This window comes from Caballeronia sp. LP006 (assembly GCF_031450995.1).
Lineage (GTDB): Bacteria > Pseudomonadota > Gammaproteobacteria > Burkholderiales > Burkholderiaceae > Caballeronia.
The window spans coordinates 692058-806819 of sequence record NZ_JARTVW010000003.1 but is presented as its reverse complement, the minus strand read 5'-3'; the positions used below and the strand labels follow the sequence as shown (position 1 = coordinate 806819).

At 62.0% G+C, this 114762-nt stretch carries 104 protein-coding genes and 2 pseudogenes (2 of these 106 running past the window's edge); 57 read left to right on the top strand and 49 right to left on the bottom strand.

The window, feature by feature from the left end; translation table 11 throughout:
- The 3 genes from P9250_RS08285 to P9250_RS08275 all read right to left on the bottom strand — a co-directional run.
- Positions 1-392, bottom strand: the start of a protein-coding gene (locus P9250_RS08285; RefSeq protein WP_310392316.1) for an SDR family oxidoreductase. 406 nt of this gene lie to the left of the window's left edge; 392 of the gene's 798 nt are visible here — the first part of the coding sequence; its start codon is at positions 390-392; the stop codon falls past the left edge of the window.
- Between the two features lie 47 nt (positions 393-439).
- Positions 440-1486, bottom strand: coding sequence for an alpha/beta hydrolase (locus P9250_RS08280; protein ID WP_310392314.1), 1047 nt, complete (start codon positions 1484-1486; stop codon positions 440-442).
- A 398-nt stretch (positions 1487-1884) separates the two neighbouring features.
- Positions 1885-3843, bottom strand: a complete 1959-nt coding sequence (locus P9250_RS08275) for an alkaline phosphatase PhoX (RefSeq protein ID WP_310392312.1) — start codon at positions 3841-3843, stop codon at positions 1885-1887.
- Positions 3844-4465: 622 nt separating this feature from the next.
- Here P9250_RS08275 and P9250_RS08270 point away from each other — a divergent pair.
- The 5 genes from P9250_RS08270 (at position 4466) to P9250_RS08250 (ending at position 9483) form a co-directional block, all read left to right on the top strand.
- A complete protein-coding gene (locus P9250_RS08270; protein ID WP_244830457.1) occupies positions 4466-5194 on the top strand; it encodes a Crp/Fnr family transcriptional regulator in 729 nt (242 codons plus the stop codon).
- Between the two features lie 276 nt (positions 5195-5470).
- Positions 5471-6232: a 3-oxoacyl-ACP reductase gene (locus tag P9250_RS08265; protein WP_250511214.1), complete on the top strand. Its 762-nt coding sequence runs from the start codon at positions 5471-5473 to the stop codon at positions 6230-6232.
- Positions 6233-6299: 67 nt separating this feature from the next.
- The gene (locus tag P9250_RS08260; RefSeq protein ID WP_250511215.1) at positions 6300-7046 is read left to right on the top strand and encodes a dienelactone hydrolase family protein; all 747 of its coding nucleotides are present in this window, start codon (positions 6300-6302) and stop codon (positions 7044-7046) included.
- Positions 7047-7322: 276 nt separating this feature from the next.
- Positions 7323-8969, top strand: a complete 1647-nt coding sequence (locus P9250_RS08255; protein ID WP_310392308.1) for a PHB depolymerase family esterase — start codon at positions 7323-7325, stop codon at positions 8967-8969.
- Between the two features lie 121 nt (positions 8970-9090).
- Positions 9091-9483: an EAL domain-containing protein gene (locus P9250_RS08250; RefSeq protein WP_310392305.1), complete on the top strand. Its 393-nt coding sequence runs from the start codon at positions 9091-9093 to the stop codon at positions 9481-9483.
- 168 nt (positions 9484-9651) lie between these two features.
- On the opposite strand, the gene P9250_RS08245 is transcribed toward P9250_RS08250, so the two are convergent.
- The 3 genes from P9250_RS08245 to P9250_RS08235 form a co-directional block, all read right to left on the bottom strand.
- Positions 9652-10482 carry a MetQ/NlpA family ABC transporter substrate-binding protein gene (locus P9250_RS08245; protein ID WP_250494731.1) on the bottom strand — a complete coding sequence of 277 codons (831 nt, stop codon included), beginning with the start codon at positions 10480-10482 and terminating at the stop codon, positions 9652-9654.
- A 110-nt stretch (positions 10483-10592) separates the two neighbouring features.
- Positions 10593-12320 carry a glycerol-3-phosphate dehydrogenase/oxidase gene (locus P9250_RS08240; RefSeq protein WP_250511218.1) on the bottom strand — a complete coding sequence of 576 codons (1728 nt, stop codon included), beginning with the start codon at positions 12318-12320 and terminating at the stop codon, positions 10593-10595.
- Between the two features lie 15 nt (positions 12321-12335).
- Complete coding sequence (locus tag P9250_RS08235; RefSeq protein ID WP_310392302.1) at positions 12336-13853, bottom strand: FGGY-family carbohydrate kinase; 1518 nt, start codon at positions 13851-13853, stop codon at positions 12336-12338.
- Positions 13854-14031: 178 nt separating this feature from the next.
- On the opposite strand from P9250_RS08235, the gene P9250_RS08230 reads away from it, so the two are divergent.
- The 12 genes from P9250_RS08230 (at position 14032) to P9250_RS08175 (ending at position 26512) form a co-directional block, all read left to right on the top strand.
- Positions 14032-15009 carry a sugar-binding transcriptional regulator gene (locus P9250_RS08230; RefSeq protein ID WP_310392300.1) on the top strand — a complete coding sequence of 326 codons (978 nt, stop codon included), beginning with the start codon at positions 14032-14034 and terminating at the stop codon, positions 15007-15009.
- Positions 15009-16613: an FGGY-family carbohydrate kinase gene (locus tag P9250_RS08225; protein ID WP_310392298.1), complete on the top strand. Its 1605-nt coding sequence runs from the start codon at positions 15009-15011 to the stop codon at positions 16611-16613. Before P9250_RS08230 ends, P9250_RS08225 begins: the two co-directional genes overlap by 1 nt.
- 21 nt (positions 16614-16634) lie before the next feature.
- Positions 16635-18143 (top strand): glycerol-3-phosphate dehydrogenase, encoded by a 1509-nt coding sequence (locus P9250_RS08220; RefSeq protein ID WP_310392295.1) that lies wholly within the window; start codon positions 16635-16637, stop codon positions 18141-18143.
- 15 nt (positions 18144-18158) lie between these two features.
- Positions 18159-19091, top strand: a complete 933-nt coding sequence (locus P9250_RS08215; protein ID WP_310392294.1) for a TIM barrel protein — start codon at positions 18159-18161, stop codon at positions 19089-19091.
- 10 nt (positions 19092-19101) lie between these two features.
- On the top strand, positions 19102-20124 hold the full coding sequence (locus P9250_RS08210; RefSeq protein WP_310392292.1) for a dihydroxyacetone kinase subunit DhaK: 1023 nt from the start codon (positions 19102-19104) through the stop codon (positions 20122-20124).
- Positions 20121-20774 (top strand): dihydroxyacetone kinase subunit DhaL, encoded by a 654-nt coding sequence (dhaL, locus tag P9250_RS08205; protein ID WP_310392290.1) that lies wholly within the window; start codon positions 20121-20123, stop codon positions 20772-20774. The genes P9250_RS08210 and dhaL overlap by 4 nt, the downstream gene beginning before the upstream one ends.
- Before the next feature lie 27 nt (positions 20775-20801).
- A complete protein-coding gene (locus tag P9250_RS08200; RefSeq protein ID WP_250468268.1) occupies positions 20802-21458 on the top strand; it encodes a DUF2291 family protein in 657 nt (218 codons plus the stop codon).
- On the top strand, positions 21455-23011 hold the full coding sequence (locus P9250_RS08195) for a sugar ABC transporter ATP-binding protein (RefSeq protein ID WP_250468269.1): 1557 nt from the start codon (positions 21455-21457) through the stop codon (positions 23009-23011). The genes P9250_RS08200 and P9250_RS08195 overlap by 4 nt, the downstream gene beginning before the upstream one ends.
- A gap of 27 nt (positions 23012-23038) precedes the next feature.
- Positions 23039-24133 (top strand): ABC transporter permease, encoded by a 1095-nt coding sequence (locus tag P9250_RS08190; protein WP_244830432.1) that lies wholly within the window; start codon positions 23039-23041, stop codon positions 24131-24133.
- A gap of 69 nt (positions 24134-24202) precedes the next feature.
- Positions 24203-25156: a D-ribose ABC transporter substrate-binding protein gene (locus P9250_RS08185; protein WP_310392287.1), complete on the top strand. Its 954-nt coding sequence runs from the start codon at positions 24203-24205 to the stop codon at positions 25154-25156.
- Between the two features lie 98 nt (positions 25157-25254).
- The gene (locus P9250_RS08180) at positions 25255-26016 is read left to right on the top strand and encodes a triose-phosphate isomerase (protein ID WP_310392284.1); all 762 of its coding nucleotides are present in this window, start codon (positions 25255-25257) and stop codon (positions 26014-26016) included.
- Between the two features lie 43 nt (positions 26017-26059).
- On the top strand, positions 26060-26512 hold the full coding sequence (locus tag P9250_RS08175) for an RpiB/LacA/LacB family sugar-phosphate isomerase (RefSeq protein WP_244830427.1): 453 nt from the start codon (positions 26060-26062) through the stop codon (positions 26510-26512).
- A gap of 11 nt (positions 26513-26523) precedes the next feature.
- Here the strand turns inward: P9250_RS08175 and P9250_RS08170 are convergent, their stop codons facing one another.
- Positions 26524-27477, bottom strand: a complete 954-nt coding sequence (locus tag P9250_RS08170) for a LysR family transcriptional regulator (protein ID WP_250468271.1) — start codon at positions 27475-27477, stop codon at positions 26524-26526.
- Positions 27478-27580: 103 nt separating this feature from the next.
- On the opposite strand from P9250_RS08170, the gene P9250_RS08165 reads away from it, so the two are divergent.
- The 3 genes from P9250_RS08165 to P9250_RS08155 are packed head-to-tail and all read left to right on the top strand — an operon-like array spanning position 27581 to position 31221.
- Positions 27581-28696 (top strand): aryl-sulfate sulfotransferase, encoded by a 1116-nt coding sequence (locus tag P9250_RS08165; protein ID WP_310392282.1) that lies wholly within the window; start codon positions 27581-27583, stop codon positions 28694-28696.
- 38 nt (positions 28697-28734) lie between these two features.
- Positions 28735-30063: a uracil-xanthine permease family protein gene (locus P9250_RS08160; protein ID WP_309958507.1), complete on the top strand. Its 1329-nt coding sequence runs from the start codon at positions 28735-28737 to the stop codon at positions 30061-30063.
- A gap of 54 nt (positions 30064-30117) precedes the next feature.
- The gene (locus tag P9250_RS08155; protein ID WP_310392279.1) at positions 30118-31221 is read left to right on the top strand and encodes a porin; all 1104 of its coding nucleotides are present in this window, start codon (positions 30118-30120) and stop codon (positions 31219-31221) included.
- Between the two features lie 65 nt (positions 31222-31286).
- Here the strand turns inward: P9250_RS08155 and dacB are convergent, their stop codons facing one another.
- The gene (gene dacB, locus P9250_RS08150; RefSeq protein ID WP_310392277.1) at positions 31287-32954 is read right to left on the bottom strand and encodes a D-alanyl-D-alanine carboxypeptidase/D-alanyl-D-alanine-endopeptidase; all 1668 of its coding nucleotides are present in this window, start codon (positions 32952-32954) and stop codon (positions 31287-31289) included.
- A 434-nt stretch (positions 32955-33388) separates the two neighbouring features.
- Here dacB and P9250_RS08145 point away from each other — a divergent pair, with 434 nt between their 5' ends.
- Entirely contained in the window at positions 33389-33652 is a 264-nt protein-coding gene (locus tag P9250_RS08145; protein WP_284503499.1) for an NAD-binding protein, read from the top strand.
- Positions 33653-33815: 163 nt separating this feature from the next.
- Positions 33816-35225 carry a DEAD/DEAH box helicase gene (locus tag P9250_RS08140; protein ID WP_310392275.1) on the top strand — a complete coding sequence of 470 codons (1410 nt, stop codon included), beginning with the start codon at positions 33816-33818 and terminating at the stop codon, positions 35223-35225.
- 73 nt (positions 35226-35298) lie between these two features.
- Here the strand turns inward: P9250_RS08140 and P9250_RS08135 are convergent, their stop codons facing one another.
- Genes P9250_RS08135 through P9250_RS08115 form a run of 5 tightly spaced genes read right to left on the bottom strand, consistent with a single transcriptional unit; the run spans position 35299 to position 40510 of the window.
- Complete coding sequence (locus P9250_RS08135) at positions 35299-36579, bottom strand: MFS transporter (protein ID WP_310392274.1); 1281 nt, start codon at positions 36577-36579, stop codon at positions 35299-35301.
- A gap of 22 nt (positions 36580-36601) precedes the next feature.
- Entirely contained in the window at positions 36602-37558 is a 957-nt protein-coding gene (locus P9250_RS08130; protein WP_310392273.1) for an N-carbamoyl-D-amino-acid hydrolase, read from the bottom strand.
- Positions 37555-39081 carry a dihydropyrimidinase gene (gene hydA / locus P9250_RS08125; RefSeq protein WP_310392272.1) on the bottom strand — a complete coding sequence of 509 codons (1527 nt, stop codon included), beginning with the start codon at positions 39079-39081 and terminating at the stop codon, positions 37555-37557. Before hydA ends, P9250_RS08130 begins: the two co-directional genes overlap by 4 nt.
- Complete coding sequence (locus tag P9250_RS08120) at positions 39063-39836, bottom strand: amino acid racemase (protein ID WP_310392271.1); 774 nt, start codon at positions 39834-39836, stop codon at positions 39063-39065. Before P9250_RS08120 ends, hydA begins: the two co-directional genes overlap by 19 nt.
- Positions 39833-40510 (bottom strand): aspartate/glutamate racemase family protein, encoded by a 678-nt coding sequence (locus P9250_RS08115; RefSeq protein WP_250511230.1) that lies wholly within the window; start codon positions 40508-40510, stop codon positions 39833-39835. The genes P9250_RS08120 and P9250_RS08115 overlap by 4 nt, the downstream gene beginning before the upstream one ends.
- 209 nt (positions 40511-40719) lie before the next feature.
- On the opposite strand from P9250_RS08115, the gene P9250_RS08110 reads away from it, so the two are divergent.
- From P9250_RS08110 to P9250_RS08065, 10 genes are all read left to right on the top strand, one after another.
- Positions 40720-41658 (top strand): LysR substrate-binding domain-containing protein, encoded by a 939-nt coding sequence (locus P9250_RS08110; protein WP_250468279.1) that lies wholly within the window; start codon positions 40720-40722, stop codon positions 41656-41658.
- Positions 41659-41805: 147 nt separating this feature from the next.
- Positions 41806-43236 carry a 3-isopropylmalate dehydratase large subunit gene (leuC, locus tag P9250_RS08105; RefSeq protein ID WP_310392270.1) on the top strand — a complete coding sequence of 477 codons (1431 nt, stop codon included), beginning with the start codon at positions 41806-41808 and terminating at the stop codon, positions 43234-43236.
- A gap of 2 nt (positions 43237-43238) precedes the next feature.
- Entirely contained in the window at positions 43239-43835 is a 597-nt protein-coding gene (gene leuD / locus P9250_RS08100) for a 3-isopropylmalate dehydratase small subunit (RefSeq protein ID WP_244830405.1), read from the top strand.
- 49 nt (positions 43836-43884) lie between these two features.
- The gene (leuB, locus tag P9250_RS08095) at positions 43885-44955 is read left to right on the top strand and encodes a 3-isopropylmalate dehydrogenase (RefSeq protein WP_250468281.1); all 1071 of its coding nucleotides are present in this window, start codon (positions 43885-43887) and stop codon (positions 44953-44955) included.
- Positions 44956-45098: 143 nt separating this feature from the next.
- The gene (locus tag P9250_RS08090) at positions 45099-46124 is read left to right on the top strand and encodes an ABC transporter substrate-binding protein (RefSeq protein WP_310392269.1); all 1026 of its coding nucleotides are present in this window, start codon (positions 45099-45101) and stop codon (positions 46122-46124) included.
- Entirely contained in the window at positions 46121-46993 is an 873-nt protein-coding gene (locus P9250_RS08085) for an ABC transporter ATP-binding protein (RefSeq protein WP_250468283.1), read from the top strand. Before P9250_RS08090 ends, P9250_RS08085 begins: the two co-directional genes overlap by 4 nt.
- Positions 46974-47780, top strand: coding sequence for an ABC transporter permease (locus tag P9250_RS08080; RefSeq protein ID WP_244830399.1), 807 nt, complete (start codon positions 46974-46976; stop codon positions 47778-47780). Before P9250_RS08085 ends, P9250_RS08080 begins: the two co-directional genes overlap by 20 nt.
- A 38-nt stretch (positions 47781-47818) precedes the next feature.
- The gene (locus P9250_RS08075; RefSeq protein WP_310392266.1) at positions 47819-48574 is read left to right on the top strand and encodes an SDR family NAD(P)-dependent oxidoreductase; all 756 of its coding nucleotides are present in this window, start codon (positions 47819-47821) and stop codon (positions 48572-48574) included.
- 32 nt (positions 48575-48606) lie between these two features.
- Positions 48607-49632, top strand: a complete 1026-nt coding sequence (locus P9250_RS08070) for an ABC transporter substrate-binding protein (protein WP_250468285.1) — start codon at positions 48607-48609, stop codon at positions 49630-49632.
- A gap of 16 nt (positions 49633-49648) precedes the next feature.
- Entirely contained in the window at positions 49649-50572 is a 924-nt protein-coding gene (locus P9250_RS08065; protein ID WP_310392263.1) for an SMP-30/gluconolactonase/LRE family protein, read from the top strand.
- Positions 50573-50590: 18 nt separating this feature from the next.
- Here the strand turns inward: P9250_RS08065 and P9250_RS08060 are convergent, their stop codons facing one another.
- Positions 50591-51493: a LysR substrate-binding domain-containing protein gene (locus tag P9250_RS08060; RefSeq protein WP_310392261.1), complete on the bottom strand. Its 903-nt coding sequence runs from the start codon at positions 51491-51493 to the stop codon at positions 50591-50593.
- Between the two features lie 90 nt (positions 51494-51583).
- Positions 51584-52657, bottom strand: coding sequence for an Ldh family oxidoreductase (locus tag P9250_RS08055; protein WP_310392259.1), 1074 nt, complete (start codon positions 52655-52657; stop codon positions 51584-51586).
- A 157-nt stretch (positions 52658-52814) separates the two neighbouring features.
- On the opposite strand from P9250_RS08055, the gene P9250_RS08050 reads away from it, so the two are divergent.
- The 9 genes from P9250_RS08050 (at position 52815) to P9250_RS08010 (ending at position 62802) form a co-directional block, all read left to right on the top strand.
- Positions 52815-53339, top strand: a complete 525-nt coding sequence (locus tag P9250_RS08050) for a MaoC family dehydratase N-terminal domain-containing protein (protein ID WP_250468288.1) — start codon at positions 52815-52817, stop codon at positions 53337-53339.
- Between the two features lie 12 nt (positions 53340-53351).
- Complete coding sequence (locus tag P9250_RS08045; protein WP_310392257.1) at positions 53352-53837, top strand: acyl dehydratase; 486 nt, start codon at positions 53352-53354, stop codon at positions 53835-53837.
- On the top strand, positions 53834-55117 hold the full coding sequence (locus tag P9250_RS08040; RefSeq protein ID WP_310392254.1) for a CaiB/BaiF CoA-transferase family protein: 1284 nt from the start codon (positions 53834-53836) through the stop codon (positions 55115-55117). Before P9250_RS08045 ends, P9250_RS08040 begins: the two co-directional genes overlap by 4 nt.
- A complete protein-coding gene (locus P9250_RS08035) occupies positions 55117-56286 on the top strand; it encodes a CoA transferase (protein WP_310392252.1) in 1170 nt (389 codons plus the stop codon). The genes P9250_RS08040 and P9250_RS08035 overlap by 1 nt, the downstream gene beginning before the upstream one ends.
- A gap of 47 nt (positions 56287-56333) precedes the next feature.
- Positions 56334-57266, top strand: coding sequence for a hydroxymethylglutaryl-CoA lyase (locus tag P9250_RS08030; protein ID WP_250494760.1), 933 nt, complete (start codon positions 56334-56336; stop codon positions 57264-57266).
- A 165-nt stretch (positions 57267-57431) separates the two neighbouring features.
- Positions 57432-58775 (top strand): citrate synthase, encoded by a 1344-nt coding sequence (locus P9250_RS08025; protein WP_250468293.1) that lies wholly within the window; start codon positions 57432-57434, stop codon positions 58773-58775.
- 282 nt (positions 58776-59057) lie between these two features.
- A complete protein-coding gene (locus P9250_RS08020; protein ID WP_310392250.1) occupies positions 59058-60506 on the top strand; it encodes an MFS transporter in 1449 nt (482 codons plus the stop codon).
- 32 nt (positions 60507-60538) lie between these two features.
- Positions 60539-61933 (top strand): MFS transporter, encoded by a 1395-nt coding sequence (locus P9250_RS08015; RefSeq protein WP_310392248.1) that lies wholly within the window; start codon positions 60539-60541, stop codon positions 61931-61933.
- A complete protein-coding gene (locus tag P9250_RS08010) occupies positions 61930-62802 on the top strand; it encodes an SMP-30/gluconolactonase/LRE family protein (protein WP_310392246.1) in 873 nt (290 codons plus the stop codon). The genes P9250_RS08015 and P9250_RS08010 overlap by 4 nt, the downstream gene beginning before the upstream one ends.
- 40 nt (positions 62803-62842) lie before the next feature.
- On the opposite strand, the gene P9250_RS08005 is transcribed toward P9250_RS08010, so the two are convergent.
- The 8 genes from P9250_RS08005 to P9250_RS07970 form a co-directional block, all read right to left on the bottom strand.
- A complete protein-coding gene (locus tag P9250_RS08005; RefSeq protein ID WP_244830393.1) occupies positions 62843-63667 on the bottom strand; it encodes a TauD/TfdA family dioxygenase in 825 nt (274 codons plus the stop codon).
- 26 nt (positions 63668-63693) lie between these two features.
- Entirely contained in the window at positions 63694-65010 is a 1317-nt protein-coding gene (locus P9250_RS08000) for a TRAP transporter large permease (protein WP_244830392.1), read from the bottom strand.
- Positions 65007-65555 carry a TRAP transporter small permease gene (locus tag P9250_RS07995; protein WP_244830391.1) on the bottom strand — a complete coding sequence of 183 codons (549 nt, stop codon included), beginning with the start codon at positions 65553-65555 and terminating at the stop codon, positions 65007-65009. The genes P9250_RS08000 and P9250_RS07995 overlap by 4 nt, the downstream gene beginning before the upstream one ends.
- A gap of 9 nt (positions 65556-65564) precedes the next feature.
- Positions 65565-66578: a TRAP transporter substrate-binding protein DctP gene (gene dctP / locus P9250_RS07990; RefSeq protein WP_309845572.1), complete on the bottom strand. Its 1014-nt coding sequence runs from the start codon at positions 66576-66578 to the stop codon at positions 65565-65567.
- Between the two features lie 38 nt (positions 66579-66616).
- Positions 66617-67351 carry an IclR family transcriptional regulator gene (locus tag P9250_RS07985; protein ID WP_250468298.1) on the bottom strand — a complete coding sequence of 245 codons (735 nt, stop codon included), beginning with the start codon at positions 67349-67351 and terminating at the stop codon, positions 66617-66619.
- A 173-nt stretch (positions 67352-67524) separates the two neighbouring features.
- Positions 67525-68691: a glycosyltransferase family 9 protein gene (locus P9250_RS07980; RefSeq protein WP_310392240.1), complete on the bottom strand. Its 1167-nt coding sequence runs from the start codon at positions 68689-68691 to the stop codon at positions 67525-67527.
- A 138-nt stretch (positions 68692-68829) separates the two neighbouring features.
- Entirely contained in the window at positions 68830-69792 is a 963-nt protein-coding gene (locus tag P9250_RS07975) for a helix-turn-helix domain-containing protein (protein WP_310392238.1), read from the bottom strand.
- A complete protein-coding gene (locus tag P9250_RS07970; protein ID WP_310392236.1) occupies positions 69789-70364 on the bottom strand; it encodes an isochorismatase family protein in 576 nt (191 codons plus the stop codon). Before P9250_RS07970 ends, P9250_RS07975 begins: the two co-directional genes overlap by 4 nt.
- A 374-nt stretch (positions 70365-70738) precedes the next feature.
- On the opposite strand from P9250_RS07970, the gene P9250_RS07965 reads away from it, so the two are divergent.
- From P9250_RS07965 to P9250_RS07955, 3 genes are read left to right on the top strand one after another with little or no spacing between them, the layout of a single operon-like run.
- On the top strand, positions 70739-71278 hold the full coding sequence (locus P9250_RS07965; RefSeq protein WP_250468302.1) for a 2Fe-2S iron-sulfur cluster-binding protein: 540 nt from the start codon (positions 70739-70741) through the stop codon (positions 71276-71278).
- Positions 71275-72261 carry a xanthine dehydrogenase family protein subunit M gene (locus P9250_RS07960; RefSeq protein ID WP_310392234.1) on the top strand — a complete coding sequence of 329 codons (987 nt, stop codon included), beginning with the start codon at positions 71275-71277 and terminating at the stop codon, positions 72259-72261. The genes P9250_RS07965 and P9250_RS07960 overlap by 4 nt, the downstream gene beginning before the upstream one ends.
- Entirely contained in the window at positions 72261-74573 is a 2313-nt protein-coding gene (locus P9250_RS07955; protein ID WP_310392231.1) for a xanthine dehydrogenase family protein molybdopterin-binding subunit, read from the top strand. The genes P9250_RS07960 and P9250_RS07955 overlap by 1 nt, the downstream gene beginning before the upstream one ends.
- Before the next feature lie 187 nt (positions 74574-74760).
- On the opposite strand, the gene P9250_RS07950 is transcribed toward P9250_RS07955, so the two are convergent.
- Positions 74761-75846, bottom strand: a complete 1086-nt coding sequence (locus P9250_RS07950) for a mandelate racemase/muconate lactonizing enzyme family protein (protein ID WP_310392229.1) — start codon at positions 75844-75846, stop codon at positions 74761-74763.
- Between the two features lie 508 nt (positions 75847-76354).
- On the opposite strand from P9250_RS07950, the gene P9250_RS07945 reads away from it, so the two are divergent.
- Positions 76355-77125, top strand: a complete 771-nt coding sequence (locus tag P9250_RS07945; protein ID WP_310392227.1) for a pyrroline-5-carboxylate reductase — start codon at positions 76355-76357, stop codon at positions 77123-77125.
- A 164-nt stretch (positions 77126-77289) separates the two neighbouring features.
- Here P9250_RS07945 and P9250_RS07940 read toward each other — a convergent pair.
- Positions 77290-78008 (bottom strand): annotated as a pseudogene (locus P9250_RS07940) (ISNCY family transposase); the annotation flags it as partial.
- Positions 78009-78012: 4 nt separating this feature from the next.
- Complete coding sequence (locus P9250_RS07935; RefSeq protein ID WP_409014865.1) at positions 78013-79440, bottom strand: ISNCY family transposase; 1428 nt, start codon at positions 79438-79440, stop codon at positions 78013-78015.
- Positions 79441-79626: 186 nt separating this feature from the next.
- Here P9250_RS07935 and P9250_RS07930 point away from each other — a divergent pair, with 186 nt between their 5' ends.
- Positions 79627-80658: an IS110 family transposase gene (locus tag P9250_RS07930; protein ID WP_250470253.1), complete on the top strand. Its 1032-nt coding sequence runs from the start codon at positions 79627-79629 to the stop codon at positions 80656-80658.
- 894 nt (positions 80659-81552) lie between these two features.
- Here the strand turns inward: P9250_RS07930 and P9250_RS07920 are convergent.
- A complete protein-coding gene (locus P9250_RS07920; RefSeq protein ID WP_310392222.1) occupies positions 81553-82359 on the bottom strand; it encodes a phytanoyl-CoA dioxygenase family protein in 807 nt (268 codons plus the stop codon).
- A gap of 104 nt (positions 82360-82463) precedes the next feature.
- Here P9250_RS07920 and P9250_RS07915 point away from each other — a divergent pair, with 104 nt between their 5' ends.
- Positions 82464-83372, top strand: a complete 909-nt coding sequence (locus P9250_RS07915; protein ID WP_250511672.1) for a LysR family transcriptional regulator — start codon at positions 82464-82466, stop codon at positions 83370-83372.
- A gap of 491 nt (positions 83373-83863) precedes the next feature.
- Positions 83864-84661: a PhzF family phenazine biosynthesis protein gene (locus P9250_RS07910; protein ID WP_250468309.1), complete on the top strand. Its 798-nt coding sequence runs from the start codon at positions 83864-83866 to the stop codon at positions 84659-84661.
- Positions 84662-85000: 339 nt separating this feature from the next.
- Here the strand turns inward: P9250_RS07910 and P9250_RS07905 are convergent, their stop codons facing one another.
- A complete protein-coding gene (locus P9250_RS07905; protein WP_250468310.1) occupies positions 85001-86074 on the bottom strand; it encodes a GlxA family transcriptional regulator in 1074 nt (357 codons plus the stop codon).
- Between the two features lie 200 nt (positions 86075-86274).
- On the opposite strand from P9250_RS07905, the gene P9250_RS07900 reads away from it, so the two are divergent.
- The 3 genes from P9250_RS07900 to P9250_RS07890 are packed head-to-tail and all read left to right on the top strand — an operon-like array spanning position 86275 to position 89694.
- Positions 86275-87420: a branched-chain amino acid ABC transporter substrate-binding protein gene (locus P9250_RS07900; RefSeq protein WP_310392219.1), complete on the top strand. Its 1146-nt coding sequence runs from the start codon at positions 86275-86277 to the stop codon at positions 87418-87420.
- 31 nt (positions 87421-87451) lie between these two features.
- Positions 87452-88708: a D-amino acid dehydrogenase gene (locus P9250_RS07895; protein WP_310392217.1), complete on the top strand. Its 1257-nt coding sequence runs from the start codon at positions 87452-87454 to the stop codon at positions 88706-88708.
- Positions 88705-89694, top strand: a complete 990-nt coding sequence (locus tag P9250_RS07890; RefSeq protein WP_244832424.1) for an asparaginase — start codon at positions 88705-88707, stop codon at positions 89692-89694. The genes P9250_RS07895 and P9250_RS07890 overlap by 4 nt, the downstream gene beginning before the upstream one ends.
- Positions 89695-89734: 40 nt before the next feature.
- Here the strand turns inward: P9250_RS07890 and P9250_RS07885 are convergent, their stop codons facing one another.
- A complete protein-coding gene (locus P9250_RS07885; RefSeq protein WP_250468313.1) occupies positions 89735-91306 on the bottom strand; it encodes a DHA2 family efflux MFS transporter permease subunit in 1572 nt (523 codons plus the stop codon).
- A 424-nt stretch (positions 91307-91730) separates the two neighbouring features.
- On the opposite strand from P9250_RS07885, the gene P9250_RS07880 reads away from it, so the two are divergent.
- The 3 genes from P9250_RS07880 (at position 91731) to P9250_RS07870 (ending at position 95015) form a co-directional block, all read left to right on the top strand.
- Positions 91731-92531 (top strand): SDR family oxidoreductase, encoded by an 801-nt coding sequence (locus tag P9250_RS07880; protein WP_310392213.1) that lies wholly within the window; start codon positions 91731-91733, stop codon positions 92529-92531.
- A gap of 38 nt (positions 92532-92569) precedes the next feature.
- Positions 92570-93502 carry a 3-keto-5-aminohexanoate cleavage protein gene (locus P9250_RS07875; RefSeq protein ID WP_244832421.1) on the top strand — a complete coding sequence of 311 codons (933 nt, stop codon included), beginning with the start codon at positions 92570-92572 and terminating at the stop codon, positions 93500-93502.
- 166 nt (positions 93503-93668) lie between these two features.
- A complete protein-coding gene (locus P9250_RS07870) occupies positions 93669-95015 on the top strand; it encodes an MFS transporter (protein WP_310392211.1) in 1347 nt (448 codons plus the stop codon).
- Between the two features lie 225 nt (positions 95016-95240).
- Here the strand turns inward: P9250_RS07870 and P9250_RS07865 are convergent, their stop codons facing one another.
- From P9250_RS07865 to P9250_RS07805, 13 genes are all read right to left on the bottom strand, one after another.
- Positions 95241-95855 (bottom strand): HD domain-containing protein, encoded by a 615-nt coding sequence (locus P9250_RS07865; RefSeq protein WP_310392209.1) that lies wholly within the window; start codon positions 95853-95855, stop codon positions 95241-95243.
- Between the two features lie 49 nt (positions 95856-95904).
- A complete protein-coding gene (locus tag P9250_RS07860; protein WP_250468316.1) occupies positions 95905-96750 on the bottom strand; it encodes a BtpA/SgcQ family protein in 846 nt (281 codons plus the stop codon).
- A gap of 22 nt (positions 96751-96772) precedes the next feature.
- On the bottom strand, positions 96773-97678 hold the full coding sequence (locus P9250_RS07855) for a ribokinase (protein ID WP_310392207.1): 906 nt from the start codon (positions 97676-97678) through the stop codon (positions 96773-96775).
- A complete protein-coding gene (locus tag P9250_RS07850) occupies positions 97675-97809 on the bottom strand; it encodes a hypothetical protein (RefSeq protein WP_310392206.1) in 135 nt (44 codons plus the stop codon). Before P9250_RS07850 ends, P9250_RS07855 begins: the two co-directional genes overlap by 4 nt.
- Complete coding sequence (locus P9250_RS07845; RefSeq protein ID WP_250511665.1) at positions 97806-98570, bottom strand: glutamine amidotransferase; 765 nt, start codon at positions 98568-98570, stop codon at positions 97806-97808. The genes P9250_RS07850 and P9250_RS07845 overlap by 4 nt, the downstream gene beginning before the upstream one ends.
- A 2-nt stretch (positions 98571-98572) precedes the next feature.
- Positions 98573-99697 carry a phosphotriesterase-related protein gene (locus P9250_RS07840; protein ID WP_310392202.1) on the bottom strand — a complete coding sequence of 375 codons (1125 nt, stop codon included), beginning with the start codon at positions 99695-99697 and terminating at the stop codon, positions 98573-98575.
- Positions 99698-99699: 2 nt separating this feature from the next.
- Positions 99700-100704 (bottom strand): ABC transporter permease, encoded by a 1005-nt coding sequence (locus tag P9250_RS07835; protein ID WP_310392200.1) that lies wholly within the window; start codon positions 100702-100704, stop codon positions 99700-99702.
- Positions 100705-100706: 2 nt separating this feature from the next.
- Positions 100707-101501, bottom strand: a complete 795-nt coding sequence (locus tag P9250_RS07830) for an ATP-binding cassette domain-containing protein (protein ID WP_250527839.1) — start codon at positions 101499-101501, stop codon at positions 100707-100709.
- Between the two features lie 25 nt (positions 101502-101526).
- A complete protein-coding gene (locus P9250_RS07825; RefSeq protein WP_310392196.1) occupies positions 101527-102480 on the bottom strand; it encodes a substrate-binding domain-containing protein in 954 nt (317 codons plus the stop codon).
- Between the two features lie 188 nt (positions 102481-102668).
- Complete coding sequence (locus P9250_RS07820) at positions 102669-103682, bottom strand: LacI family DNA-binding transcriptional regulator (protein WP_310392192.1); 1014 nt, start codon at positions 103680-103682, stop codon at positions 102669-102671.
- Between the two features lie 87 nt (positions 103683-103769).
- Entirely contained in the window at positions 103770-105308 is a 1539-nt protein-coding gene (locus P9250_RS07815) for an efflux transporter outer membrane subunit (protein WP_310392190.1), read from the bottom strand.
- Complete coding sequence (locus P9250_RS07810) at positions 105298-106827, bottom strand: DHA2 family efflux MFS transporter permease subunit (protein WP_310392187.1); 1530 nt, start codon at positions 106825-106827, stop codon at positions 105298-105300. Before P9250_RS07810 ends, P9250_RS07815 begins: the two co-directional genes overlap by 11 nt.
- Before the next feature lies 1 nt (position 106828).
- Positions 106829-107953: an HlyD family secretion protein gene (locus P9250_RS07805; protein WP_310392185.1), complete on the bottom strand. Its 1125-nt coding sequence runs from the start codon at positions 107951-107953 to the stop codon at positions 106829-106831.
- Between the two features lie 103 nt (positions 107954-108056).
- Here P9250_RS07805 and P9250_RS32595 point away from each other — a divergent pair.
- Positions 108057-108317: pseudogene (locus P9250_RS32595) on the top strand (TetR/AcrR family transcriptional regulator); the annotation flags it as partial.
- Positions 108318-108362: 45 nt separating this feature from the next.
- Positions 108363-108785: a TetR/AcrR family transcriptional regulator C-terminal domain-containing protein gene (locus P9250_RS07800; RefSeq protein ID WP_310392761.1), complete on the top strand. Its 423-nt coding sequence runs from the start codon at positions 108363-108365 to the stop codon at positions 108783-108785.
- 149 nt (positions 108786-108934) lie between these two features.
- Here P9250_RS07800 and P9250_RS07795 read toward each other — a convergent pair whose 3' ends face one another.
- Positions 108935-109537, bottom strand: coding sequence for an NADPH-dependent F420 reductase (locus P9250_RS07795; RefSeq protein WP_310392183.1), 603 nt, complete (start codon positions 109535-109537; stop codon positions 108935-108937).
- A gap of 125 nt (positions 109538-109662) precedes the next feature.
- Between P9250_RS07795 and P9250_RS07790 the strand changes: the two genes are divergently transcribed.
- Positions 109663-110562, top strand: coding sequence for a LysR family transcriptional regulator (locus P9250_RS07790; protein WP_310392181.1), 900 nt, complete (start codon positions 109663-109665; stop codon positions 110560-110562).
- Between the two features lie 24 nt (positions 110563-110586).
- Here P9250_RS07790 and csgH read toward each other — a convergent pair whose 3' ends face one another.
- The 6 genes from csgH to P9250_RS07760 form a co-directional block, all read right to left on the bottom strand.
- The gene (gene csgH / locus P9250_RS07785) at positions 110587-110919 is read right to left on the bottom strand and encodes a curli-like amyloid fiber formation chaperone CsgH (RefSeq protein ID WP_310392180.1); all 333 of its coding nucleotides are present in this window, start codon (positions 110917-110919) and stop codon (positions 110587-110589) included.
- A 161-nt stretch (positions 110920-111080) separates the two neighbouring features.
- Positions 111081-112415 carry a hypothetical protein gene (locus tag P9250_RS07780; protein WP_310392178.1) on the bottom strand — a complete coding sequence of 445 codons (1335 nt, stop codon included), beginning with the start codon at positions 112413-112415 and terminating at the stop codon, positions 111081-111083.
- Positions 112416-112605: 190 nt separating this feature from the next.
- On the bottom strand, positions 112606-113079 hold the full coding sequence (locus P9250_RS07775; RefSeq protein WP_310392176.1) for a hypothetical protein: 474 nt from the start codon (positions 113077-113079) through the stop codon (positions 112606-112608).
- 95 nt (positions 113080-113174) lie between these two features.
- Complete coding sequence (locus P9250_RS07770; RefSeq protein WP_310392174.1) at positions 113175-114095, bottom strand: CsgG/HfaB family protein; 921 nt, start codon at positions 114093-114095, stop codon at positions 113175-113177.
- 90 nt (positions 114096-114185) lie between these two features.
- Positions 114186-114626 carry a curli assembly protein CsgF gene (locus P9250_RS07765; protein ID WP_310392172.1) on the bottom strand — a complete coding sequence of 147 codons (441 nt, stop codon included), beginning with the start codon at positions 114624-114626 and terminating at the stop codon, positions 114186-114188.
- A gap of 70 nt (positions 114627-114696) precedes the next feature.
- Positions 114697-114762 carry the 3' portion of a CsgE family curli-type amyloid fiber assembly protein gene (locus tag P9250_RS07760; RefSeq protein WP_310392170.1) on the bottom strand. 627 nt of this gene lie beyond the right edge of the window, so only the last 66 of its 693 coding nucleotides appear in the window; its start codon lies off the right edge, out of view; its stop codon occupies positions 114697-114699.

Genomic DNA, 114762 nt, shown 5'->3' with positions numbered 1-114762 from the left:
TTCGCACGCATGGGCGGAGTGGCCGCACGAGCCACACGTACAGCCGAAAAAAAGTCGGTCGCCCAAGCTTCCTCGTAGTCTGCATCCGCCAGTTCGAGCGGATCGCCTTTTGCGCCGGTAACGCCAGCCGTATGAACCACGATATCGATCTGCCCGAACCGTTCCGTGCCTCGCTTGACGAGATCGTCTACCTCTTGTTGCCTGGTCATATCGGCCGCAATCAACAAGCTGGATTGCGCGAGCGCGCCGCTTTCCTTTTCGAGCTTTTGTTGATCCACGTCCGACAGCACCAGATGCACGCCTTCCTCACTCAATTGTTTTGCAACCGCGAGACCAATGCCGCCGCTCGCGCCGGTGATGAGCGCCACGCGCCCCCTGATTCCCAAGTCCATGGATTCCCCTTAGTTGATTGATTCCGCAACCACGCAAGTCGTCGTGGCTAAAGCGCCTTTGCGAATTTCAGCATCTCCTGTGCCAAGATCCGCGGCGTCTGCAAGGGCATGAGGTGGCCTGCGCCATCGATCACGCTCACGTTGCCATTCGGAAAATGCTTCAATGTTGTCATGCGTTGCTCGTCCGGACCGGGCACTTGCTTATCGTCCGCGCCGCAAACGAGCAACGCCGGATAATCGAGCGTACCGATGCGATCGCTCCAATCCTCCTTGCTGCCGCCATCCACCCATGCGCGCCAGGCAACGAGATCGACGCGTTGGGCATCGTGGATTGCGACTTCGCGAACATCATCCGGCAAGCGGTGTGCGCTCGATTCATCCACGAACGCTTCCGCTTCCGGCCGAGTCTTGCCATACGCTCGTTGCTGTTCCCGGTCCTGCTCGCTCATGGGTTGCGGTCCGGGAGGCGAGGGCGCGACGAGGATCAAGCCTGCCAAATAGTCCGGCTTGCGGGCCGCGAGCACAACCGCGATTTTGCCCGTCATCGAATGACCGACGAGCACGCAACGTTCGAGTTGCAATGCACGGATGGTAGCGTCGATGTGATCGGCCATCTCGCTCACGCTGTAGCCTTCGATATGCGCGGCATCGCCGAAGCCGGGGGTATCGAGCGCGACGCAAAGGTGTTCATGGTCGAGAAAAGGCAAGGTAGGAAACCAAGTACGGTGTGAGCCGCCTAAAAAATGCATGAGCACGAAGGTGACGTCGCCTTGGCCCTGTCTGCTGTAAGGGAGCATGAGTTTCTCTGGATGGTCGGGACCGAGCGCTGAATTCGTTCCTCGATCAGCGCTCCAAGTGAGCGCTTTAGCCAGATTTGTACCCGTGGATCGTCTTTGTTCGTTGGCGGAAAAGCAACTGCATACTCTGACGAATAAAAGAAATGCTGCATCCAACACCCAGGCTTCTACGTATTTGATTTTGCAGCGGCATGTTTGACCCGTCGCGGCTCTATCAAAATCAGACCGACGAATTGAACACGGGTGTCGAGGCTTGTGGTCCTTAAGGAGTTTGAAATGGCAAAGACTGCGTCGCATGTCCAGGTTTCGTGCGTGTTGGCTTCACTCGTTTCCGCGCTGGTGTCCATGCCCGCGCTGGCGGGCGGAAACGGTAACGGCGGGAGCGGCAGCGGTGGTGCTCATGGCGCGGCTACGTCCGAAAGGACCTACCACAGCGAACCAGTGTCGAGTCCGTGGAACAGAGATCCGGGAGATGTGAACCGAACCTATGAGCCGGGCAACAAAGCTTCGTCGCAAGCCATGCCGCAGAGTTCGGACATGTCGTCGGGTGCCGTCAAGTAGTTTGCTTGAGGCGAACGCGTCGTAGCGGTTTTTATCGTCAGGCCCGACGGTCGTGAGCGACACTGCGGGCCTGGCTGCAGATTCAAGTTCGATTCATCTATCGCAGATGCGGCGAAGTGCCGGCATGCCGCTTCTCAAGCTTTCGCCAGCCTGATGCTGCTCGCGTCGCCAGTGAGATAACCGACAGTCGCGCCGAATCGATCTTTATAATTCGCGCGCAGTAAAGGATCGACGGTCGCCTTGACCTTGTCATGCAGCGGACTCTCCCAGTCGCCCGCATGCTGGAAGTTGCTCATGATGTAGGTCCAGCCGTTGATCTCGTCGACCGCGTGTAATCCGGTGGATTCCGCCGCCGACGGGCACGAAAGCACGCGTGCAAGCGTTTGGGTATCGACGTTATAGGCCCAAAGGAAGTTGTTCACGTGTGTGCTGGAATCTTCGCCGATGAACAACGTGCGCAGCTTCTCCGAGAACTTCAGGTTGTCCGGATTTGCGATCTTGTCGGGGTTCGCGAGGTTGCCGAGCGCGTCGGGCGCAGCCAGGTCCTCGCCGACGAGCGCGGCGGGCGCGGCCATGTCGACCGGCACCCATTCGCTGTCTATCGCCGCGCCCGTCACGTCTTTCTGACCGGCCTTGAGATTGAGCGCGTACACGGCGCCTGCGACGATGGTCTTGTCGACCGCGACATCGCGCGAGGCCGCGTTGCCCTTGACCATCGATTTCTCGACTCGGGACATCGCCGTGTACACGATCTTGTCCTTCGCGTTGACCGTCGTGCCTTCGAGCTTCGTGAATCCCATGCTGCCGCCGATGAGCGCCGCATAGCGGTGCGTTTCCAGATACGCCGCCGCTTTGTCCATGCCCGGCTTGACGCGGACCCAGTTGAACGTGCCGTTGAAATTGATCTTCGTGTAGCTGGCGTCCGCCGGGTCCGCGGTGGCGATGTCCATGATGTCGGCTGCCTTGAGTGATCCGGCGAGTGCTTCGATTTCAGCGCTCGTGGCATTGCCGATGCGAATCCACGAGAGGTTCGCCGATCCCGCGCCCGCCGACGAGGTCTGCGTCCACTTGGCGACGTACAGCGTGCCTGACGAGAGGTCCGCCGCTTTGTCCGCGATGAACATGAACAAGCCGCCGTTGGTCGCGTCGTCGCCCATCATGACGGTGCGTTGGTCCGGCATCACCTGGATCAATTCGTGTGAGATGCGTCCGAGGCAGTAATGCTTTTTGATCGATGCCGTCCCGTCCGGATTCACCGTGACTTCCGGCAAGTGCCCGTAGTGGTAGGGATTGGCGCGCGTCGCGTCGCCATATAGCGCTAGGCTGAAGGCCTTGAACTGCGCGTTTTTCGCGATGCTCGACGCGTCCGGCTCGTACTCCTCGCTCGACAAGTGCGTATTCCAGGGCGAAAGGCTCGCGCCGCACGTGATCCACAGACCGTTTGCTTTCGAGGTGTCTACGTTGTGATATTTCATCAGCGTGAGGTGGCCCGTCGTCGGGTTCTGATCGAGCGTCAATACCGCGATAGGCGAGGGTAACTGGCCGTACTGCGACGCGAGGCTCTGATCCCGCGTGGTGTATTCGAACTGCACCACGGCAAATACGGTTTTGCCCTTGATGCCCGGCACCGTTGCATTGGCAAGCGTGAGCAACGAACTGCCGTCGGGGCAGTCGGAATAGAACTGACGCTCCTTGCCCGGCACCGAGGTATCGATGATCGGCTGGCCGTTGATATCGTAATAACCGCCTGCAAGGATGTTGCCGCCACTGCCGTTCGGCACCATGTCGCCGGTGACGAAGAACGGTTGATAGGCGAGCTTGTACGCTTGCGTGGTGCCGTCCGCGAACGTGACGTTGAGTGACGATTTCACCGTGGTCGTCGCCATCGACGCGGGATCGTTGAGCGTGGGTGCGGCCATCGACGTGAATGCCGCGCTTGCGAACGCCGCGGTGGCAGCCGGGGCCGCATTGGAATCACTGCCGCCGCAGCCGGCGAGCGTCGTGGCGGCGGCGAATCCGCCGAGCGGTAACATCGGCGCCCCCGCAAGAAGTTTAAGCGTGCGGCGGCGGGAAAGATTCGTCCGGTCGGACATGGGAAGTTCCTGTTTTTATCGATGATCGGGGGATCAGGCTGCATAGGTACTCGGCCCGCGTGCAGCGTCGAAAGAGGAATGTAAGGCAGGATGATGAAATGTATATGACAGGAAAATAGAATTATTTAGAAAGCATTGGGTTGTGTTCATGGACGTGTTCGCGAGCATTTTTTGAAAGTGCAGGAGCCACTATCGACAGCAAGATGGCAAGCATGCAGTCGGCGCGCGGCGGAGGTCGGGTGGCTGACTTTGCCTAAAACAACAGATAGTCGTGCCCGGATTTTTGACTCACGACGATGGCTGGCAACAGAGCGATTCGTTCGATTCTAAGAAGAAGAATCAGCGGTGGCGATCTTCAAAGACGCTTGAGCCAAATTCAGCTATTAATGCCTTAGCGTCTGAAGAAGCATTTTCTTAGCTGCTTGTCACCACTTCGACAAAAGCCGTTCAAGGCTTAAGATCAGACCTTGATGGCGCCTTAACAAAACGACCGCTAAGACGCTAAGCGCTTATAGCTTTCGCTTGACAGGATAGCTGCCGGACCAACAACCGCTTAAGGCTAAAAGCAACCTGCAAACGAAAAAATGCTAAGGTTATGCAATAGCTTAAACGAGCGAAGAGCATGCTGAATTTGACATCGGATCTGCATGGTAATGCCTTGCTATGTTCGCTTCCCGCGCCGGAGTGGAAAGAGATCGCACGCCATCTGGAGTTGATCGAACTGCGTAGCGAACAACGCCTGTATGATCCCGGCCAACAAATGCAGTATGTCTATTTTCCGACTACGTCGATCATCTCGCTTCTTCACATGGTGGAGGACGGTGCATCGACCGAGATTGCCGCCGTCGGGCGCGAGGGCATGACAGGTTTGCCGGTGCTAACGGGCGGCAAGTTCATGCCAACGCGTGTTCAGGTCCAGTTTCCCGGATCTGCGTACCGCATCAAGGCTCATGCGTTGCGTGAACTCATTGGCCGTTCGGCGTTCTTGCGCCGTTTAATGCTTCTATACACGCAGGCGTTGCTGACCCAGGTTGCACAGACAGCCGCATGCAACCGACATCATTCGCTGCGCCAGCAATTGTGCCGATGGTTATTGACGCAAGCGGACCGGGCGCCGTCAATGGTTTTGCGCGTCACTCAACAAGGCGTCGCGGACAGCCTTGGCGTGCGAAGAGAAGGCGTCACAGAGGCGACGGGCAAACTTCACGATGCAGGCTTGATTCGGCACGGCCGAGGCAGCATTGAAATTCTCGATCGCGTTGGTCTGGAGAAGCAGGCGTGCGCTTGCTATTGCATTTTAAGAAAAGAATTCGAAAAGATTCTGCGACCGCGACAAGTCGATCTCGCCTGAGCGAATTGGGTTTAGTGGCTGCATTGACGGTTGCTGGCAAGAAGCGCGTGGCTTGCAATTTTTTCGAGCGCTCTGGCGAAGGCTGATAGCCGCGCAGGCGCTGTCCGAAGCCACGCTATGGTCTAGCTAAATTAGACGCAAAGATTGCTCGTGACGCAACTGCGTACGCCTTAAACGAAGGCTGCGGCGCGCCTGAAGCGCGTGTGTACTTACGCGCCGCTTAACCCCATGCTGCATAATGCATCGGCTATTCCAGAACAAACCTTGGAGATGTCGATGCTGCTGTCTGAACAAAACGTACTCGTCACCGGCGGCGCGCGCGGACTGGGCGCGGCGATCACTGAAGCCCTCGCGCGTGAAGGCGCCAGTGTCGTCATCAACTATCGTCGTAGCGAAGCGCAAGCGAACGTGCTGGTCGAGCGGCTTGGACCGCGCGTCGTGGCGGTTCAGGCCGACATCACGGATCAGGCATCCGTCGCGCGTCTCTTCGACGAAGCGCTCGCTAAAAGCGGCCGGCCGATACATGCCGTCGTGAACAACGCGCTTGCCGAATTCAGCTTCGATGGCGACGCGCGACCGAAGATCGGCGATATCGAATGGACGCGCTTTCAGCAGCAGATCGAAGGCGCCCTCAAGGGCGCGCTCAATACGATTCAAGCCGCGTTGCCCGCAATGCGTGCCGCTGGCTTTGGCCGTATCGTGAATGTCGGCACCAACCTATTTCAGAACCCCGTCGTGCCGTATCACGACTACACGGCGGCCAAAGCGGCATTGCTCGCGTTGACGAGAACTGCATCGAACGATCTCGGACCGGACGGCATCACGGTGAACATGGTGTCCGGCGGACTCTTGCGCACCACCGACGCCAGCAGCGCGACGCCCGAAGCCGTGTTCGATATGGTCGCCGGATTCACGCCGTTGCGCCGTGTCACGACGCCGGAAGAATTCGCCGACGCAGTGCTGTTCTTTCTCTCACCGTGGGCGCGAGCGGTGACGGGACAGAACCTCGTCGTCGATGGCGGTTTGGTCAAGGATTGAAGCGTCTTGCTCACACATGATCTCTCGACAATTCCCAAGCACGGCTCTCGACTCAAGGCACGACATCATGGCTTATGAAAAGGTGAGCGTTTCCACTCGCGACGGTATGTGTCCCGTTCACGTTTTCACCGCCGATACGGCAACGCCTTCGCCAGCCATCGTCTTCTACATGGATGCGGGCGGCATACGTCCAGCTGTATCGGATATGGCGCAACGGCTGGCGAACGCGGGCTATGTCGTCCTGCTGCCAGACCTTTTCTATCGCTACGGTTCGTATGGGCCTTTCGATCCCGTGGAAGTATTCAAGGGCGATGTGCGAGCGATCCTCGGGCCACTGATGGTCACCACGGGTAACGCGAAGGCGGCCGAAGATACAGAAGCATTGCTTGCCTACATAGACACGCGCACGGACGTTGAACCCGAACGTATCGGCGCGGTCGGTTTTTGCATGGGCGGCGGCATGGCTATCACCGCCGCTGGCCAATATCCCGATCGCTTCGCGGCGGTGGCAAGCTTTCACGGCGGCAATCTCGCAACCGATGCCCCTGACAGCCCGCATCTCTCAGCGCCACGACTAAAGGCCGAACTCTATATCGCAGCGGCCGACGCCGATGGAAGTTACCCGTCATCCATGGCGCAGCGCTTCGAAGACGCATTGAAGCAGGCCGGCGTTCGGTATGTCGCTGAGACCTATACCGGCGCCGCGCACGGCTGGATGAAGCCGGATTTTCCGGTCTACGACCAAGAGGCCGCCGAGCGCGGATGGTCCACGATGATCGAATTCTTCGATCGGACGCTCAAAGGTCCGGTCTGAAATCTTCGCGCGATGATCATGTCGTCGCGCGATCGTCGCGAAGCTCCGCTTACGAAGTCCCTATCCGCCGTTACGTTGGTGCGGCGCGTCACAGCACTAATTACCTTCGTCGCATCCCACTAGACCATAAAGAGAAAAAACGATCGTAAGGTGTTCTCCTACTGATCCGCATGCGAACTAGTCAGTACATTTACAAAAACAAAACGGCTGACGCGATCGACCGAAGGCACGTTAGCTCATGCGTTCGATCCATGCATTCAAACGAGGAGAGAGACGATGTTCAGGAAACCGGACGATGACGCGAGCCAGAAGCACGGCGTAAAAGCGAGCGATGCGCGTCGCGAAGGCATGAGTCGGCGAGACTTTGCCAGATTACTCGGCGCCGCGCCGCTCGCGTTGCTCGTCGGGTGCGGCGGGGGCGGAGACGATTCATCCAATTCTTCAGGGACGTTGGCGCTCGATCCAACGGCCAAAGCCGCGAATCCAGACACTTACACCGACTTCGAATGGTACAAGTGGACGTTTCCCATCGACAAAACGCTGGATGCAGTCGGGACAGCAAACGACGGCGTCGGCCAGATGTACGTGCGGCTTTACACGCCAAAAACGGTGGCATCGACGACATATCCGCTGGTGGCTGTGCTGGGCGGGTTGGGCAACGACGCCAACATGACGGCCAACTTTTATGCCTCCAACGGCGCGGCGGATTTCGCAAACGCGGCCTTGCAGGCGAAGTATCCGTCATACATCGTGACGGTGACCGTGCCTTGGGAAGCATGCGTCAACTACGACGCCGAGATGGTCTATATGAACGCCATCGGCGAGTTGATGAAGGCCATCTCGACGCGCGTAGGCAATGTCGACTCGACGCGCATATACGCAACAGGCATCTCGCAGGGCGCGGGTTGGTCCTACGAAGCGGCATCGTTGCAACCCGATCTGTTCGCGGCACTCTTCATCAATTCAGGAACGGTCGTCCATACGACCTGGGGCAACGAAGCAGACCTGACCAAGTTAAAGGACGTCAACCTCTATATCGCGCACGGGGCGCAGGATCAGTACATTCCAGTGAACGAAGCGTACCGGGTGTACAACGACTTGTCCGCTCTCGGCAAACGCAACATCAAGCTGGACGTGGTGACGGGAACGCACGCGCTGTCGGGCACGCAGTATTTCCCGGCCACGCCCGTTACGAGTGTTTATCCGTGGCAGGACTGGCTCCTCACGCAGAAGAAGGGTGTGGGCTTCGATGGCCCCGTGCTTACCGAGGTCAGCCCCTTCTCCGCGTATCAGTGGGCGGGCCGCTCGGTATTACCGGATGTGCCAACTTGGGCTACCGACGTACCGTACGCAACGTGGACCGAGCCACAGGACAATCCGACCTGGGACACCATCAAGACCCGGCTTGCTGTTCCCACGGTGAACGGAACGAGCAGCGGCGGCTATGTGATCGGACGCTTTCGTATCGGCGACGAAACGCAGACCACCTATGACAGCGCGACGACGGCAACCGCGGGTCTCAAGTCCGGCCAATTGCTATGCATGACCATTCAGGGCTACACCGGTGCGTACGGGGACGACTTCGCCTCCTTCAACGCGAACTGGACCGTGGAATGGGCCGTGATGGCGGGGCAGGTTACGAGCATCGTCTTGACGAATCAGGCGAGCCCGGCGCCCATTGCCCGACCGAGCACGGTGAACTTGACGAACGGCGGCGGCCCGAACGTCAATAACTCGCTTGCGACGCCGAATGTTCTCGATGGCAAGCAGGTCTACCTGAGGATCGCTCTCGCGGACACTTACACGGGCACTGCGCTCAAGGTTTATGTGCGCTTCACCAAAAAGTTATCGAGTGCGCCGCGAGGGCCGGAATATGCGTCGTACTGGCATGTCGTGGACTTGCCCGTGAATCTGACTGCCTGATTTATCGATGTGGGAAAACGGCGCTTCATACTCATGCGCCGTTATTCCGCAATCGCGTCGGTGCCCGCTCGCTGGCTGCTGCTCGGTGCGCGGCATCGATCACCGGATCGAAGTCCAACGCATGGACGACCCGAACCATGCTATCGAAACCCTTGACCGTCTGCATGCGCTCGGCATTCGCCTGTCTGTCGACGACTTCGGCACGGGATACTCTTCTTTGTCGTACCCGAAGCGCATGCCCGTGCACGAGATCAAGATCGATCGATCCTTCGTCATGGGCATCACGGATCATAAAGACGACGAGACCATCGTGCGCTCGACCATCGATCTCGGGCACAACATGGGACTGAAGGTCGTGGCCGAAGATGTCGAGAGCGAACAAATGATGACGCGCCCGCGGGAGTTGCAATGCGATCTTGCGCAGGGATTTCATTTGAGCCGCCCGCTGCCGCCGGCCAAGCTCGAACTCTGGCTCGCGGGTTGGGTCGAGGAGAACAATCTGCGTTTCGCGTGAACTCATCCGCAGGTCACGTTCATCCGTTTTTCTCGTTCGACGACATTTCCGATGCAAGCCGATGCATGGACATCCATGCCGCCAGCGCACGAACGTGGGCTTGCTTCGATCAAACGATTGCTCGCTTCGAGCAGTCGCGCACAGCAGTGAAGGGGGCGCCGCTCGAAGTCATCGAGAAAAATAGTCGGGCAGCCGAAAGCCGTCATACGCGTGATTGCCGACGATGGCTTGCCTGAACGCATCCGAACGATACGCTTCGACGATATCGTCGGTGGTCTGCGAATGCTGGTTCGCGGCTTTCACCACGACCTGATTCACGTAGGGCGAAGTCATCTCCTCGAGCGCCAGCGCCGTGGTCAGGGCGTGTCCGCTCGATACCGCGAAGTTGCCCTGAATCGCCGCAAAATCCACGTCTTCCAGCGCGCGCGGCGCCTGTGCCGATTCGAGCAGCACGAGCTTGATGCCGGCAGGATTATCGGTCACGTCGCGCTCGGTTACATCGACAGGATTCGGATTCGGACGGATGCGAATCCAGCCGATACGCTGAAGGATCTTGAGCGCGCGTTCCAGATTGACGGGATCGTTGGGCACGGCAACCGTAGCGCCTTTCCGGACCTCGGCAAGCGCATGGTGCTTCGTGGAGAAAAGGCCCATCGGTGGCGTGGGCACTTGCACCACGCCGACGAGATCGGTGCCGTTGCGGTCGTTATAGGACTTCAGATACACGCTGTGCTGCATCACGTCGGCCGCTATCTCGCCGCGATACACCGCCTGGTTCGCTTCCAGGCCGGTGCTGAACTCGACGTAGCGCACGGTGTAGCCCTTCTTCGAGAGTTGCGGTTCGACGCCCTGACGAAACTCGTCCGCGTAAGGGCCGGGCACGAAGCCCACTCGCAGTGTGTGCGCGGCATTGTCCGCGGCGAAGCCGGGCGAGATGAAGACAGCTTGGCTCAACGTCAGCGCGAGCAGGAACGTCCTGAGTTTTACCGGTGCAATCATAGGAATGAGTGGGCTGAACGAAAGCAGAAATCGTATCAACGCAACCCATGCGGGCGGAACAGATTGATCGAGCTAACCTTAGTCCGCAATGCGATAACCGAGGCTTCGCATCAATCGATAGTCTGTCGCGCGAGTTCGACTCTGGGCAGCGCAATGCCATGCCGCTCGCGAGCCGCTTGACGCGTCGCATCGATTTCCTTTTGCTTGCGAAGTTCGTCCCAACCCAGCACCTGTGCCGCGATCTCCGCGCCTTCGAGCAACAGCGCGTTCGTCAGATGTCCGGAGATCGCGATCGTCGTGCGACGGAAGAATAGGTCCGCAAGACGCGTGACCATGTCATGCGCGCACAGGTACTCGATCTCGCGCACCGTGAAGTCCGATGCGCTGCCAAAGGGCCGATCCGGTGCGCCCGCGCAAAACGCCGCGACTGCCGAAGCAGTCGTGCCATAGCGCGTGAGCAAGCCGTCGGCACGCTCGGCCGACACCCCATACTGTCGAACGACATCGCCGATCCATTCGGCCCGTGCATGCGCATCGCGCGGAAAATCGCGGCCTCCGCCGATCGCCGTGTGACGCGTGCGGACGGCGCGTGAGCGTCCGAGGCGTACGAGCGTGTCGTCGGTGACCGTTTCGGCGAATCCGCGAAACGTCGTCCACTTGCCGCCGACGAGCGATAAAACCGGGACTTGCGTGCCGGCAAGACGATCCACATGCATCGCGTGATCGCGGCTTACATCGCCGGGATCGGCGGCATTGGAATAGGGCAGCGGGCGCACGCCGCTGTATCGGAACGCAATGTTCGATTCGTTCAACACCACGCGTGGAAAAACTTCCCGCAGCGCGCCGAGCATGTAGGCGACTTCATCGTCCTCGCAGCGCACGGCGTCGGGCTCGCTTGTGCGGATATCGGTCGAGCCGATCAGCAACTTGTCCATGAAGGGATAGATGAGCGAGATGCGCCCGTCCTTCGAGCCGTAGTACACCATGCGGCCGCGCAGTTGCGCATGGAGCTCGGGGTGATCGACGATCAGATGCGAACCCTTCGTCCCGCCGATGTACTTGCTTTTTATGCCGAGCGAAGCATTCACGCTGTCGATCCACGCACCGCCCGCGTTGACGACGACCTCGGGCCGCACCGCGACGAGCTCGTCCGTTACGAGGTCGCGCAACCACACGACGCCGCCCTCGACGCGCTCCACGCTCGTGTAATTGGCCGCCGCCGATTGCTTGCACGCGGCAAGCCCGTCCGCGACGAGTTCGAAATTCAGGCGTTCGGCTTGCGTCACCTTGGCGTCGTAATACGTGGCGGTCGCCTTGATTGCCGGATCGAGCAGCGGCAGGTCTTTAAGCGACTGCGCTCGCGTCGCGAGATGATGACGCGGCATCGTGCGGTCGTGCCGTCCCAAGAAGTCGTACATGGCAAGGCCGATCTTCGAGATGATCGCGCCGCGATCCGCAAGCTTGGCCTTCATGCCGAAGAAGCGTCGAGCGGACGCCACCATGCCGCCGAAGTACGAGTGAATCGGCAGCACGGTTTCGAGCGGCAGCACGTAATGCGGCGCGTTCTTCAGCAACAGGTTGCGCTCCAACGTCGACTCGGCGACGAGGCGAAACTCGCCCGTCTCCAGATACTTCACGCCGCCGTGTATGAGCCGCGATGGCGCGCTACTCGCACCGGCGGCAAAGTCGGTCTTGTCGATCAACAGGCAGTCGACGCCTTGCAGCGATAAATCGCGAAACACACCCGCGCCGTTGATGCCGCCGCCCACGATCAACACGCCGATCTTCGGGCTCTGCTTCAACCGGTCGAGAAAGAAATTGCGGTTTCGTTCTGTCATCGAAATTCTCCGGCTTCAATGCGAGGTGGCCGCGCGGTCGAGCGCGGGCCACAAGGGCTGAACTGCGGCGATGAGTTGCGACCAGAGCGCGTACGCGTCGTCGAGCTTCGCGTGGCGTTGCGGGTCCGGCGCATGCGTGCGCGCAACGCGGCAGGCGCGCGCCACGGCATCGGCAAGCGAATCGAAAACGCCCACGCTGACGCCTGCGCAAAGCGCCGCGCCGAGCGCGCTCGCCTCCTGACTTTCGGGTATGTCGATAGCGATGCCAAGCACATCCGCGAACGACTGCGCAAGCAACGGACTCGACGATCCACCGCCCGTCAACCCCGCACGATGCGCCGGAAAAGCGCTCGTCAACGCTTCGATGTGCCAGCGGTGATTGAACACCATGCCTTCGAGCACCGCACGCGCCAGATGCGCGCGCCGGTGCCACGAGCGCAAGCCGAAGAACGACGCGCTCGCCGGCTGCTCGAACGGAGAACCGAACAGGAAGGGATGAAACATGACCGAACTCGGTTCGGCCGACACCGCCTGCACTTCGTCGCCGATGAGATCGAACAGCGAGCATCCGCGCCGTGCCGCTTCCTGCGTTTCGTGCTGAAAGAGTTCGCGCAAAGCCCAATCGACATTGCTCGACGAAGCGGGCGAAATCGACATGTTCATCCACTGGCCGGGCCGTGTGCCGTTACGGCACGACCAGCGCGGATCGAGTTGCGGCCGATCCGACAGTATTTCGTTGATGCTGAACGTTCCCGCCGTCACCGACAACACGCCCGGTTGGGCGTTGCCCATGCCGAGCGCGCTCGACGTGACGTCGTGCAGCCCGGTTGCGACGGGCGTGCCTTCCTTCAAGCCGGTTTGCGATGCGGCAAGCGCCGTCACGCGGCCGGCCTGCGCCGTGGACGCGACGATGGGTGCGAGCGCCTGGCCGATAGTCCCCAGGCCGTAGAGCGCCATGACCTCGGCGCTGTACTGCTGCGTGTTGACATCGGTGAAGGACGAACTGGCTTCGGTTGGATCGGTGGCGGGGACGCCCGTGAGACAGAGCCGCAGCCAGTCCTTGCAAAACAGGACATGGCCGATCCGCGCGAAGCGCGCTGGCTCGTTGAGCTGAATCCATTTCAGCAGGCTGACGGCGGCGTACGGATAAGGCTGCTGTCCGGTCAATGACAGCGCCCGTTCCAGCACGCCTTCCTCGCGCCAGCGTTCCCGGACGTCGAAGGCGCGGCTGTCGAGCGAGAGAATGCCGGCGCCGAGCGGCGCGCCCGCGCGATCCACGAGATAGAGCCCATCGCCGTGTCCGGTCACGCCGACGGCCGCAATGGAACCAGGCGCGATCTCGCTCAACGCATCGCGAATGGCGCCACAGGCCGCATCCCAGGTTTCTCGCATGTCCCGTTCGACATGGCGCGCACGCGGCTGCCGCTGTTCGACGCGCCGGCTGCCCACCGCGACGGTGCGCCCGGCCGTGTCGAAAACAACCGCTTTCGTGGCTGTCGAACCGCTGTCGACGCCGAGCAGATACGTCTCCATCGTGTCTCCGAATTTTTTGTTGCATCGCGTCAAGCCGACATTTCGCCTTCGGATTGCGCGATGCTTATCTAGGGTTATAGCGGATGGTAATCGAGGATCGGGTTGCCTATTGTGCTTACAGTGAAAAAAATTTCAGCACGTAGAAAAAATATCACTTCAACGTGCGCACGGAGACGACATGACGAAATCCGCCGACAGGCGTGACGCCGAGGACAGTCTTGCGATTCGCGCGGCGTGGCTGCACTACGCCGCCGGTCAGACGCAGGCCGACGTCGCGGCTCGTCTCGGCGTGAGCGGTGTCAAGGCGCATCGGCTGATCATGCGAGCGAATCAGAGCGGCGCGGTCAAGTTCACCATCGACGGCGATGTCGCCGAATGCGTCGTGCTCGAAGCGGAGCTTGCGCAGCGCTTCGGTCTTAGCTATTGCGAAGTGGTCCCCGATCTGAACGAAGGCGATCTGCCGCTGCGCGCCCTTGGCGTCGCTGGCGCGCACTTCATGCAGCGCGAGATCGCGACGCGGCAAGGCGGCGTGATCGGTATAGGACACGGGCGAACGCTCGCGGCCGTCGTGGAGAACATTCCGCGCCTGGACGCGGGCACGGTGCGCTTCGTGTCCTTGCTTGGCGGCGTCACGCGCAAATACACGGCAAATCCGTATGACGTGATTCACCGGCTCGCCGAGCAAACGGGCGCGGTGTCGTATGTGCTGCCGCTGCCGTTTTTCGCCAACAAGGCCGAGGATCGCGAAGTGTTGCTGGCGCAGCGTGGCGTGCGCGAAGTGTTCGACATGGCGGCGCATGCGGATCTGATGGTCGTCGGTATCGGATCGGTGAATGCGGACGCGCAACTCGTCGCATCGCAAATGATCGAGCCCGACGAAATTCAGGAGGTGCGCGACAAGGGCGGTCAAGGCGAATTGCTCGGACATTTTTTCAGCGATACCGGCCAATCCGTCGAAACATCGCTGGCGGCGCGCACGGTCGCGCCCGAACTCGACGACCTCAAGGGCCGGCGCATCATCGCGATTGCGGGCGGCGCGTCGAAGATCGCGGCGATTCGCGCGGTGCTCAATAGCGGCCTTCTGAGCGGATTGATCACCGACGAAGCCTCGGCGCTGGCGCTGAAGATGGAACCTGTCGCGACGGAGGCGGCGTGATGAGCGAGAACGCACGCGACCTTCTCATCGGCATCGACGCGGGGACCTCGGTCATCAAGGCCGTGGCCTTCGACCTGACGGGACGGCAGATTGCCGTCGCCTCGGTGCCGAACCGCTACACCACGAGCCCCGATGGCGCGGCGACTCAATCGCTCGATCAAACTTGGGGCGACTGCGCGAAGACCTTGCGGGATCTGGGCGCGAAGATCGAAGGTCTCGCGCAACGCACGCGCGCGCTGGCGGTGACGGGTCAAGGCGACGGCACATGGCTCGTCGGCGCAGGCAACAAGCCGGCGAGCGACGCATGGCTATGGCTCGACGCGCGCGCCGCGAACACGGTGCGGCTGTTGCAGGAAGGACCGGCGAGCCGCGCGCGGTTCCAGGCGACCGGCACGGGACTCGCCGCGTGCAGTCAGGGCGCGCAGATCGCGCACATGGCCGCGACGACGCCCGAAGTGCTCGAACGCACCGAAGTGGCACTGCATTGCAAGGACTGGCTGTATCTCAACCTCACCGGTGTGCGCGCCACCGATCCGTCCGAGGCGAGCTTCACTTACGGCAACTTTCGCACGCGCCAATACGACGACACGGTGATCGAAGCGCTCGGCCTCACCGCGTGGCGCGACCTGTTGCCGGAAATCATCGACGGCACGGAGATCATGCATCCGCTGACGTCAGACGCCGCCGCCGCGACCGGCCTGCTCGAAGGCACGCCCGTGTGTCTGGGCTTCGTCGATATCGTGCTGACGGCGCTCGGCGCGGGCATTCACACGGAAGGCGCGACGGGCGCGAGTTGCTCGATCGTCGGCTCCACGGGCATGCACATGCGCGCGATGCACAACGCCGACATCCATCTGAACGCGGAAGGCACGGGGTACGTGATCGCGTTGCCGGTGCCGGGCATGTCGGCGCAAGTGCAGTCCAACATGGCGGCGACGCTGAACGTGGACTGGGTGTTGAATCTCGCGTGCGATCTGCTCGCGCAGTTCGGCACGAGCCTTTCGCACGGCGACCGGATGAAGTGTATCGACGGATGGCTGCAGTCGGGACGTCCCGGTGCGCTTCTGTATCACCCCTATATCTCCGATGCCGGCGAGCGCGGTCCTTTCGTGGACCCGAACGCGCGCGCGGATTTCATCGGACTCACGAGCGAGAGCCGCTACCCGGATCTGTTTCGCGCGGTGGTCGAAGGGCTCGGCATGGCCGCGCGCGATTGCTATACGTCGATGGGCATTCCAATGCCGGATGAACTGCGTCTCACCGGCGGCGCGACGCGTTCGCGCGCGTTGCGCGGCGTGCTCGGCGCGGTGGTCGGCGCGCCGGTGCGTATCTCGCTGCGCGAGGAAGCGGGCGCGGCGGGCGCGGCGATGATGGCGGCGGTCGCGCTCGGCGTGTATCCCGACATGAACACGTGCATCGCGCAATGGGTGACGCCGCTGCTCGGACAAGTGGAAGCGCCCGATGCGGAACTGACGCAGTTGTATGCGCAGCTTTTTCCCGCGTATCGGAAGGCGCGCGAGGCGCTCGTACCGACCTGGGATGAAACGGCGCGGTTGCTGAAATCGCGGCATCGGCCGAACGCGCTAGCCGCGGGCCTCAACTAACGTCGAACATGGAACGCTGAGATGAGCGAGAAGGATAGGGTGGACCTGTGTGTCATCGGCGGCGGCATCAACGGCGCGGGTATTGCGCGCGATGCGGCGGGCCGCGGACTGTCGGTGATTCTGTGCGAAAAGGACGATCTCGCACAGGGCACGTCGTCGCGTTCCGGCAAGCTCGTGCATGGCGGGCTGCGTTACCTCGAATACTACGAATTCCGGCTCGTGCGCGAGGCGCTGATCGAGCGCGAAGTGCTGCTCAATGCCGCGCCGCATATCATCTGGCCGCTGCGCTTCGTGCTGCCGCATAGTCCGGGTGATCGTCCCGCATGGCTCGTGCGCACGGGCCTCTTCATGTACGACCATCTGGGCGGCCGCAAGAAGCTGCCGGGCACGCGTTCGCTCGACTTGTGGCGCAATCCGGAAGGCGCGCCGATCAAGGACGAGTACCGGCGTGGCTTCGAGTATTCCGATTGCTGGGTCGACGACGCGCGTCTCGTCGTGCTGAGTGCTGTCGATGCCGCCAAGCGCGGCGCCGAAGTGCTCACGCGCACCGCATGCATCGGCGCGCGGCGCGAGGGCAATGCGTGGCGCGTCGAACTGCGCGACACGCGCACGGGATCGACGCGCGTCGTGAACGCACGCGCGCTCGTCAATGCGGCGGGACCGTGGGTATCGGATGTCATCGGGCGCGCGGGCGCGAAGTCGACGCGCAAGGTGCGGCTCGTGAAGGGCAGTCATATCGTTACGCCGAAGTTCTGGGACGGTCCGCACTCGTATCTCGTGCAGAACCACGACAAGCGCGTGATCTTCATCAACGCCTATGAGGGCGACAAGGCGCTCATCGGCACGACCGATGTGCCGTGGGACGGCGCGCCGGAAACCGTGCAGATATCGAACGAGGAAATCGACTATCTGCTGACGGCGGTGAACCGCTACTTCAAGCATCCGTTACGCAAGCAAGACATCGTGCAGACGTTCTCGGGCGTGCGTCCTCTCTACGACGACGGCAAGGGCAATCCGTCGGCGGTCACGCGCGACTACGTGTTCGATCTCGACGCCAGCGGCGGCGCGCCCTTGCTGAATGTCTTCGGCGGCAAGATCACGACGTTTCGCAAGCTCGCCGAACATGCGCTGCAAAAGCTGCAGCCGACCTTCCCGAAGATGGGCCCCGACTGGACTTCATCGGCGACGCTGCCGGGCGGCGACATGGAAGGCGCCGACGTGCCGCGCTTCATGGCGAGTCTGCAAAGCCGCTACGAGTGGCTGCCGCGCAATCTGCTGCGCTATTACACGCAAACCTACGGCACGCTGACCTCGCAGGTGATCGACGGCGCGGCCTCGCTCGCCGGTCTCGGCCAGCAGTTCGGACCGAACTTCCACGAAGCGGAAGCGCGCTACCTGATGTCGCACGAATGGGCCGAGTCGGCGGACGACATGCTCACGCGGCGCACCAAGCACGGCTTGCACATGAGCGCCGCGCAGAAGTCCGCGTTCGAAGCCTGGCTCGACGGCCTCGTGCGTAAATCCGCTTAAAGACACGAGACGAACATGGCATTCACGCTTGCACTGAACACGAATCCGCTGGTGAACCGCTTCGCCGAACCGGGCGACCTGGTCGACACCATCGCGCACGACATGAAAATCCGCGACGTGCAGTTGACGCACGAGTTCATCAATCCGTCGTGGCCGGCGGCAACCACGCGGCGGCTCACGCGCGAGATGCGCGCGGCGATGACGCGCACCGGCGTGCGGATTACCTCGGGCATGACCGGGCCGTATGGCCGTCTGAATCACTTCGGTCACCCGGATGCAGACGTGCGCCGCTACTACATCGACTGGTTCAAGTCCTTTGCGGATATCACCGCCGATCTGGGCGGCGACTCCATCGGCACGCAGTTCGCGATCTTCACTTACAGGGATTTCGACGATCCGCAACGGCGTGACGCGCTGCTGCAAACCGCGATCGATTGCTGGGCCGAAGTCGCCGAGCATGCCAAAGCGGCCGGCTTGAAATACGTGTTCTGGGAACCGATGTCCATTGGCCGCGAATTCGGCGAGACCATCGCCGCGTGCATGGCGCTGCAAGACCGCCTGAGCGCCGCGAACATGGCCATTCCCATGTGGATGATGGCCGACATCGACCACGGCGACGTCACCAGTTCCAACCCCGACGACTTCGATCCCTATGCGTGGGCGCGCGCCGTGCCGCGCGTGTCGCCGATCATCCATATCAAGCAGTCGTTGATGGACAAGGGCGGACATCGCCCGTTCACCGCGGAGTACAACGCGCGCGGCCGCATTCAGCCGGAACCGCTCATCGAGGCGCTGGACGCGGGCGGCGGGCGCGACAACGAAATTTGCCTGGAACTCTCGTTCAAGGAACGCGAGCCGACGGATCGGCAGGTCGTCGCGCAGATCGCCGAATCGGTGGCGTTCTGGGCGCCGCATTTCGACACCGGCATCGCCGATCTCAACATCTGAGGAGTCAGACATGCCAGGCACGATGACACAAAAGCTGATCAACGATGGCGATGCCGCCGTCGACGAGATGCTCGAGGGCGTCATGGCCGCGCACGGCGATCTGCTGACGCGCAGCGACAGCGCGCCCCGGGCGATCATCGCGCGCAACGGGCCGCGTGAGGGCAAGGTGGCGTTGATCATCGGCGGAGGATCGGGACACGAGCCGACGTTTTTGGGCTTCGTCGGCCGCGGTCTAGCCGATGCCGCCGTGATCGGCAACGTCTTCGCTTCGCCGCCGCCGCAACCGGCCGTCGATGCCGCGCTCGCCGCGCATGGCAACGCGGGCGTGCTGTTCATGTACGGCAATTACGCGGGCGATGTCATGAACTTCGACATGGCGACCGAACTGCTCGAACTCGACGGCGTCGAGGCGCGCACCGTGCTGACCACCGACGACATCGCCTCCGCGCCGCGCGACAAGCGCGAGACGCGGCGCGGCGTGGCGGGCAACGTGTTCATATTCAAGGCAGCGGGCGCCGCGGCGGACCTGATGATGCCGCTCGGCGAAGTGGAGCGCGTCGCGCGCCATGCCAATGCGCGCACGTACACGCTCGGCGTGGCGCTCGCGCCTTGCTCGCTGCCGCAGACGCGTCAACCGAATTTCGAGATTGCCGCCGGCGACATGGAAATCGGCATGGGCATTCATGGCGAACCGGGCATGCGCCGGGAAGCCTTGCGCACGGCCGACGACATCACCGACGAAATCATGGATGCGATCCTCGCCGAGATGGGCGCGGCCAGGGGCGACCGCGTGGCGGTACTCGTGAATTCGCTCGGCTCGACGCCGCTCATGGAGCTTTACATTCTCAACCGGCGCGTTTCGCAGCGCTTGCAGGAGGCGGGACTCGTCGTGCATCGCACGCTCGTGGGGCCGCTGTGCACATCGCTGGAAATGGCGGGCGCGTCGATCACCGTCATGCATCTCGACGATGAATTGCAGCGCCTCATCGATCATCCGTGCGAGTGCGCGATGTTTCAGCAGAGGGCTGCATGATGTCCGCGCTTTCTGCCGCCGACAACGCGCAACTGTTCCGCGAACTCGCGAGCACCATTGCGGCGGCGCGCGACGAACTGTGCCGGCTCGACGGCGTGATTGGCGACGCGGACCACGGCATCGCGATGGAGCAGGGCTTTTCTGCCGCGTCGAGGGCCATCGACGCGTTGCCGTCCGACTGCACGTTCGCGGATCAGTGGAACGCCGCGGCCAAGGGTTTTCTCAACGCGGTCGGCGCATCGTCGGGGCCGCTTTACGCAACGGCGTTCATGCGCGCGGCGAAGGCGGCGGGTGCGCGTCAGGCATTGCCGCTGAACGAAGCGCCGGGGTTGATCGTCGCGATGGCCGAAGGCATCCGGTCGCGCGGCAAGGCGGAAGTCGGCGAAAAAACCATGGTCGATGCGTGGGCGCCTGCCGCCTCGGCAGCCGAAGAAGGCATGGCGGACGGCTTGTCCGTGAGCGAGATCCTGACGCGCGTTCGCGAAGCGGCGAACGCGGGCGCGGAATCCACGAAGGCGATGGTGGCGACCAAGGGAAGATCGGCGCGCCTCGGTGAACGCAGCATCGGTCACATCGATCCGGGCGCGGCCTCCGCCGCGATGGTCATCAACGTGATTGCAGAAAGCTGGGGAAGACATGACACGCACTGAACGAATGGACAGCCGCGAGGTGAGCCAATGAGCGCAATGACTCCGTCGATCAAGCATCAGGGCAAGCGCGGCATGCGCGTTGTGATCGGCATCGTGTTGCTGGCCATTTTGCTGATCGCGATGGCCATGAGTACCAAAATCGTGAAGATCGGTTCCGGCGCCGATACGCAGACCAAGGAATTCGAGCCGGAAGCCTACGGCAAGAAGCAGTTTCCGAAGACGCAGGCCGCGATAGAAAAGCGCGCCGTCGATGCGGCGACGCTGGCCGCCGCCATTGCCAAGGATCAGGACGCGGCGGGCAAGCAATACGGCATCGCGGGCGGCGGCATCGGTCCTGAGATGTCGGTGAAGTTCTCGGGTGTCGCGGGCAAGGAAGACTCCGGCGTGTACGAAGTCAAGGTGCCGGGCCTGCCCGATTCGCTCGTCATACGCGTGCAGACGGGACCGGCGATCAACGGCACCGACTTGCGCGATGCCACGGGCGACATCAGCTTCGGCCAGTTCACGAATCAGATCGACTACCAGAACGCCGGTTACGCCATCAACACGGAGATGAAGAAACAGGTTCTGTCGAAGGTCGATACCGCCAAGTTGACGGGCAAGACAGTCGATGTCGTCGGCGTGTTCCAGCTGATCAATCCGAACGGCTGGCTCGTCACTCCTGTGAAGCTGGACGCGAAATGAGCACCATCGATCCAACCAACGAACAGGGCGCGGCGAAGGATGGCGTGCTGCTGTCCGCGCGCGATGTCGTCAAGTCGTATGGCGGCGTGCATGCGCTCAAGGGCGTGAACTTCGAGATTCATCGCGGCAAGGTCACGACGCTCTTCGGCGAAAACGGCGCGGGCAAGTCGACGCTCATGAAAATCCTCTCGGGCGTGGAAAAACCGACCTCCGGAGAAATCGAGCTGGATGGCGAACGCGTGGCGTTCACGTCATCGACGGATGCGCGCAATCACGGCATCTCCATCATTCATCAGGAACTGAGTCTCGCGCCGAACCTGAGCGTGCGCGACAACGTCTTCATGGGCCGCGAGCTGCGCACGCCGACCGGCGTCAACTTCGCCGAAGAAGCGCGGCAGACGCGCGCGCTGATGGAGGAACTCGAAGAAGACGTCGACCCCATGACGCTGGTGCGCGATCTGCGCCTCGGTCAGCAGCAGGTCGTCGAGATCGCGCGGGCGTTGTCGGTCGATTCGCGCATCCTGATCATGGACGAACCGACTTCGGCGCTGAGCGCATCCGAAGTGGAGGTGCTGTTCAAGGTGATTCGCGACTTGACGAGCCGGGGCGTATCGATCGTCTACATCTCGCATCATCTGGAAGAAGCATTGCAGGTCACGGACTATGCCGTGGTGCTGCGCGATGGCCGCATCACCGCGACGGCGGAGCGCAAGGACATCGACCTCGGATGGATCGTGCGCAACATGGTGGGCGAGAACTTCGACCTCGGCTCGCCGCCGACCGGCTACGAGTTCGGCGAAGTCGCGCTCGATATCGACGATGTCAGCATCGCCGATGAATCCGGCTCGGGCGTGTCCGTGGTCGATCGTCTGTCGCTCAAGGTGCGCGCGGGAGAGATCGTCTGCATCTACGGATTGATGGGCGCGGGCCGCACGGAACTGCTCGAAGCGGTCGCGGGACGCACGCGGCTGCCGGTGACGGGCGGAACCATTCGGCTCGAAGGCGAGAGCATGGCGGGGCTGAGTATCGCGCAGCGCATTGGCCGTGGGCTCGTGCTGGTGCCGGAAGATCGTCAGCGCGACGGCCTCGTGCCGACGATGAGCGTCGGCTCGAACTTGTCGCTCGCGAGCATCCGCTCTTTCGTGAAGGGCATCTTGATGTCGCCGCCGGTCGAGCGTGAACTCGTCGGCCAGTCGATCCGCAACGTGCACGTGAAGACCTCGGGCCCGGGCGCTTCGATCCGTTCGCTGTCGGGCGGAAATCAGCAGAAGGTGGTGATCGGCAAGATGCTGGCAACCGGACCGCGCGTCATTCTGCTCGACGAACCCAGTCGCGGCATCGACATCGGTGCGAAGTCGGAAGTCTTTCGTCTGCTCGCCGAGAACGCGAAGAAGGGTTTGGCCGTCGTGTATTCGACGTCGGAAGTGGGCGAATGCCTGAGCGTTGCGCATCGCATCATCGTCATGCGGCGCGGAAAGATTTCCGCGGAATTCGGCCCCGACGCCAACAAGGACGACATCATGGCCGCCTCCGGCGAAGCCGTGGTCGCCTGAATCAGAACATGCCTGGAGACATTGAACATGAACGACGCCGCCAAAACATCGACTCGCTCCGGATCGTCCGGCGAAGGGTTCGACCTCGGCAAAGTGCTGCTCGAAGGACGCGCGTTCTTCGCGCTGATCGCCATCATCATCATCTTTTCGTTTCTCTCGCCGAATTATTTCGCAGTAGAAAACTTCCTTACGATGGCCTCACACGTGGCTATCTACGGGATTCTCGCGATCGGCATGCTGCTCGTGATCATCAACGGCGGCATTGATTTGTCGGTGGGTTCGACGCTCGGGCTGTCGGGCGTCGTCGCGGGATTTTTCATGCAAGGCGTGACGCTCAACATGTTCGGGGTCGTCATGTACCCGTCGGTCTGGGTCGTGGTGGTGCTGTGCTGCGCGCTCGGCGCGTTCATCGGGCTCGTGAACGGCATTCTCATTGCGCGCTTCAAGGTGCCGGCTTTCGTCGCCACGCTCGGCGTGATGTACGTGGTGCGCGGTTTCGCCCTCCTCATGACCAATGGCCTCACGTACAACAACCTGGGCGGTCAGGCGGACCTGGGCAATACCGGTTTCGACTACCTGGGCTTCGACCGCTTGTTCAACGTGCCGGTGGGCGTGCTGATTCTCGCGATCATCGCGATTCTCGGCAGTATCGCGCTCAATCGCTCGGCCTTCGGGCGCTGGCTCTATGCGTCCGGCGGCAACGACCGCGCGGCGGAATTGTCGGGCGTGCCCGTGAAGCGCGTGCTGATCAGCGTGTACATGCTGTCGGGAATGTGCGCGGCTATCGCGGGACTGATTCTTTCATCGCAGCTCACGTCCGCCGGGCCGACCGCTGGCACGACCTACGAACTGACGGCCATCGCGGCGGTCGTGATTGGCGGGGCATCGCTGATGGGCGGCACCGGCAACATTCGCGGCACGTTGCTCGGCGCGTTCGTGATCGGCTTCCTGTCCGACGGGCTCGTGATTATCGGCATCTCGTCTTACTGGCAAACGGTATTCACCGGCGCGGTCATCGTGCTCGCGGTGTTGCTCAATGCCATTCAATATCGCCGCAAGGTCAAGCGTCCGACGCCGACCGGCGGCCCACTGGCTTCTCCGCAAGGCGGCGGCAAGGCATAGCCCGACCTCCGGCACGCGAGAAGAATATCGAAGTCCTGCGCCAACACCAACCCAAGAAAGAGACACGCCATGACTATGAAGAGAAAGACCTTGATCCTTGCGGCCCTCGCCGTGGCTGCGCCCTTGTTTGCGAGCCAGGCTCAGGCGGCGGGCGGGCTGATCAGCATTATCGTCAACGATCCCGCCAATCCTTACTGGCTCGCCGAAGGCAACATCGCGGCGGCGGAAGCCAAGAAGCTAGGCTATAGCGCGAACGTGTCGGCATCGAAAGGCGACACGAACACCGAAAGCCAGCAGATCGACACGGCCATCACCAACAAGTCGGTTGCGATCATTCTGGATCCGGCCAATGCGAGCGGCTCCGTCGGCGCCGTGAAGAAGGCGATTGCCGCGAACATTCCGGTGTTCCTCGTCAACGCGGAAATCAACCAGCCGGGGCTCGCGAAGGCGCAGCTCGTGTCGAACAACGCGCAAGGCGCGGCGCTCGGTGCTCAGCAATGGACGAAGGATGTCGGGCCGAAGGGCAACTATGTCGAATTGCTCGGCTCGCCTTCGGACAACAACGCCGCGACGCGTTCCAACGGCTACAAGTCGGTGCTCTCGCAGTATCCGGATCTCAAGATGGTCGGCTCGCAAGTGGCCAACTGGGATCGTACGCAAGGCTTCAATGCGACGCAGAGCCTGCTGCAGGCGCACCCGGATGTGATCGGCGTGATCAGCGGCAACGATGAAATGGCGCTCGGCGCGATTGCGGCGCTCAAGCAATCGGGCAAGCTGAAGAACGTGAAAGTCGGTGGTTTCGATGGCTCGCCGGCCGCGGTCGAGGCAGTGAAAGCGGGCGAGTTGCAGTACACCGTGCTGCAACCGGTCGCGGAGTTTTCCGCCAAGGCCGTGCAGGAAGCCGATCAGTTCCTGAAGACCGGCAAGACGGGCGCCGCCAGCGAAAAGCAGTTGTTCGACTGCGTGCTGATCACGAAGGCGAACGTGTCGAAATACACCGCGCCGTTCGTGCTTTCGAAGTGACCTAGCAGGCGTTTTCCTCCGCGCGCCGGGCGGGCATGAGGCACGTCCGGCGCATGACGCGGCCTCATTTGCAAGACACACTGTCCGACAACCTAACCATGTCTGATACCCCGTTCTGGGTCGGCACGAGCTGGAAGATGAACAAGACCCTGGCGCAAGCGATCGCTTTCGCCGAGGGTTTGCTCGCGAGCCCTGACGACCCGCGAATCCAGTGCTTCGTGATTCCGCCGTTCACCGCGATTCGCGAAGTGAAGTCGATTCTCGCCGAGACCAATGTCAAGGTCGGCGCGCAAAACATGCATTGGGCCGAAGAGGGCGCGTGGACCGGCGAAATTTCCCCGCCGATGCTGGTCGATTGCGGCATGGATCTCGTCGAACTCGGCCATTCCGAACGGCGCGAGCACTTCGGTGAAACCGACGACACCGTCGGACGCAAGGTCGAGGCCGCCGTGCGTCACGGATTGACGCCGCTGATCTGCATTGGCGAAACGCTCGCCGACAAAGAGAGCGGGCGCGCTGCGGACGTGTTGGCCACCGAGGTGCGCGGCGCGTTGGCGCGTCTTTCTCCTGAACAACGAACGGCGCCGATTCTGCTCGCGTACGAGCCGGTATGGGCTATCGGCGAGAGCGGCATTCCGGCTAGTCCCGAATATGCGGATGCGCGTCAAGCCGAGATCAGCAAAGTGGCGGAGGAAACGCTCGGGCGAAGCATTCCCTGTTTGTACGGCGGCTCCGTCAATCCGGGCAACTGCGCGGAACTGGCCGCGTGCCCGCACATCGATGGACTTTTCATCGGCCGCTCGGCGTGGAGCGTGGGCGGCTATCTGGATATTTTGAAACGCGTCGGCGCGGTGCTTTGACTTGGCATGCTCGACTTGCATCGAACAATCGACGGAGATACTCATGAAGCTAGCAATTGGTGGAGACAGCGCCGGAGTGGGACTTGCACGCGTGCTGGCGGATTATTTGAAGGACCGCTTCGAGGTATTCGAGGTGTCGCACAATGAGGCGAGCCCGAACGAGTTTTACGCCAATCTCTCGGACCGCGTGGCCTCTGGTGTGATGAGCGGCGAATACGATCGCGCGATTCTCGTGTGCGGGACGGGCATTGGTGTAAGCATCTCGGCGAACAAGGTGCCGGGCATTCGCGCCGCGCTGTGTCACGATACTTATTCGGCGGAACGCGCGGCGCTTTCCAACAACGCGCAGATCATCACGATGGGCTCGCGCGTGATCGGACCTGAAGTCGCGAAGACCATCGCCGATTCGTTTCTCGCCAATACCTTCGACGAGAATGGACGCAGCGCGGGCAATGTGAACGCGATCAACGAGCTCGACGACAAGTATCATCGCTAGGATAGTGCTCGCTAGACCCGTGCGCCGCGCTTGCGCACGGGGCGCGTCGACGTGTGAAAGCGGTCCTCGGTTTGCTCGATAGCCTGTCCGAGAAATTGCAGGAACATGCCCATCGCGACCGTGGTCGTCAGATCGGAGCGTTGATACAGGCAACTGGACGATTGCGCGCCCGCATCGGCGAGCGGCGTCCATGCGAGCTTGCCCCCGGCGACGTCTTCCGCGACATTCTCCGCAATCAGAAAGCCGATGCCGATGCCATCCGCCACCAGCCGGCGCACCATGGCGACCGAACTGGTTTCGACGAGCGGTCGCGCATTGCGCCGGTCGCGGTGATCGATTTGATCGACCATCGCGCGCAATTCGGTATCCGGCGACATCAGGATGAGCGGATAGCCAAGGCAGTCGCGTAGTCGCGGACGTCGCTGGAGTTTCATGAGCGGATGTCCCGGTGGCGTGACCACGCCGAGGTGCTGCACGTATGCGCGCACTTCCACGACGCCGGGCGGCGGCTTGCGACGCAGGCCGTAGCCAATGTCGGCCTCACCGGTCTCCACCCACTTCAAGATGTTTTCGCCGTTACCCGAACGCACGCTGTAGGTGACGCCCGGATAGCGCGTCATCGCGGCCTGAATCGCGCCGGGCACCAGATACTCCGCCGACGAAGGCGACACGGCCAGATTGACGTGTCCGCGCCGCAGCGAGCGCAAGTCCTCGACCTGAGTCATCGCGTTGTCGAAATCGCGCTGACCGCGCCGCACGGCCGCGATGATGATCTCGCCCGCCGTGGTGAGCTGCATGCCGCGCGGCAAGCGGTCGAAGAGCGGCGAGCCGACCTGTTCTTCCAGATTGAGGATCTGCTGATGCACCGCAGCCGCGGTCAGATGCAGCGATTCGGCCGCCTTGCGGATGGAACCGCGCCTGACGACTTCGTCGAAGCAACGGAAGGTCTGTGATATTGGACGCATGGCTTACCGTATGGATTTTTCTGACGACCCGTTTAAAACAATCAGGTTTTACTGACGCGTGGAATAGCCTAAATTTTGCTCCATCATCTTAACGGAGCAAACCGTGACTACCACCGTCGATCAAATCACCCAGCGTCGCCGTGGCGTCGGGCTCATAGCGCACGACCCGAACCTGTCCGCTGGCGGCTATACGCTGATCGCGCCGCAAACGGCAGGCGGGCGCGTGTTTCTCGTCGATATGCGCGGCGAAGTCGTGCATGAATGGCAGATGCCGGTGCGCCCCGGCCGTCATGCGGTGATTCTCCCGAACGGCAATCTCGGTTACAACGGCAATCATGTGGATTCGGAAGATCGATATGCGCCTTGGTCGATGTGGCACGGCGGCGATTTTTACGAAGTCACGCCGGAGGGCGAGGTAGTGTGGCGGTACCAGGACCCGGCGCATCATCACGACGCGCAGTGGCTGCCGAACGGAAACCTGCTGTACGCCGCGTGCGCGCCGGTGCCCGCGGGTTTCGCCGATCGCGTGCCGGGCGGCACGGCGCATGGTCCGGACGAGCCCATGTTCGCGGACGTGATCCGCGAAGTGAATCGCGCGGGCGAACTCGTGTGGGAATGGAAAGCCTGGGAGCATCTCGATCCGAAAGACTTTCCTATCGCGCCGGGCTTCGGCCGTTATCACTGGCCGCTCGTGAACGGGCTCGGTGTGAATGCGCAAGGCGAGGTGCTGATGAGCTTACGCACCACGTCGGGCATTATCGCGGTCGACCGTCGAACGGGCCACGTGACCATGCATATCCCACCGGACGTGGTTTCGCATCAGCATGCGCCGGTCGCGCTCGCCAACGGCAACATCCTCACGTTCGACAACGGCAACTTTCGCGCGGGCGCGCACGTGGCATTCTCGCGTGTGTTGGAGATCGATCCGTCGACGCACGAAATCGTATGGTCTTACGCCGACGACATGGTCAACATGTTCTACAGCGCGTTCATGGGCAACGCGCAGCGGCTCGCGAACGGCAACACGCATATCACCGAATCGGCGACGGGGCGTCTTTTCGAAGTCACGCCCGCAGGCGAAGTGGTATGGGAATACGTGATTCCGTGGTTCGCCGAATACCCGGACGAAGCGGCCCGCAAGACAGGTCCGGGGCAATTGAACAGCGTCTTTCAAACCTTCCGCTACCGCCGCGAGCAATTGCCGTGGTTGCCTGCTTGAGCGCCGTGCGCCACGCGCTTCGAAACCATGGGGGTCTCGTGAAAGCTGAATCCGCCACGCATGATGTCGACGCGCGTTTGCCCGCATGGCAACTCGCGCTGTTCGGTCTGCAACATGTGCTGTCCATGGCCGCATCGCCCGTTACGGCGGTCTTTCTGATGTCGCGCATGTTGTCGCTGCCAGCCGAGATGACCGTGCATCTGATCGGCGCGACGTTCTTCGTGTGCGGCGCCGGCACGATCTTACAGTCGCTCGGCGCGGGGCCGGTGGGCGCGCGGCTGCCATTCGTGATGGTGCCGGGCGGCGCGCCCGCGATGCTCTTCGCCGTCATCGCGATGCAAACGGATCTGCGTACCGCGGCGGGCGCGGCGATCCTCACCAGTCTCTTCTACTGGATCGTGCTGCCGGTATTCGCGCGCTGTCTGCGCTTCTTTCCGCGCGTGGTCGTGGGCGCCATGCTGCTGCTCGTCTCGGTCAGTCTCACCCGGATTTACGCCGGAATCGTCGTCGGGCAGCCGGGGACGCCGGGCTTTGCGCGGCCCGAGGCGCTCGGACTTGCGCTGCTGACCATCGTGGCCACGCTCGCGGTCGCGCGTCTCTTCAAGGGCACGCTGGGCAGGCTCGCGGTGCTGCTGGGTCTTGTCATCGGCACGTTCGCCGCCTGGGCAATGGGTTCGATGTCCCTAAGCGGCCTCTGGAGCGGCCCACTCTTCACGTGGCCGATGCTATTGCCCTTCGGCATGCCGCGCTTCGACGTGCTGGCCGCGCTTCCCATGCTGATCTTCAGTGTCATTTCGATGGCCGAAGCCACTGGACAGACGGTTGCCGTCGGCGAGATCACGGGCAGGAAGATCGACGTTCGCCGCGACGTACCGCGCACGATTCGCGGCGATGCGCTGGCGTCGCTGATCGGCTCGTTGCTCGGCACGTCGCTCATCATCACGAGCGCGGAGAATATCGGCGTCGTGCAGACCACGCGTGTGCGGTCTCGCTACGTCACCGCGACGGCGGGCGTGATGCTGATGCTCATCGCGCTGTTCGTGCCGCTCGGACGCCTTGCCTACGCGATTCCGGCGCCCGTGGTCGGCGGCACCGCGCTGATCGTCTTCGCGATGATCGGCGTGATGGGGATCAACCTGCTCGGCAAGGTCGATCTGCACGCGCGCGGCAATCAGTACACGCTGGCTGCGGCGCTCGTGATGGGTCTGTTACCGATACTCGTGCCCAACGTCTATGCAGCGCTTCCCGGCTCGCTGCAGATCGTGATGGGTAACGGCATGGCGGCGGGCACGCTGACGGCGATCATCGTCAATCTCATATTCGGCGCGTGGCGTCTCGCGCCGGTGGAGAAGGTTCAGTCAACCTGATTTCCGGACTTTCGAGCTCAGGCAGTTCTCCTTCTAACGCTCCTCCCAGACAGCATGACAACAAAAATTCATCGCGCGACACTCGTCGCGGGTTTGACCACGCTCGTCGTTTCGCCGCTGGCATTTGCGCAAAGCAGCGTCACGTTATACGGCAGCATCGATTCGGGTATTGGATACGTGAGCAATTTGCGCGGCTCGTCGGCTTATATCGCGCAGCAAGGGACCTTGCAGGCGGACCGTTTCGGCTTTCAGGGTGTCGAGGAAATCGGCGCGGGGCGCTCGGTGCTGTTCAGGCTCGAAAGCGGTTTTGTCACGACGACGGGTGCATCCGCCAGCAGCACGACGTTTTTCAATCGACAAGCCTATGTCGGAATGTCCGACGCGACGCTCGGCACGGTCACGCTCGGGCGTCAAACCGACTGGAACTTCGACTGGCTCGGCTCGGTTTCGACAGCTCAGTTGCTCGGCGACTTTTCCGCGTTTCATCCAGGCAATCTCGATGGTCTCGGCAGCACGCTTCCCGTGCAGTTATCGAGCACGGTCAAGTGGAAGAGCGCTGCTTATCGCGGCCTGAGCGTCGGCGCGCTTTATGGATTCCCGGGCGCATCGGCCAGCAATACCAACGGGCGGACGATCAGTTTCGGTGGGAACTATGCCAACGGTCCGCTCAAACTGGTGGCGGTGTATTCGGAGTACCGCGACCGGCTGCTGCCGCTATCAAGCGGGCTTGGGCTGACTTCGTTCGAAGGCCAGACGCTCGCGCCCGGCGCCACGTTCAATGCGAGCCAGGTGCGGGAGATGGGTATTGGTGGCTCGTACCGGTTCGAGCGCGTCACGCTGCATGCGCTCGCAACCGATATGCGCATCGCGTCCAAGGGCGGCAGCGAACATTTTCGCAGCATCGACGGCGGTGCGAATCTGCGCGTGACACCCGCGGAGGAAATCGGCGTGGGCGCATGGACGGCGACGCTCGGCGCGCGTCGCTGGACGCAATTCACAGCGGCCAATGTGTATTCGCTATCGAAGACAACCCAGCTTTATGCCGATGTGATGTTCGAAACGGCGGGCGGCGGCGCGGTGGCCAATACGCTTGGCATCGGGGCGGCCTCGAGTGGGAAGCAGGTGGTGTGTCTCGCCGGGATTCATCATCTGTTCTGACAATGATCGATCTTTCGGCAGCGTGAGGCCGCCGACGAAGTCAGCGACCCACGGCATATGTCGCATCATTGCAGTTTCCAGATTTGCGCCGCAATCTCGCCTTCGTCCTGGAAAGCATCGAGGATGGTTTCCAGCCCCACGAACGGCACGTTATTCACGGTCAGGAAGAAGGCAAGCCGCCGGCCGCTCCTTGCATCGATATACCCCGCAAGCGCCTGTGACTTGAGAAGCGGCACGGGCGGTGTGGTGTTGCTCAAACCGCCATACGTGCCGGTCTTGGCGTAGACACGACCCTTGGCACCGGCTAGCGTCGGATCGGCCTCGAAGCCGGTGACGGTCGTGAGCGAGCCATCGACGCCGAGTACCGGCAAAGTATCGACGTATGTCGCATAGTCGGGCTTGAGCCGCATGGCGCGCAGCAGCGTGATGACAGCCTTCGCGTTCGCGGTGGTATCGCCGCCGCCGCTGCCGTCGATGAAGTGATACTGGTCCGGCGAAATGCCGAAGGTCGAAGACAGTTCGCCTTGTTCGGTCGTAAGCGCCGTGGCTATGGTGCGCGAGCCGTTCTTCGCCAGTCCGTATTGCATCAGCGTAATGTCCGCGCCGATGTTGTAGCTCACCTTGTTCACGAAACGCAGATCCTGCGCATACGGAGCGGCGGTGAGTTGGGCGATGCGTTGCGCGCTCGAATAAGAACCTTGAGGCGGCAAGGATGCAACCGGATTCGCCTTGACGGGCGCGGCCGTCACGGTCACGCCCGCGCGTGCGAGCGCTTCGATCAGCACCGTGCGCGCATACGTGGAGGGATCGGTGATGCGAAACGTCTGCACGAGCGGATACGCGCCGGTCAGCGCGGGTGGAACCCCCGCCGGCACCGTGCCGCTCACATCGCCGACACAGGTAGCCTGGCCGATACAGTCGAGCGGCTCATCCGGGAATGCCTGATTGAGCACGACGGCAAAGTCCGACGTCGGCGCGCCCGTGGTGAGCGTCGATTGCACCGTGAACGCCGCCGACTGGGGCCGGTACACGAACGGCAGCAGCGCACCTTGCGCGCTTGCGCTGAAGGCGACATCCACGAGATCGTCGTTGACCAGGATCGGCGTCACGTTGAATTCATCGCGGAAGTCGAACGCGTCGAACAGACGATCGTCGATCACCACATCGCCATTGACCGTCTTGATGCCCGAGGCGGCGACCTGCGCGGCCAGCGCGTCGTAACCGGCGAGCGGATCGGGCGTGGTCAGTTGCGCGTTGCCGACACTATTGGCTTCGTTGTGATCGAACGCGGTGAGCGCGATCGTCCCGTCCGGATTCGCGCGACCGCCCATGGTGAGATCGCCGCTCGCGACGAGTACGAGATTGCCGGTGAGCGTGCCGTTTGCATCGACGGTGCCTTGCTTGTAGACCGGCGTCACCAGTCGATGCTGCGCACCGATGACGTCGAGCGCATTGGCTGTGGAGAAGAGCTTACGCACGGACGCGATGAACACCTGTGAGCCCGAGTCGAGATCGTAGATGACATGTCCGGAATCCAGATCGACGACCTGCATGGTCCACGTCGCGCCGCTGTACGCAGGCTTTTTCATCACCTGCATGATGGTGTCGGGCACCGTGGTATCGGTATGGTCCGAGCCGCCGCACGATGCCAGCAACACGGCGGACGCCAGCGCCATGCAGCGCGTGAGGGTCGGTTCCATCAAAGGCTTGATCGCCGAGCGGAAAGACATCATTGCGTCGTATCCTTTTTGGTTGTAGCGCAATGCGTTGAGAGTCGCCGCTTGGAGGAAGCATTTGACCGGACATCGGTCGCGGGTGATCAGGGCGGGGACGTTTTTTTGCGGTGCCGATGCAAATATAAGTTAGGAAGCCGGGACTGACTACGTACTCCCATACACGAACTGTGCGATGACGAACAGAGACGCGGCTGTCGGAATGTTCTGCGGGACTGGAGAAGACCGGATAGCCAACATGTTTACGCGTCGCGGTCAGGCGTTGCACGTGCCCCGACACCTTGCATGACCATTTCGCCAGGCTCCCGTCATGCTGAACCCGACTGCTCCACGCGCTTCGAACGCTTCGCCGCTGACGGTTTCGCAGCGAGTTTCGGCACAGCGTCCGGACTTGTCGCGAGCGCCCTAATGCCGGCAGCGGCAAACCTCACGATCTGAATACGTCGTTCGGCAGCCGGTCGTATCAAGTCTATTCGGCGAATATCGCGGATGGACACTACGAACCGGGGTTCAAGGCATCGCTCGGACTGAAGGATCTGCGACTCGCGTCTGAAGCCGCGCAAGAGTTGGGCGCCGCGTTGCCGATGCTAGCCGCCGTCTACGAACGGATGACTGAAACCGTCGCGGCGGGATTGGGCGAGCGAGACTGGTCGGCCATGGCGAAAGTCACCATCGAGAAACCACGCACCGAGAAGTGAAGGGCGTCACTCAAGGCGCTTCCTGCTGCATGAGCGCTCCTTACCGTTGGATTCCGTCGACGTCCTGTAAGAGACTGCCGACGCTGCTCGCTGTCGATATGGCTCAGCGCATGCAACGAGCGCCGTAACCGCTAAAATTGCGGTTTTAGCCCGGAATACCTGCATGTCTTTTGCCTCGCTTGGCCTGATCGATCCGTTGCTGCGCAACCTGCAGAAGCTCAATTACCAGACACCCACGCCGGTGCAGGTCAAGGCGATTCCTGCTGTGCTCGGTGGCCAGGACGTCATGGCCGCCGCGCAGACCGGCACGGGCAAGACCGCGGGTTTTGCGCTGCCGCTGCTGCAACGGCTGGTGCAACACGGGCCGGCCGTGTCGAGCAATCGCGCGCGCGTTCTGGTTCTCGTGCCCACGCGCGAACTGGCTGAACAAGTGCTGCAAAGCTTTATCGATTACGGCGAAGGCCTGGACCTGCGATTCCTGGCCGCGTATGGCGGCGTGAGCATCAATCCGCAGATGATGGCCTTGCGCAAAGGCGTCGATGTGCTGGTTGCCACACCGGGCCGTTTGCTGGATCTGAATCGCCAAAATGCGGTGCAGTTCGATCGAGTACAGACGCTAGTGCTGGATGAAGCCGACCGCATGCTCGATCTGGGCTTCGCACGCGAACTCAACGCCGTGTTCGCCGCCTTGCCCGCAAAGCGTCAGACGCTGCTGTTCTCCGCCACGTTCTCCGATGAAATCCGCGCCATGGCCGCGAGCATTCTGCGCGACCCGGTCAACATCAGCGTCAGCCCGCCCAATGCCACGGCCAGCAATATCAAGCAGTGGGTGGTGACGGTGGATAAGAGGAACAAGCCTGAACTCTTCATGCACCTCGTGGCCGAGAACAAGTGGGAGCACGCGCTGGTGTTCGTCAAGACCCGTAATGGCGTCGACTATCTGGCGGCCGTGCTGGATGAAGCGGGTTATTCGGTCGACACCATCCACGGCGACAAGCCGCAACCCGCGCGTTTGCGTGCACTCGAACGCTTCAAGACCGGCGAAGTCCATATGCTGGTCGCCACCGATGTGGCTGCGCGCGGACTGGATATCGACGACTTGCCTTTGGTCATCAACGTCGATCTGCCGATCGTGGCGCAAGACTATGTGCACCGCATAGGGCGCACCGGCCGCGCGGGCGCGCGCGGCGTGGCGGTGTCGCTCGTATGTGCCGATGAAGCGCCGCAACTCGCCGCGATCGAAGCGCTGATCCGGCAAACGCTGGTACGCCGGGAAGAACCAGGTTTCGAAGCCGAGCATCGCGTGCCGCAAACCAGCGCGACGGGCGAGATCGTCAAAAAACCTAAAAAGCCCAAAAAGCCGAAAGTGCCGCAGGTTACGCCGGGCGCGGCGCCGGTGCCCGGCAAGAAGTCGCGCCCGCAGGATGGTGAAAACAAGCGCAAGCCTGTGGCACAACAAGACACAGGATTGTCCGGCGTCAATCCGTTTAGCGTGAAGAAGCCGCGTAGCAAATCCGGCAGCAAGCCAGCCGCGGTTGCAGGTAAGCCGGCTGGCGGGCGTGGCAAACGCTAGCTCTCGTCGGGGTGTGATCGGTCTCGCGATGCATCCCGACCGCCGGCCAGCGTCTTCCGCCTGTCACGTCCGCTCACTCCAACTCCACACCCTTCAACTCCGGAATCAGCACGACAGTCGCGACGACATCGACGATATAGATACAAGCCAGCGCCGCGATGGCCGTGCCAAACGAGTAATAGCTCGCCACCGCGCCGATCGCGAGCGGTCCGAACCCGCCGACCGCGCGGCCGATGCTCCACAGCACATTCTGCGCGGTGCCGCGTGCATGAGTCGGATACAACTCGGCCATGAGTGCGCCATAGCCGCCCATCATGCCGTTTACGAACACGCCGACCACCATGCCGCCAATCAGTAGCGCCTCGGGCGTCGTCATGCGCGAGTAGACGAACACCATGACGAGCGCGCCCAACTGATAGATCACGAAGGTAGGCTTCCTGCCGATTCTGTCCGCGAGCTGCCCGAAGATCCAGATGCCGACCAGCATGCCCAGAATCGACGCCGCCGTCCATGTCGCCGACTTGGCGAGCGTGAAGCCGAACGCCTTCGTCAGATAGCCCGGCATCCAGATGATGAGACCGTAGTAGCCAAAGTTCTGCACCGAACACATGACGATCATGCCGATGCTGCGGCGTCGCGTTTCCCGATCGCGAAACAGCGTCTTGAGGGGAAATTCGTGCCGCCTCCTGATTGCTTTCTCGATGAAGATCTTCGGTTCGCCAATCGCCTTGCGGATGACAAACGACAGCACGGCGGGTGCGAGTCCCACGAGAAACATGCCGCGCCACCCGATATGCGGTAACAATACCGGCGTCAGCAGCGCGGCGATCAGCACGCCGATCTGCCAGCCCATGCCGACATACGAGGAGACGCGTCCGCGCTTTTCGGCGGGCCACGCCTCGATGGCGAGCGCCATGCCGATACCGAACTCGCCGCCAAGTCCCAGGCCCGCCACGAAGCGATACGCTAGCAGGTCGTGGTATCCGGTCGCGAAAGCGCACAGACCGGTGAACAGCGCAAAGAGCAGAACGGTGTAAGTGAGCACGCGCACGCGGCCGAGATAATCGCTGAGTATCCCGAAGCCGATGCCACCCGCGACGCCGCCGACGAGCGTCCACGTAACGAGCGAGCCCGCCTGCGCGGAGCTGAGTCCAAGGTCCGCCGAGATGAGGCTCAGCATGAAACCGAGGATCAGCAGGTCGAAGCCGTCCATGGCGTAGCCGGAAATCGATGCGACGAGCGCGCGCACGTGCGGCGGTCCGAATATCGATTTGTCCGTGGCGCTTTGTGGCGAGCTGCCGTAAGACGCCGGCCGTGCCGACGCCGATACATCTTGCGTAATGTCGTCGTTCATGTGTGGTCTCCCCGTGGACGCCTTAATTGAGCGCGTCCGGATCGTGCGGCAGCGGCGCGCCCGCGCCGGTGCGCTCGACGATCAGCCCGTAATATTCCGGCCGCCGATGCTTCGCGAAGTTGAAGACGTGCTCGCGGAATGTGTCGCCAAGCGCGAGATCGACGTTCGCGAAGATCACCTCGTCGTCTTCGCTCATGCTTTGCGCGGCGATCTCGCCCGAAGGCGCGACAATCACCGAGCCGCCGATCATATGAAAGCCGTCTTCCTTGCCGCATTTGGCGGCGGCGGCAATCCACATCGCATTCTGATAAGCGCTCGCCTGCAACGTGACGAGATGGGTATGCATGCGCAAATGGACCGGTTCGGGCCAATGAATGTTCTCGGACGGCGTGTTGTAGCCGAGCACGCCGAGTTCCGCGCCTTGCAGCGACATCGCGCGCCATGTTTCCGGCCAGCGGCGGTCGTTGCAGATGCACATGCCGAGGCGCGCGCCCATCGTGTCGACGACAGGAAAACCCGAGTTGCCCACCGCGAAAAACTTCTTCTCCAGATGCTGGAAAGGCGCGTCCGGCTTGTGCTCCGAATGCCCCGGCAAATGCGTCTTGCGATACTTCGCGACGATCTTGCCGCTGTCATCGACGATGATCGACGTATTGAAGCGCTCGCCTTGCACCGTCAGTTCCGCATAGCCGAGATAGAAGCCGATGCCCGCGTCGCGCGCGGCGTCGAAGAGCGGCTGTACGTCGGGATTCGGCATCGATCGCTCGAAGAAGCGTTCCATGGCCGCTTCCTCGCTCATCCAGTAGCGCGGAAAAAAAGTGGTGAGCGCGAGCTCCGGGAACACGACCAGCTTTGCACTGCGCGCCTTCGCTTCGTACAGCATGGCGACGAGCCGCTCGACGACCGCCCGTTGGTCATCGGCGAGGTGGACCGGTCCCATTTGCGCGACGGCCAGGCCGATTTTGCGTGACTTGCTCATGACTTCCTCTCTTGTTCCGGGTGTTGATGTTCGGGGTATCCGAAAGACGGGTGGAGAGCGCCTGTCTCGGCGTCGGCAAGCGCGCGGAAAAACCGGCCGCTCGCGGAGACTTCGCGCGTGGCCTGATAGGGCAACGGCGTCGAGCGTGCAATGAAGCGGCCGCTGCCGGGTTCGGCATGAAAGCCGGCGTCATCGACGATCACGCGGCCCGCGCTCACCACCGTGTGCGGCCAGCCCGTTACCTTCGTCCCCTCGTAGGGCGTGTAGCCCACGCGATCGTGCAATGCGGAGGCTGTCAGCACGACTTCATGGTGCGGGTCCCAAACCGCCATGTCCGCATCCGCGCCCGCTTCGATCAGCCCTTTGCGCGGCGCGATGCCGTACATGCGCGCATGATTCGTCGAACTCAGCGCGACGAACTCGGGCAGCGTCATGCGCCCCTTGTGAACGCCTTCGGAGAACAGCAGCGGCAGGCGCACTTCGAGTCCGGGCATGCCGTTGGCCATCTGCTTGAACGTGGTGGCTTCGCCATGCGGCAGCTTGCCGGATTCGTCGAAGCGATACGGCGCATGATCCGACGACACCGTCTGCAACACGCCCGCCTTCAGCGCCGTCCACAAGGCTTCCTGAGCGTTCGCGTCACGCAGCGGCGGGCTGCAGCAATACTTCGCGCCTTCGACGCCGGGAAGGTCCATCGCGTCTTCGGTGAGCAGCAGATAGTGCGGACAAGTTTCGCCGTACACTTGTGCGCCCATGCGCTGCGCCGCGCCGATGGTCGCGAGCGCGTCCTGCGCGGACACGTGAACGATGAGCACGGGCGCGTCAAAAAGCCTGGCGAGCTGGATCACGCGATTCGTCGCTTCGGATTCCGCCAGCGCCACGTGACTCGTCGCGTGGTACTTCGGCGCGGTGCGGCCGCTTTCGAGCAGCTTTTGCGAGACCCAGCGGATCACGTCGTTGTTTTCGGCATGTACCATCACGAGCGCGCGTTCGCGTGCGGCGAGAGCCAACACGTCGAGCATCTGGTAGTCGTCGATCTTCAATTGATCGTAGGTCATGTAGACCTTGAACGACGTGATGCCCCGGCGAATCTGCTCGACGAGATCTTCCTGAAGCGTGCGGTGGTCCGTCTCAGAGACAATCAGGTGATAGCTATAGTCGATCACCGACTTTGCCCGCGCGAGCGCCGCGTAGTCTTCGGCCACTTGTTTGAGCGATTGTCCGCGATGCTGCGCGGCGAACGGCACGATCATGGTGGTGCCGCCGTGGGCCGCCGCGACGCTTGCGGAGTACCAGTCGTCGGCGCCCATGATTCCCATGCCCGAGCGTTGCTCGACGTGACAGTGCGTGTCGATACCGCCCGGCAGCACGTAGCGTCCGGTCGCGTCGATATCGCGTTTGCCTGCGGGCAGGCCGCGCGCCACTTCGACGATCCGGTCGCCGACCACGCCGACGTCCGCCTCGAAGACTGCCTCGTCTGATGCGACGAGTCCATGACGTATGGTCAGATCAAACTGCTGCATGTCTTTTGTCCGCTTGAGAATTCAGAGGTGTTGGTTCGCTCGCGCGCGGCGAGCCACCAGTCGACGCTTGCACGCGCGAGCGCTTCGGTCGGGTCGATTGCGGGTACGTCGAGCGCAACGCCCGCCAGCGCCACCGGAATTTCCGTGCACGCCATGAGCAACGCGTCGGCGCCGCGATCGATCAGTGCATGAGCGGCGCGTTTGAGCCACGCACGCGCTTCGTCGATTCTCCCGCCTTTCACGGCGGCGATTGCGCCCATGACCTGCGTCGTCTGCGACATCTGACCCGGTTCGATCGCGTCTATGCCGCTTGCAGCCAGTTGATCGTGATAGATGCGCGCTTTGAGCGTCGCTGCCGTCGCAAGCATGCCGACTCGCCGCGCACCGGGGCACGTCACCGCAAGCGCTCGAAGCGCTGCCTCGCCGATATGCAGCACCGGCCGTGCCGTCTCCTGCGCGAGCCGCTCGTGCCAGACATGCGCCGTATTGCAAGGAATCGCGATGGCCGCGCAACCGGCCGCTTCGAGCGTGCGCAGGCCGTCGAGCAGATGCGGCCAGGGCGCGTCCGATCCCGCGAGAAAGGCCGTGCTGCGATCGGGTACTTGCGGCACGTTATGCACGATGACCGGCATATGCTCTTGATCGGACGCGGCGGGCGTCGCCTGAATCAGCTTGACGAGAAAGTCGGCGGTGGCGAGCGGCCCCATGCCGCCAAGCACACCGAGACGCGGAAGCGCAATGAGTGCGGCGTTCATGTCGGACGCCATGGGTCCTGCCGCTCGCGACAGATGGCGAAGGCGAGCGAGGCGGCCGTCGAGCACGGATCGATTACCGGCACGCCGAGCGCCGCTTCGATATCGGCGCGAAGCGGCGTCATGCCCGCGCAGCCGAGCACGATGACATCGGCGCCATCTTCGTCACACAGCGCGCGGCCGGTCGCGATGAGCTTGTCGAGCGCGGCGTCTCGGTTGCCCGATTCGGCCACGCCAAGATTCACGGCGCGTTCTCCCGCGACCGTCTGTGCGATGCGCGCCGCATGATAAGACCGCCAGTGACGCGGCATGCCGTGCGTGCTCGCCGCGATCACGCCGATGCGCGACCCGCGCGCAAGCGCGACGCCCATGACCGCGGCACCGATGCCGAGCACCGGCTGTTGCGTGAGTTCGCGCGCGGCGTGCAAGCCGGGATCGCTGTAGCACGCGATGACGAACGCACTCGCCGACGCTTCATGCCGCGCGACGTACTCGGCCACGGCGACGGCGGCGCGGTCGGCATCGCGCTGGGTTTCGATGCCGCCGTCGACCGCGAAAAGCGTCTCGAAGCAAACGGGCGCGTCGTCCGCGCCTCGAAGCGCGCACACGGTCTTTTCGATCTCGCGCGTGACGGTGGCGAGACCGTTCGGATTCAGGAAATGGATAAGCTTGGGCATGGCTCGGATCGACTCTCTTCGCGGGGCTCGACTAGAACGAACCATAGCAACGTCGATATTCGCCGTGAAATAGTTCAAATTTCGTATCCCATAGACGCGCTGCATGGATTCGTCGCGCGGCGGTGCCCGCGCTACACTGCGGGCGGTTCACTTACATCCGAAAGCGGCGGCGCGGCAACATGACGGCGCGATGAACAACGACCAAGCCCATGAACTACGACGAGGAAATTCCTAACACGCGCACCATGAGCCTGCGGCAGATCGAGGTATTCCGCGCGATCATGATGACGGGTTCCATCAGCGAGGCCGCGCGTTCGCTGTATGTGGCGCAGCCCTCCGTGAGCCGTGTCTTGCAGGTGACGGAAAGCCGCCTCGGGTTCTTGCTCTTCGAACGCATGCGCGGCCGGCTCTATCCGACGCCCGAGGCAAAACGTATTTTCGACGAAGTCATGCGCGCGTATGAAGGCATCGAGCGCGTCGATAATCTCGTCCGTTCTCTCGCCGACGGCACGAGCGGCAAGCTCAACATTGTATGCAGCCCCAGTCTCGGCGTGCATCTCGTGCCGCTCGCCATTGCACGATTCCACGCCGAATTCCGGCAGTTGCCCATTCAGTTCGAACCGCTCACGCACAACCATCTCGTGCCTCGCGTGCTGTTCGGCAAGAACTGCATCGGCGTATCGATGTTCGCCGTCGAGCACCCGAACCTCGTCACCATGCCGATTGCAAGCGGACGGCTTCTTTGTGTCGCGAAAAAAGGCGCGCTGGCCCGGCGGCGTGCACTCGACCCGAAACAGGTCGCCGCCATGCCGTGGATCGATTACGAGCACGACACGCCGCTCGGACGGATCGTCGGGCACGTGTTCAGGAACGAGCGGCGGCCGGAGCCGGTCGTGCGCGTGCGCTCGGCCATCAGCGCCTGCACGCTCGCGAGGGAAGGCGTCGGCGTCGCGGTGGTCGATCCGTTCTGCATCGATTCCGCCATGCGAGACCTGCTCGATGTCGTGCCGTTGCGTGCCGAAGCCGAGCATCGGCTGACCGCGAGTCTCATCTATTCGCACGTCGAGCCGCTGTCGAACGCGGCCCGGCGCTTCGTCGAGATCCTGCGCGACGTGCTGAACGCGCATGGCGTCAGCCGTTCGACGTAGCTTTGTCATCGCCATTGGCGATGGTGCCTTGCCAAATGACCACGTCCAAGCCGGCCTGCCTGATGCAAGATGCTTCTCAAACAGCCACCGACAACAAAACTGCACCGCGCCTGACGAGGCGGTCATTTGACGGAGCGAGACGAAGCAATGCAACTCGATCAGGTTAGCGCGGGTCCACGCACGCTTTACGACAAGATCTGGGACAGCCACCGCGTGATGTCCCGCGACGACGGGCAGGATCTTCTCTACGTCGATCGTCATTACATTCACGATGTCACCGCGCAGTCGTTCGACCTGTTGCGCCAGCGCGGGCTCAAGCCGCGTTCGCCCGAGCGCATTTTCGGCACGCCGGACCACTACGTTTCCAGCACGGCGAACGATATCGCGGCGGTGACCGACCTCGAACGGCGCGCCATGATCGAGTCGCTGCAACGCGACGCCAACGAATCGCGCATCACCCTGTTCGACATGAACGACACGCGGCGCGGCATCGTCCACGTGGTCGGGCCGGAGCAGGGCCTGAGTCTGCCCGGCATGACAGTCGTTTGCGCCGACAGCCACACGTCCACGCATGGCGCGGTGGGCGCGCTGGCCTTCGGTATCGGCGCCACCGAAGTGGCTCACGTGCTCGCCACGCAATGCCTGTGGCAGCGCAAGTCGCGCAACATGCGTATCACGCTCGACGGCACGCCGGGTGCGGGCGTCACGGCGAAGGACCTGATTCTCGCGGTCATCGCGCGAATCGGCGTGGCTGGCGCGACGGGACACGTGATCGAATATGCCGGCTCCGCCATCGCCGGCTTGTCGATGGAAGGGCGATTGACGCTCTGCAACATGACCATCGAGGCGGGCGGTCGCGCCGGCATGATCGCCCCGGACGAAACCACCTTCGCTTATCTCGCCGGACGGCACTACGCGCCCACGGGCGACCGGTGGCAAAGGGCGCTTGCGCATTGGCGCGGCTTGTTCACGGACTCAGGCGCGGTGTTCGATCGCGAAGTGCATATCGACGTGACCGAGATCGTCCCGATGGTCACATGGGGCACTACGCCCGGCTATGCCTGCGCCATCGACGGCCGCGTACCGGACCCCATGGAGCAGCCCGATCCCGACCTGCGCGCGGCGATGTCGCGTGCGCTCGACTACATGGGCCTCGCGGCGAACGAGTCGCTCGAAGGCGTCGCGATCGACCGGGTGTTCATCGGCTCGTGCACCAACGGGCGCATCGAGGACATGCGCAGCGCGGCGGAAGTGGCGCGCGGCCGTCATATCGCGCCGAGCGTGGAAGCGTGGGTCGTGCCGGGTTCGCATGAAGTGCGTGCGCAGGCGGAAGCGGAAGGGCTCGACCGCATCTTCATGGAAGCGGGTTTTCAGTGGCGCTATCCCGGCTGTTCGATGTGTCTCGCGACCAACGGCGATATTGCCGAACCCGGCCAGCGCTGCGCTTCGACATCCAACCGGAATTTCGTGGGCCGTCAGGGACCCGGCGTGCGCACGCATCTGATGAGCCCGGCGATGGCGGCCGCCGCGGCGGTGACCGGACGTCTCACCGATGTCCGCCGTCTCCTGGGAGTGTGAACATGGAACGACTGGAGTACCTCGATGCAGTCGCGGCGCCGATCGTCGCGATCAACTGCGATACCGACCAGATTCTGCCCGCGCGCTATCTGCAAAAACCCCGCTCCGACGACTTCGGCCAGTTCCTGTTTCGTGCGCTGCGCTTCGATGCAAATGGCGCGGAACGTCCCGACTTCCTGCTCAACCAGGCGCCTTTGCGGGAGTCGCGCATCGTCGTGGCCAACCATAACTTCGGTTGCGGTTCGTCGCGCGAGCATGCGGTCTGGGCGCTCTACGACTACGGCATCCGCGCGGCGATTGCACCGAGCTTCGGCGACATCTTTTTCATCAACTGCCTGAAGAACGGACTGCTGCCGATCGTGTTGCCCGAGGCCGTGGTGCTGCCGTTGCTCGATAGGTTGTCGGAGAGTCCGGGCAGCCGCATCGCCATCGACTTGCCCGCGCAGACCGTCACCTTGCCCGACGGGTCCTCGCACGCGTTCGAGCTGGAGCCCTTCGCCAAGGATTGCCTGTTGCGCGGCATGGACGAGATCGACTACACGCTTTCGCATCTGGACCGCATCGTGGCATTCGAGCGCGACCGTGCCGAAACCTTTTGACGGCGCGCACACGGCGCGCTGTTTCCAATAACGACCAAGGAGATTACAGATGAAGATTGCAGTCATGCCCGGCGATGGTATTGGCCCCGAAGTTGTCGCGGAGGCGCTCAAGGTGCTGCGAATCGTGGCGCCGCACGCCGAGACGCAGGAGGCTGCCATCGGCGATGCCGGCATTCAGGCGCACGGCGTGCCGCTGCCGCCGCCCACGCTCGAAGTGGCGCGCAAGGCCGACGCGATTCTCTTCGGCGCGGTAGGCGTGGCCGACGAAGCCGATATCCCGCGCGAGGAGCGTCCCGGCACCGGGTTATTGCAATTGCGCGAGGCACTGACGCTCTATGCCAACTTTCGCCCGGCCTTCATGTTCCCGGAACTGATCGGCGCTTCGACGTTGCGTCCGGAAGTGGTGGATGGACTCGACATCGTGATCGTGCGCGAGTTGAACGGCGACGCCTACTTCGGCCAGCCGCGCGGCTTCGAGACCAATCAGGCGGGCGAGCGCGTGGGGTTCAACACGATGCGTTACTCGGAGTCGGAAGTGGAGCGCGTCGCGCATGCCGCCTTCAAGGCCGCGCAGCGCCGTCATCACAAGCTCTGCTCGGTGGACAAGGCCAACGTGCTGGAAGCAAGTCAGCTGTGGCGCGAGGTCGTCACGCGCGTCGGGCGGGAATACCCGGACGTCGAACTGAGCCATCTCTTCGTGGACGCCGCCGCGATGATGCTGATGCGGCGCCCCAAGCAATTCGATGTGATCGTCACGGGCAATCTCTTCGGCGATATTCTGTCGGACGCGGCCGCCATGCTGACCGGCTCGATCGGCATGTTGCCTTCGGCCTCGCTAGGCTATAACCGCAAGGGCTTGTACGAGCCGGTCCACGGGTCGGCGCCGGATATTGCCGGAAAGGACATCGCCAATCCGCTTGCCGCGATTCTGTCGTGCGCGATGATGCTGCGCGAGAGCTTCGAAATGGAAGACGACGCGCGCCGGGTCGAGCAGGCCGTGCGCACGGTGCTCGCAGCCGGTTACCGGACCGCGGATATCCAGCAGGAAGGCACGCAGCGCGTCGGCACCCGCGACATGGGCGATGCCGTGGTCGAGGCGCTGCGCAAACAGGCGGCCTAAGAAGATCGCGTTGCGCGGACCGGCTCCGCTATGTCGATAATCAGCAGCCGCGGGAGATGCCAGGATATTCATAAGCCGGTCCGCAATTGACACTCTGTCGTCCCTGAAGTACCTAAAAATCCCTAAAAAGGGAGGAGACAACCATGAAGCTGAAACTCGCCATCGCGCTGTGTGCCGCGTTCGCGCTCGCCTGCGGTTCCTTGACGGCCGCAGCCAAGGATGTGCCTGAGAAGCCCGAACTGCACATCGCGGCGGCTTCGGTGGGCATCACCTACCTGCCCATGCTCGTCGCCAAACAGCGCGGCTATTTCAAGGACGAAGGGCTCGACGTGACCATCGCCGCATTCTCCGGCGGATCGAAGACACTGGAAGCGCTGCTCGGCGGCAGCTCCGACATGGTGGCGGGCGCGTATTCGAACACCATCACCATGGCCACCAAGGGACAGCGTCTCGTGGTGGTCGCGGCGCAAGTCATCTGTCCGGGATGGATCTTCGGGGTGTCGCAGAAACGCGAGGGCGAAGTGAAATCGGCCAAGGACCTGAAGGGCATGCGAATCGGCGTGAGCGCGCCGGGTTCCAGCACGCACATGGCACTCAATTACATTCTGCACAAGGCGGGGCTGCAGTCTTCCGACGTGTCGATCATCGGCGTGGGACAAGCGGCCGGCGCTGTGGCGGCCGTGCGGGCCGGGCAGATCGATGCGCTGATCGTCAACGACCCGAGCGCCACTATCCTCATGAAGGATGGCAGCCTCAAGCCGCTTGAGAACATGCGCACGGCTGAAGGGAACGTCAAGGTGTTCGGTTCCGATTACCCCGAGTCGAGCCTCTTCGCGACGCAGGAGTTCATCGGCAAGAATCCCAAGACGGTGCAGGCCGTCGCCAATGCGATCGTGCGCGCCGAGAAGTGGATCGCCAAGGCGACGCCGCAGGAAGTCGCCGACAACGTGCCCCCGCAATATATCGGCGAGAACAAGGCGCTCTATGCGGAGGCCTTCACGAACAGCCGCCGTTGCATTGCGCAGAACGGCGAGATCACGCCGAAGGGCGCGCAGACGGTGCGCGAGGTGCTGGCGGCATTCGACCCTGCAGTGGCATCGGCGAAGATCGATCTTGCATCGACGTATGACAACCGGTTCGTCAGGAAAGCGGCGGAGATCCAGCCATGAGCACGGCAACGTATGGAATCAAGGGCACCCCGAGCGTCCCCCTCGACAGCGAAAAAACCGAAGTGCGCGAAGCCCTGCGTTTCGACAATGTGACCTGCACCTTCGCCGGCAACGGCAAGAGGGCGCAGACCTACACCGCCGTTTCGGAGGCCACGTTGTCGATCGGCGACGGCGAGTTCGTGTCGATCGTCGGTCCCACGGGCTGCGGCAAATCCACCTTGCTCAACGTTGCTGCCGGGCTTACGCGGCCCTCGTCGGGCAGCATCAGCGTCTTCGACAAGAAGCTGACGCAGGGCTTGAATACGCAGGCGGCCTATCTTTTTCAGGTCGATGCGCTCATGCCCTGGAAGACGACCGAAGACAACATCGCGATGGGTCTGATCTTTCGGGGAACGCCGCGCGAACAGGCGCTCAGCGTGGCGCGCGGCTGGCTCGATCGCGTGGGACTTCAAGGACACGGCAAGAAGTATCCGCATCAGTTGTCCGGCGGCATGCGCAAGCGTGCCGGTCTCGCGCAGGCGCTCGCGCTCAACCCTCGCATCATTCTGATGGACGAGCCGTTCAGCGCGCTGGATATCCAGACGCGGCACCTGATGGAAAACGAGTTGCTGCAACTGTGGTCGCACGACCGCAAGTCCGTGATGTTCGTGACGCACGATCTGGAGGAGGCCATCTCGTTGTCGGACCGCGTCATCGTGCTCTCGGCCGGGCCTGGAACGCGGCCTATCGCCGAGTTCAAGATTGACCTCGAACGTCCACGCGAGATGTCGGAAATCCGCATGACGCAGCGTTTCCTGCAACTGCACACCCAGATCTGGGACGTGCTCAGAGGCGAGGTTTTGAAAAGCTATGCGCGCAATCGAGTTTGACTCAAACAATCGCTTCACCGTCCTGGTCACGCGGCTTTTGATCCTGTTCGGTGTCTTGTTCCTGTGGTGGCTCGGCACGCATCAGAAGTGGCTGTCGCCGTTCTTCTTCGGCGATCCGCTCGGCGTGGCGGTGCGTATCGTCGACTGGTTCGTGACGGGCTCGATCTACCGTCATCTGTACACGACGCTCGTCGAAACCATGCTGGCGTTCGTGATCGGCACGGTCCTCGGGTTGGCATGCGGCCTGTGGCTTGCGCTCAGCCCGTTCCTCGCCACGGTCTTCGATCCGTTCATCAAGGCGATGAACTCGATGCCGCGCCTGATCTTCGCGCCGATCTTCGCGCTCTGGTTCGGACTCGGCATCTGGTCCAAGGTGGCGCTGGGCGTGACGCTCGTCTTCTTCGTCGTGTTCTTCAACGTCTTTCAGGGCGTGCGCGAGGTCAGCCCGACGGTGTTGTCCAACACGCGGATGCTGGGCGCCAACTCACGTCAATTGTTGCGGCATGTGTACTTGCCATCGGCGACGAGCTGGGTCTTTTCCAGCCTGCATAACGCAATCGGCATCGCCTTCGTGGGCAGCGTGGTGGGCGAATATCTCGGCTCGGAAAAGGGCGTGGGTTACCTGATCCTGCTGGCCGAAGGCGTATTCGATATCAACTCGGTGATCGCCGGCATTCTGGTGCTGACCGTGTTCGCCTTGATACTCGATACCGCCGTGTCGATGGTCGAGGATCATTTGCTGCGCTGGCGTCCTGTCGCCGGACAGACGGTGGCCACGAGCGCTTAAACCCCCGGCGCAATCGAAGATCACTAGAGGAGACCGTTTTGCAGACCAATGCAATCGATTTGAGGGGCCGCGTTGCCGTGGTGACGGGCGGCGCGCAGGGGATCGGCTTCGCGGTCGGCCGCAGGCTGCTTGCTTCCGGCGCGCGGCTTGCCATCTGGGATATCAACCCCGCCGGCATGGACGAGGCGCGCGAGCAACTGGGCGAGCACGATGTCCACTTCGAGCGTGTCGACATTGCCGATTACGCCAGCGTGCAGGCCGCCGTGGCGGGCACGCTGAAGGCCGCGGGGCGCATCGATATTCTCATCAACAACGCGGCTATCGTGGGCCCGAACGCCACGCTGATCGAGTATCCGATCGATATTTGGAAGCAGGTGCTGGATATCGATGTCAACGGCACTTTCCACTGCTGCCGTGCCGTGGCCCCGGTGATGATCGACCAGAACTATGGGCGCATCGTCAATCTGTCCTCGGTCGCCGGCAAGGAAGGCAATCCGAATGCGGCCGCGTATAGCTCGGCGAAGGCGGCCGTCATCGCCATGACCAAGTCGCTCGGCAAGGAACTGGCAAGCCACGATATCGCGGTGAACTGCGTGACACCCGCCGTGGCGCGAACGCCCGGCGCGATGGAGCAATCGCCCGAGCATATCCGCTACATGCTCGGCAAGATTCCGCGCGGCCGTTTTCTCGAACTCGACGAAGCGGCCGCGATGATCGCGTGGCTCGCCAGCGAGGAAAACTCATTCACCACCGGAGCGGTTTTCGATCTGTCCGGCGGTCGGGCCACTTACTAGCAACGTCAGCCTGGGAAGAGGGAGACATCATCGTGAGAACGCTCAGGCGCCTGTCGTTGCCAGCGCTCGCCATCTGTGCGGCACTGGTCAGCCAGTCGGCGAGCAGCGCCGCTCCCGTGCCGGAAAAGCCCAGGCTTCATCTGGCCGCGGCGGGCGTGGGCTTTCCGTATCTGCCGTTCGTCATTGCGGATAGCCGCGGATACTTCAAACAGGCCGGGCTGGAAGTCGAAATCGGCGTCTTCAGCGGCGGCGCGAAAGCGCTTCAGGCGATGATGGGCGGCAGCGCCGATATCGTCGCGGGCGCGTATTCGAACACCATCACGATGGCCGCGAAAGGCCAGAAGCTCGTGTCGTTCGTCACGCTGGCTTCGTGCCCCGGCTGGGTGTTCGGCGTGACGCGAGCGAGTCACGACAAGGTCAAGACCTACGCCGATCTGAAGGGCATGCGCATCGGCGTGAGTTCGCCGGGGTCGAGCTTTCATATGGGCGCGAACTATCTGCTGAACAAGGCGGGCGTGAAACCGGGCGATGTTTCGATCATCGGCGTGGGCTCGTCGGCAGGCGCGATTGCCGCCGCCCGCAGCGGGCAGATCGACGCCTTGATGAGCAACGACCCGGTCGCAACTGTGCTGCAGACGAGTGGCGACCTCTTCCCGCTTGCCGTGATGCGCGACCCGGCCGGCACCCGAGCGACGCTCGGCGGCGATTATCCGGAAGCCTCCATCTACACCACGCGGGAGTTCGCGGCCAAATATCCCAACACGGTGCAGGCGGTGACCAATGCGATTCTGGAAGCCGAACGCTGGATGGCGCAGGCGACGCCCGAACAAGTCGCCGCCGCCGTGCCGGCGCAATACGCTTTAGCCGACAAGGATGTCTTCGCGCAAGCCTACGCCAACATGCATGACTGCATTTCGCGCGATGGCCTGATGACCGATGCGGCGGCCCACACCGTGCACGACGTGCTGGCCGCGTTCGATCCCGACATCGGCAAGGCGTCCATCGATCTGAAGGCGACTTACGACAATCGTTTTGTCGAGCATGCCGACAAGCGCTGAAGGGAGGACGACAGCGATGGAAAGCCCAATACAAATCCTGGCGGAAGGCTTGAAGTTCCCGGAAGGGCCGGTGGCGATGCCCGACGGCTCCGTGGTGCTTGTCGAGATCGAGCGGGAGACCATCAGCCGCATTTCGCCCGACGGTAAAGTGAGCGTGCTGGCGGCGGTGGACGGCGGCCCCAACGGTCTGGCGCTCGGGCCGGATGGCGCCTTCTACATCTGCAATAACGGCGGTTTTCTGTTTCGTACCGTTGCCGGACTGAATCGCACGAAACCGGGCGTGCATCCGCGCTATACGAGCGGGCGTATCGAGCGCTTCGACCCGCAGTCGGGTTTGCTCACGACGCTGTATGACCACTGCGGCGATCATCCGCTGTGCGGTCCGAACGACATCGTGTTCGACCACGACGGCGGCTTCTACTTCACCGACTTCGGAAAGAACCGGCTGCGCGAGCGCGATCACGCGGGCCTCTATTACGCTCGCGCCGATGGTTCGGCCATCGTCGAGGTGGCGTATCCGCTCACCACGGCCAATGGCGTCGGTTTGTCGCCCGACGACAGCATCGTCTATGTGGCGGAGACCGAGACCGCGCGGCTCTGGGCATTCGATCTGGAGGCGCCCGGCCGGGCGCGCAGGCATCCTTATCCGTCGCCGCATGGCGGGCGTCTGGTTTGCGGCTTGCCGGGTTATCAGCGCTTCGACAGCCTGGCGCTGGACGCCAAGGGCAACATTTGCGTGGCCACGCTCGTGACCGGTTGCATCACGGTCGTCGCGCCATCCGGTGAAGTGCTGCGACAGGTGCCGGTGCCCGATGGCATGGTGACCAACATCTGCTTCGGCGGCGCCGACATGAAGACGGCCTACGTGACGCTCTCCGGCACGGGCCGCCTGGCCAGGCTGCAATGGCCGCAAGCAGGATTGAAGCTGGCTTATTCGTGATTGACCGATTGCCGGCGCCTAATGGTGTGCCGCATCCTGACTTGCAAGCAGATGCTTGAGAAACAGTTGCACCGGCACGGGAAGCGACTCGGCTTCGCGCACGCAGATTTTCCAGTGGCGCTCCGCCCAGGCTTCATCCAGATGCACGGCGATCAGCGGCGCGGAACTGACGTACCGTTCGGCGTGATGCTCCGGCACGAGCCCGATGCCAAGCCGTGCTTCCACCATGCTGCGCACCGGTTCGAAACCGTTGACGCGAATCGACAGCTTGAGCGGGTGATCGAGATCCGCCGCCGCGCGCAGCACCAACGAATTCAGATAGCTGCCCACTTGCGGCCCCACGAGCGGATACTCGGCGACTTCGCGGAACGTGACCCGTTTGGCGCGGCCGAGCGGATGATCGGGCGGCATGATGACCACCAGCCGGTCGCTGCGATAAGGGAAGACCTGCAGGCCGGTGGTAACCGTCGTGCCGCCGAACACGCCGATATCCGCCGCGTTTTCCGCCACGGCGCGGACCACCGCGGGGCTCAGGCTTTCCTGAAGATCGATGCGCAGCCCGGGGTGCATCTCCAAAAAAACGCGTATGTCGTTGGCGATGTACTGAACGATGGTCGAGAGGCTCGCATGTAAGCGAATCTGACCGCGCACGCCTTCGGCGTGGTCCAGTAACTCGCTCTCCATTTGGGCGATGTCTCGCAACAGCACGCGGGCGTGCTGCAGGAGTGCCGCAGCGGCGGTCGTCAGTTCGAGTCCCTTGTTGCTGCGCACGAAGAGCGCGTTCTTGAGCGTGTCTTCAAGATGGGACATGCGCTTGCTGAGCGCGGAAGGCGCAATGTTTTCCGCTTCCGCCGCGCGGGCAATGCTGCCGTGCTCGCACACGGCGATGAACAGTTTCAACGATTGCAGGTCGAATCGCATCGAGTCTCCGGGGTGCGGTCTTTTCGCCGCAGCGCTGCTTCCGAAGAGAAAGTATGCATCGGGTCTGGGGTGAGCGCAAAGGTTTAGGCGTCATGCTGCCTCCGGCTTGGGCTGCGGAAAGCGCACCTCGTAGCGTTCTCCGCAAGCCTTGAGCGGTGTGTCGAGATCGGCATGCAGATGCACGCCATTCTTCAGTTGCTCGGCCCGCCTTGCCATTGCGCGCTCGCCGGGAAGGCGCACGGGGTCGTTGATCGTGCGAGGCGGGTTGGTGCGGCAGGCGTCGCCGAGCCAATCCATCTGCCTCTGGAATGCTTCGATACCGCCGAATGCGGCCGGATCGTGCAGCGACATGAACACGGTCGCGCCCCAGCCTTCGTGTGGATCGGCGCGGCCAAAGCCGGCCAGTCCGCCTGTCAGCGCCTCGATCATCAACGCCATGCCGAATCCCTTGTGACCGGCGGCCAGTCCGCCGAGCGGCAGGATCGATCCGGGTGGATCGGCAAACAGCACGCCGGGATCATGCGTTGCGTTACCTTGTGCATCCATCATCCAAGGTTCGTCGAACGATTGGCCGTTCTGATGGCGGCGCGCGCTCATCGCGTTGGTCGTCACGGAGGACGAGATGTCGATCAGCATCGGAGTCGTCGATGTCGGTATGCCGAGCGCGATCGGGTTCGGCGTGAACAAGGCCCGCGTGCCGCCGAACGGCGCGACGCTTTGCACGCTCGGATCGGAGCTCGCCAGCATCATCACCAGGTTCATTTCGGTGGCGCGCAGGAGATACGCGGCAAGACATGCAATGTGATGACTGCGCCGGATCACGAGCGTGGCGGCGCCGAGTTCGCGGGCGCGCGGGGCAAGGACGTCGATGCCGGCATGCACGAGCGCGGGTCCGGGCAGACGCCGTCCGTCCCACAGCAACGCGGCAGGACGATCAGAGATGACTGCGGGCGCGCCGTCGCGTGTCATGGCGCCTTGTTCGAGCTGCTTCACGTAGCCTGGCAACAGCGCGAGTCCGTGCGTGTCGTGTCCCATCAAGTCGCCATCGACGAGAGTGCGTGCCACGTCCCGCGCATGAGCGCTCGCGAGCCCCGCCCGGCAAAGCACTTCAATTGCATATTCAAAGAGCGCGTTCGCGTCGTAGCGGGTCGTTCTCATCGACATCTCTCCCTTGGTGGTGTCATGCGTCGAGCGGTACGTGAGGCACGATAGTCGATCGATGCGACCCTGAGAAGACGTTGATTCAACGATCAAGTATTGTGCGCTAAAGGGCGGCTCCCCTAGACTGGCTTCGTCGATGTAGCGACAGGAGACTAGAGCCGTGAGCAACGAATACATCACCGGCAAGGTGAAAGCCATCATCGGCGCCGAGACCGAGTGGGTCACGTCGACGCATGCCGTCGAAGCAAGCGAAGTGCGCCGCTTCCATCATGCAACCATGGATGACGCGCGTCGTTACTGGGACGAAGACTGGGCCGCGACAAGTCGTTATGGCGCACTGGTCGCGCCGCCGGGTTTTCCGGTGCATGCCTTTCGCAGACCGCCGTCATCGCCCGACCCGCTGGATGACATGAACAAGCCTGACTACGATGGCCTGAGCCGCAGTTTCAGCGGCCTGCCGGCCGTCGAAGTGGAGTTGCCACGCGATCTGAACGGCGGCTACGAATACGAGCTCTACCGTTATGCGCGCGTCGGCGAGAAGGTGCTGCGTCAGGCGCGCTACAAGGACATCGTGCAGCGCGACGGCAAAAGCGGACCGATGGTGCTCGTCATCATCGAAGAGACCTACGTGAACGAGAAGGGCGAGAAGCTTTTGAAGGTCACGAACACCCAGATCATGCGCTAGGCGAGGGTCATCATGGCTGCACTGTATTTTGAGGATGTCGAAACAGGCATGGAGATCCCGGCGCTCGTCAAGGGACCGATGACCACGGCGCATATCGTGCGCTGGTCGGCATCCATGGAGAACTGGCATCGCATTCATTACGACTGGCGCTTCGCCACGCAACACGACAAGTTACCCGACGTAATGGTCAACGGCTCGTGGAAACAGCACATCATGCTGCAACTGCTGACGGACTGGGCCGGTGAAAGCGGCTGGGCATGGAAGCTCCAGTTCCAGTTTCGCGGCATGAACGTGCCGGGCGATCTGCTCACGGCGTGGGGCCGCGTGACCGGAACCGAACGGCGCGGCGGCTTCGGTCTCGCGCATCTGGAAATCGGCTTGCGTAATCAGGGAGGCAGGGAAAGCACGCCCGGCAGCGCAACGGTCGTTCTGCCCTTGCGCAACGGCGCGCCCGTGCCTTATCCCTTCGATCCAGCCGTTCTCGAAGAGGCCGCATGAGCGCCGCTGATTTCGTATCCCCAGCGCGCGTGGTCGCCGCGCCGCTCGCCGGCGTGCGCGTGATCGAATGGAGCGACGCCATGCCCGCCGCTTTCTGTGCGCGCGTGCTGCGCGACCTCGGCGCGCAGGTGCTCAAGCTGGAGCCGCCCGGTACTGGCGATACGCTGCGTCGAACCGGCCCGTTCGCACCCAATGCTCCTTATGGTGAAGATGCCGCGCTCTTCGCGTATCTGAATCACGGCAAGGAAAGCGCCACGCTCGATCCGTCGCATCGTCAAGGAGCTGCGTTGCTGCGGCGTCTCGTGGAATCCGCCGATCTGCTGATTACGTCCAATACAAGCCGCCTTGCGGAACTGCAACTCGACGGCGATACGCTCAGGCACATTCAGCCCGCGCTCGTCACGCTTTCCGTCACGCCCTGGGCTACGCATGCGGGACCCGACGCGCCGTTCGCGTACACCGACTTCACCCTCACGCATCACGCGGGCTATGCATTTCATCAGGCGCGCCCCGTTCACGCACCCGATCAGCAAGCGCCCGTCGCCTGTGCCGACCGCGAAGTGGCGCTGGCCACGGGTGTGGCCGCCGCGAACGCCGCGCTCTGGGGCTTGCTCGAAGCGCAGATGAATGGCGAGGGACGCAGTATCGAATGCGCGGAGCTGGATGTGATCGCGCACCTGCTGATCGAGCCCGTCGCCGATCATGGGCGCGGCGAACGCAGCTTCAGCCGGCTGCGCGAGGAACTGCAGGGCACCGAGGTCGCGGGCGGGCTGATCTGGCTGTTGCCGTGCAAGGACGGCTTCGTGATGATTTCGCCGCGCGAACAACATCAATGGGAACGCTGGGTCGAATTGCTCGGAAACCCGGCGTGGTCGCGCGATGAGGCGCTGTGCGGCGAACGCACGGCGCGCAACGAAAACTGGATGATCCTGCAAGACGAGATGTCGAAGTGGACGCGCGAGCATAGCCGCGCCGACGTCTTCGAGCGCGCGCAGGCGGCGCGCGTGGCGTGTTTTCCGGTGAGCGGTGCGCGCGATCTTCTGGATAACGCGCAGCTGAATGCGCGCGGGTTTTTCGATCGCTGGCAGTGCGCGGGCGGCACGCCACTGTCGATGCCCGGCCTGCCGTTTGCCATGCGCACGACTTCGGGCGCAGAGTTGCCACGCGCGCGCGATGTCGTATCGCCCGCACTTGGCTCCGCTAACCGCACGGTGTTCGAAGAGCGCCTCGGACTGTCGCCGGATGAAGTCGAAAGCTTGCGCCGGCATGGAGTCGTGTGATGACACAGAAAGCATTGGCGGGCTTGCGCGTCGTCGATTTCAGCTGGGTGCTGGCCGGACCCATGACTACCAAGATGCTCGCGGGCATGGGCGCGGAGATCATCAAGATCGAATCCGCGACGCGGCCCGAACATACGCAGCGTCCGCCCTGGTGGGCAGTGGTGAACGCCGGCAAGAAGAGCTGCACGATCAATCTGAGCCGGCCGCAAGGTCCGGAACTGATCCGGCGTCTGATCGCGCAGAGCGATATGGTCGTCGAAAACTTCTCCAACGGCGTGCTGGCGAAGTTTGGCCTCGATTACGCGACGCTTGCGCAGATTCGCCCCGATCTGATTTTCGTGTCCGCGTCGGGCACGGGTCGCAAAGGCCCGCAGCGCGATGCGCTTGCTTACGGCTCGTTATTGCAGGCGTACAGCGGTCGCGCCAGCGTGGTGGGCACGCCGAACGAGCGCGTGGAGGCCATGGGCATTCTGCCTGCGTGGACCGATCCGATCACTGCGCTGTGGGAAAGCTGCGCGGTGCTTGCGGCCATCCGGCACCGGCGCGTGAGCGGCGAGGGCGCGTACATCGATCTGTCGATGCTCGAAAGCACCGTCGCGCTATTGCCCGAACAGCTGTTTCGCGAGGCGCTCGGCAGCAAGACGCCAACGGCCACGGGCGCGCGCGAATGGGACGCTGCACCATCCGGATGCTTCCGCTGCTCAGGCGACGACGCCTGGCTCGCCGTTTCCATTGGCAACGACCGGCAATGGCGAGCGCTCTGCGACGCCATGCGCAAGCCCGAACTTGCTACCGATCCCCGCTTCTCCGATGCGTTCGGCCGCGCCGCGCATCGCGCAGCGGCGGACAATTTACTGGCAGAGTGGCTGCGCGACCAGACGCCCGCGCAAGCACTCGATGCGCTGCAGTCGCGTGGCGTGCCGGCCGCGCGTTCGAGACACATTGGCGTGGTGATGGAAGACCCGTATTTCGCCGATGGCGGCCTCTTCCCGCTGCTCGCGGACGGCTCACGCAGCATTGCGCTTCCGTGGCGCGATAACGCCGGCTTTCGCGGCGATTTCACGCCGCCGCCGCGCCTCGGCGAACACAACGACTACGTGTTCGGTGAGCTGCTCGGCCTCGATGCGCACGAAATTGAAACCTTGACCGAAGCGGGCGTGCTGCGTTGATGACGAGCGCGTTCGTGCAAAGACTCATTTTTGAAGGAGCAGGACCCATGAAAGAAAAAGTGATGGTTTGCGAAGTCGGGCCGCGTGACGGTCTGCAAATGGCTCACGAGATCATGCCGACCGAGCAGAAAACGCGCTGGATCGCGGCAATCGCGCAAGCGGGTATCGGCGAAATAGAGGTCGGCAGTTTCGTTCCGCCAAAGCTCGTGCCGCAAATGGCGGACACCGAGGCAATCGTCAAGGCGGCGCTGCTACAACCCGGCTTGCGCGTGATGGCACTCGTGCCCAACCTGCGCGGTGCGCAGGCGGCATATGCGGCGGGTGCACATGGCGTCGGCATACCGGTTTCGGTGAGCGAGGGACACAGCCGCTCGAACACGCGCAAGGGCACCATGGAGCAGGTAGACGAAGTACGGCGAATCGTCGAATGGGTGCGCGAGCAGGAGCGGCCAATGGCGATCGAGCCGGGTTGCGCGACGGCCTTCGGCTGCGCCATCGACGGCGAGATTCCCTTGCAAAAGGTAATCGAAACGGCCGTCGCGCTAGCCGAAGCAGGCGTCGATGCCGTCGCGCTCGCGGATACCGTCGGCTACGGCAATCCCGTTCAGGTACGCAAGATGGTCAAGGCCGTGCGCGCGGAGATCGGCGACAAGCTGACCAAACTGCATCTGCACGACACGATGGGACTCGGCCTCGCCAATGCGCTGGCGGGGCTCGAAGAAGGCATCCGTTCCTTCGATTCCGCGCTCGCGGGCCTTGGCGGCTGTCCGTTCGCGCCGGGCGCGTCGGGCAACATCGTCACGGAAGACCTCGTCTTCATGCTGGAAAGCATGGGCTTCGATACTGGAATAGACCTGGAACGGCTGATCGCCGCGCGCGAACTGCTGCACGAAGGGCTGCCTGGCGAGCCGATGTACGGGCAGGTGCCAAAGGCCGGCATTCCCAAGACTTTCCGCCGGACGGCTGGACTTCATGCATAGACGGAGCGTGTTCGACCGCGGTACTGGCATGACCCGATTGTGAGCATCCACGCGTTTGATTATCTTGTGGTTCACTGTGCCCCGTCCGGCGCTTTTGCGCTGGCAGCTTCGCATGGGACCAGGACGGGCGCTTCGGCGCCCGTCCTGGGTCGACAGGAGACTGAGGTGCAATCGAACCCGCATGATGCCGCCAGCGCGCCGCCCGACGCGCCCGGCGATTATCTGACACGCGCTGAAACGCTCGCGCTGCTGCAGATCAAGCTGCAAACGTTGTACGCCTACGTCAGCCGCGGCTTGATTCGCAGCGTGCCGCAAGGCGACAAGGGGCGCCGGCTTTATGCGCGCCAGGATGTCGAACGCATGAAATCGCGCGCCGATGCCCGCAGTGGCCACGCGCCCGTCGCCGCGGCCGCCATGCGCTGGGGCGAGCCGATCATATCGAGCACGCTCACCGAAATCACGGCCGAAGGTCCGCGTTATCGCGGCGTCGCGGCGCTCGAACTCGCGCGCAAGGGAAAGACCTTCGAACAGGTCGTGAAAGCGCTCTGGAATCCACGCGACGACGTGATCCTTTCGTGGCAGCCGTGCGGTCGCACGTTACGTTTCGCCGATGCCTGGTCGCGCACGGCGGGTCTCCAGCCACGTCGAGAACTCGTGCGCTTCTTCGCCGATATTGCAATGCGCTTCGGCGGCGAGCATCTGCGCGCGTTGCAGGCCGGCGACGCGCAGTTCATCGAATGCAGCCGCATGATCGCAACGATGGCGCATTGCCTTGCGCATTTGCGACGCGCAACGCCGGGCGCTGCGGCGGGCGTCACGCGCAAACGCGCGGACGGTCTCGCCGCGACGCTGTTGACCGTGCTCGGTGGTTCGGCGTCTGCCGCGCATCGTGCCGCGCTCGACGCCGCGCTCGTGCTGTGCGCGGATCACGAACTCGCGCAGGCGACCTTCGTGGCGCGTATCGCGGCGTCGGCGGGAGCGGATATCGGCGAATGCGTGGCGGCGGCCATCCTCACGCAGACGGGGCTCACGTCCGCGCGATCGTACGAAGCCACCGAGGACCTGCTGCGCGCATGCCGCACGGTTGCAGAAGCGCAACGGCTCTTCACGGAGCACTATGCGGCACACCGGAATCTGCCGGGCTTCAATCATCCCTTGTATCCGGATGGCGACCCGCGCGCGAGCTACCTGATCGATCTCGCGCGGCGGCTCGAAGGGCGGCACGCCGCGGTCGATCCGCTCTTCGCGGCACTCAAGATCGCAGCGGGCTACGGCTGTCTGCCGAGCCTGGAAGTTGGGCTGACCATGCTAACCGTGGCATTGGGGCTGCCGCCGCGCAGCGCGTTTTGCCTGTTCATCATCGGACGGTCGGCGGGGTGGGTGGCGCATATCATCGAGCAGCGCGAATCCGGCGCTTTGATACGTCCACGCGCGGACTACCTCAAGGCGAACGCCCCGCAGAACGATTCGGACGAGACGCGCTTGCTGACGTCGATCCTGCCGCCCTGAATCTCCGCATCGCACGACATGACGCCGACGGCCCTTCGCGAGGGCCGTTTTTCTTGGGCGCCGCGATCAAGTTGATTCAACGATCAAGTATTGTGGGCCGCTCCATGCGTCACTAGACTGGGCTAATCGAAAGGAGACAGCGGCCCGGACAAGCTAGCGACAGACAATGCGAACCAAGCCAGCAATTCCACACCGTCCTCATCGAATAGTTAGTATCCCCGATATTCACGACCGGTACGATGCGCTTTAGGCATTCAGCCGGCTGCACAGGAGGAGAAGAGGATGAACACCCCGAACAGGGCCATCGGCGCCGATGTCGCCGGGTCGCTCGACAGCGCGGATTATCCGGCGCGCGTCATCACGGCAGGCGGCGTGACCGCACGCTTCGACCGGTTGCCAATGACCGCCACGCTGTGGAAGCTCCTCACCCTCGTCGCACTCGGCGGCTTCTTCGAACTCTACGATGTGTACTTCGCGGGCTATATCGCGCCGGGCTTGTTCCGCTCGGGCATCCTCACGGCGACCACGCCCACTTTCTTCGCGATGAACGGTCTCGCCGGCTTTCTGGCGTCGCTGTTCATCGGGCTTTTCATTGGCACGATCTGCTTCGGCAGTCTCGCTGACCGATTCGGCCGGCGCCGCGTCTTCGCCGCATCCATGCTGTGGTATTGCATTGCGACGGTCTTCATCGCGTTTCAGGATACGGCGCTAGGACTGAACGTGTGGCGTGTGATTTGCGGCATCGGCGTCGGCGTGCAGTACGTGACGATCGATTCCTACGTCTCCGAATTGACGCCGCGACACGCACGCGGCATGGCGTTCGGGCTTGTATATGGCGTGGCGCAGATTTGCGCGCCGCTGATCGCGTTCCTTGCGTGGGTGCTGGTGCCGATTTCCCCGCTGGGTTTCGAGGGCTGGCGCTGGGTGATCGCGCTCGGATCGGTGGGCGCGCTGCTCGTGTGGTATCTGCAATTGCGTCTGCCGGAATCGCCGCGCTGGCTCGTGCAGAAAGGTCGCCTCGACGAGGCTGAACGCGTCATGCAGATGATCGAAACCCGCGTTCGCCGTGACTACGGCAAGGACCTGCCGCCACCGGCCGACGCGCCCGAAGCCGAGGAGCAGGAAGGCACGTTGCGCGAGGCATTCAGCCCGCGCTATCGCGGTCGCACGCTGATGCTCGTGGTCGTGAACTTCTTTCAAACGATTGGTTACTACGGCTTCGTCAGCTGGATTCCGACGCTGCTCATCGCCAAGGGCATCATGGTGACGCGCAGCCTCGAATACACTTTCCTGATCGTGCTGCTTTATCCAATCGCACCATTCATCGTCATGCTGGTGGCTGACCGCTTCGAGCGCAAATGGCAGCTCGTGTGCAGTGCGATCTCGGTGGCCGTGATCGGCGTGATCTTCTCGATGCTCAAGGCGCCGGGCTGGCTCATCGCGGTGGGGATCGTGCAGACGCTCGTGGTCAATTGGCTGTCGACTATCGTGCATACCTACCAGGCCGAGTTGTTCCCGACGCGCATGCGAGCGGGCGCGGTGGGCTTCGTGTATTCGTGGAGCCGGCTGTCGTCGATCTTCGTGGGCTTTTTCATCGCGTTCTTTTTGCGCGAGTTCGGCGTGCCGGGCGTATTCGCCTTCATCTTCGCCGCGATGACGATCGTCGTCGTGGCGGTGGCGCTCTTCGGGCCGCGCACCACGGGGCTGGCGCTCGACGACATCGCGCGGTGAGTACGCGCATCGACGCCCTTGCGGAGCAGCCAATGGATTCCGTAGACCCGAAGGTCGTATCCGGCACCATCAACGGCAGGCTCGACCGGCTGCCGATGACCCGGCACATGTGGACGCTCTTGATGCTGATCGCAGCGGGCGGTCTCTTCGAACAATACGATATCTATTTCACGGGTTATATCGCGCCGGGTTTGTTCCAGAGCAAGCTGCTGACTTCGACCACTGCATCGTTCTTCGATCTCAACGGTCTTGCAGCCTTTCTCGGGTCGCTGTTCCTCGGGCTGTTCATCGGTACGATCTGTTTCAGCTATATCGCCGATCGCTTCGGGCGGCGGGTGGTCTTTCTCGGCTCGATGATCTGGTATAGCGTCACGACGTTCATTTTGGCGTTTCAGGGCTCGGTGCACGGTCTCGAGATATGGCGGCTGATAGGCGGTATAGGCATCGGCGTCGAGATGATCACGATCGACACCTACATCTCCGAACTCGCGCCCCGCGGTGCGCGCGGCAAAGCATTCGCGTTGTTCTACGGGCTGGCGCAAATCAGCGCGCCGCTCGTGGCCTTTCTAGCGTGGATGTTCGTGCCGACGAGACCGTTCGGCTTCGATGGCTGGCGCTGGGTGATTCTTTTCGGCTCGTTCGGCGCGGTGCTCGTGCTGTTCTTGCGGCGCCGCTTGCCCGAGTCGCCGCGCTGGCTCGCGCAACATGGGCGGCTCGCCGAGGCCGACCGCGTGCTTTCGGTTATCGAAGCGAAGGTGCAAAAGGAGTACGGCCAAGCGTTGCCCGAACCTGAAAAGGCCGTTGGCACGGTACATCCGGAAGGGCGTATCGCCGAAATGTTCGGGCCGGTTTACCGCACGCGCACCATCACGTTGATGATCGTGAACTTCTGCCAGACCATCGGCTATTACGGCTTCGTGAGTTGGATTCCAACGCTTCTGATAGCGAAGGGCATTCTTGTCACGCGAAGTCTCGAATACACGTTTCTCATCGTGTTGACCTATCCGGTCGCGCCGCTTCTCGTCATGCTCGTGATCGACCGCTTCGAGCGCAAATGGCAGCTCGTGTGCAGTGTGATATCCGTGGCGATCATCGGCACGATCTTCGCCATGCTGAACGCGCCGGGCTGGCTCATTATGGTTGGATGCCTGCAGACGCTTGTCGTCAACTGGATGTCCACCATCGTGCATGCCTACCAGTCGGAACTGTTTCCAACCTGGATGCGCGCTCGCGCGGTCGGCTTCGTGTTCTCGTGGAGCCGGTTGAGTTCGATATTCGCAGGCTTCTTCATCGCCTTTTTCCTGCGTGAATTCGGGCAGGCTGGCGTGTTTGCGTTCATCGGCGGTGCAATGGCGATCATCGCCACGACGGTGGCGTGGCTCGGTCCGCGTGTCACGGGCCGAGCGCTGGAGGAGATCGCCCATTGAGCGAGCTGGAATGTGTCGGCAATACGCGCGATGTACTCGGGGAGTCTGCGTACTGGTCGGTCGAAGAACAGGCGCTGTATTGGGTCGACATCCGCAGCCATCTGATCCGCCGCCGCAAATGGGGCGACCACCACACGCAAACCTGGACCATGCCCGAACTCGTAGGCTCGATCGCGCCATGCGCGTCGCGGCGCGGATTGATCGTGGCGCTACGCTCGGCCATCGCGTTCTTCGATCCAGCGAGCGGCGCCATTGAACGTTTCGACGCGCCGCACGCAAGCCAGCCACAAATGCGCTTCAACGATGGCAAGTGCGATAGACAGGGACGATTCTGGGTCGGCTCGATGGATGACATTGGACGCACGCCGGTGGGCGCGCTGTATCGCTTCGAAGCGGGGCGTTATACGCGCGTGATCGAACGCGTAGCCGTGCCCAACAGCCTGTGCTTCTCGCCGGACGGCGCGACGATGTACTTTGCGGACGGCATCGAGCCCGTGATCTGGGCGTTTCCATTCGATATTTCGACGGGCATGCCGGGCGAGCGACGTCTCTTCGCGCGGCTCGACCGCGACACGGGAATTCCCGATGGCGCAACCGTCGATCGTCATGGCTACCTGTGGAGCGCGCAATATGGCGGCGGTGTCGTCAAGCGATACGCGCCCGATGGACGCATCGACCGCGTCGTGCCGATGCCGGTCACGCAGCCAGCAAGCTGCACGTTCGGCGGGCCGGATATGCGTACGCTTTTTGTGACGAGCGGTACGCGTAAGTTGTCCGTGGAAGCGCTCGAGACGCAACCGCTTGCAGGGGCGTTGTTTTGTTTGCGCACCGATATTGAAGGATGCGCTGAAGCGGCATACGTTGGCTGAGCGCGCCTTACAAACTCGAGCCAAACCAACGTCGCCCCCCTCATCGCGGCACGTCCCCCTTGAGCGTGATCCGCTGCATCACCCGCCGAAACCCGTGATAATCGTTCACCGGATTATGCTGAGCCGCGCGATTGTCCCAGAAAGCAATCGCGTTGTTCGACCAGACGAACCGGCACGTGAACTCCGGTTTCACCTGATGTCGGAACAGGAAGTCGAGCAGCGGCGCGCTTTCGTCGGTGGTCATGCCGTCGATGCCGACCGTATGCGCAATGTTCACGTAAAGCCCCTTGCGTCCCGTTTCCGGATGCGTGCGCACGACGGGATGCTTCGCCACGAAATCGTCCGGCTTCTTGCCCGCGCCGTCCGTTCGAATGCGATCCTCTCGGGTACGCGACACATCCGCCTTGGCCGACGAACTGATGCCCTTCAGTCCTTCGAGCAGCCGCTTCATGGTGTCGGACAACGCGTCGTACGCAAGCTGCTGGTTCGCGAACAGGGTGTCGCCGCCATAGGGCGGAATCTCGCGCGAGAGCAGCATCGAGCCCATGGGCGGCACGTCGAGATAGGTCGTGTCCGAATGCCAGATGCCGCCGAAATTCACGCGCTCCGTTTCCAGTTTCTTGACTTCGATGATGGTCGGAAAACCTTCGAGGCTCTTCACAAAGGGATATTCGATAGGCTCGCCCATCGCCTCCGCAAAATCCAGGAACTGCCGGGGAGCGAGGTTCTGGTCACGCAGAAAGATGACGAGATGCTCGTTGAGCGCCGCGCGCAAAACGCTCGCTTGTTCGCGTGTCACGCCCCGCGACAGATCGATGCCGGAGATTTCGGCGCCCAGCGCGCCCGCCACTTTGCGAATGTCCATGCGAACTCCTCGAAGCCGGGCGTGTGTCAGTTCGCGCCGAGCAGCATTGTCGAAAGCGAAGGAAAAATACCGATGAGCGCGAGAACGCCCATCATGATGAACACATAAGGCAACGTGCCGAGCACGATCCGTCGCAACGGGACATCGGGCGCGACGCTCTGCACGACAAAGAGGTTGAGTCCCACCGGCGGATGGATGAGCGCCATCTCCATGTTGATGACGACGACCACACCGAACCAGATCAGATTCCAGTGATACGCCTCCACGACCGGCACGAGCACGGGCATGGTCACGACGATGATCGCGATCGTCTCCATGAAGCAGCCGAGAAAGATCAGCAACACGTTGATGCTCACGAACAGCACCCACGGTTCGACGTGCGCGCCCGCGACGGTTTGCGTGAGCGACGCCGCAACCTGGCTCGTCGTCATCACATAACCGAACACGATGGCCGATGAAATCACCGCGAGGATCATCACGCTGCTTTGGGCCGCGCTGATCAGGATCTGCCGGAATTTGCTCCACGAAAGCTCCCGGTACACGACGCCCGCAAGCACCAGACTTGCGACGATACCGAGCGACGCCGCTTCCTGAGGCGTTGCAAGCCCGCGATACAGCGAGCCGAGAATGATGAGAATCAACAGAGCGAACGGGCCGACGTCTTTCAATGCGACGACACGTTCGCGCATGCTCGCGAGCGGCCGCGTGCGCCTTTCGCTCTCGCTGCCGCGCGCACGATCGCGCATGGCGAGCAGTATCTGATAGATGCCAAAAGCAGAAGCCATGATCGCGCCGGGGATGAGTGTCGCGACGAACAGTTTGCCGATACTTTGCTCCGCGATCACGCTATACACGATCAACGGTATGCTCGGCGGTAACAGAATGCCGAGTGTGCCGCCGGCCGCGACCGCGCCGCATGCACGCGCTTCGGGAACGCGGTGCCGGCGCATCTCCGACACAGCGAAGCCGCCGATGGCCGCCGCCGTCGCCACGCTCGAACCGGATACGGCCGCCATCACGCCGCATGCAAGCGTCGTCGCGACGGCGAGGCCGCCGGGCACGCCGTCGAGGATCGTCGCCAGCGCCGCATAAAGACGCGCGCCCATGCCCGACGCGGAGACGATCGCGCCCATGAACATGAACATCGGCACGGAAGTCAGCGTGAAGGTGGCAACCGATCCCCAGTACGTGCTCGGTACGAGACTCAGTGCATCCCATCCGCCGCCCGTGACGAACAGCGAGGCGAGGGCGACGAACAGCAACGCGAACGCAATGGGCACGCCCATCGACAACACCGCGAGCAAGCCGCCGAACATCCCCGCACCGATGACGAGCTGATTCATTCTTCTCTCCCGAGCAGCATGTCGTCGATGGCGACTTCACGGCCTGCCGGTTCGCGTGCGAATACGATGGTCAGCAAGCGTACGATCTGCGCGATGCACAAAAGCAGCATGCCCGCGAAGAAGCCCGAATAAGGAATCCACAGCGAGAGCGAGAACATGCCCCACGAACGTTCACCGCTCGTGTACGCCTCCCACCAGAAGTCGAATGCGAGGCATGCGAGCGCGAACGCGACCGCCGTGACGATGGCCGTCGATATGAACGCGAGCGCGCGCTTGCCACGTTCGCCGAGATGTGCGCTGAGAACGTCGACCTTGAGATGCCGGCCTTGCCACGCCAGCGCCGCGGTGCCCACGAAGGTCATGTAGGCCATGAGGTAAGTCGTGACCTCCGTGACCCAGACATCGGAAAGATGCAGCGCTTCGCGCGCGAGCACGCCATACGAAATGACGAGCACGGTCGCGATGACCGCCGCGCCGACGGACAACGCGACGCCCCGGCAAAAAGCGTCGAGCCCGCGCGAGAAGCGGTCCAATGCGTGGCGCATCGCGGCCTCTTATTTGTAGAACGCCGTGCTCTGATCGAGCAGACGTCCGCCGTCGGGCACTTCGGCGCGGAACTTAATGAAGCTGACTTTCTGGAACAAGGTCTGCCACTGGTTCCACTCATCGAGCGTCATCTTGTGGATCTTCGCGTTATGGCTCGCAAAAAGTTGCGCGACGCGGCGATCGTCCGCTTTCGCCCCTTCGAACGCGCTCTGCTCGAGGCTTCGACCCACGTCCGTCATGATCTTTTGCTGCTCGGGCGTGAGCTTGTTCCACGTCTTCATGCTGATCGCGATCGGCTCGATCGTATAGTAGATGCTGTAGTCCTCTGGCGAGTTGTAGTACTTCGCCACTTCGTAGAGCCGATACGAACCGAAGGTTCCGGACGACGTCCACAAGCCATCGAGCAAGCCGAGTTGCATCGCGCTATAGGTTTCCGACGACGCCATCGACACGGTACTCGCGCCGGCGCTCTGCAAGGCCGCCTCCATCATCTTTCCGGCGCCGCGCACCTTCTGTTGCGGCAGATCCGCGGGCACGTTGATGGGCTTGGACTTGGATGCCATGCCGCCCGAGATTTGAATCCAGCAGAGCGTCTTGAAGCCATATGCTTCTATCTTCGCTTCGAGTTCTTTCCAGGGCGCGGAGGTGCGGAATTTGAAGACGTCCTCGGGCGTTTTCCAGAGGCCGGGCAGGAGGATGAGGTTCATCTGCGGGATCGCGCCCGCCGAATAGATGTACGGATAGATTGCGAGATCGGCGCTGCCGTTCTTCAAGGCCGTGTGGGTGTTCAGCGATTTGACGAGCGACTCGGCCGGAAAGATGTTGATGTGTATCTTGCCGCCCGACTTCTGCTCGACCTGCTGCGCGAACTTCTTGCCGGTCTGCACCACATAATCGTTCGGGTCGTCGGGCCATTGATGCGCCATCTTGAGCGTCACGACGTCGTCGGCGTGTGCCGCTGTCGATATCGCGGCGAGCGCGAACATGGCGGTGAACATGCGGGTCCAGCGCTTTGCCTGCATCTTCCGTCTCCTGATTTTCTATTTATCAAACCTTCGCTTCAGCGCGTCTGTTCTTCCTGAATCTCGCCGATAGCCGCGCGTATGCGCGCCGCGATGCCGTCGAGCGCGCCTTCCATCCGATACCGTGGCCCCGCGACCGCGATGCCGAGCACTTCCCGGTTCACATGCACGGGCATGGCAAGTGCAAAGACATCGCTCACGCTTTCGCCGCGCGTGAGAAAAAAGCCGCGTTGCTTCGATTCCACGAGGTCGGCCATCAACGCGTTTGCAGCGGTCAAAGTGTGCGCGGTGACCGGCGCGAGCGTCGTGCGCGCGAGCCAGTCGGAAAGCGTTGCATCGTCGAGTTGACCGAGCATCGCCTTGCCGATCGACGTCGAGTAGAGCGGTTTGAGCGCACCGGCCGGCGCGCTGTATCGAATGGTCTGCGGACCTTCGTACACGGCGAGATAGACGATGTGATCGCCCTGACGTTTGCCAATGATCACGGTCTCTTGCGTGGCCTCGCGCAACGCCAGCAACGACGGCTCGATGCGTTCGAGAAACGGGTCGTGCGAGGCGATCTCGAGCGCCATGTCGAGCAGCCGCCGCGTTGGAAACAAGTCTTTGCGACGCCCGGTGACGTAGAGATAGCCGCGCTCGGTCAGCACTTTCACGATGCCGTGACTGGTGCTGACCGGCATGCCCGACGCGGATGCGAGTTCCGACAGCGTCATCGGGCGGCATGCGGCTTCGAATGCCTCGAAGATGCTTAGAGCACGGTCAGTCGGCTTCAATTTCGTATGTTCGAAAAGAGTTTCGCCAAATCGAAACCGAGTATAAAAGATGCGAGCGTCCTTCCGGTCGCTGATTGGATCGGGATTTACCCTTTGAAATGAGGTGCCGAGGCGAAGCCGAGAATCTCACGCGCCGCCGTCCGTAGGCGGCACGGCGTTATCGCTGGCGAAGTTCAGCTCTGCGTTGCAGCAGGGCGCCGCTCGCGCACGGAGTCCAGTACTGCCTCGACGACCCGGTCGACAGAAGGCCAGTTTTTATCCGGTGCATGCTCTACATAGCTATCCGGCGAGACACTCCGATACTGCTCCGGATAGCCCCAGATCGCGTCGTGAACGTTCGGCCTCGTGATGCTGCCGCCGATCACCGCGACCGTCGGCCGACGAAACGCGGCCGCCACGTGCATGAGCATGGAAGAGTTCGTCAGCACGACATCCGCCGATTCGGCAAGCGCGAAAACCGTTCGCATCGACAACGTTCCCGCCACCGAACGAACCGGCACGCCCGGACCGGCGGCGGCGATCGCTTCGGCGGCGCGCGCCTTGTCGGCGGCGCTGCCCACGATCAGGATGTCGCAGGCGTCGTCGGTTCGGTTGAGCGCCGACGCAACCCGCGCGAGCGCGGGGCCGACCTGTTTTGCGTCCCAGACCTTGGTCGGCACGCCTGCCCCGATGCCGACCAGCACGCGCACCGGGCGATTGCCAGACTCGGCGGCGTGCCAGACGTTCGCGGCCTGCGCGCGCTCATCCGCGGTAAGAAAGAGTTGCGGCCGCGCTTCGGGCAGATCGGTCGCGCCCAGCAGTTCGGCCTGCGCAAGCGCGGCGCGTCCACTTTGGCGACGCGCGAAGTCGATAAATTCCTGGCATCCGCTGTGACCGCCGCGATAGCCGCGCACGCCTATGCGGTAGCGCACGCCTAAGCGCATCATCAAAAGCGCGCCCATGTAGCTGCCGAGCACGTCGATGCCGACATCGAAGCCGCCACGCCTGCGCAGCGCGGCGACTTGCGGCGACGACAGTAGAAAGCGCAGAACGTTACGCGGTGAACGGTCCTGGACGAGCTTGTTGTTCCAAGGCGCATCGATCTCGACGATCTCGTCGATGAACGGATTGTTTTCCAGAATCGGCCGCCCCCAACCGCCGATGCCCGCGACAAGGCGCGTCGTCGGAAAACGCTTCTTGAGCGCCTCGAAGATCGGCGTGGTGGTCAGCAATTCACCGAAATCGTTCGGGCGCAGCACGAGGATTTCGCGCGGCACGTCGCGATGCGGATCATGCCGTGCCGGGTTCAAGCGTCCAATCGTCCAGACCGGCAATTCCGTCAGCAGACTCTTCCAACCCATTGCTCCTCCGTGCACGCGGTGGGCGCCGAATGGCGTCGCGTTTTCCGGATCGATTGTGCATCGGGGAGCCGTTGCGATCTGTGGGCGTGATTACAGAAAGCGGTCCGTCGCGCAGCGAGCGGTAGTTCGACGCGCCGCTCAGACGGCGCTTGCACTCCGATACTCGCGCGGTGCCGTATCGTGATATCGCCTCCAGACACGGCGAAAGTCGCGTACCGACGCGAACCCCGATTGCTCGGCCACGCGTTCTATCGACAGCTCCGGGCTCGTCAGCAATCTTTGCGCGCGAGCCACGCGAAGACTTTGCTGATACGCCAGCACGGTGACGCCCGCATGCTCCGCGAACAACCGGCTCAAATGCCGCGAGCTCACGTGCGCGGCCTGCGCAAGCTCGGCCACGCTCCAGGCGCGCGCGGGGTCCCGCGCGATGACGTCCTGCGCCCGGTGCACCGCCGGATGCATGTGATTGCGATGCGCAAGCCACGGCGACAGCTGCGATTCGTCTCCCGCGCGGCGCTGGTACATCACCTGACGTCGTGCCACTGACGCAGCCAGTTCCGCCCCCGCGATCTGCTCGATCACATGAAGCGCCAAGTCGATGCCCGCCGTGATGCCGGCGCTCGTCAGCACGTCGGTGTCATCGACGAACAGGCAGTCGTCCTGCACGCGCGCCGTGGGTTCCTCGCGCTTGAGCAGATCGATTAACGCAAAGTGCGTGGTGCAGCGGCGCCCGGCGAGCAAGCCCGCGCGCGCGAGCAGCACGGCGCCGGAACAAATGCTGGCGATGCGCGTGTCGTCGCGCGGCGCGGTTCGCAGCCAATGCGTGACCGCATCGAAGGGCGCGCTCGTGCCGGGCTCGGGCGATTCCGTGGTGCCGACGACCATGACGAGGCTATTCGGCGGCAGCTTGTCGGGCAGCGGTTCGAGGCCATCGACAAACGTGCCGATGGAGGTCGCGACGCGAGGCAGCGGGCCGCAGTGATGCAAGTCGAACGAAGCGCCGGATTCGGCCGCCATGCGAAAAGCCTCGGCGGGGCCCGCATAATCGAGCATCAGCACGGAGGGCGTCAGCACGAACCATACGGATGTCGCGGGCTTCATGCCGCGCGTGACGTTTGCCAATTGGCGAGCGCATCGTCGACGCTGGCGATGCGTGCAAAGCGATTCTGCAAGACCAGTTCCGTGTGCGCCTTGATTTCTGCCGGCGAATAGACGCGTCCGCTCGTCGCGTGAGTCATCGGGAAGGTGAGCGTGGCGTCGGTCACATAGTCGACCGTATAGCCGATGTCGGAGGCTACGCGCGTCGTGGTTTCGCAGCATTGCTCGGTGCGGATGCCGGTGATGACGAGATGATCGATCTGCCGGCGACGCAACCAGAGATCGAGGCCGGTGTCGGTGAACGCGTTGTGCGTATGTTTTTCGAAGACCACGGAGGGTGCGCCCGGCAGCCACTCCTGCGGCACGGCAAAGCCGGATTCCCTGGTGAACGGACCAGCCTTGCCGATGTGAAAGATATGGACGACCGGAATGCCGGCTTCGCGCGCGCCACGGTCCAAGCGGAGGATGGCGCTTTTGAAAGCAGGCAGATCGGCATCCGACCAGTCGGCGGTCTGACGAAACGATTCCTGTACGTCGATGATGATCAGCGCCGAGCGGGGGAGGGTGGCGGACATTTTTGACGCTCCTTGATTGGGAAAGTCCCATCATAAGCGGGCTTTTTGCGGGAATCGAGAATGCTTGCGGTCAGGATGAGGACAAAATCCGCCAAGCGTCTGGCGAAGGCGACTGGTTGTTTCCTAGGGCCTAAGCACCGCTGCGACAGATGAGGTCCACGAATTGCTATAAGGCGTCTCAAGCGTCGTTCGGAATTTCAACAGTCGAGGTCTTGCCGAAAGACGCGTCTGATCAAACAGTTCCAATCGACGAAGAACCAGCGCTTGCCTAATGGTCCAGGCAAACCTGACGTGGGTCGCCGGGCGCATCTCATTTCGTTTCAACAGCCAGTACACCGCCTCTTGGCGCGAGCTCTAATTCAACGGGAGCAATCATGCATTTCGTTATCAACGGCAAGGCAGTCGACCTGGACTTCGATCCAAGAACGTCGCTGCTCGATCTGCTGCGTGAACATCTCCATCTTTTTGGCGCTAAGAAAGGCTGCAATCAAGGCGCATGTGGCGCTTGCACGGTGCTGGTCGATGGCACGCGCATCAACAGTTGCCTCGCGTTGGCCGTTCAATATCAGGACCGCGAGATCACCAGCGTCGAGGGACTCGGCGCACCGGGCGCGCTTCATCCACTTCAGGAAGCCTTCGTCGAGCATGACGGTTTTCAGTGCGGCTACTGTACGCCCGGTCAAATCTGTTCGGCTATCGGAATGGAAAAGGAGTTGAGAGGCGGCGTGCCGAGCTATGTCAGCGAGGACGTGAGTGCGGAAGGCTTCTCACTGACCGATGCGGAACTGCGCGAACGGATGAGCGGAAACCTGTGCCGCTGCGGTGCGTATAACGGTATCGTCGACGCCATTCAGATCACGTTCGGAAAGGTTCAGACGCAGAAAGAGTCCGTCGAGCAAGGGGTCGAACAATGAATCCCTTCTCCTATGAACGCGCCCTGGATCAGCAGGCGGCGCTGACGTCCGGCGCCCGTTCGGATGCAAAGTACCTAGGCGGCGGCACCAATCTCGTCGATCTGATGCGAGAGACGATCGAGCATCCGACGATGCTGATCGATATCACGGGCCTCTCATGCGCCATCGACGACACGGATGACGGCGGCCTGAGAATCGGCGCCGGCGTAAAGAACACCGCCGTGGCCGCTGACCGGCGCGTGCGCGAACGCTACCCGCTATTGTCCGAGGCCATCCTTGCAGGCGCTTCCGCGCAGATTCGCAACATGGCAACGGTCGGCGGCAATCTCCTGCAACGCACCCGCTGCGGCTACTTTTACGATGATGCCGCCCGCTGCAACAAGCGCGAGCCGGGTTCGGGCTGCGATGCAATGGACGGATTCAACCGCATGCACGCCATCTTCGGCGCGTCCTCCGCGTGCGTTGCCACGCATCCCTCGGACATGGCGGTAGCGCTCGCCGCACTCGGCGCGAACGTGGAAGTCGAAGGCCTCAATGGCGCGCGTCGTATTCCCCTGGTCGATCTTCACGTCCTGCCCGGCGACACACCGAACATCGAAACGGTGCTCGAGGCAGGTGAACTGATTACGGCCCTTACGTTGCCGCCTGAATCGGCGGGCCGATCCGCCTATCGCAAAGTCCGTGATCGATCTTCCTATGCCTTCGCGCTCGTTTCCGTGGCGGCGGTTCTTGACGTGCAGGGCGGCATGGTCAAGGAGGTGAAAGTCGCCCTGGGCGGTGTCGCGCACAAGCCGTGGCGCGCCTTCGCGCTCGAAGCGGCGCTCAAGGATGAACCCGCGACCGAAGCCGCGTTTCGCGCTGCCGCAGCGGCGGAATTCGCGTCCGCTCGAGGTCTTCGCGACAACGCCTTCAAGATCGAACTGGGTCAGCGCGTGATCGCCGACACACTGGTCAAACTGACCGCTCGCAAGGAGATCCTCTAATGCCTATCCTCAAGGACGCCGTGCAGGCGGTCATGAAAAAAGCCATCGCCCTCGCACCCGATAGCTTCATTCCCGGCGGCAAGCCGGACCCTTTGATCCTTCACAAGCACGGGCTGATCGGCGCACCGGTTAGCCGTATCGACGGACCGTTGAAGGTGTCCGGTCAGGCGACCTTCTCGGCCGAGTTTCCAGTCGATGGCATGACGTACGCGGCACTCAAGTACGCATCGATAGCGCGCGGCCGCATCGTGCAGATCGATACGTCGGCGGCGGACGCCGCGCCGGGCGTCGTGCTCGTGATGACGTACAAGAACGCGCCGCGTCTGAAGCCGATGCCCGCGTTCATGACGAAGCCTAAGGCCGCGGGTGGCGACGATGTGCCGATCATGCAGGACGATCAGGTTCACTGGAACGGTCAACCGGTTGCGCTCGTGCTGGCCGAAACGCAAGAGCAGGCGGACCACGCGCAGTCGCTGATACAGGTGACGTACGAGACCTCAGGCGATGCGGTGACGTCCTTGGCGGCAGCGAAGGCGCACGGCTCGGAGCCGGGCGTGTTTCAGGGCGAGCCGCTCAAGCTCGAGATCAAGGATGCCGAGGCAATGCTCGCCGCCGCGCCGCACAAGATCGACGTGCGCTACACGACGCCGCGTCACAATCACAATCCAATCGAACTGCATGCGGCGACGCTCTATTGGAAGGACGAGACGCTGCGTATCCACGATACCGTGCAGGCGGTCGCGCACGAAGCGTGGACCATTGCGCAGGTGTTCGGCATCGACGAGAAGGACGTGCATGTCACGTCACCGTATGTCGGCGGCGGATTCGGTTCCAAAACCATCTGGCAACACCAGGTTTTGGCCGCGGCTGCATCGAAACTCGTGAAACGTCCGGTGCGGATCATGTTGACGCGCGAGGGCGTATATCGCATCGTCGGTGGACGCACGCTCACCGAGCAACGCGTGGCGCTCGGTGCCCAGGCTGATGGAACCCTGGACGCGTTGATTCATACCGGCACGGTCGCCATGACGCCGCATAACAACATGCCCGAGCCGTTCATCTTGCCGGCAAAGAGCGCATATGCGTCGCGCAGTTTTCTGCTCGATGTCGAGACCGTCAAGATGAACATGACGGCCAATACGTTCATGCGCGCGCCCGGCGAGGCGGTCGGCACCTTCGGACTCGAATGCGGCATCGACGAACTCGCGCACGCCATGAGCATGGACCCTATCGAGTTGCGACTCAAGAACGAGCCGCAGAAAGATCCGACGACGGGACTGCCATTTTCCCAGCGCGGAATCGTCGAGGCATGGAAGACCGGCCGTGAACGATTCGGTTGGGCCGAGCGCGGCGAGCCGGGCGCACGCCGCGACGGCGACTGGCTCGTTGGCGTGGGCTGCGCAACGGGAACGTATCCGTACTATCGGATGCCCGGCGGTGCGGCGCGCATCACGCTCAATAGCGCGGGGCGTGCGACCGTCAGCATCGCCGCGCACGAGATGGGCATGGGAACGGCGACCGCGCAGACGCAAATCGTGGCCGAACGCCTTGGGCTCGCCATGGAGGACATCGAGTTCAAGTACGCCGATTCACACTTGCCCGGCGCGGTGCTCGCGGGCGGTTCGCAGCAGACGGCGGCCATTGGCGCTGCGGTGATCGCGGCGCATCACAAGCTCGTGAAGGAACTGCTCCGTCTTGCGGGCAACAGTTCGCCGCTATCCGGTCTTTTGCCCGACGACGTTGGCGGCCACGACGGCGGCCTTTGCGCGCTCGACGACGAAACCCGGCACGAACGCTACGGCGCCATACTCGCTCGCGGTCAGCGCGATGAAGTGACCGTGGAGGCCGAAGCCCCGATGCCTTTCGAATTGCAGCACTGGTCGATGCACAGCCATAGCGCGCTCTTTTGCGAGGTGCGTGTGAACGTCGTCACAGGCGAGATTCGTGTGAGCCGTTTTCTCGGTTCGTTCGATTGCGGCCGCATCATCAATGCCAAGACGGCTGCAAGCCAGTTTCGCGGCGGCATCATCATGGGACTCGGCCTTGCGCTCATGGAAGAGACTCAATTCGACGAGAGAAGCGGCCGCGTGATCAATCCATCGCTTGCCGATTACCATGTCCCAGTTCATCTCGATGTCCCGAGAATCGATGTCATCTGGAACGATGAAGCCGATCCGCACACGCCGATGGGCGCGCGTGGCGTCGGCGAGATCGGTATCACGGGCGTGGGTGCAGCCGTGGCGAATGCGGTTTTCAATGCCACGGGCAAGCGGGTTCGGGATCTGCCGATCACGTTGGATAAGGTGATGTGAGGTTTCGGCGCGGGCGCGGACTGTGTACGTGTTCCGGTGACCTTCAAGGTAATCAGCTTCGAAAGACGTGGCCGGTTGCCGAACCAGAAGTGAACGTCGCGCGCGCATCGCTCGCCGGGGCATCGCGGGATACGCGATCGTTTGGCGAAGACATGCGCGACGCTCGCTTGAGCAGGCGACAGCCAGCTCAAGCCTTCAGCGCCTTCAGCCTATTCCAGTCGAACTCGATTCCATGCCCCGGCCTTTCCGGAGCGATAGCAAAACCGTCCTCGATACGAAGCGGTTCGGCCAGATACTTCTCCAGCCCGAAACCGTGCGCTTCGAGATAAGAGCGATTCGGAACCGCCGCGAGCAAATGCACGGTCACGTCATGGGCGCCGTGGCTGGTGACGGGAAGGTTGTGCGCTTCCGCGAGATGGGCGATCTTCATGAACGGTGTGATGCCCCCGCAATTCGTGACATCGGGCTCCGGGTACGTCACACGACCGATGGTGATCATCTGCTGGAACTCCCAGATCGTGCGCATGTTTTCCCCTGTCGCGACCGGCAAGCCGCCTTCGCTGACGATCCTCGCGTGACCCGCGATATCGTCGGGAATGGTCGGCTCTTCGAGCCAGCCGGGGTTGAACGGTGCAAGTGCGCGCGCGGCGCGGATGGCTTCATCGACGGACCATTTCATGTTGGCGTCGACCATCAGCGGGAAGCTGTCGCCGAGCATCTCGCGCATGGCCGCGACGCGCGCCACGTCCTCCGCCAGATTCTTGCGTCCCACTTTCATCTTGATGGCGCGAAAGCCTTGGTCGATGAAACCTTCCGCCTGGCGCAACAACTGATCGAGTGGAAAGTCCAGATCGACACCACCCGCATAGACCGGCACCTTGGGATCGTAGCCGCCGAGCATGCGCCAGAGCGGCAGGTTCGCGCGCTTCGACTTCAGGTCCCAGATCGCCATGTCGAAAGCGGATAGCGCGAGGACAGTCGGGCCGCCGCGCCCACCGTAATGCATGGCCCACCAGATCGATTTCCAGAGCGCTTCGGCCAGGTCCGCATCCTGATGCCGGGCCAGTTCGGCGATCTCGTTTGCCGCCGCCTGAACCGAACGGCCGTTGCGCCCGACGGTGTAGGTGTAGCCGACGCCTTGGGCGCCATCGGCATCGCGAACGGTTACCGTGACCAGCTCGAAATTGGGAATGAGGCCGTGTGTGCTGTCGGACAACGGCACGGGCAGGGGAATGCGGAAATAGTCGCTACTGACATCGCTGATGATCGCCATGACACGTCCTCACGATTGATCAAACGAAAGATGTTGCGCGGCACCACTGCGTGTTTACGCCTCTGAGCCGCTGTCTCCTTGCAGCCGTGCGGAACGTCGACGGCGCGCTTCCGTATCGACGAGATGTTCCAGCATGGCGGCGCTCGCGCGCGGGCCGTCGCCGCCGATAATGGCATCGAGCACCGCCTTGTGCAACGTCAGCGAGATCGCGTGAGTTTTCGTCCGGCGTCGAGTTGGTCAAATGAAGCGGAGCCATTCGCGCCACGGACCCTGGTTCGGCGGGCGATCGCGCGCTTGCACGATGAGCATCGCACGCTCGCTAGGCGCATCGATCGATGACCGACTCAATGTCGCGACGGCTCGTTGTTGCGGCATTGGCCACTGCGCTTGGCTGCTATTTTCGCTCGCGGCATGACAACGCAGTTTGCGGCACGATACGGTATATGTAGTCCAAGGCCACGTGGCTCGGGCTCGATTGAACCGTTCATCTCAGACCATACGAGGCACTATGCGCATTGGATTCATTGGCACCGGCACGATCACGCGGGCCGTCGTGACCGGAATGATTCGGTTCGACGTTCCCTTTGAACACATTGCGCTTTCGCCGCGCAATGCCGAAATCGCCGCGAAACTTGCGAGTCTCGACGCGCGCGTCGCGGTGTGCAGCAGCAATCAGGAGGTGCTCGACACCAGCGACGTCGTGTGTCTCGCGGTCGTGCCGCAACTTGCGTCGACGGTGCTTGGCGAACTCGAGTTCGATGTGCGGCATCAGGTCATCAGCTTCATGGCGGGCGTGTCGATCGAGCGAGTGTTCGGCATGGTGCGCACGGCCGCGAGTGTTGCGCGCGCGGTTCCTTTGCCGGCCGTCGCGGAAGGCAAGGGCAGCACGGCCATCTGTCCGCCGAGCGAACTCGCGCGAGCGCTCTTTGGACCATTGGGTAAGGCGGTCGAAGTAGACAGCGAATATCAGTTCGATGCACTGTCGGCAGTCACGGCAACCATGGCCAGTTTCTACGCGCTACTGGAAGAGCAGGCTGCGTGGCTCGTTCGCCAAGGGATGCCGTATGAGGCGGCCCGATCGTTTTTGTCGGGCTATCACGTCGGCTTGGCACACGATACGACGCGAGGCGATCAACCGTTCTCGAAGATGATCAAGGAGTCAAGCACGCCGGGCGGCATCAACGAGCAGCTTCACGCGGAGTTGCAGCAGAAGGGGACTTTCGCGAGTTATTCGGAGGCGCTTGACCGGATCATGCGACGGGTTCAGGGGAGGGGGTGAGGCTCGTGTTGGGTGTTCGGAGGCGTATGCCATTTTTAAGCAACATTATGCTGTTAATGTCTAACTCGGAAATACGGTTGATTTGATTTTTTGCGTATTACGTTGGTTATCTTGACCCGCATTTGGTTTCATTCGCTTCTTTTCTAAAGGATGTCCAGACGTTGCCGATCCTGCAAGGTCAAATTGGCACGCTCCACGCGGCCCTTGGCCTGACTCGTGCTTGCTCAAAATGCGTCGATGTTGAGCTCGTACAAGGCTCGCCCGAATTGCGTCACGCCTTTGCCCGCCGTGCTCGAACGGTTCTTGACATTGAACACACTGGCCTTGTCGCTACGGAACGCCATCGGTTTGCCGTGTGCGCGCAAGTACTTTGACAGCGCCTCGAAATAGCTGAAGGTCGACTCGGTAGCGGTGAAGTGCAGCGTCATCAGCCGTCCGGTGGTGTCATCGATAAACACAAGCAGCGTGCATTGCGGCGCTCGCTCTTCAAACAGCGATGTTCACTGCCGTCGATCTGAATCAGCTCACCCAGGCACGCACGCCGATTACGCGGCTGGTGAATGCTGGGCGGGCGCTGCTTGCGGGGAACCCAGAGTCCTGCGGCCGTCATCAACGTTCGCACTGTCTCGACAGCCAGTCTGATGCCGTGGCACTCCCGTAACTTCTCGCATGCCAGGGTGGGTCCGAAGTCGGCGTAGCGCTCGCGGATCAACCCAAGCGCGCGCTGCGCCACGCCCTCAGGTAGTCGATGATTGCTCGCGCGCCAGAACCTCTTGTCCGGCAATGAACTTAAGCCAAAAGGCGACATCTCTACTCGGCAGAAACACAACATTTGAACTTGGGACCTACGTTCATGTCGAGGCCAATTTGAAATGTCCGATATCCGGCTAAATTGAAATGTCCGGTTTGGGGTCGGTTCCTGCTTCCAAAGAAGACAGTTTCCCCACCGAGGCTGCCCGCATTTCGGCACTTCTGAGCATCATCGCGTTCAGGTCGATCTGCTTGAGTTCGCGTTGCTTGCGCGTGTTGTTGGCGCGCATCTTCGGGCGCACCTCTTCGCCCCGATTGGTGCGTGAGGGCGCTGACTTGATAGGGCGATTGTCGCGCTCCATCTGCACCTGCCTCGACAGCGCAAGGACGTGTCCAAGACGCTTGTTGTCGACCTCAGCGCCCTGGTCGACATGGGACAGGCGATCATAACGCCGACAGGGCAACGCCGCGCCATTCGCCCAAATCTCGATGCGCCCGTCCGGGTACTCGTACACATCGAGATAGCGATGGATCAAGGCGCGCGTCGCCGGCGAATCTTCAAGCAGGTACATCACGCGATCGTATTGCACCGTCAGCGAGGCCGAGACGCAACGAGATTCGCGTGCCGTCAGAATCGAATCGAGATCCTCGTCGGCACGCACCGGACGATGCGCGTCAAAGTCGCTCTTCGCGCGCTTGCCGAAACGGTCGTTGAAGTCGGCGATGAAGTGGGGCGCATAAGCATTCGCGGCCTCCCACGTGTTGATCTCGCGCAGCCGCAATTCCTTGACGAGCCGATCCTGCAAGGTCAAGTTGGCACGCTCCACGCGCCCCTTCGCCTGACTGCTGTTGGCGCACAGGGTCTCGACGTTGAGCTCGTACAAGGCCCGGCCAAACTGCGTGACCCCCTTGTCAGCCTTGCGCGAGCCCCGGTTGAGCGAGAACACACTGGCTTTATCGCTATACAGCGCCAAGGGCTTGCCGTGCTGCTCGATGTAGCGGCGCGTTGCCTCGAAATAACTGAAGGTCGATTCGGTGGCCGTGAAGTGCAGGGTCATCAGACGGCTGGTGGCATCGTCGATGAACACCAGCAGCGTGCACGCCGGCGCGCGATCTTCGAACCAGCGGTGATCGCTACCATCGATCTGGATCAGCTCGCCATAGCATGAGCGACGGTTGCGCGGCTGATGGATCCTTGGAGGACGCTGTCGACGTGGCGTCCAGAGTCCGGCGCCGATCATGAGCCGCCGAACGGTTTCCTTGGCCAGCCGAATGTCATGACACTCGCGCAGCTTCTCGCAGGCAAGCGTCGGGCCAAAATCGCTATAGCGCTCTTTGACGATGGCCACGGCCCGGACCGCCAAGCCCGCGTCGACACGATGATTGCCCGTTTGACCGCGCTTGCCGGAAACCAGGCCCGGCGCGCCTTGTTCGCGTAACCGCGCACTGAGACGCCGCACCTGTCGTGTACTCAGTCCAAGTCGCTCGGCGGCCCGCCACGGTTTGAGCAGTCCGTCGACCACTGACTGAATCACTTTGAATCGGTCCAACTCGCGCATCGACATGGTAATCGTGTCCGTTGCAGCCATCGCGGTCTCCTGCGCCGCAGCATCGGCGCGGGGTAAGCTTAGGCGGCTCGAAGCGGACATTTGAATCTGGCTAAAAGCAATGGGATGGACTCCTCCTCACCCCGCGGGAACAGGGCGCATGATTGCAGTTGTCTTCAACCGGTCAATCAGGAGGAACACAAGATGGACATCATTCGCGTCGGGATCGATCTCGCAAAAAATGTCTTTCAAGTTCACGGCGTGGATCGACGCGAGAAGACGGTCTGGCGTCGCAAGCTTGCACGCGATGAATGGCTGGATATCCTGCGCAAAACGGTTCCCCTGCATGCACAGATCGGAATGGAGGCGTGTGGCGGGGCTCACTATTGGGCACGGCGTCTCCAGATGCTTGGATATACGGTCAAGCTTATCGCTCCGCAGTTCGTGAAGCCGTACGTCAAGAGCAATAAGAACGACGCCAACGATGCTGAAGCTATCTGTGAAGCGATAAGTCGGCCTGGCATGCGTTTCGTCTCCGTCAAGACGGTCGGGCAACAAGACGTGCAGGCAGCTCACCGGGTGCGCACTGGACTGATGGAGCAACGAACCGCGAAAGCAAACCAGATTCGTGGCTTGGCCTCCGAGTACGGTCTCGTGGCTCCCAAACAGATACTTCAGCTACGACGCGCAGTTCCTGTTTGGCTCGAAGATACCAACTGCGGTCTGAGTGATCGTTTCCGTCGACTGCTCACGGGGATCTGGGAAGACCTGCGCTCACTGGACGATCGGATAGCACAACTAGACCGCGAAATCACTGCCATCGCGGCATCTGATCCCGTAGCGGTGCGTCTGCAGCAGTTGCGTGGCGTCGGTCCGATGGTCGCCACGGCCTTGTTGGCCGCAGTGGGCGATGCCAGGCAATTTGCCAATGGACGACAGATGGCTGCATCGCTGGGGTTGACGCCCAAGCAGAACAGTTCAGGCGGCAAGGAACGGCTTCTCGGAATCAGTAAGAGAGGCGATTCTTATGTGCGTTGCCTCTTGATTCACGGCGCTCGAGCGATGATCCAGATGGCCAAACGCAGGACTGATGCGCTAAGTCTCTGGGTCATGCGTATTGCGGCAAGCCGGCATCCCAACGTTGCCGCGGTCGCCTTGGCGAACAAGACTACGAGGATCGCGTGGGCGATGATCACACGGCAAACAGATTACCAGCCAAGGCTGGCTGCGCAGTAAAGTCGTTCGCGACTAGCGATACCTTCTTTAAGATTGCAAAACAAGCCGCATGATGGCCAACAGGTCGAACCGGCGCTGATCGAACCCGCTAATGTCCGGGGCTTCGAGCCCGTAAAAGCGATTGGGAATCAGCGCGCGAATAGCCCATCAGGGTCCGCTGCCTCATTGAGGCGCAGCTTCATGAGACCGGATATACGTGAGCGATCGATACTAGGGCTGACACGCGGAGTGTTTGCAAACGAGGAGGAGTCCATATACGGACATTACAATCTAGCCGCTACAACGCAAATCTGCGCTAATTAAGATTATGTAAATTGCCAAATGACCAACGTTCGTTGAACACAGCCCGACGGACTCTCGGTTAATCCGGAGCCACTAAACGTGTGGCAAGCCGCGCTTTCAGTCAATTGCATACCTTCCCCTCGGCCCCCAAACGGCTTCGCACGCGGACACACACAGCACCCGCTATTCGAGGAGGCGAAGGCACGCATTCTCGTGGAGGCGCGACGGCCGCTTTCCGGCGCCGCGGAACAACTGCTGAGTCGGATTCTTCAACGAATGAGCGTATTCGCGGCAAGCGCTTGAGGCCGCGCTCACACTTTCAGGACTGAGCGATGTCGCGAAGGATACGTTCACTCTCACTCTTGGCTTCCATCACGTATGAAATTCTGGAAGCCCGAAGCAGCCCACGCAACGTCTGCGTATGAGTCAAAAGTAATTGGACCGGGCGTACATTCCCTATGCGTTGATGGATCAACGATGCCTTCATGCGTGCCGCACGCGGCGGCGTCCAGTCCAATTGATGCGATCCAACGATGGACCATGCGAGCACGCTGGCGCGTCGATAGACACGCTGCCGCCTGCAGCCGACTCGCTAAAGTAAATTGATAGATTTCAGTCGATCTGAACTCTGTCGAGAATCTCGTCCGAACCTACCTCGAGAGGAGCGAAATTGGTCGAGCGCACATAATCCGGTCGCGGCTGCTTCACCTGTTCTGGCTTGTTCTCCACCTGGTTGTAGACGACATAGGCTTGCCATCGATCGTCACCTGAAAGGTTGTGACCCGATGAATGCACGATGTTTGCGTCGAAGAACACCACTGTTCCCGGTCGGCCGATGATAGGCACGGCCTTGGGATGGCTGGACAAGATATCGAGCATGGTCGGCTTGGGTACCACGTAAAAGCGATAACCGGTCGTCTCATCGAACGTTGGATCGAGTGAGCCTAGTTTGTGGCTTCCCGGAATAAAGTAGAGACATCCGCCAATTTCGGTCGGCTCATCGAGCATGACCAACGCGGTTGTCATATGCGGTTCTTTCACGCCGTCCATATGCCAGGTGCCGAAATCCTGGTGCCACTGCCAGACCGAACCGTCGATTGCCGTCTTCAAATTGCACTTCGTGTGATAGACGTAAAGTTGGGGATCGTTGATCAATTGTTGTGCGGGTTCGAGCAATCTGGGCGAGCGCACTGCGGAGTGAAAAATCGGCGATGCCGTTGGACTGGCGGTCTCATGAACTTTATAAATCGTTTTTGCAATGCCGCCCGTTTTTTCACGAACGAGATGGTCGGTGTCGATTTTTTGGATTCGGCGCAACTCGCTCTTCATATGCTCGACTTCTTCTTTCGAGAAAAGCTCTGGCAGAACCACGAAGCCATCGCGCTCGTACGCTTCCAACTGCGACGTCGTAAGTTTCATGAGGGAATCTCCTGACTTGTTAGTGTGGTCTCATGATCCTAAGAGCGTTCGCATCCAATGTAAAAGATATAATAGGTCGCGTATCGATACTCAAAAGGTTCCAAATGGAACTGCGTCATCTTCGCTATTTCCTGACGGTGGCACGCACACTCAACTTCACGAAGGCGGCGGACGAATTGCACATGGCGCAGCCGCCGTTGAGCCGGCAGATACGGGAACTGGAAGAAGAAATCGGCGTAGCGCTTTTCGAGCGCCGAGGTAAACGCGTGTTTCTCTCATTGGCGGGCCAGGTCTTCGAGGAACGGGCCCAGCAGATTCTTAAGGACACGAACTCCGCAATCGTGGATTCGCAACGTGCAGCAAGAGGCGAAACCGGCCGGGTGGCGGTTGGGTTCTTCGAACACATTGCGTACACACTGCTGCCACCGCTCTTGCGCGATTTTCAACAGCGCTACCCTGCGGTGACCGTCGAGCTTCAATGGTTTTCCTCTGCGGAACAGATCAATGCCTTGAACCGAGGAGACGTCGATCTGGCATTCGTCCGTTCGTTGCCGCCAAATACTCAACTGAACAGCGTCTTGTTGCTCCAGGAGCCGTTTTACGTTGCCATCGCTAAAGACAATCCTCTAGCAGCCAAACGACGCATTTCCATCAAGGACTGTAAGCAGTTGCGCGTCATTAATTATCGGAAGGATGTCGCGCCGGATTATCACGCCGCCATCAACCAGTTGTGCGCGCTTGCCGGATTTTCTCCCTCCACGAGCTTTGAAATGGGCCAGATCTACGCTTCTCTTGGCCTTGTAAGCGCCGGCTTCGGTGTGACGCTCGTACCGGCGTCGGTTCAACGAACGCACATGGAAAACGTCGTCTTTCGTCCTCTGCGCGAAGAGCACACGAAGAGCGAACTCTACCTTGCGTGGAAGGAGCCCAATTCGTCTGCTGCGCTAGGCGCTTTTGTCGAACTCGCGTGCAAGATAGCCGCGCATCCGCCGCGAAAAGCGAAGGTCGAGTAAGTGCAGCGGTACCGCTTCAATTGCGATCCAAAGCTTCGTTTGCAAGGCGAAACCGTCAGCAAACCCGAATGCGACCTTTTCGGAAAACTCCGCGACAGCAAGACGGTCGTCACCGTTGGCGGTCGACATCGAGCTTCTCGCGTAATTCACAGTAAGTCCATCGGCGGCCATTACGTGGAGCAATACATTTGCATGGCTATCGGTGAAAGCCATCCGGTCGTAAGTGGCAGCACCCTCCCCCATGCTCAATGGCGTCCGCTGATGCGATGATGGCAAACATGCGCCCTCTGCACTGAGCAGAAAAAAGAGAAGATTTTTCGTGGACGGAACAACTATCCGGGGCACGGGTTTTGGCAAGTCGGGCGCGGCTACGCGATGGCTTCGAGGCTGTCACTTTTCAGCGTGTCAGATGGAAACTGTGCATGTTCGCGAATCATTCAAGCCGATAGGATAGGAACGAACTAGCTCATCTCTCTTCGACTCTACCGCCCATGCAACTGAAGCTTTATCAGATAGACGCTTTCACCAGCGAAGTATTCAAGGGAAACTATGCGGCGGTCATTCCGCTCGACGCGTGGCTTCCCGCTTCGCTAATGCAAGCCATCGCCAGCGAAAACAACCTGTCGGAAACAGCGTTCATCGTGCGTCGAGACGATGGCGTTTTCGACATCCGGTGGTTCTCACCGATCAAGGAAATCGCCTTTTGCGGACACGCGACGCTGGCGAGCGCTTTCGTTCTGTTCGAACATCTCCCTCAAGACGATCACCTCGTCTTCCATGCAGAAGCAACGGGCGCGTTCTCTGTTCATCGGCGCGAGCGGGGGCTGATTGAAATGAACTTTCCGCGACGACAAAGTGAACGGATTAAAGATGTTCCGGACCAGCTCGCGTATGGTTTGTCGATCAAGCCAACGGCAGTCTTCATAAACCAGCAGTCATACATCGCCCTCTACGACACCGAAGCCGAGGTACGCGCCGTCGTGCCAAATCTGGAACTGCTCGCGCAACTTGGACCACTGGATGTCGCGGTCACCGCTCGTGGCAACCAATACGACTTCGTCTCCCGATACTTTTGGCCAGCGAACGGCGGCGCCGAAGACCCGGTGACGGGGTCCATTCACGCGGCGCTTGCTCCGCTCTGGTCCGACATTCTTGGCAAGCCGAAGCTCGTCGCGTTACAGGCTTCCCAACGAAGCGGCGTTCTACATTGCGAGATCGAACCGGAGCGTGTTTTGATATCCGGTCACGCGGTTCAATATATGGAAGGAACCATCGAACTGCCCGACTAGCGCGCGCTTTACAATGCTGCGGCTCGACTGTGCGGAAACGGCAGCGCTGCCGCAGCTCAATACCCTCCAGAATCGAGGCGCGTTCCAGAGACTCGACTCGAGCACTTACTTCGCTACCTCAACCGGAATCATTCTTCTGCCGAAGTCCGGGCTCATCGTTTCCCAAGGCTGCGTCGTCGATTAGAAGTCACGCACTTCGGCCGGGCAACGCCGACAGGCAACTGGATCGAAATGTTCATCTCGCACGATGACTTACACCGAACTTTGCACGATTCATTGCAGACACGGCCAGCAACTAAGCGCACGCCAAAGTAAGCGAAGTCCAAAGACCTCCGCACTTCACGTTCGGCTAAGCGACGCGCGCAGCTTACCCGGCGTCACACCGTACGCTTCGCGAAAGCCGCGAATGAAGTGCGCCGAATCCGCGAAGCCACATTCGTAGGCGATCGCGGTGACGCGCTTCGCCGAGTTCAAGAGTAGCCAGCGGGCGTATCGCAAGCGCATCGTCCGGTAGAACTCCTTCGGCGTCACGCCCATTTCAGACATGAACACGCGCTCCAGTTGCCGCGCATTTGAACCGGTCATCCTGGCAATCGCGGCGATCGTCAGCGGGGCTTCGAGATTCTCCTCCATCAGCACGATCGCGTGACGCAGCAAGAGACTATCGACGGCAAGGTAGCCGAGCGCACGGCGGCGTTCGACGAAGGACGTGCCGCTCTTGCGACTCACCGTCATCTGGTGAATGACCTTCGACGCGCGGTCGGCGCCGCAATGCACGGAAATCAACCGCGTGGCGAGTTCGATGGCCGACACGCCGCCCGCGCACGTAATGCGGTTGCCGTCGATCACGTAGTCGGCGTTCGTGACCACGCGCAGGCCAGGAAACATGGACTGATAATCGTCGTAGTGAAAGGAGTGCACGCACGCGACGCGGTCGTGCATGTAGCCCGCTTTCGCCAGCACGAAGCTGCCAGTGCACAGGCCGATGAGCGGCACGCCGGCTGCGTCGGCGTCGCGCAGCGCGTCCCAGTAGCGCTCGTCGACATGTTCGAGCCTGGGCAGCAAGCCGCCGATCACCACGAAGTAGTCGAATCGCGACGCCTTCCCGGAATACGCCCGAACTGGCACGCTCACGCCACAACTCGCTTCCACGGTGTCGTCCGTCGGCCCGAGCAAGGTCCACGTACACCGTAACTGGCGGCTCTGGTCGCCGAGATCCGCGGCGTGCCGCAGGCAGTCGCAGAAACTCGCGAGCGAAAGCAGCGGAAAGCTCGGCCAAAGTAGAAGGCCGACGCTGAGCTCGGCGCCCGCGCGTCGCGCAGATACCTTGCGATCCACGCCGTCCATGCGATCGAGCCGCTCGACAAGTCCGCGCCCGAGCGTCGCGGTATCGGACTTTTTTGCATTCGCCATTGCCATCCATGCACTCCTTGAATGCCGTGAGGTCGTCGGCGCCAGTATAGGAGCGCCGAAAAGCGATCGGTGCGACTTGTCGCATTCGTTCTATTTTTCCGTGAGCGCGTGCAATGTCGCCTATTTCGTCGCCGTTACATTGAAGTCAGTTCCGGGGCGAAGACGGCCGGAAAGAACCGATTCAAAACAGGGAGTGCGTCATGTCAGCAGCGTTGCATCTGGCGGTTTGCGCCGCATTTGGAAGTGCGTTCGTCGTCCTGCATCCGGTCGAGGCGTGCGCCGATGAAGTAGTGAAGATCGGCCACGTCGCGCCTCTGACGGGGGCCAATGCGCACCTCGGCAAGGACACCGAGAACGGCGCACGGCTTGCCGTCGAGGAGATCAACAAGAAGGGCCTCGTGATCGGCGGACAGAAGATCACGCTTGCGCTGGATGCGCAAGACGACGCCTCCGATCCGCGCCAAGGCACACAGGTCGCGCAAAAGCTCGTGGACGACAAGGTGGCGGCCGTGGTCGGGCACATGAATTCCGGCACCTCCATTCCGGCCTCGAAAATTTATAGCGATGCCAACGTGCTGCAGATTTCGCCCTCGGCCACCAATCCGGTCTATACGCAGCAGGGGTTTCGCACGACGTATCGCGTGGTCGCCACCGACGCGCAGCAGGGTCCGGCGCTTGCCGACTATGCAGCCCGAGTGCTGAAGGCGAAGTCGGTCGCCATCGTCGACGACGCCACCGCTTACGGTCAGGGTCTCGCAAACGAATTCGAAAAGCGCGCCAAGGCGAACGGGATGAACGTCCTGTCGCACGACGCAACCACCGACAAGGCCGTGGACTTCCGCGCGATCCTGACCAAGGTGAAGAGCGAGCATCCCGACGTGATCATGTACGGCGGCATGGATGCGACAGGCGGCCCGTTCGCGAAGCAGGCCCGCCAGCTCGCAATCGCCTCGAAGGTACTGGCCGGCGACGGCCTGTGCGCAGCGTCGCTGTCGCAACTGGCGGGCGAGGCGGCGGACAACGTCGTGTGTTCCATCGCCGGCATGCCGCTCGCTAAAATGCCCGATGGCCCCGCGTTCGAGCAACGCTACGAAGCGCGCTTCGGGCAGAAGGTGCAGCTCAACGCCCCGTTCGCGTATGACGCGGTGTACATCATCGTCGACGCGATGAAACGCGCGAATTCCACCTCACCAGACAAGATTCTCGCGGCGATGCCCAACACCGACTTCAAAGGCGTACTCGGCGAGACGCAATTCGACGCGCACGGCGACCTCAGGCAGGGAATGATCTCGCTCTATCACTACGTGGGCGGAAATCAAACGTTGCTCGACGTCGTCAAGATGTAATGGCCGCACATTCACAAGGACGACGCAAGCCATGAACATTCTGGTGATCGGCGCGGGTGTGATCGGTCTCACGACCGCATACCGCTTGCGCGAGGACGGCCACGAAGTGAGCGTGATCGACCGGCGCACGGAGGTCGCGGCGGAAGCGAGCCGCGCCAACGGCGCGCAGCTTTCTTACAGCTACGTGGCGCCGCTCGCCGGTCCTGGCGTGCTTGCGAAGCTTCCCGGTTGGCTTATGCGTCGCGACGCCCCGGTGCGCGTCTCGCCCGCCATCGACGTGAATCAGTGGCGCTGGTGCTGGCAATTCGCAAGGGCCTGTACTCAGGCCATGAGCGAATCGACCACGGCGCAACTCCTTGCGCTGTCCTTTCTGAGCCGCTCGCTGATGCACGAATTTACCGCCGCCCATCCCACGCTTGCCTTCGACTACGTCCGCGCTGGCAAGCTCGTCATGCATCGAAGCGCAATGGCGATGTCGCGGGCCGCGTCCTTGCTGTCGTACCAGCGTACGCTCGGTAGCGAGCAGCAAGCGCTCGGCGTGAGCGATTGCGTCGCGCTCGAACCCGCGCTGGCCCAGGTGGCAGATCGATTCGTCGGCGGCATCCATACGCCGGGCGAAGAGGCAGGCGACTGTCACCGCTTCTGCGTGGGACTCGAAAGCTTGTTGCGCGAACGAGGCGTGGCGTTCGAGCTGGGTACGGCCGTGCGTTCGCTGTCCGTGTCGAACAAAGGCGAGGTCCGGGCAATTGCCGGAAGCCGCAGGTTGGACGCGGAACATGTTGTCGTGGCGTCGGGTTGCGACAGCGCGGCCTTACTGCGCACAATTGGCGTGCGGGTGCCGGTCTATCCGCTCAAGGGCTACAGCCTGACGCTCGATGCAGTCGCGGGAAAGGCTGCGCCCGCGACGAGCGTGACGGACTTCGACCGCAAGGTGGTGTACGCCCGATTGGGCGACCGTCTGCGCGTGGCGGGCATGGCGGACATCGTGGGGCATTCGAGTGCGATCGATGTGACCCGGCTCGCGACGCTGCGGCGCGAAGCGCAGGCCGTCTTTCCGCACGCGGGCGATTATGACGCGGCAGCCGCGTGGGCGGGCTTGCGGCCGGCCACCCCGCGCGGGACGCCGATCATCGGAGAGTCCAAATACCGGAATCTCTGGCTCAACGTCGGTCATGGCGCGCTTGGCTTCACGCTCGCCATGGGCTCGGCGCACGTGCTCGCGCAACGGATGGCCGGGCGCGAACCTTCGCTCGACGACACCCCCTTCTCGCCGCGTGCTGCATCATGAATGCGCGCGTCGTCATTGTCGGCACGGGCGGCACCATCGCGGGACGCGGTGCGTCGGCCGCGCATACCGCGACCTACGACTGCTCTGTCGAAACGGTGGATGATTTGCTCGACGCGTTGCCCGGCGCGCGCGATCTCGCCGATATCCAAACGGCCCAGCTTTTCCAGACCGGCTCTGAAAACTTTGGCAATGAGGAGCTGCTCGGGCTCGCGCGGCATGTTCGCGCGCTTCTCAAGCGGGACGACATCGACGGCGTCGTGGTGACGCACGGCACCGATACCATCGACGAGACGGCATACTTTCTGCACCTGGTGGTGCCGAGTGCGAAGCCCGTCGTCGTGGTCGGCGCAATGCGCCCGGCGTCTGCGCTCAGTGCCGACGGACCGCTCAACCTGTACAACGCGATCGTGGTGGCGTCGAGCGCGGCATCGCGCGGCAAGGGTACGCTCGTCGTTTCGAACGACGAGATTCACTCGGCGCGCGACGTCGTCAAGACCAGCACCTTCAAGCAGGAAGCGTTTCGTTCGACCTTCGGTCCGCTAGGCTACGTGGTCGAGGGACGCGCGCGTTTTTATCGGCTGGTGGCGCGGCGGCATACGGTGGAAAGCGAATGGAGCATCGACACCATCCAAACCTTGCCCGAGGTCGCTATCGTCTACGCGCATGGCGGCATCAACCGGACGGTGGTCGAACACATGGCGTGCTCCGACGTGGATGCGATCGTGTACGCCGGGACGGGCAACGGCAACGTGGCGCACGAGTTGATCGATTCGCTCGTGAAAGCGCGCGCGAGACACATTCATATCGTGCGTGCGTCGCGCACGGGCAGCGGCATCGTCATCCGCAATGCCGCACAGCCGGACGATCGCTATGGATGGATCGCAGCGGACGATCAGGTCCCGCATAAGGCGCGAATCCTGATGATGGTGGCGCTCACGGGAACGAGAACCACGCACGCGTTGCAGGAAGCGTTCGTGACGTACTAGAACCCCGACCGCGCGCCGCAGGCATGCCTGTTCCCTGGCCTCAATGCGCCCCAGCCGCCTCCGCCGAATCCCCACCCTTCACCGGCCGCGTAATCCAGATAAGCGGAATGATCAAAATGAAAATGAACGTGGACGCATAGAAGAAATCGTCGAGCCCCATGACGGCAGCCTGATTCGCCACCATCAACTCGAACGATGCGTAAGCCGCACCCACATCGATATGAAGCTGCGACTGCAATGCCGCGATGGTCTGATTGAAAATCGGATTGTCGACGCTCGCCTGTTCGGTCAGTCGCACGTGATGCACGACCGTCCGATGATTCCATACTGTGCCCGCGATCGACGTGCCCACCGCCCCGCAGAAAATGCGCGCGAAATTCGACAACCCCGCCGCTGCGGGAATTCGTTCGGGCGGCAAGCCGGAAAGAATGATCGACACGAGGGGCACGAACCAGAGCACGGTCGGAATACCTTGCAGCAAGGTCGGTATGACGAGATGCCACGCATCGACCGTACTCAGATACTGCGTGCGCATGAAGAACACACCGGACAGTCCCATGAACGCGACCGTCACGAGAACGCGGGCATCGAATAACTGTAAAAGTCGCCCGATAAAAGGCGAAAGCAATACCGTGAAAATGCCCACCGGCGCGGTGACGAGGCCGGCGTCGTAAGCGCGATAGCCGAGATACTCCTGCATCCATTGCGGCAGCAGAACGAGGTTGCCGAAGTAGAGCGCGTAGGAAACGGAAATGGCTATGGTGCCGCTGCTGAAATTGCGCAATGCGAAGAGCCTCAGGTCGACGACCGGATGCGCCTCCGTCAACTCCCACACGAGAAAGAACGCGAAGCTGACGAGGGCGATCAGCCCCAGCGCAACGATGAAGGGCGATGCGAACCAGTCGAGGTCCCTGCCCTTGTCGAGCATCACCTGAAGCGAGCCCACCCACACCACGAGCAACGCAAGGCCGACCGTATCGATGGGCAGTTTCTTCGTCGGCGTCTCGCGCTTGCGATAGATGATCCACGTGGCGCCCGCCGCAATGAAGCCGACCGGAATGTTCACGTAGAAGATCCACGACCAGCTGTAGTTGTCGGTGATCCAGCCGCCTAGCACCGGTCCTGCGATCGGACCGACCGTGGCGGTCATCGCCCAAAGCGCCAGCGCCATGTTGGCGCGCGCCTTCGGATACGAGCTCAGCAGCACGGCCTGGGACAAGGGAATGAGCGGCCCGGCCACGAGGCCTTGCAAGATCCGCGCGCCCAGCAGGAAAGGCAGGTCAGGCGCGATGCCGCAAAGCCACGAAGCGAACACGAACATCAGAATCGCGCCGACGAACAGGCGGATCTGGCCGATCTGCTGCGTAAGCCAGCCCGTCAATGGAATGGATACGGCATTCGCGGCCGCGAAGATCGTGATGACCCACGTTCCCTCATCGACCGATACGCCGAGGTTTCCCGAGAGATTCGGCACGGCGACGTTCGCAATCGACGTATCGAGGACGGTCATGAAGGTCGCAAGCGCCACCACGATGGTGGCAATCACGAGCTGGCCGCCCTGCAACGGCGGATGCGGGACGGGTGCTGCGGGAGACGGCGATCCCTGCGTCATGACTGCGGTTCGGGGTTGATTGTTGTAAGCAGAAGCGGTTCTTCAGTTGGGCGCGTCCTCGAAACGAGCGATTCAACCCGCTCGTCTCGCGCGCGCCGCAACTGTCGATGACGTGAGAATAGCGGAGCTCGCTGCTTTATTAAACGCCTATTTCATAAATTCGCCTAGGCGATTACTTCGCAGAAGGGTTATCCCCTAGGCAAACCGGATTGACACAGATCAGCAACAAACACACACTGTGATCACAGATCACGGAATCAATCCGGCTCTCTTGCGTTGCCCGTGGCGCGGACCAACGCATCACATGCGCAAGATGCAAAAAGCGCGAAATGGGCAATGCGAGCAAGAACAGCACACGCCTATCACCATCGCCCACGCTTCGAAAAGCTGACCAAATAACAACCGTCCTACAGGAGCCAACCACATGGATTACCTCAAACTGCTCGCCCCGCCCGCCGGCTTGCGCGTACTGATCACCGGCGGCGCGTCGGGCATCGGTTTGACGATCGCGCAGGCGTTCGTGTCCACGGGCGCGCGCGTGCATGTATGCGATGTCGACGCCAAAGCCATCGATGCCCTATCGACTCATGCGACCGGATCGCCGTCGATCACCGGTACTCGCGCCGACGTATCGAACAAAGCCGACGTCGCGCGCGTGTTCGACGACGTGAAGCGCGAACTCGGCGGCCTCGATGTGTTGATCAACAACGCGGGCATCGCGGGACCGACGGGCGGCATCGACGAGATCGAGTCGGACGACTGGGAACGCACCATCGACATCAATCTGAATAGCCATTACTACTTTTCGAGCCAGGCCGTGCCGATGCTGCGCGAAGCAAATGGCGGCGGCGTGATCGTTTTCATGTCGTCGGTCGCAGGACGTCTCGGCTATGGATTCCGCACGCCCTATTCCGCGACCAAATGGGCGATCGTGGGCCTCGCGAAGAGTCTCGCCATCGAACTCGGCGCGGACAACATTCGCGTGAATGCGGTGCAGCCGGGCATCGTCAAGGGGCCGCGCATGGAAGGCGTGATCGCCGCGCGCGCGAAGCAACTGAACATCAGCTATCAGGAAATGGAAGCGCGTTATCTGGAGAAAATTTCGCTGCGCCGCATGGTGACGCAAGAGGAGATCGCCGCCAGCGTGCTGTTCTTGAGCTCGCCAGCTGGCAGCGCGATTTCCGGTCAGGCGCTGTCCGTCTGCGGCAACGTCGAAACGCTCTGAATATCGCTTCAAACAAGTACGAGAGGACATCGAAGACCATGGCAAGCAAACGCAAAGTCATCATCACCTGTGCGCCGACGGGCGCCATCCACACGCCTTCCATGTCGCCGTATTTGCCGGTCACGCCGGATCAGATCGCCGATGCCGCACTCGCCGCCGCACGCGAAGGCGCATCGATTCTTCATTTGCACGCGCGCGATCCCGAAGACGGGCGGCCGACGCAAGACCCTGCGGTTTTCGAACGCTTTTTACCGCGCATCAAGGCGGAAACGAACGCGGTCATCAATCTCACGACGGGCGGCAGTCCGCATATGACGGTCGCCGAGCGCCTCAAGCCAGCGCATCATTTTCAGCCGGAAGTGGCATCGCTCAACATGGGATCGATGAACTTCGGGCTGTATCCGATGCTCGACCGTTTCAAGGACCTGAAGCACGACTGGGAACGTCAGCATCTGGAAAAGAGTCGCGATCTCGTGTTCAAGAACACCTTCGCGGATATCGAGTACATCCTGAGCTCGTGCACGGCGAACGGCACGCGCTTCGAGTTCGAGTGCTATGACACCTCGCATCTCTACAACCTCGCGCATTTCGTCGATCGCGGGCTTGTGAAAGGGCCGTTCTTCGTGCAGACCGTGTTCGGACTGCTGGGCGGCATAGGCGCGCACCCGGAAGATCTGGCGCATATGAAGCGAACCGCCGATCGCCTTTTCGGTTCGGATTATGTGTGGTCCATTCTCGGCGCGGGGCGCAATCAGATTCCGCTCGCGTCCATCGGCGCGGCGCAAGGTGCGAACGTGCGCGTCGGCCTTGAGGATTCGCTGTGGATCGGTCCTGGCCAGCTCGCCGAATCGAGCGCGCAGCAAGTGCGCCAGATTCGCCAAGTGATCGAAGGCTTGTCGCTCGACATCGCGACGCCCGCCGAAGCGCGTCAGATGCTCGCGCTCAAGGGCCACGACAACGTGAACTTCTGAAGACCGCACCGAAGCAAGCGGACGCGCGCCAAGCGACGTCCGCGCCATGACAACGAAAAGATACACGGAGACAAGTCATGAAAGCCTACCTATCTCGCCGCGACGCTTCACCTCGTCGTCCATGCGCGCCCTGCTCTTCCAATCCGTCCTGACGCCGGGAGTCATCATGTCCACGCCCAGTTCTTCGCGTAACTCAACACATGCGTCACCCCATGCGTCGCTGAACGCGCTGCTGTTTCGCAAGCTCATGCCGCTGCTCGTGATCTCGTATGTGATCAGCTTTCTGGATCGCACCAACATCGCGCTTGCCAAGCATACGATGAGCATCGATCTTGGCCTGTCATCCGCCGCCTATGGGCTAGGCGCGGGGCTGTTCTTTCTGACGTATGCCGCTTTCGAGATTCCGAGCAATCTCGTGATGCATCGTGTCGGCGCGCGCTTTTGGATCACGCGCATCATGGTGACATGGGGCGTGCTCTCGGTGGCGATGGCCTTCGTGCGCGGCGAGACCTCGTTCTATGTGATGCGTCTTCTGCTCGGCGTGGCCGAAGCGGGACTCTTTCCCGGCGTGATGCTGTATCTGACTTACTGGTTCGGACGCGAGGATCGCGCGCGCGCCACCGGCTACTTCCTGCTCGGCGTGTGCGTGGCCAACATCGTCGGCGGCCCGCTTGGGGGTGCGCTGCTGGAAATGGATGGCGTGCTCGGTTTTCACGGCTGGCAATGGCTGTTCATGGTCGAAGGCGCGCCTGCCGTGCTGCTCGCGATCGTCGTGTGGAAGATGTTGCCCGACCGGCCGACACGCGCTTCGTGGTTACCGCGCGAGGAAGCGCTGGCGCTGGAGCGTCGTCTTGCCGCCGAACAGGAAGCCATCGGTACGGGTCACGGCGGTCATACGTTTCGCGCGGCGCTGGCGGACAGACAGATTTGGCTCTCGATCTTCGTCTACTTTTGCCATCAGTTGACCATCTATACGGTCATCTTCTTTTTGCCGGGCATTATCGGATCTTCGGGGCACTTCTCGCCATTCGTCGTCGGCGTGCTGACGTCCACGCCGTGGGTCGCCGCCGCACTCGGCGCGGCCCTTTTGCCGCGCTTCGCGAGCAATTCATCGCGCAGCCGCCGCATGCTCGTGGGCGGCCTGCTGATCATGGCCGCGGGCATGCTGGTCGCCGCCTATTCGACGCCCGTCATCGGCTTTCTCGGCGTGTGCGTGTCCGCTTCGATGTTCTTCGTGGTTCAGTCGATCATCTTCACGTTCCCGTCTTCGCGGCTTTCAGGCAGCGCGCTTGCGGGCGGACTCGGGCTCGTCAACACGTGCGGGTTGCTCGGCGGCTTCGTCGGGCCCACGGTCATGGGGATCATCGAGCAATCGACCGGCAAGGCGATGAACGGGCTGGTGTGTCTTGCTGTCGCGCTGATTGTCGCGGCAATGTGCAGTGTGCGGTTGCGGCACGGCCATGAAACACGCAAGACGAGCGATGCGGATCGACGGGCGACGAACGCGGCTTGAACGATTGATGGCTTTCCTGGATGCGGAATCGGCGAGCGGGCTTGTCAAATCCGCTCGCCGATGGCACGGTTAACTTCGGCTCGTCAGGGACATGTATCGGGCACGCGTTGAACATGGCGGTGAGCGACCCTAGCAAAACGCGTCGCCTCAACCAAGATTGCAATCATCGCCAACTACGACACTGCGGATGCATCTCGCCGTCATTCAACGCCATTCGCCACGGCATCAGTCGTCTTTCCGGCGAGCGACGTCACCGGAAAAGTGCGCGCCGACAAGCTCACGCGCCGCTTCCCACAACTGCGGCGATCCGCGTGCAATCACAGGCCCGTACCGCTCCACGACCTGTTGCTCGTTCACGCCGTTCTCCGTCCACGTGCCTCCGCCAGTCAAGGTATTGATCAGCAACGGCTGCAGCCGATCGAGCGATTTGGCGAAGATCGCCTCCGGTGTCTCAGCCGCCTCGAATTCCATCCATAGTTTGCGCAGTTCGCGCCCTTGATCGTCGGGCAATAACCCGAAGATTCGGTCTGCGGCCCGTTGCTCCGATTGCTCGATCGACGCGGAATCCGCGCCTGGCGCGTGCAGCGGATGATCGCCGGCATCGATCTCGACGATGTCATGCACGAGCAGCAGTTTGATGACATGAAAACTGTCGACATCCTTCGCGCAATCCGAAAGTACCAGCGCGAACATGGCCAGATGCCACGAGTGCTCCGCCGAATTCTCCCTGCGGCTGCGGTCGATGAGCGGCGATTGCCGCATAACCGACTTCAACTTGTCCAGTTCGATCAGAAACCCGAAGCGCCGCGAGAGCGGCTCGACCTCTTTGTCTTGGTTCAAATTCATTCTCCCGGAAGACGGTTGCACGAGGAGAAGTCTACCGCTCGTCCTAACCTCCTCGCGCCGCGTGCACGAACCGCCGCACCTTGTCTTCATCGACGGGATTCCACCACACGCCGCCCACCTTCAGCGAACTCGCGACGATCACCGCATCCACGACCGACAAAATCTCCGCGACGTTGGTTTCCGTGCAGCCGCTGCCCACCAAAAGCGGAAGCCTGGTCGCGGCGCGAATCTGCCGAAGATAATCAAGGCTCGCGACATCGCCCGTGCGCTGGCCGGTGGCGATGATCGCATCGGCATCGAAGAATTCGACATCGCGCACGAGTTCCTCGAGCGCACGATCCGCGACGATTGCATGCGCGCCGTGCTTCACGTGCGCGTCCGCAAACACGCGGATGCCTTCCGCGCGCAACCGCGCACGATATCGCAAGGCCCGCGCCGCCTCGCCTTCGATGATGCCTTCGTTGGCCACATAAGCATTCGCCCACTGATTGACGCGCACGAACGCGGCATTGCTCGCGGCCGCGATGGCAAGCGCCGGCACCGAAGCGTTGGCAAGCACGTTGATGCCGATAGGCAGGCCCGTCTCGCGCGCAATCCGGTCCGCGCTCACGGCCATGAACGCCGATGTTTCCGGTCCGATGTCATCCGGTTTTGCGAACGGCACGTCGCCATGATTTTCGACGATGAGACCATCGACGCCGCCTGCTGCATACGCGCGGGCATCGGCAAGAGCGGTTTCGTATAGCGCCTCGCTCGTGCCTCCGTCGTAGCGCGGCGCGCCGGGAAACGCCGGGCAGTGAATCACGCCTATGACCACGCCGCGCGGGCGGCCGAAAATATGCGCGATGCTGTCGGTGCGTCCGCGTCCAACCTCGTGTCCGGTGTCCATGAGAATCCTGTCGAAGTATCGGTCAGATGAAGCGCGCGAGTTCGAGCATGCGCGCACGATCCGGAAAACTCGCCTGCGTGCCGTGCCGGCCGACCACATAGGCGGCAACGGCCATTGCGCGAGGCAGGATGTTGCGCAGACGATGGCCGTGCGCGAGCCCAGCCGCGAGCATGCCGCAGAGTGCATCGCCTGCGCCGACCGTGTCCACGGCAATGACTTCAGATGCGGGCATCTGCTCGATGCCGCCGTGCGCGCCGCACCAGACGACGCCGCCCGCGCCGAGCGTGAGCAGCACGTCGGTCGCGCCTGCCGCGTGCAGTGCGAGCGCCGCGCGGCGTGCATCGGCGTCGCCCGACAGCATTTCGGCCTCGACGCTGTTGACGACGAGCACATCGACATCGGGCAGCAGCGCGTTGACCTCGAATTGCACCGGTCCCGGATTCAGAAGCGTATGCCGCCCGCCGCGACGCGCCGCGCGCAACCACGTCGCCGTCACCGTGCGCGCCAGATTGCCTTGCAGCACGATCCAGTCGCCCGGCGCGCTCACGGCGTCCAGCAACGCGGCATCCGGTGCGTAGCCGCTGGCGGCTTCGTTGCGCGTGACGATGGTGTTTTCACCGGCAGCATCGACGGTGACAATGGAAAGGTCCGTCGTGCAATCGAGATGGTCAACGTGCCGCGTATCGATGCATTCCTCACCGAGCATGGCGACGATGCGCGCGCCGTCGGCGTCGCGTCCGACAGCCGCAAGCAACGTCACCTGCGCGCCCGCGCGTGCAGCGATCACCGCCTGATTCGCGCCCTTGCCGCCGAAGTCCAGCGTGCTACCAAGCGCAATCGACGTCTCGCCGGGCTTCGGCAACGAAGCCACGCGCAGCGTCATGTCCATCGCCGCGTTGCCGATCACGCAGACGCGCGCGCTGCTCACGATGGTGCCATCCGGTAGCCGGACATCGCTCGATACGAGCCGAGCGCCTCACGCGGGCGAGCGTCGCGGCAAGCCGCGCATGCCGCGCGCGCGAGGTCGAGGTCGAGGTCGGCGATACCGAAATACATCATGCCGCGCGCGCCTCGGTCAGCCAGTCGAGACACTGCCGCCAAAGCCGTCCATAACCGTCCCACGCGGAGAACTCGGGCGGCAGCCAGTGCACGGACATGTCGCTTGTCCAGGCAAGCGTGCGGCCCTCGCCATACTGCCCCGCCACGAGCAACGGATGGCCCGTGTCCGGCACGGTTGCGATGAGCGTCGCACCCGGCTTCAACTCGACTTCGTTGTAGCCGAGCAGATGCGGCCATTGCATGCCGAGGCCCTCTATCACCGGATGCCGCGCGACGATACTCGGCGTGAACCCCTCGGGCACTTCAACGCGGTCATCCCACGCGAGGCACTTCACGGGCAGCACGTCCTCGACGGGCGTATTGCGAAAGCGCGCACTGCCGTTGATGCCCTGAAAGCTCAGATAGCCACCGATCATCATGAGACCGCCGCCTGCCTCCACATACTCGCGCAACAACTTCAGGCGGTTCGGCGTGCGCTTGCTGTGCACCCACGTATCCGGATGCAGCAAGAGCGTATTCGCGCCGATGTCGGAAAGAATGATCGCGTCATACTCCTCGAGCCCTTCGAGCGTCGTGGGAAATCGCGTCTGCGCGTCGTGACTCGGCATGTGCGTGACCGCGTACCCGGCGCTGTCCTTGAAGAGCGCGAGAAACTGCTCGGAGCCGGTGTGATACGTCACCGACGCGAACAGATCGAAACCCTTCACATGGGTTGCCGTGCTGGTCCACGACTCTCCGGCGAGCAGGACTTTCTTCGTCATTCTCAATCTCCTTGAACACGACGGCTCGTCACGCCAGATGCCGCCGCCGAGAACACGCGAGCGGGATTGGTCACGAGCATGGTTTCGATCTGCGCGTCGCTCACGCCGTGGCGTCTGAGTCTCGGCACGAAGTGTTCGAGGATATAGCCGTAGCCGAAGCCGCCGTAGCGCGTGAGCATCATCTTGAGGAACACGTCCTGCGAGAGCAGCAGATTGCCGATGAACCCCGCATCGATGAGCGCGCGGATAGCGCGCGCGTTCTCTTCATCGGACGGCGATTGCGCGTCTTCGTCGGCGTAGTAGTAGTCCATGCCGATCATGTCGTATTCGAGCCACGCACCGCGCCGCGCGATGGAATGCTGATAATCGATATCCGCGTGGCTCGGGTTCATGTGACAAAGCACCGTATGCGCGAGATCGGCGCCCTCGCGCTCGACGATATCGAGCACGCGATGTCCATGCCGCACCCATCCTGGCAGATGCACCGAAAGCGGCACGCGCGTGGCGGCGCTCGCGCGAGCCGCCGCGCGCAGCGACTTCTCTTCTTCCGCCGTGAACGCCGCCGACACGCCGATTTCGCCGATGAGCCCCGCGATCACATCTGGCTTGCGCTCGGCGCCGCCCACGTCGAAGATCATCTGCGCGGCGAGTTCGTCGATGGAACGCTCGCGCACGTACGCCGGATGCGAAGGCTCCAGATAAAAGCCCGTCGACATGACGATGTTGAGCCCCGTGCGCCGCGAAATGCGCTGCAGCGCGAGCGGATCGCGGCCAATGCCGAGGTTGGTCGGATCGACCACCGTCTGGCCACCCAATTCGCGGAACTTCATCAGTTCCTCGGTGGCGGCATCGGCATCGAATAGCTGGCAGTTGTCGCGGTTCATGAGCGGATTCATGCGCAGCGCGCCCAAAATGCCGACATGCACCTTCTGCTCGCCGATATGCCGCTCGCCGCAACAGGCGGGCGCGACCCATTTGCCGGAGGCATCGACCAGAATATGCTCGTGCATCAGCGTGATGCCCATTTGCTCGACCGGTAGCGGACCGAGCACCGTCATTACGTGGCCGCTGCCGACACCTATGGGCAGCGTCGCCGGATGACCGAATACGGGTTTCGTCGACATCATGCTCAGCCCTTCTTTCCACGCCGGGCGGAAAAGATGCGCGTGTTCAGCCAGATCGCGAACAGCATGATGGCCCCCTGGATGATCTGCGTATAGAACGGCGACACGTGAACCAGAATCAGCCCGTTGCCGAGCACGGCAATGGTCAGCGCGCCGAGGAGCGTGCCCAGAATGGTGCCGCGGCCGCCGAACAGATTGGTGCTGCCGAGCACGACCGCCGCGATCACCGCGAGCTCGAAGCCGACGCCCTGATTCGACGAACCGCTCGTGAGCCGCGCGGTCGTAATGAGCCCGGCGAGCCCCGCCGCGATGCCGCTCAGCACATACACCTTGATGATGACGCCGCGTGTATCGACGCCCGCGCGCCGCACGCCTTCCGCGTTCGTGCCGATCCCGATGATGTAGCGCCCGAAGCGCGTATGACGCAGCACGACCCATCCGGCGAGCATCACGGCCACCGCGATCACGGCGGGCAGCGGAAGTCCCAGGAACCACTCGCGGCCGAGCGCGACGAACCAGCCGTTGCCATCCACGGGCACGGAATAGCCTTGCGTGATGAGAAGCGCCGCACCGCGCACGATCGACAACGTGCCAAGCGTGACGATGAACGCGGGCATGCCCGCGATCGCGATGAAGTAGCCGTTCGCGAGCCCGATGACCCCGCCGAGCACGAGGCCGCCGATCAGAACGAGCGTATCCGGCATGCCCGCGTGCAACGCGATGGCCGCGAGCGCGCCGACGAACGCGAGCGTCGAGCCCACCGAAAGGTCGATGCCCGCGGTGGTGATGACAAGCGTCATCGTCGTGGCGACGATCAGCAACGGCGCACTCTGACGCAGCACGTTAAGGAGATTGCCGGTGGTGAGAAAAGTGTCGGTGGCGATGCTGAACGCCACGACGCAGATCGCGAAGAAGGCCGCGATGCTCGCGACGCCTGCACGATGGCCCAGCCGGTGCGACAGCGAAAGCGCGCGCCGTGCGGAAGATTCGGAGGACACGGTGGTACCCATGATCAATGTTCGGCGTGTGGACGCGCGGAGCGCGCGTTGAATTTGTGCCCGACGATCAGATCGACGATCTCCTGCAGATTCGTCTCGCCGATAGGCCGGTCCGCGATGGCGGTGCCTTCGTACATCACCGTGATGCGGTCGCAGACCAGAAACAGGTCCTGCAGCCGATGACTGATGAGAATCACGCTGACGCCGCGCGCGCTTACGGTTCGCACGACATCGAGCACCGCTTCGACCTCCGCGACCGCGAGCGCGGCAGTCGGCTCGTCCATGATGAGCACTTTCGGATCGAACGAAACCGCGCGCGAAATGGCGATGGCTTGACGCTGTCCGCCCGACAGATTTTCCACGTCGAGTTTCGTGTCCGGAATGCGGATGCCGAGCCCGTCCAGCATGGAACGTGCATCGCGATGCATCTTCGCGTGATCGAGAATCGGCATGCCGAGCACGCGGCGCATGGGCTCGCGGCCGAGAAACAGATTGCCCGCGACATCGACCGTATCGCACAAGGACAGGTCCTGATAGACCATCTCGATGCGATGCGTGCGGGCATCGCCCGGATTGTCGAAATGGACCGTCTTGCCGTCGATCTCGATCGATCCGCTGTCGGGCACGACCGCACCCGACAGCACTTTCGACAGCGTCGATTTACCCGCGCCGTTGTCGCCGACGAGGCCCAGCACTTCGCCCGGCGCGACATCGAGATTCACGCCGCGCAACGACTGTATCGCGCCGTATTGCTTGGTGATGCCGCGCATCCGCACACGCAGCGGCGCGCCTGTGTCCACACTCGACATGAGGCTCTCCCGGTTTGGACGCGGCCTACTTGAACACGCTGCGATACTTCGCCACGTTCGCCTTGGTGACGATGGTCACCGGAACGGAGATGTTCTTCTCGACCGGTTGCTTCGCGATCAGCTTGAGCGCGGCGTTGACGGCCGCCTTGCCTTCGCCTTCCGGGTCCTGCTGCACCACGGCCACGACAAAGCCCTGATCGATGCCCTTGATGGCCTGCGCGCTCAAGTCCCAGCCGAAAATCTTGACGCGATCCGTCGCGCTTTGCGCCGACACGGCGGCCACGAGACCGATCAAGGCCGGTTCGCCGGTTGCATAAACGACCTGCATGTTCGGGTTGCCGGAGATGAGATTTTCGGCGGCCGTCTGCGCCTGATCCTGCACGTTCTGGCCATCGACCGTGGACACGATCTTCGCATTGGGCGCGCCCGCGAGACCGGACTTGAAGCCGTCCAGACGCACGTTCTGAATGTACGAATTCAGCGCACCGACCACGCCCACGCTTGCCTTGCCGCCAAGCGACTTCTTGACGTAATCGGCCGTGTAGGTGCCGATGTCCTTGCCGACCTTGAGATTGTCGACACCGACTTGCACGTCGTTATCGCCGTTCACGATAGCGTCGATGGTGACGACCGGAATGCCGGCCTTCTTTGCTTCGGCAATCGCCGGCTTGATCCCGTTCACGTCGATGGCGACCACGAGAAGCGCATCCACCTTCTGCTGGATGTATGTCTCGATGGCGTTGTTCTGCGCGTTCGGGTCATTGTTCGAATTGAAGATGGCGAGGTCCGCACCCGCGGCCTTCGCGGCCTTTTGCGCGCCCTCATCCATCTGGGTGAAGAAGAGCGCTTCCTGATTGATCTGGACCAGCGCGATTTTCTTCTTGTCGGCGGCGTGCGCGCCGCCCGATAGTGCAATCAGCGATCCGGCGGACATCACGGCGACCGCGGACATGATCCGGCGTGACAGCATGGCGTTCATCACAGCTCCTCCATCGCAAAGGCGCAGAACGAGCGACTCGTCGGCTGGTCCTGGCATGGTTGAAACTTCAGAGGGCGCGGATGAAAACGCGCCGCTTTGTAAACCGGTTTACTTAGGCTACGGCCGACGCCCCTTTCGTGTCAACCGGTCAAAATTAGAATTTGCGTGGAGGGGCGTTGACGCCGAGTTCAGCGCAAACGTGGCGGCGCGACGGACGCGCGTTCGATCAGACTCACGGGCAGCCGCCGCACGGCGGACGGTCCGCCGCCCGAGAGACGCGCAAGCAGCAACTCGACGCCCGTGCGGCCGAGATCGCGCGCGGACTGCCGAAGCGTCGTGATGGGCGGCATCAGCAGGCTCGCAAACTCCATGTCGTCAAAGCCGACGATCGACATATCGCGCGGCACGTCGATGCGTCGATCGCGCAGCGCTTCGAGCAGGCCGACCGCGAGGTAATCGCTCGCCGCGAAAATCGCCGTGGGCGGCGACGGCAGCGCAAGCAGACGGCCGAGCGCCGTCGCGCCGAACTCGCGCTCGTACGAGCCGAAACAAACGAGCGTTTCATCGAATTCGATATTCGCCTGCGCCAACGCCCGTCGATACCCTTCGCAACGCTCCTGCACGGTAAAAAGACCGAGCGGGCCGCTGATATGAGCAATGCGCCGATGCCCCGCCTCGATCAGATGCTGCGTGGCGAGATAGCCGCCCTGCACGTTATCGACGAGCACTTTGGGCACGTCCGCGCCCGGCACGTCTTCATCGATCAGGACGATATTGCCGCGCGTGCCGATGAGCGTGCGCAGCGTGCCGTCGTCGGGACGGTTGGAGACGAGGATCAGGCCGTCGAGATGCTGGATGTCGAGCCAGCCGACATACAGCGATTCGCGAGCGAACTGGTTGCGCGTGATGCACAAGGACAGACCGTAGCCATGCTCGGAAGCGGCCAGCTCGACTTCGTCGGCGATCTCCGCGAAGAAAGGATTCGCCACGTCCGGCATGGCCAAGCCGATAGTCTCGCTGCTGCCGAGGCTCAGGCGCCGAGCAAGGCTGTTTTGCCGGTACTTCAACGCCGCGATGGCGGCGTCGATGCGTTCGGCTGTGTCCGGCGGCAACGCGAGGCTGCCGTTCAGGTAGCGCGATACGGTCGCCTTCGAGACCTTGGCATGTTCCGCCACTTCGCGAATCGTGGACACTTTGGGCACAGCGCGTTCCGGCTTGGAAAAGCCTGAGTGTAGCCTCGTTCTCGCGCAAGCCGTCATCGAGGCATCGCGAACGCGCGCTTGTGCGCCTTATTCCTGCTTGGCGGGAAGCGCCGCATACGCGCCGTCTTGCGTATCCCAGCCGCCGCCGAGCGCCTTGTACAACGCGACGAGATTCGTCGATACCGTCGCGGTGCTGTCGACCCATTGCTGCTCGGCGGTGAGCAACGCCTTTTGTGCCGTCAACACGTCGAGGTAGCTCGACAGGCCACGAATGTAGCGCTTGTTTGCAATGTCGAGCGCGCGTTTGGACGCTTGCACGCTTGCCTCCAGGCGATCGCGGCGGCGCTGTTCGGCGGCGAATCCCGTCAGCGCGTCATCCACTTCCTGGAATGCCGACAGCACGGTCTTGCGGTACGTGATCGCCGCTTCCTGTTGCTGAGCTTCCCGCAACGCGAGCGTCGCACGCAAGCGGCCACCCTCGAAGATGGGAAGCGAAAGACTTGGCCCCGCACTGTAGCTGCGCGCGCCCCAACTACCGAGATTCGTGAATTGCGTAGCCTGAATGGCGACGCTTCCCGACAGCGTGATCTTGGGGAAGAAGTCCGCCTTCGCCGCGCCGATGCTCGCCGTTGCCGCATGAAGCTGCGCCTCCGCCTCGCGGATATCCGGCCGCCGATGCGCCAGTTCCGATGAAAGCCCGACCGGCACGCGCGGCGGCGCCATCGGCACGGCGGATGGCGGCGACAGCTTCGCCGCAAGCGCTTGCGGATACTCGCCAAGCAGCACGCCGATGGCATTGATCAGCTTCGCTTCCTGCTGCTCTTCCTGCGGAATATCCGCGGCATTCGATTCGGCCTGGCTCTGCGCATTGGCGACATCGAGATCGGTAGCGAGTCCATGCTTCGCGCGCTCCTCCGTGAGTTGCACGGTACGCTCTGCAAACGCCAGATTCTCTCGCGTAATACGCAGCTTTTCCTGCGTCCCACGCAGATTCAGATAATCGCGCGCGACTTCGGCGGCGGTCGAGACGATCGCATCGTGCCGCGCCTCGTTCTGCGCTTCGACCGTGGCGCTCGCGCTTTCCGTCGTGCGTCGCACGCGGCCCCAGAGGTCGAGTTCCCACGATGCATCGAAACCATACTGATACAAATTGAACGGCGGCAGTGCGTTTTGCGCCGCGCTCGACGTCGGGACACCGCCTTGCCGTCCGCCGAGCCCGTTCGTATCCGTGGCCGATGACCCGCCGCCGCCCAGCAAGCCGATGACGCCATCGGCGCTCTGCAGCTCGCGCGTGTAGGAAGCGTTGCCGTTGAGCGTCGGAAGCTCGTCGGCCTTCGTCTGGCCAAGCTGCGCACGCGACTCCAGGAGCCGCGCCGCCGCGACCTTGATGTCGAGATTGCTGTCCATCGCGCGCGTGACGAGCTCGGTCAGCACGGGATCGCCGAAGCTGTTCCACCATTGCGGATCGACAGGTTCGGGCACCGCGACCGACCGGTTAGCCTCGCTCGTGGACTGCGTTTCGGGCCACGGCGCCGGTGTCTGCAATGCAGGACGCTGAAAATTCGGGCCGACCGTGCAGGCCGACAGGAAAGCGACAAACGGAATCCATCGATAATCAATGCGCATTGACTTGTGCCCCCTTCGGCAGCTTCGGCAACAAGATACAGACGGGACACAGCACGAGTGATATGACGCCGAGCATGATGAACACGTCGAGATAACTCATGACGGACGCCTGTTGCTCGACCCGTCCGGCGATGGAGCCGAGCGCATTCACGAAGCCGTTATACGGCGTGATGTGCTCGGCGAGCCGTGCATGATGAAACTGATCGCGCCACGCCAGTTGCGTCGTCACGAGCGACACGCCGAAGCTGCCGCCGAGATTGCGCATCATGTTGATGAGCGCGGATGCGTTGTTGTTCTCTTCCGGCGGAATGCCGATGAACTGCACGGTCGACAGCGGAATGAAGAGGAACGGCAGCCAGATGACCTGATAAAGCCGCGACAACGAGACATCCCAGAAGCCGATGTTCAGATCGAGACCCGCCGAATGCAGTAACGCGACGCCCGTGCCCGCAAGCGACATCATCACGAGCCATTTGGGCTGGAACACGCGCCCGGTCACGATGCCCGCCACGGGCATGAAGAACAACGTGACGAGACCACCCAGGCCAAGTGTGAGGCCGGCGTTGGTGGCATCGTAGCCAAGCAGTTCCTGCGTGAATTGCGGCAGAATCTGCGTCGTGCTGTTGATGATGAACCCGAACGCGAACATGACGCCGCAACTGATGGCGAATGCGCGCGACTTGAAAAGCCGCAAGTTCACGATTGGTTGCGCGGTCGTCAGTTCACGAATGACCAGCGCCACCAATGCGACGCATGCAACCGCCGCGAACGAGCAGATGAAGTTCGACGAGAACCCGTCCTCGCGCTCGAATTTATCCAGCACGATCTGCAGGCAGCCGAAGCCGACCGCCACCAGAAAGAAGCCGAGATAGTCGATGCGCAAGCCTCGGTCGAGCAGCGCGCGACGCTCTTGCTGAACGAGCTTGCTGTCGCTTACGAACATCCACGTCAGGACGAGCGACACCATCCCCACCGGCAGGTTGATGAGGAACACCCAGTGCCACGAATAGTTCTCGGTGATCCAGCCGCCAAGCATCGGTCCGATGGCGGGCGCCGTGACGACCGTAAAGCCATACAGCGCAAACGCCATCGCGCGCTTGTCCGGTGTGAACGTGTCCGCGAAAATGCTCTGCTCGACCGGCGCGAGACCGCCACCGCCCAGTCCTTGCAGCACGCGAAAGACGATCATCATCGGCAGCGAGGTGGCGAAGCCGCACGCCACCGAACTGACCGTGAACAGGAACACGCAGATCATGTAGAAGCGCTTGCGCCCGATCACGTTCGCAAGCCATCCGCTGATAGGCAAGACGATTGCGTTGCTCACCAGGTAGCTCGTCGTGATGTACGTGCTCTGGTCGAGACTCGCACCGAGTCCGCCCGCGATATGCCTGAGCGCCACGTTCGCGATGGTCGTGTCGAGCACTTCCATGAAGGTGGCAATCGACACGATGACCGCGATGAGCCACGGATTGAAGGGCCCCGCCGCCGACCTCGGCAATACTGCGTGCGTAGCGGCCATGTCAACGTACCGTCACGCGCGGACTGACGGAGAGACCCGGCGCGAGCGGCATGTTGCGCCAGTCGTCGCCATCGAAGACGATCTTCACGGGCAGACGCTGCACCACTTTCACGTAATTGCCCGTGGCGTTTTCCGCAGGCAGGCTGCTGAACACTGAGCCCGTACCGCGTTGCAGACTCTCGACATGCGCATGGAGAACCTTGTCCGGATAAGCATCCACGGTGACATCCACGGGTTGTCCCACGTTCATGTGAACGAGCTGCGTTTCCTTGAAGTTCGCGGTGACCCACATCTCGTCGGGCACCACTGCAACGAGCGCCTGTCCGGGCGTCACGTAGTTGCCAAGGTTCACGGTGCGGCGCGTCACCTTCCCTGCCTGCGGTGCGACGACTTCCGTGTAGCTCAATTGCAGCTTCGCGTTATCGACATCCGCATGCGTCTGACGCACCGATGCCTGAGCGGCGTCGATCTTGGTACGTTGCGACGCGACCTGCGCTTCGCCCGCCTGAACGGCCTGCTTCGCGCTATCGAGCCTCGCGAGCGCGCTCTTGGTGGTCGCCTGACTCTGTTCGAGTTGCTGACGCGTGATGGCGGCCGGGTCCGTGCCCGTATAGCGCGCGAGATCCTGTTGCGCCTGCAGTAGATCGGCCTGCGCGACGCGCACCTGCGCGGTCTGCTGCGCGAGATTGGCTTGCTGATACCGCAGGTCGGCATGCGCCTGCGCAACTTGCGCAACGGCATTGGCTTCCTGTGCCTCGGCTTGTTCGAGCTTCACTTCGAAGTCGCGTGGATCGATGCGCAAGAGCGGCTGATTCTTTTCGACGTGCTGGTTATCCGCCACCAGCAATTCGATCACGCGACCGTTCACCTGCGATGCAATCTGGCTTTGATTGCTGTCGATGAACGCGTCGTCGGTACTCTCGTAGTGCCGGCTATGGAGCCAGTACGCAACGCCTCCAGCCACACAAATCAGTAATACCGTTCCGCCGATGAAGGCATTCATGCGCTTGCGCTTCGGGCTCATCGGCTTGGACGTTTCCTCGCCCGGCTTCTTGTCGGCTTGCTCGCGGTCGCCTTCTCCGGCATCGCCGGAGGGCTTGCTATCTTCGCTTTCACTTCCGGCCATTGCACTCTCCCAACCAATATTGAGATGCATTCTACAATAGAACGGAACGGTATCGTTCTTTTTTTAATAAGCGGCGTCTGTGTTAATCTTGCGCTGGAGATTTATGCAAGGATCAGCCGTGAAACGCACGATGAAAGATGGCAACGGACATGCCTCCCTATGCCCCATAGGAGCCATGTTCTCGCGCAAGAAAGGCCGTCCGTCCAACGCGATGGCAGGCGATGTGGAAGAGCGCATTCTGGACGCGGCGAGTACCGTCTTTCTGCAGCAGGGTTTCGCTGGAGCGTCGCTGGAGCGCATCGCCGAGGCGGCGGGCGCAGGCAAGGCAACGTTGTACAGTCGGTATCCGAGCAAGGAAGCGCTCTTCGCCGAAGTGGTCAAACGAAATTGTGAGCGGTGCTTGCGTCCCGTGTTCGAGGCGCCGCAATCCTCTGCTCTCGTCGAGCAACTTGAAGGGGTGACGCGCGCGCTCGTCACACGCTTGCTCGACGACGAGGTGATCGGGTTGATCAGAGTGGTGGTAGCGGACGCGCCGCGATTTCCGTCGCTGGCGAAAATGACACGCGAGGCGGGGCGCCTGCGCGGCATCGACGCGGTAGCGAGCTTGATGGCGGAACATTCGCAAATTGCGCGCGACGCCAGTGCGCGCGCTGCCATCAAGCGCAATGCGTTGATCATCGCTACTCAGATGCTCGATGCAATCGTTCCGCCCATGCTCATGAGAGCATTGATGGATGAAAACCTCGATGATCTTCGCAACGAGATCCGCTCGCATGTCAAGCGGACTATCGCTGTATTCGTCGCGGCGGGTGCGCTGAATGCGTTCTTATAGAGGCACGCAGTAGTCGCTCGACCCCTGCTTTGCATCGACGAGCAACTTTCACACGACTTCAAGCGGCGCCTTTATATGTCATTGAGCGCACGGATAGCCGACCTTCCCCGGTCATACGGCTTGGGTCCGATGACATGATCGTACAGGGCTCATTGCTCCTTCTTGAACAGGTCCTGAAAGATCAACGCCGCCCAATGCTTGTCACGGGCCTGCACGAGTTGTCCGCCTTCGGCGAGCTTGCCGAGACTGACCGGCGCATAACCGAGCCGTTCGACGAGCGCCGCGACGGTTGCATTGGCGCCCTCATCATCGCTCGATAAAAAGAGCACTCGGCGTCCCGCTGAAGTCGCGGGTTCCTGCGCAAGCAGGCGCGCGGGCAGATGGTTGAACGCCTTGACCAAATGCGCGCCCGGCAGCGCCTTCGCCACGACCGCCGAGGAAGGCAGATCGTCCAGTCCGTTTAGCGGCACGCCATAGGCATTGGTGGCGTCGATGACGACTTTGCCTTGCCAGCTAGCCATAGCCTTGGCGACATCGCGATGCGCCCAGAACGGAACCGCGAGAATGATCACGTCGGCCTTGAGCGCGTCCTGCAACGTCATAGGTACGATCTTGTCGCCGAGCTCTTGCGCGATAGGTGCGATGGATTCCGGCCCGCGCGTGTTCGCGACGCCTGCCGTGATGCCGCTGCGAGCGAATTGACGGGCAATCGCGGCGCCTACGCTGCCGCTCCCGATGATCGAATAAGTCATGAGAATTCCTTTTTTGGTTGGTCACGAGTACGTCGTTGCTTAAGTAGATCGTGTCAGTGCGTGAACGATCTGGGAAGACGGCATATCGAGATACAATCCATCACGCTCGGAGATGGATAGCCGCCATGCTCGATGGAATATCGCTGGACCAACTCAGAACCTTTATCGCCGCCGTGGATGAGGGCAGCTTTTCGGCGGCGGCGCGAAAACTCAATCGCGTTCAGTCGGCGGTAAGTGGCTGGGTCGGAGGATTGGAAGATCAAACGGGCGTCATTCTTTTCGAGCGCTCTGGACGATTCCCGAAGCTCACGCCAGAGGGCGCGTTGTTGCTCGCGGACGCTCGCAATATCGTCGCCGGGGTGGATGCGTTGAAGGCGCGTGCGAGGCTCATGACATCGGGCGTGGAAGCCGAACTCTCGGTAGTGGTCGACGTTTTCTTCCCGACTGACGTGATCAGTGCAGTCGCAAAGGCCTTCGCCGAGCAGTTTCCACTGACGCCGCTACGTCTCTTCGTCGAAGGACTGGGAGCGGCTTATCTACCCGTTCTCGGCGGCCGATGCAGTCTCGGCATACTACCGCCGCTGCCACAGGCATTTTCATCGCTGACGAGCGAGCGGCTCGGCGACGTGCCCGTGGTCGCGGTGGCTTCGGCGCAGCATCCGCTTGCAGCCATCGGTCGCCGAATAACACGGCGTGAGCTTGGCCGCCACGTTCAACTGGTGCTGACCGACAGATCCGATCTCACGGCAGGTCGCGACTTCGGCGTGGCCTCCGCTTCGACCTGGCGCTTGGCGGATTTGTCGACCAAATATGCGTTTCTAAAGGACTGCGTGGGCTGGGGAGGCATGCCCTTGCATATGGTCGAAAAAGACATCGCCGCAGGGACGCTGGTTGTTCTCGATACGGACGAGATGCCGCCCAGCGGCTGGCTTTTGACGATGTCCATCTTTCAGCAGCCTTCGCAGCCGCCCGGACCGGCAGGCAAATGGTTCATCGAACGATTGAAGACTCAGTGGCAAAGTTGATGGTTCAAACGGCCGCTCGGGCTTTCAACGAGTCGCCTGGTAAGCGCTGCCAGTTCCGCAATCCGTGCTGACCGTACGGATCACACGCCCGGCCTGCATCAACGTGATGCTGACCTTGCAAGCCTCCCCTTTCGCCGATGACACGGCAAGCGTCGAGACCGCTCGGCTCTCGCCGCCGCGCAAGTGCAAACTGCCCGACTGCGACACGTTCGACGTGCCCGACGCGCCCGACTTGAGCACGTGCAAGTCGTAGTCGAGGCCGGTGTCGTACACGCTGACGACGTACGGAGCGACGCGGATCGAACCGTTGGCGGAAGTGACATCGAAGGACACGGCGACATCGGAGAACGCGATCATGATTGGCTCCTCTCAGGCAAAGCGCGTCTGAATGGAAAAGCACCCGGCGTGGTGGCTGTGAATATCGACCGGCACCACGCGGGGTGAAGGAAAGCATCGATCAAACGGCCGGGGGCTCGGCCGTTCGAGTCGAACCCATACAACGATCTTAACTACGCCCCTTAGTGCTGAGCGATCGTCGTCGAGTTGTGGATGCCTGTTTGCGTCACGGTGGCGATGTTGCCTGAACCGGCTTGCGTGACCGATGCGTAATTGCTTCCGCCAACTTGCGTCGATGCAATGCGGTTGCCGCTGCCCGATTGCGACGAGTACAACTCGTTGCTCACGCCATCTTGCGATGCCAGCAGCGTTTCTTCCATCCCGGCCTGATACGCCACCGCATTGTTGCCGCTGCCATGCTGGAGCAGATCGAGCTTCGAGCCGAATGCGCCGACTTGCGAAAGGCCCGCCGTGTTGACGGCCGTGCCAGTCGAAACCTGGGTCGACGTGATCTCGTTGCCGCTGCCGTTTTGCTGCAACGTACTGACATTGTTCACGCCTGAGCCACTTTGCGACACGGTCGCGCTCGAACCTGCTTCGCTCACCTGCGAAACCGAGGCCTGACTCTTCGAGCCCATCTGCGACACCGTGACGTTGCCGCCTAGCGCAAGCATCGTCGAGACGGCCGCGTCGTTATTCGAGCCGGTCTGCGAGATGGAAGTCAGGTTGGCCGCCGACAAAGTCTGTGCGACGTTTGCCGTGTTGCTCGGACCGGTTTGCAGAATCTGCGTCGTGTTGCCGAGCGCGCCGAGTTGCGAGACCGTTGCCGTCTCCAGCGAGCCATGCTGCGCGATGTTCGTGGTGTTGTCGTAGCCGAGCGTCTGAGAGACCGTTGCGTTGCCGCTGGCGCCATCTTGCTGCACATTCGTGTTGTTACCCGACGACGAAGCCTGGCCCACCGATGCCACGCCAAGCGCGCCGGTCTGGCTGATGATCGTCGTGTTATCCGAACCGACATTCTGCGCAACACTCGCCGAATTCACACCGGTCTGATAGATCGAAGTCGTGTTGCCGGTGCCATTGTTCGAGTTCACGTTGGCGGTCGAACCACTCACGAAGCCGGTCTGCGTGATGTTGACCTTGTTCTGCACTTCGCCCGTCTGCACGACCGACGCCTTGGCGGCGGTCAGCACACCGCTCTGATCGATGTTCGTCGCATTGCCCGCACCGCCGCTCGTATTGACCGATGCGTTGTTCAGCACACTCGACTGGTTGATTACAACTTTGTTGTCGCGTGAGCTCGATTCGGTGACACTCGCGCGGTTGCCGGCCGCGATAAGGCCGCCCTGCTGCGATATTGCGACGTTATCGCCGTTCGTGTCCTTCTGGTCAACCAATGCATTGTTGTATGTACCGGTCGTGGTCACGGTGACGGTGTTGTTGATGGCTTCGGCGAACACGCTCGACGAGGCCAGTGCCAGAAACCCCATTGCAACGACGGATGCTTTGATCTTCATGATTGGTCAACCCCTTATATGAACCAGTGAACGATGGTTTCGTGCTTGTGCTTTTGCTTTCTTTTCAGTGGTCCGGCCTGCTTGGCATTTTCATGGTGTGCACTTGCCGCCTTTCCCCTGCTGCTGCCGCTACTTCACTCGTCGTTTCATCGAATGGCTGCTCCTTGATTCGTTGCTCGTTGTTGTATGCTTATCGGGCGATCACCAACGCTTTTGCTCCGTTACCCGTTTGCTGGACCTGAATGCCGCTGCCGGCGCCTCCTTGAATGATGGTTGCCTGATTACCGTTGCCGCGTTGCGCCACCGATGCGTCGTTGCGAGACCCGTATTGCGTAACCGACGCGTAGTCGCTATTGCCTCGTTGCGTCACGCTGGCCGTGTTGTATGACCCCGATTGCACGCCGACATACTGATTGCCGTTACCTGACTGCACGAGCGACTGCCAGTTCTGCGTCCCGGTTTGCTGCGACGCCGCCACGTTCGCCACGCCAATCTGATTGATGGTGATCGCGTTGACGCCGGTTTGCCGGGCCTGCACCATGTTCGCTGAACCCGTCTGATTCACCGTCGCGCTTTGGCGGCTCACCGTGAAAGCCGGCTCCCCTGCACCGAAATCCGAGATGAAGGACAGGTCAGCGGCACTCGCGGTCGACGCAACAATCATAAGCATTCCGTATATTTTATAAGCGAGCGACTTCTTGATTCTTTGGTTCTTCATTTACGGCTCCTGATGCGAGCTACTAATCGCGTGCGCCGGAATCAACCGCCCGACGATGCCTTTTCCGGTTCGACCTTCGTCGGGTCATACGAGGTGTTGACCTTGTCCATATCCGCGACGTAGTTCTGGTTTTCCTGCAGATAACGCTGAACTGTCCGGTCGTACCAGTCCTTGTCGTCCTTGAGCGCCCAAGTCTGGTTCTTCAGTCCCTGCACGATCAGATGAACCACTGCGGATTCGATCGCTTCCTTGACGCATAACTGCGCCGGCTCATTGCGCGTCAAGCCTGCTTCAGCCTGGAGCAGATCCTTGAAGCCAACGAACTTGTAGACGCCGACATCCACTTGATACGAGTAGATGGTTTTGGTCGTCGAGACGCTATTCAGGATTTGCCCGTTGCGTATATCGACGGTGCGTAAGTTCACGGTCACCTGATCCACGCGATATTGCTGCGAGCCGCTGATCCCGAGATACGCCACGCCCGCGCCGCCGGTCTTCACATTCGAGTCGTACGCCACGATCCCGCCTTCGAGGATGATGCTGGCCGGCGCCAACGCGCCGATCTGCGGAATAACGCGGTTCTTGTCGTCCGGTGTTTCGAGCGCGCGCATGATCTTGCGTTCGGTCAGCAGGTCCTGAAGATTCTCGCGCTCGACCGGCGTGAACCAGCCGGAATCGCGCATGGCGGCAACGAGGAACGACGCTCCACCTTGCGTAACCTGCGATGAAAACGAGCTGTCGGGTGACGGCTTGTACTGGCCGGTCAGATCACGAAAGCCATAGACGGCAGCGAGAACGCGGCCCTTGGGCGGCGGCAGATGCACGAGGTCGCGGGTCACGCGCGTGGGCGGCGTGAGCGTCGCGTTGCCCGCCACATTCTGCGGCGATACCGCGCAGCCCGAGAGCGTGAGCACGGCGGCGCTGACGAACGCGAGCGTTGCCCGGAGTGCAAATCGGTTCATGATATTCCCCGTGTATTGCTGTTTCTTGTTGGTATCGATCTGGATGACGGCTGGTCGCAGCCCTCGCTCCAGCATTTGGCGAAGGCTGCGTTACTGGCCGCCGCTCACCACGAAAGTCGTTGAAGCACCCGAGGACTTGTCGGTCGTCGTCACTTGCAGATTGCCGTTCGCTATCTGCGCGATGTTGATCGAGAAGTTGCCCGTGTTGATGGTGCCTGGCTTGAGCGATCCATCCGTGCCCACGATCGAACTCGTGACCGAACTCGCCACGCGTGACAGAATGGCCTGCTGCAACTGACTGTTGAATTGATCGAGCGTGGACTGCGAACTGGTCAGGCTCGCCAGACTCGGGTCCTGATGCTTGTTCTGTGCGGTCGCCTGATCCATGAGAACAGGACCATTCGCGGGATTCCCGCCGAAGGTCGGATTGATGGGCTCGTACACCAGCGGCGAGGCATACGCTCCGCCGATCAGTCCCGCGTTGGCAATGGCGGTAAGCAATATCCGCGTGAAGGTCTTTTGGTTAGTCATCCCGATTTCCTCGAACTCTCTTTTATCGTTTGAATGCTGTCTTTGTCTTTCTGCTACCCTATGCCGCGACTTACATTTCATCCGATGCGAGATCGGCTTCATGAAACAGTAGGCGCGATATATCCGCCTGCAGCAC

Excerpts from the sequence above, each read along its gene's own strand:
- leuB (WP_250468281.1), top strand. The coding sequence starts at position 43,885 with ATGAAGATTGCAGTCATGCCCGGCGATGGTATTGGCCCCGAAGTTGTC.
- P9250_RS07875 (WP_244832421.1), top strand. The coding sequence starts at position 92,570 with ATGGCAAGCAAACGCAAAGTCATCATCACCTGTGCGCCGACGGGCGCC.
- P9250_RS08235 (WP_310392302.1), bottom strand. The coding sequence starts at position 13,853 with ATGGAGACGTATCTGCTCGGCGTCGACAGCGGTTCGACAGCCACGAAA.
- P9250_RS07910 (WP_250468309.1), top strand. The coding sequence starts at position 83,864 with ATGCAACTGAAGCTTTATCAGATAGACGCTTTCACCAGCGAAGTATTC.
- P9250_RS07960 (WP_310392234.1), top strand. The coding sequence starts at position 71,275 with ATGAATCCCTTCTCCTATGAACGCGCCCTGGATCAGCAGGCGGCGCTG.
- P9250_RS08280 (WP_310392314.1), bottom strand. The coding sequence starts at position 1,486 with ATGCGACGCAGTCTTTGCCATTTCAAACTCCTTAAGGACCACAAGCCT.
- P9250_RS08225 (WP_310392298.1), top strand. The coding sequence starts at position 15,009 with ATGAGCGAGAACGCACGCGACCTTCTCATCGGCATCGACGCGGGGACC.
- P9250_RS07825 (WP_310392196.1), bottom strand. The coding sequence starts at position 102,480 with ATGAACGCCATGCTGTCACGCCGGATCATGTCCGCGGTCGCCGTGATG.
- P9250_RS07810 (WP_310392187.1), bottom strand. The coding sequence starts at position 106,827 with ATGGCCGCTACGCACGCAGTATTGCCGAGGTCGGCGGCGGGGCCCTTC.
- P9250_RS07980 (WP_310392240.1), bottom strand. The coding sequence starts at position 68,691 with ATGGGTTGGAAGAGTCTGCTGACGGAATTGCCGGTCTGGACGATTGGA.
- P9250_RS08085 (WP_250468283.1), top strand. The coding sequence starts at position 46,121 with ATGAGCACGGCAACGTATGGAATCAAGGGCACCCCGAGCGTCCCCCTC.
- hydA (WP_310392272.1), bottom strand. The coding sequence starts at position 39,081 with ATGCAGCAGTTTGATCTGACCATACGTCATGGACTCGTCGCATCAGAC.
- P9250_RS07860 (WP_250468316.1), bottom strand. The coding sequence starts at position 96,750 with ATGGACACCGGACACGAGGTTGGACGCGGACGCACCGACAGCATCGCG.
- csgH (WP_310392180.1), bottom strand. The coding sequence starts at position 110,919 with ATGATCGCGTTCTCCGATGTCGCCGTGTCCTTCGATGTCACTTCCGCC.
- P9250_RS08215 (WP_310392294.1), top strand. The coding sequence starts at position 18,159 with ATGGCATTCACGCTTGCACTGAACACGAATCCGCTGGTGAACCGCTTC.
- P9250_RS07775 (WP_310392176.1), bottom strand. The coding sequence starts at position 113,079 with ATGATTGTTGCGTCGACCGCGAGTGCCGCTGACCTGTCCTTCATCTCG.
- dhaL (WP_310392290.1), top strand. The coding sequence starts at position 20,121 with ATGATGTCCGCGCTTTCTGCCGCCGACAACGCGCAACTGTTCCGCGAA.
- P9250_RS08275 (WP_310392312.1), bottom strand. The coding sequence starts at position 3,843 with ATGTCCGACCGGACGAATCTTTCCCGCCGCCGCACGCTTAAACTTCTT.
- P9250_RS08080 (WP_244830399.1), top strand. The coding sequence starts at position 46,974 with ATGCGCGCAATCGAGTTTGACTCAAACAATCGCTTCACCGTCCTGGTC.
- P9250_RS08170 (WP_250468271.1), bottom strand. The coding sequence starts at position 27,477 with ATGCGTCCAATATCACAGACCTTCCGTTGCTTCGACGAAGTCGTCAGG.
- P9250_RS07805 (WP_310392185.1), bottom strand. The coding sequence starts at position 107,953 with ATGGCCGGAAGTGAAAGCGAAGATAGCAAGCCCTCCGGCGATGCCGGA.
- P9250_RS07795 (WP_310392183.1), bottom strand. The coding sequence starts at position 109,537 with ATGACTTATTCGATCATCGGGAGCGGCAGCGTAGGCGCCGCGATTGCC.
- P9250_RS07890 (WP_244832424.1), top strand. The coding sequence starts at position 88,705 with ATGAATGCGCGCGTCGTCATTGTCGGCACGGGCGGCACCATCGCGGGA.
- P9250_RS07835 (WP_310392200.1), bottom strand. The coding sequence starts at position 100,704 with ATGGGTACCACCGTGTCCTCCGAATCTTCCGCACGGCGCGCGCTTTCG.
- P9250_RS08045 (WP_310392257.1), top strand. The coding sequence starts at position 53,352 with ATGGCTGCACTGTATTTTGAGGATGTCGAAACAGGCATGGAGATCCCG.
- P9250_RS07845 (WP_250511665.1), bottom strand. The coding sequence starts at position 98,570 with ATGACGAAGAAAGTCCTGCTCGCCGGAGAGTCGTGGACCAGCACGGCA.
- P9250_RS07885 (WP_250468313.1), bottom strand. The coding sequence starts at position 91,306 with ATGACGCAGGGATCGCCGTCTCCCGCAGCACCCGTCCCGCATCCGCCG.
- P9250_RS07780 (WP_310392178.1), bottom strand. The coding sequence starts at position 112,415 with ATGAAGATCAAAGCATCCGTCGTTGCAATGGGGTTTCTGGCACTGGCC.
- P9250_RS08005 (WP_244830393.1), bottom strand. The coding sequence starts at position 63,667 with ATGGACATTCGCAAAGTGGCGGGCGCGCTGGGCGCCGAAATCTCCGGC.
- P9250_RS08255 (WP_310392308.1), top strand. The coding sequence starts at position 7,323 with ATGTTCAGGAAACCGGACGATGACGCGAGCCAGAAGCACGGCGTAAAA.
- P9250_RS07975 (WP_310392238.1), bottom strand. The coding sequence starts at position 69,792 with ATGAAGCCCGCGACATCCGTATGGTTCGTGCTGACGCCCTCCGTGCTG.
- P9250_RS08230 (WP_310392300.1), top strand. The coding sequence starts at position 14,032 with ATGACGAAATCCGCCGACAGGCGTGACGCCGAGGACAGTCTTGCGATT.
- P9250_RS07920 (WP_310392222.1), bottom strand. The coding sequence starts at position 82,359 with ATGAAACTTACGACGTCGCAGTTGGAAGCGTACGAGCGCGATGGCTTC.
- leuD (WP_244830405.1), top strand. The coding sequence starts at position 43,239 with ATGGAACGACTGGAGTACCTCGATGCAGTCGCGGCGCCGATCGTCGCG.
- P9250_RS08120 (WP_310392271.1), bottom strand. The coding sequence starts at position 39,836 with ATGAACGCCGCACTCATTGCGCTTCCGCGTCTCGGTGTGCTTGGCGGC.
- P9250_RS08195 (WP_250468269.1), top strand. The coding sequence starts at position 21,455 with ATGAGCACCATCGATCCAACCAACGAACAGGGCGCGGCGAAGGATGGC.
- P9250_RS07840 (WP_310392202.1), bottom strand. The coding sequence starts at position 99,697 with ATGATGTCGACGAAACCCGTATTCGGTCATCCGGCGACGCTGCCCATA.
- dctP (WP_309845572.1), bottom strand. The coding sequence starts at position 66,578 with ATGCAGGCAAAGCGCTGGACCCGCATGTTCACCGCCATGTTCGCGCTC.
- P9250_RS07965 (WP_250468302.1), top strand. The coding sequence starts at position 70,739 with ATGCATTTCGTTATCAACGGCAAGGCAGTCGACCTGGACTTCGATCCA.
- P9250_RS07895 (WP_310392217.1), top strand. The coding sequence starts at position 87,452 with ATGAACATTCTGGTGATCGGCGCGGGTGTGATCGGTCTCACGACCGCA.
- P9250_RS08110 (WP_250468279.1), top strand. The coding sequence starts at position 40,720 with ATGAACTACGACGAGGAAATTCCTAACACGCGCACCATGAGCCTGCGG.
- P9250_RS08190 (WP_244830432.1), top strand. The coding sequence starts at position 23,039 with ATGAACGACGCCGCCAAAACATCGACTCGCTCCGGATCGTCCGGCGAA.
- P9250_RS07970 (WP_310392236.1), bottom strand. The coding sequence starts at position 70,364 with ATGTCCGCCACCCTCCCCCGCTCGGCGCTGATCATCATCGACGTACAG.
- P9250_RS08040 (WP_310392254.1), top strand. The coding sequence starts at position 53,834 with ATGAGCGCCGCTGATTTCGTATCCCCAGCGCGCGTGGTCGCCGCGCCG.
- P9250_RS08020 (WP_310392250.1), top strand. The coding sequence starts at position 59,058 with ATGAACACCCCGAACAGGGCCATCGGCGCCGATGTCGCCGGGTCGCTC.
- P9250_RS08245 (WP_250494731.1), bottom strand. The coding sequence starts at position 10,482 with ATGATTGCACCGGTAAAACTCAGGACGTTCCTGCTCGCGCTGACGTTG.
- P9250_RS07950 (WP_310392229.1), bottom strand. The coding sequence starts at position 75,846 with ATGGCGATCATCAGCGATGTCAGTAGCGACTATTTCCGCATTCCCCTG.
- P9250_RS08180 (WP_310392284.1), top strand. The coding sequence starts at position 25,255 with ATGTCTGATACCCCGTTCTGGGTCGGCACGAGCTGGAAGATGAACAAG.
- P9250_RS08220 (WP_310392295.1), top strand. The coding sequence starts at position 16,635 with ATGAGCGAGAAGGATAGGGTGGACCTGTGTGTCATCGGCGGCGGCATC.
- P9250_RS08270 (WP_244830457.1), top strand. The coding sequence starts at position 4,466 with ATGCTGAATTTGACATCGGATCTGCATGGTAATGCCTTGCTATGTTCG.
- P9250_RS08115 (WP_250511230.1), bottom strand. The coding sequence starts at position 40,510 with ATGCCCAAGCTTATCCATTTCCTGAATCCGAACGGTCTCGCCACCGTC.
- P9250_RS08240 (WP_250511218.1), bottom strand. The coding sequence starts at position 12,320 with ATGACAGAACGAAACCGCAATTTCTTTCTCGACCGGTTGAAGCAGAGC.
- P9250_RS08155 (WP_310392279.1), top strand. The coding sequence starts at position 30,118 with ATGACAACAAAAATTCATCGCGCGACACTCGTCGCGGGTTTGACCACG.
- P9250_RS08055 (WP_310392259.1), bottom strand. The coding sequence starts at position 52,657 with ATGTCGATGAGAACGACCCGCTACGACGCGAACGCGCTCTTTGAATAT.
- P9250_RS08030 (WP_250494760.1), top strand. The coding sequence starts at position 56,334 with ATGAAAGAAAAAGTGATGGTTTGCGAAGTCGGGCCGCGTGACGGTCTG.
- P9250_RS07955 (WP_310392231.1), top strand. The coding sequence starts at position 72,261 with ATGCCTATCCTCAAGGACGCCGTGCAGGCGGTCATGAAAAAAGCCATC.
- P9250_RS07790 (WP_310392181.1), top strand. The coding sequence starts at position 109,663 with ATGCTCGATGGAATATCGCTGGACCAACTCAGAACCTTTATCGCCGCC.
- P9250_RS08130 (WP_310392273.1), bottom strand. The coding sequence starts at position 37,558 with ATGAGCAAGTCACGCAAAATCGGCCTGGCCGTCGCGCAAATGGGACCG.
- P9250_RS08265 (WP_250511214.1), top strand. The coding sequence starts at position 5,471 with ATGCTGCTGTCTGAACAAAACGTACTCGTCACCGGCGGCGCGCGCGGA.
- P9250_RS07930 (WP_250470253.1), top strand. The coding sequence starts at position 79,627 with ATGGACATCATTCGCGTCGGGATCGATCTCGCAAAAAATGTCTTTCAA.
- P9250_RS08060 (WP_310392261.1), bottom strand. The coding sequence starts at position 51,493 with ATGCGATTCGACCTGCAATCGTTGAAACTGTTCATCGCCGTGTGCGAG.
- P9250_RS08000 (WP_244830392.1), bottom strand. The coding sequence starts at position 65,010 with ATGAATCAGCTCGTCATCGGTGCGGGGATGTTCGGCGGCTTGCTCGCG.
- P9250_RS07765 (WP_310392172.1), bottom strand. The coding sequence starts at position 114,626 with ATGACTAACCAAAAGACCTTCACGCGGATATTGCTTACCGCCATTGCC.
- P9250_RS08200 (WP_250468268.1), top strand. The coding sequence starts at position 20,802 with ATGAGCGCAATGACTCCGTCGATCAAGCATCAGGGCAAGCGCGGCATG.
- P9250_RS07880 (WP_310392213.1), top strand. The coding sequence starts at position 91,731 with ATGGATTACCTCAAACTGCTCGCCCCGCCCGCCGGCTTGCGCGTACTG.
- P9250_RS07995 (WP_244830391.1), bottom strand. The coding sequence starts at position 65,555 with ATGCGCCACGCATTGGACCGCTTCTCGCGCGGGCTCGACGCTTTTTGC.
- P9250_RS07945 (WP_310392227.1), top strand. The coding sequence starts at position 76,355 with ATGCGCATTGGATTCATTGGCACCGGCACGATCACGCGGGCCGTCGTG.
- P9250_RS08140 (WP_310392275.1), top strand. The coding sequence starts at position 33,816 with ATGTCTTTTGCCTCGCTTGGCCTGATCGATCCGTTGCTGCGCAACCTG.
- P9250_RS08175 (WP_244830427.1), top strand. The coding sequence starts at position 26,060 with ATGAAGCTAGCAATTGGTGGAGACAGCGCCGGAGTGGGACTTGCACGC.
- P9250_RS07905 (WP_250468310.1), bottom strand. The coding sequence starts at position 86,074 with ATGGCGAATGCAAAAAAGTCCGATACCGCGACGCTCGGGCGCGGACTT.
- P9250_RS07935 (WP_409014865.1), bottom strand. The coding sequence starts at position 79,440 with ATGTCGATGCGCGAGTTGGACCGATTCAAAGTGATTCAGTCAGTGGTC.
- P9250_RS07900 (WP_310392219.1), top strand. The coding sequence starts at position 86,275 with ATGTCAGCAGCGTTGCATCTGGCGGTTTGCGCCGCATTTGGAAGTGCG.
- leuC (WP_310392270.1), top strand. The coding sequence starts at position 41,806 with ATGCAACTCGATCAGGTTAGCGCGGGTCCACGCACGCTTTACGACAAG.
- P9250_RS08185 (WP_310392287.1), top strand. The coding sequence starts at position 24,203 with ATGACTATGAAGAGAAAGACCTTGATCCTTGCGGCCCTCGCCGTGGCT.
- P9250_RS08250 (WP_310392305.1), top strand. The coding sequence starts at position 9,091 with ATGGACGACCCGAACCATGCTATCGAAACCCTTGACCGTCTGCATGCG.
- P9250_RS08210 (WP_310392292.1), top strand. The coding sequence starts at position 19,102 with ATGCCAGGCACGATGACACAAAAGCTGATCAACGATGGCGATGCCGCC.
- P9250_RS07915 (WP_250511672.1), top strand. The coding sequence starts at position 82,464 with ATGGAACTGCGTCATCTTCGCTATTTCCTGACGGTGGCACGCACACTC.
- P9250_RS07870 (WP_310392211.1), top strand. The coding sequence starts at position 93,669 with ATGTCCACGCCCAGTTCTTCGCGTAACTCAACACATGCGTCACCCCAT.
- P9250_RS07815 (WP_310392190.1), bottom strand. The coding sequence starts at position 105,308 with ATGCGCATTGATTATCGATGGATTCCGTTTGTCGCTTTCCTGTCGGCC.
- P9250_RS07830 (WP_250527839.1), bottom strand. The coding sequence starts at position 101,501 with ATGTCGAGTGTGGACACAGGCGCGCCGCTGCGTGTGCGGATGCGCGGC.
- P9250_RS08035 (WP_310392252.1), top strand. The coding sequence starts at position 55,117 with ATGACACAGAAAGCATTGGCGGGCTTGCGCGTCGTCGATTTCAGCTGG.
- dacB (WP_310392277.1), bottom strand. The coding sequence starts at position 32,954 with ATGATGTCTTTCCGCTCGGCGATCAAGCCTTTGATGGAACCGACCCTC.
- P9250_RS08015 (WP_310392248.1), top strand. The coding sequence starts at position 60,539 with ATGGATTCCGTAGACCCGAAGGTCGTATCCGGCACCATCAACGGCAGG.
- P9250_RS08135 (WP_310392274.1), bottom strand. The coding sequence starts at position 36,579 with ATGAACGACGACATTACGCAAGATGTATCGGCGTCGGCACGGCCGGCG.
- P9250_RS08065 (WP_310392263.1), top strand. The coding sequence starts at position 49,649 with ATGGAAAGCCCAATACAAATCCTGGCGGAAGGCTTGAAGTTCCCGGAA.
- P9250_RS08260 (WP_250511215.1), top strand. The coding sequence starts at position 6,300 with ATGGCTTATGAAAAGGTGAGCGTTTCCACTCGCGACGGTATGTGTCCC.
- P9250_RS08090 (WP_310392269.1), top strand. The coding sequence starts at position 45,099 with ATGAAGCTGAAACTCGCCATCGCGCTGTGTGCCGCGTTCGCGCTCGCC.
- P9250_RS07850 (WP_310392206.1), bottom strand. The coding sequence starts at position 97,809 with ATGATGTATTTCGGTATCGCCGACCTCGACCTCGACCTCGCGCGCGCG.
- P9250_RS07770 (WP_310392174.1), bottom strand. The coding sequence starts at position 114,095 with ATGAACCGATTTGCACTCCGGGCAACGCTCGCGTTCGTCAGCGCCGCC.